Origin of the sequence: Sediminibacterium goheungense (assembly GCF_004361915.1) — a bacterium.
Lineage (GTDB): Bacteria > Bacteroidota > Bacteroidia > Chitinophagales > Chitinophagaceae > Sediminibacterium > Sediminibacterium goheungense.
On record NZ_SNWP01000011.1, the window covers coordinates 576714 to 692056 of the forward strand.

The 115343-nt window shown below is 40.5% G+C and carries 107 protein-coding genes (2 of these 107 cut by a window edge); 57 read left to right on the forward strand and 50 right to left on the reverse strand.

The features are described from left to right. On the reverse strand, positions 1 to 336 hold the 5' portion of the coding sequence (locus tag BC659_RS10185) for a Rossmann-fold NAD(P)-binding domain-containing protein (protein ID WP_133474653.1). Its footprint begins 315 nt before the window's first position; only the first 336 of its 651 coding nucleotides appear in the window; it begins with the start codon at positions 334 to 336; its stop codon lies off the left edge, out of view. Between the two features lie 155 nt (positions 337 to 491). On the opposite strand from BC659_RS10185, the gene ruvB reads away from it, so the two are divergent. Further along, the gene (ruvB, locus tag BC659_RS10190; RefSeq protein WP_133474654.1) at positions 492 to 1526 is read left to right on the forward strand and encodes a Holliday junction branch migration DNA helicase RuvB; all 1035 of its coding nucleotides are present in this window, start codon (positions 492 to 494) and stop codon (positions 1524 to 1526) included. Positions 1527 to 1688: 162 nt separating this feature from the next. Next, a complete protein-coding gene (locus BC659_RS10195; RefSeq protein ID WP_133474655.1) occupies positions 1689 to 2078 on the forward strand; it encodes a GxxExxY protein in 390 nt (129 codons plus the stop codon). 96 nt (positions 2079 to 2174) lie between these two features. Here the strand turns inward: BC659_RS10195 and BC659_RS10200 are convergent, their stop codons facing one another. Next, positions 2175 to 2873 (reverse strand): response regulator transcription factor, encoded by a 699-nt coding sequence (locus BC659_RS10200; RefSeq protein ID WP_133474656.1) that lies wholly within the window; start codon positions 2871 to 2873, stop codon positions 2175 to 2177. Positions 2874 to 3000: 127 nt separating this feature from the next. Beyond that, positions 3001 to 3948, reverse strand: coding sequence for a cytochrome c peroxidase (locus BC659_RS10205; protein WP_133474657.1), 948 nt, complete (start codon positions 3946 to 3948; stop codon positions 3001 to 3003). Between the two features lie 79 nt (positions 3949 to 4027). Between BC659_RS10205 and BC659_RS10210 the strand changes: the two genes are divergently transcribed. Beyond that, a complete protein-coding gene (locus BC659_RS10210) occupies positions 4028 to 4399 on the forward strand; it encodes a co-chaperone GroES (protein ID WP_133474658.1) in 372 nt (123 codons plus the stop codon). Between the two features lie 139 nt (positions 4400 to 4538). Here BC659_RS10210 and BC659_RS10215 read toward each other — a convergent pair whose 3' ends face one another. Genes BC659_RS10215 through BC659_RS10225 form a run of 3 tightly spaced genes read right to left on the reverse strand, consistent with a single transcriptional unit; the run spans position 4539 to position 6026 of the window. After that, positions 4539 to 4784 (reverse strand): helix-turn-helix domain-containing protein, encoded by a 246-nt coding sequence (locus BC659_RS10215; RefSeq protein WP_133474659.1) that lies wholly within the window; start codon positions 4782 to 4784, stop codon positions 4539 to 4541. Beyond that, the gene (locus BC659_RS10220; RefSeq protein ID WP_133474660.1) at positions 4784 to 5380 is read right to left on the reverse strand and encodes a DUF2975 domain-containing protein; all 597 of its coding nucleotides are present in this window, start codon (positions 5378 to 5380) and stop codon (positions 4784 to 4786) included. Before BC659_RS10220 ends, BC659_RS10215 begins: the two co-directional genes overlap by 1 nt. Positions 5381 to 5390: 10 nt before the next feature. After that, positions 5391 to 6026 carry a DUF2975 domain-containing protein gene (locus BC659_RS10225; RefSeq protein ID WP_133474661.1) on the reverse strand — a complete coding sequence of 212 codons (636 nt, stop codon included), beginning with the start codon at positions 6024 to 6026 and terminating at the stop codon, positions 5391 to 5393. A gap of 115 nt (positions 6027 to 6141) precedes the next feature. Between BC659_RS10225 and BC659_RS10230 the strand changes: the two genes are divergently transcribed. Further along, positions 6142 to 7692 (forward strand): helicase HerA-like domain-containing protein, encoded by a 1551-nt coding sequence (locus BC659_RS10230; protein ID WP_133474662.1) that lies wholly within the window; start codon positions 6142 to 6144, stop codon positions 7690 to 7692. Here the strand turns inward: BC659_RS10230 and BC659_RS10235 are convergent. From BC659_RS10235 to BC659_RS10250, 4 genes are all read right to left on the reverse strand, one after another. Next, positions 7672 to 9594, reverse strand: a complete 1923-nt coding sequence (locus BC659_RS10235; protein ID WP_133474663.1) for a RecQ family ATP-dependent DNA helicase — start codon at positions 9592 to 9594, stop codon at positions 7672 to 7674. The genes BC659_RS10230 and BC659_RS10235 overlap by 21 nt on opposite strands. Before the next feature lie 129 nt (positions 9595 to 9723). Next, positions 9724 to 10239, reverse strand: coding sequence for a hypothetical protein (locus BC659_RS10240; RefSeq protein WP_133474664.1), 516 nt, complete (start codon positions 10237 to 10239; stop codon positions 9724 to 9726). Between the two features lie 405 nt (positions 10240 to 10644). Then, a complete protein-coding gene (locus BC659_RS10245) occupies positions 10645 to 11256 on the reverse strand; it encodes a transposase (protein WP_133474665.1) in 612 nt (203 codons plus the stop codon). Positions 11257 to 11361: 105 nt separating this feature from the next. Next, positions 11362 to 11916, reverse strand: coding sequence for a magnesium chelatase subunit ChlI family protein (locus BC659_RS10250; RefSeq protein ID WP_246027134.1), 555 nt, complete (start codon positions 11914 to 11916; stop codon positions 11362 to 11364). Positions 11917 to 11993: 77 nt separating this feature from the next. Between BC659_RS10250 and BC659_RS17135 the strand changes: the two genes are divergently transcribed. The 3 genes from BC659_RS17135 to BC659_RS10265 all read left to right on the forward strand — a co-directional run bounded on the left by BC659_RS17135 (position 11994) and on the right by BC659_RS10265 (position 14518). Further along, positions 11994 to 12293 (forward strand): helix-turn-helix transcriptional regulator, encoded by a 300-nt coding sequence (locus BC659_RS17135; protein WP_425470407.1) that lies wholly within the window; start codon positions 11994 to 11996, stop codon positions 12291 to 12293. Positions 12294 to 12693: 400 nt separating this feature from the next. Continuing rightward, positions 12694 to 13800 carry a hypothetical protein gene (locus BC659_RS10260; protein WP_133474667.1) on the forward strand — a complete coding sequence of 369 codons (1107 nt, stop codon included), beginning with the start codon at positions 12694 to 12696 and terminating at the stop codon, positions 13798 to 13800. Between the two features lie 49 nt (positions 13801 to 13849). Next, positions 13850 to 14518, forward strand: coding sequence for a hypothetical protein (locus BC659_RS10265; protein WP_133474668.1), 669 nt, complete (start codon positions 13850 to 13852; stop codon positions 14516 to 14518). 480 nt (positions 14519 to 14998) lie between these two features. Here the strand turns inward: BC659_RS10265 and BC659_RS10270 are convergent, their stop codons facing one another. Together BC659_RS10270 and BC659_RS10275 are read right to left on the reverse strand one after the other, a co-directional pair. Next, the gene (locus BC659_RS10270; protein WP_133474669.1) at positions 14999 to 15610 is read right to left on the reverse strand and encodes a transposase; all 612 of its coding nucleotides are present in this window, start codon (positions 15608 to 15610) and stop codon (positions 14999 to 15001) included. Positions 15611 to 15715: 105 nt separating this feature from the next. After that, entirely contained in the window at positions 15716 to 17257 is a 1542-nt protein-coding gene (locus BC659_RS10275; RefSeq protein WP_133474670.1) for a YifB family Mg chelatase-like AAA ATPase, read from the reverse strand. 228 nt (positions 17258 to 17485) lie between these two features. Here BC659_RS10275 and BC659_RS10280 point away from each other — a divergent pair, with 228 nt between their 5' ends. Beyond that, the gene (locus BC659_RS10280; RefSeq protein ID WP_133474671.1) at positions 17486 to 17845 is read left to right on the forward strand and encodes a four helix bundle protein; all 360 of its coding nucleotides are present in this window, start codon (positions 17486 to 17488) and stop codon (positions 17843 to 17845) included. Positions 17846 to 17878: 33 nt separating this feature from the next. Here the strand turns inward: BC659_RS10280 and BC659_RS10285 are convergent, their stop codons facing one another. The 4 genes from BC659_RS10285 to ubiE all read right to left on the reverse strand — a co-directional run bounded on the left by BC659_RS10285 (position 17879) and on the right by ubiE (position 22206). Next, positions 17879 to 19192, reverse strand: a complete 1314-nt coding sequence (locus tag BC659_RS10285) for a MutS-related protein (protein WP_133474672.1) — start codon at positions 19190 to 19192, stop codon at positions 17879 to 17881. 137 nt (positions 19193 to 19329) lie between these two features. Continuing rightward, positions 19330 to 20670, reverse strand: coding sequence for a dihydroorotase (locus BC659_RS10290; RefSeq protein ID WP_133474673.1), 1341 nt, complete (start codon positions 20668 to 20670; stop codon positions 19330 to 19332). A gap of 97 nt (positions 20671 to 20767) precedes the next feature. Continuing rightward, positions 20768 to 21490, reverse strand: coding sequence for a type IX secretion/gliding motility protein PorT/SprT (gene porT / locus BC659_RS10295; protein ID WP_133474674.1), 723 nt, complete (start codon positions 21488 to 21490; stop codon positions 20768 to 20770). Then, complete coding sequence (gene ubiE / locus BC659_RS10300) at positions 21463 to 22206, reverse strand: bifunctional demethylmenaquinone methyltransferase/2-methoxy-6-polyprenyl-1,4-benzoquinol methylase UbiE (RefSeq protein WP_133474675.1); 744 nt, start codon at positions 22204 to 22206, stop codon at positions 21463 to 21465. Before ubiE ends, porT begins: the two co-directional genes overlap by 28 nt. A gap of 159 nt (positions 22207 to 22365) precedes the next feature. Between ubiE and rsgA the strand changes: the two genes are divergently transcribed. Continuing rightward, positions 22366 to 23289, forward strand: coding sequence for a ribosome small subunit-dependent GTPase A (rsgA, locus tag BC659_RS10305; RefSeq protein WP_133474676.1), 924 nt, complete (start codon positions 22366 to 22368; stop codon positions 23287 to 23289). Positions 23290 to 23399: 110 nt separating this feature from the next. On the opposite strand, the gene BC659_RS10310 is transcribed toward rsgA, so the two are convergent. Further along, on the reverse strand, positions 23400 to 24602 hold the full coding sequence (locus BC659_RS10310; RefSeq protein ID WP_246027119.1) for an aspartate aminotransferase family protein: 1203 nt from the start codon (positions 24600 to 24602) through the stop codon (positions 23400 to 23402). A 52-nt stretch (positions 24603 to 24654) separates the two neighbouring features. On the opposite strand from BC659_RS10310, the gene BC659_RS10315 reads away from it, so the two are divergent. Then, a complete protein-coding gene (locus tag BC659_RS10315) occupies positions 24655 to 25167 on the forward strand; it encodes a gamma carbonic anhydrase family protein (RefSeq protein WP_133474677.1) in 513 nt (170 codons plus the stop codon). A 118-nt stretch (positions 25168 to 25285) separates the two neighbouring features. Here the strand turns inward: BC659_RS10315 and bshA are convergent, their stop codons facing one another. After that, the gene (gene bshA / locus BC659_RS10320; RefSeq protein ID WP_133474678.1) at positions 25286 to 26422 is read right to left on the reverse strand and encodes an N-acetyl-alpha-D-glucosaminyl L-malate synthase BshA; all 1137 of its coding nucleotides are present in this window, start codon (positions 26420 to 26422) and stop codon (positions 25286 to 25288) included. Between the two features lie 209 nt (positions 26423 to 26631). Here bshA and BC659_RS10325 point away from each other — a divergent pair, with 209 nt between their 5' ends. Together BC659_RS10325 and BC659_RS10330 are read left to right on the forward strand one after the other, a co-directional pair. Next, positions 26632 to 27996 (forward strand): M20/M25/M40 family metallo-hydrolase, encoded by a 1365-nt coding sequence (locus BC659_RS10325; protein WP_133474679.1) that lies wholly within the window; start codon positions 26632 to 26634, stop codon positions 27994 to 27996. 1 nt (position 27997) lies between these two features. Continuing rightward, complete coding sequence (locus BC659_RS10330) at positions 27998 to 28393, forward strand: hypothetical protein (RefSeq protein ID WP_133474680.1); 396 nt, start codon at positions 27998 to 28000, stop codon at positions 28391 to 28393. Between the two features lie 39 nt (positions 28394 to 28432). Here the strand turns inward: BC659_RS10330 and BC659_RS10335 are convergent, their stop codons facing one another. Together BC659_RS10335 and BC659_RS10340 are read right to left on the reverse strand one after the other, a co-directional pair. Then, complete coding sequence (locus BC659_RS10335; RefSeq protein WP_133474681.1) at positions 28433 to 29131, reverse strand: SAM-dependent methyltransferase; 699 nt, start codon at positions 29129 to 29131, stop codon at positions 28433 to 28435. Positions 29132 to 29134: 3 nt separating this feature from the next. Next, on the reverse strand, positions 29135 to 29896 hold the full coding sequence (locus tag BC659_RS10340) for an EI24 domain-containing protein (RefSeq protein WP_133474682.1): 762 nt from the start codon (positions 29894 to 29896) through the stop codon (positions 29135 to 29137). A 76-nt stretch (positions 29897 to 29972) separates the two neighbouring features. On the opposite strand from BC659_RS10340, the gene BC659_RS10345 reads away from it, so the two are divergent. Beyond that, positions 29973 to 30596: a DNA-3-methyladenine glycosylase gene (locus tag BC659_RS10345; protein ID WP_133474683.1), complete on the forward strand. Its 624-nt coding sequence runs from the start codon at positions 29973 to 29975 to the stop codon at positions 30594 to 30596. Positions 30597 to 30651: 55 nt separating this feature from the next. Here BC659_RS10345 and BC659_RS10350 read toward each other — a convergent pair whose 3' ends face one another. Then, positions 30652 to 31665, reverse strand: a complete 1014-nt coding sequence (locus BC659_RS10350) for a PorP/SprF family type IX secretion system membrane protein (protein ID WP_246027120.1) — start codon at positions 31663 to 31665, stop codon at positions 30652 to 30654. 110 nt (positions 31666 to 31775) lie between these two features. Beyond that, entirely contained in the window at positions 31776 to 32429 is a 654-nt protein-coding gene (upp, locus tag BC659_RS10355) for a uracil phosphoribosyltransferase (RefSeq protein WP_133474684.1), read from the reverse strand. Positions 32430 to 32569: 140 nt separating this feature from the next. On the opposite strand from upp, the gene BC659_RS10360 reads away from it, so the two are divergent. After that, positions 32570 to 33001, forward strand: coding sequence for an FxLYD domain-containing protein (locus BC659_RS10360; protein WP_133474685.1), 432 nt, complete (start codon positions 32570 to 32572; stop codon positions 32999 to 33001). A 46-nt stretch (positions 33002 to 33047) separates the two neighbouring features. Here BC659_RS10360 and ade read toward each other — a convergent pair whose 3' ends face one another. Beyond that, positions 33048 to 34700: an adenine deaminase gene (gene ade, locus BC659_RS10365; RefSeq protein WP_133474686.1), complete on the reverse strand. Its 1653-nt coding sequence runs from the start codon at positions 34698 to 34700 to the stop codon at positions 33048 to 33050. A gap of 120 nt (positions 34701 to 34820) precedes the next feature. Here ade and BC659_RS10370 point away from each other — a divergent pair, with 120 nt between their 5' ends. Both BC659_RS10370 and BC659_RS10375 read left to right on the forward strand, forming a co-directional pair. Continuing rightward, positions 34821 to 35678 carry a hypothetical protein gene (locus BC659_RS10370; protein ID WP_133474687.1) on the forward strand — a complete coding sequence of 286 codons (858 nt, stop codon included), beginning with the start codon at positions 34821 to 34823 and terminating at the stop codon, positions 35676 to 35678. 117 nt (positions 35679 to 35795) lie between these two features. After that, positions 35796 to 38942: a WD40/YVTN/BNR-like repeat-containing protein gene (locus BC659_RS10375; RefSeq protein WP_133474688.1), complete on the forward strand. Its 3147-nt coding sequence runs from the start codon at positions 35796 to 35798 to the stop codon at positions 38940 to 38942. A gap of 95 nt (positions 38943 to 39037) precedes the next feature. On the opposite strand, the gene trmD is transcribed toward BC659_RS10375, so the two are convergent. From trmD to BC659_RS10395, 4 genes are all read right to left on the reverse strand, one after another. Continuing rightward, positions 39038 to 39721 (reverse strand): tRNA (guanosine(37)-N1)-methyltransferase TrmD, encoded by a 684-nt coding sequence (trmD, locus tag BC659_RS10380; RefSeq protein ID WP_133474689.1) that lies wholly within the window; start codon positions 39719 to 39721, stop codon positions 39038 to 39040. 68 nt (positions 39722 to 39789) lie between these two features. Further along, positions 39790 to 40179, reverse strand: a complete 390-nt coding sequence (locus tag BC659_RS10385) for an RNA-binding S4 domain-containing protein (RefSeq protein WP_133474690.1) — start codon at positions 40177 to 40179, stop codon at positions 39790 to 39792. Between the two features lie 54 nt (positions 40180 to 40233). Continuing rightward, the gene (locus BC659_RS10390; protein WP_133474691.1) at positions 40234 to 41601 is read right to left on the reverse strand and encodes a dipeptidase; all 1368 of its coding nucleotides are present in this window, start codon (positions 41599 to 41601) and stop codon (positions 40234 to 40236) included. 82 nt (positions 41602 to 41683) lie between these two features. Beyond that, positions 41684 to 42664 (reverse strand): cation diffusion facilitator family transporter, encoded by a 981-nt coding sequence (locus tag BC659_RS10395; RefSeq protein WP_133474692.1) that lies wholly within the window; start codon positions 42662 to 42664, stop codon positions 41684 to 41686. Between the two features lie 110 nt (positions 42665 to 42774). On the opposite strand from BC659_RS10395, the gene BC659_RS10400 reads away from it, so the two are divergent. Further along, on the forward strand, positions 42775 to 46038 hold the full coding sequence (locus tag BC659_RS10400; RefSeq protein WP_133474693.1) for an amidohydrolase family protein: 3264 nt from the start codon (positions 42775 to 42777) through the stop codon (positions 46036 to 46038). A gap of 58 nt (positions 46039 to 46096) precedes the next feature. Here BC659_RS10400 and BC659_RS10405 read toward each other — a convergent pair whose 3' ends face one another. From BC659_RS10405 to BC659_RS10415, 3 genes are read right to left on the reverse strand one after another with little or no spacing between them, the layout of a single operon-like run. After that, a complete protein-coding gene (locus BC659_RS10405; protein ID WP_133474694.1) occupies positions 46097 to 46507 on the reverse strand; it encodes an OsmC family protein in 411 nt (136 codons plus the stop codon). 29 nt (positions 46508 to 46536) lie between these two features. Then, positions 46537 to 47259 (reverse strand): superoxide dismutase, encoded by a 723-nt coding sequence (locus tag BC659_RS10410; RefSeq protein WP_133474695.1) that lies wholly within the window; start codon positions 47257 to 47259, stop codon positions 46537 to 46539. Positions 47260 to 47290: 31 nt separating this feature from the next. Continuing rightward, complete coding sequence (locus BC659_RS10415) at positions 47291 to 48793, reverse strand: LptF/LptG family permease (protein WP_246027121.1); 1503 nt, start codon at positions 48791 to 48793, stop codon at positions 47291 to 47293. A gap of 33 nt (positions 48794 to 48826) precedes the next feature. Here BC659_RS10415 and BC659_RS10420 point away from each other — a divergent pair, with 33 nt between their 5' ends. Next, positions 48827 to 49447 (forward strand): hypothetical protein, encoded by a 621-nt coding sequence (locus tag BC659_RS10420; protein WP_133474696.1) that lies wholly within the window; start codon positions 48827 to 48829, stop codon positions 49445 to 49447. On the opposite strand, the gene BC659_RS10425 is transcribed toward BC659_RS10420, so the two are convergent. Beyond that, on the reverse strand, positions 49429 to 49812 hold the full coding sequence (locus BC659_RS10425; protein ID WP_133474697.1) for an START-like domain-containing protein: 384 nt from the start codon (positions 49810 to 49812) through the stop codon (positions 49429 to 49431). The two genes, BC659_RS10420 and BC659_RS10425, sit on opposite strands and share 19 nt — an antisense overlap. Before the next feature lie 290 nt (positions 49813 to 50102). Between BC659_RS10425 and BC659_RS10430 the strand changes: the two genes are divergently transcribed. The 5 genes from BC659_RS10430 to rimM all read left to right on the forward strand — a co-directional run bounded on the left by BC659_RS10430 (position 50103) and on the right by rimM (position 55911). Further along, a complete protein-coding gene (locus BC659_RS10430) occupies positions 50103 to 50975 on the forward strand; it encodes a sigma-70 family RNA polymerase sigma factor (protein ID WP_211340764.1) in 873 nt (290 codons plus the stop codon). 87 nt (positions 50976 to 51062) lie between these two features. Beyond that, positions 51063 to 52385 (forward strand): signal recognition particle protein, encoded by a 1323-nt coding sequence (gene ffh, locus BC659_RS10435; protein WP_133474698.1) that lies wholly within the window; start codon positions 51063 to 51065, stop codon positions 52383 to 52385. Between the two features lie 51 nt (positions 52386 to 52436). After that, complete coding sequence (locus BC659_RS10440; RefSeq protein WP_133474699.1) at positions 52437 to 54656, forward strand: T9SS type B sorting domain-containing protein; 2220 nt, start codon at positions 52437 to 52439, stop codon at positions 54654 to 54656. 109 nt (positions 54657 to 54765) lie between these two features. Then, the gene (gene rpsP / locus BC659_RS17090; protein ID WP_133474700.1) at positions 54766 to 55230 is read left to right on the forward strand and encodes a 30S ribosomal protein S16; all 465 of its coding nucleotides are present in this window, start codon (positions 54766 to 54768) and stop codon (positions 55228 to 55230) included. A gap of 156 nt (positions 55231 to 55386) precedes the next feature. Beyond that, positions 55387 to 55911 (forward strand): ribosome maturation factor RimM, encoded by a 525-nt coding sequence (rimM, locus tag BC659_RS10450; protein WP_133474701.1) that lies wholly within the window; start codon positions 55387 to 55389, stop codon positions 55909 to 55911. Between the two features lie 162 nt (positions 55912 to 56073). Here rimM and BC659_RS10455 read toward each other — a convergent pair whose 3' ends face one another. From BC659_RS10455 to BC659_RS10465, 3 genes are all read right to left on the reverse strand, one after another. Continuing rightward, positions 56074 to 56700, reverse strand: coding sequence for a DinB family protein (locus BC659_RS10455; protein ID WP_133474702.1), 627 nt, complete (start codon positions 56698 to 56700; stop codon positions 56074 to 56076). Between the two features lie 207 nt (positions 56701 to 56907). Continuing rightward, positions 56908 to 57501 (reverse strand): Crp/Fnr family transcriptional regulator, encoded by a 594-nt coding sequence (locus BC659_RS10460; RefSeq protein WP_133474703.1) that lies wholly within the window; start codon positions 57499 to 57501, stop codon positions 56908 to 56910. A 10-nt stretch (positions 57502 to 57511) separates the two neighbouring features. Further along, complete coding sequence (locus BC659_RS10465) at positions 57512 to 58954, reverse strand: S41 family peptidase (protein WP_133474704.1); 1443 nt, start codon at positions 58952 to 58954, stop codon at positions 57512 to 57514. A gap of 106 nt (positions 58955 to 59060) precedes the next feature. On the opposite strand from BC659_RS10465, the gene dinB reads away from it, so the two are divergent. Further along, positions 59061 to 60224, forward strand: a complete 1164-nt coding sequence (gene dinB / locus BC659_RS10470; RefSeq protein ID WP_133474705.1) for a DNA polymerase IV — start codon at positions 59061 to 59063, stop codon at positions 60222 to 60224. Between the two features lie 98 nt (positions 60225 to 60322). Then, on the forward strand, positions 60323 to 61600 hold the full coding sequence (locus BC659_RS10475; RefSeq protein ID WP_133474706.1) for a metal-dependent hydrolase family protein: 1278 nt from the start codon (positions 60323 to 60325) through the stop codon (positions 61598 to 61600). A gap of 97 nt (positions 61601 to 61697) precedes the next feature. Here the strand turns inward: BC659_RS10475 and BC659_RS10480 are convergent, their stop codons facing one another. From BC659_RS10480 to rlmN, 3 genes are all read right to left on the reverse strand, one after another. Beyond that, the gene (locus BC659_RS10480) at positions 61698 to 62405 is read right to left on the reverse strand and encodes an RluA family pseudouridine synthase (protein ID WP_133474707.1); all 708 of its coding nucleotides are present in this window, start codon (positions 62403 to 62405) and stop codon (positions 61698 to 61700) included. Between the two features lie 90 nt (positions 62406 to 62495). After that, positions 62496 to 63566 carry a pseudouridine synthase gene (locus BC659_RS10485; protein WP_133474708.1) on the reverse strand — a complete coding sequence of 357 codons (1071 nt, stop codon included), beginning with the start codon at positions 63564 to 63566 and terminating at the stop codon, positions 62496 to 62498. Between the two features lie 62 nt (positions 63567 to 63628). Further along, complete coding sequence (rlmN, locus tag BC659_RS10490) at positions 63629 to 64672, reverse strand: dual-specificity RNA methyltransferase RlmN (RefSeq protein ID WP_133474709.1); 1044 nt, start codon at positions 64670 to 64672, stop codon at positions 63629 to 63631. A 162-nt stretch (positions 64673 to 64834) separates the two neighbouring features. On the opposite strand from rlmN, the gene BC659_RS10495 reads away from it, so the two are divergent. Further along, complete coding sequence (locus tag BC659_RS10495; protein ID WP_246027122.1) at positions 64835 to 66040, forward strand: thiolase family protein; 1206 nt, start codon at positions 64835 to 64837, stop codon at positions 66038 to 66040. Positions 66041 to 66110: 70 nt separating this feature from the next. Here the strand turns inward: BC659_RS10495 and BC659_RS10500 are convergent, their stop codons facing one another. Next, a complete protein-coding gene (locus BC659_RS10500) occupies positions 66111 to 66863 on the reverse strand; it encodes a LytR/AlgR family response regulator transcription factor (protein WP_133474710.1) in 753 nt (250 codons plus the stop codon). A gap of 148 nt (positions 66864 to 67011) precedes the next feature. Between BC659_RS10500 and BC659_RS10505 the strand changes: the two genes are divergently transcribed. From BC659_RS10505 to BC659_RS10515, 3 genes are all read left to right on the forward strand, one after another. Then, entirely contained in the window at positions 67012 to 67905 is an 894-nt protein-coding gene (locus BC659_RS10505) for a hypothetical protein (protein WP_133474711.1), read from the forward strand. Positions 67906 to 67917: 12 nt separating this feature from the next. Next, on the forward strand, positions 67918 to 68538 hold the full coding sequence (locus BC659_RS10510) for a hypothetical protein (RefSeq protein ID WP_133474712.1): 621 nt from the start codon (positions 67918 to 67920) through the stop codon (positions 68536 to 68538). Between the two features lie 118 nt (positions 68539 to 68656). Next, positions 68657 to 69715 (forward strand): hypothetical protein, encoded by a 1059-nt coding sequence (locus BC659_RS10515; protein ID WP_133474713.1) that lies wholly within the window; start codon positions 68657 to 68659, stop codon positions 69713 to 69715. Here the strand turns inward: BC659_RS10515 and BC659_RS10520 are convergent, their stop codons facing one another. Further along, positions 69716 to 71578: a histidine kinase gene (locus BC659_RS10520; RefSeq protein ID WP_133474714.1), complete on the reverse strand. Its 1863-nt coding sequence runs from the start codon at positions 71576 to 71578 to the stop codon at positions 69716 to 69718. A gap of 485 nt (positions 71579 to 72063) precedes the next feature. On the opposite strand from BC659_RS10520, the gene BC659_RS10525 reads away from it, so the two are divergent. Beyond that, the gene (locus BC659_RS10525) at positions 72064 to 72456 is read left to right on the forward strand and encodes a hypothetical protein (RefSeq protein ID WP_133474715.1); all 393 of its coding nucleotides are present in this window, start codon (positions 72064 to 72066) and stop codon (positions 72454 to 72456) included. Positions 72457 to 72540: 84 nt separating this feature from the next. Here the strand turns inward: BC659_RS10525 and BC659_RS10530 are convergent, their stop codons facing one another. From BC659_RS10530 to BC659_RS10540, 3 genes are all read right to left on the reverse strand, one after another. Continuing rightward, positions 72541 to 73044, reverse strand: a complete 504-nt coding sequence (locus BC659_RS10530) for a hypothetical protein (protein ID WP_133474716.1) — start codon at positions 73042 to 73044, stop codon at positions 72541 to 72543. A gap of 131 nt (positions 73045 to 73175) precedes the next feature. Beyond that, positions 73176 to 74546: a histidine--tRNA ligase gene (hisS, locus tag BC659_RS10535; protein ID WP_133474717.1), complete on the reverse strand. Its 1371-nt coding sequence runs from the start codon at positions 74544 to 74546 to the stop codon at positions 73176 to 73178. Between the two features lie 48 nt (positions 74547 to 74594). Further along, the gene (locus BC659_RS10540) at positions 74595 to 75059 is read right to left on the reverse strand and encodes a low molecular weight protein-tyrosine-phosphatase (protein ID WP_133474718.1); all 465 of its coding nucleotides are present in this window, start codon (positions 75057 to 75059) and stop codon (positions 74595 to 74597) included. Positions 75060 to 75317: 258 nt separating this feature from the next. Between BC659_RS10540 and BC659_RS10545 the strand changes: the two genes are divergently transcribed. The 21 genes from BC659_RS10545 to BC659_RS10645 all read left to right on the forward strand — a co-directional run bounded on the left by BC659_RS10545 (position 75318) and on the right by BC659_RS10645 (position 94820). Beyond that, entirely contained in the window at positions 75318 to 75551 is a 234-nt protein-coding gene (locus BC659_RS10545; RefSeq protein WP_133474719.1) for a hypothetical protein, read from the forward strand. Position 75552: 1 nt separating this feature from the next. Beyond that, positions 75553 to 76476: a PstS family phosphate ABC transporter substrate-binding protein gene (locus BC659_RS10550; RefSeq protein WP_162847407.1), complete on the forward strand. Its 924-nt coding sequence runs from the start codon at positions 75553 to 75555 to the stop codon at positions 76474 to 76476. 24 nt (positions 76477 to 76500) lie between these two features. After that, positions 76501 to 78240 (forward strand): tetratricopeptide repeat protein, encoded by a 1740-nt coding sequence (locus tag BC659_RS10555; protein WP_133474721.1) that lies wholly within the window; start codon positions 76501 to 76503, stop codon positions 78238 to 78240. 101 nt (positions 78241 to 78341) lie between these two features. Then, positions 78342 to 78743, forward strand: a complete 402-nt coding sequence (locus BC659_RS10560; RefSeq protein ID WP_133474722.1) for an NADH-quinone oxidoreductase subunit A — start codon at positions 78342 to 78344, stop codon at positions 78741 to 78743. Positions 78744 to 78833: 90 nt separating this feature from the next. Beyond that, positions 78834 to 79424 (forward strand): NADH-quinone oxidoreductase subunit B, encoded by a 591-nt coding sequence (locus tag BC659_RS10565; protein ID WP_133474723.1) that lies wholly within the window; start codon positions 78834 to 78836, stop codon positions 79422 to 79424. Positions 79425 to 79472: 48 nt separating this feature from the next. Then, the gene (locus tag BC659_RS10570; RefSeq protein ID WP_133474724.1) at positions 79473 to 79979 is read left to right on the forward strand and encodes an NADH-quinone oxidoreductase subunit C; all 507 of its coding nucleotides are present in this window, start codon (positions 79473 to 79475) and stop codon (positions 79977 to 79979) included. Between the two features lie 111 nt (positions 79980 to 80090). Continuing rightward, positions 80091 to 81323 (forward strand): NADH-quinone oxidoreductase subunit D, encoded by a 1233-nt coding sequence (locus BC659_RS10575; RefSeq protein ID WP_133474725.1) that lies wholly within the window; start codon positions 80091 to 80093, stop codon positions 81321 to 81323. Positions 81324 to 81422: 99 nt separating this feature from the next. Continuing rightward, complete coding sequence (locus tag BC659_RS10580) at positions 81423 to 81923, forward strand: NADH-quinone oxidoreductase subunit NuoE family protein (protein ID WP_133474726.1); 501 nt, start codon at positions 81423 to 81425, stop codon at positions 81921 to 81923. 5 nt (positions 81924 to 81928) lie between these two features. Further along, on the forward strand, positions 81929 to 82408 hold the full coding sequence (locus BC659_RS10585; protein WP_133474727.1) for a copper resistance protein NlpE: 480 nt from the start codon (positions 81929 to 81931) through the stop codon (positions 82406 to 82408). Then, positions 82408 to 82839 carry a nuclear transport factor 2 family protein gene (locus BC659_RS10590; protein WP_133474728.1) on the forward strand — a complete coding sequence of 144 codons (432 nt, stop codon included), beginning with the start codon at positions 82408 to 82410 and terminating at the stop codon, positions 82837 to 82839. Before BC659_RS10585 ends, BC659_RS10590 begins: the two co-directional genes overlap by 1 nt. A 41-nt stretch (positions 82840 to 82880) precedes the next feature. After that, on the forward strand, positions 82881 to 84236 hold the full coding sequence (gene nuoF, locus BC659_RS10595) for an NADH-quinone oxidoreductase subunit NuoF (protein ID WP_133474729.1): 1356 nt from the start codon (positions 82881 to 82883) through the stop codon (positions 84234 to 84236). A 29-nt stretch (positions 84237 to 84265) separates the two neighbouring features. Further along, positions 84266 to 84649 carry a four helix bundle protein gene (locus tag BC659_RS10600; protein ID WP_162847408.1) on the forward strand — a complete coding sequence of 128 codons (384 nt, stop codon included), beginning with the start codon at positions 84266 to 84268 and terminating at the stop codon, positions 84647 to 84649. A 52-nt stretch (positions 84650 to 84701) separates the two neighbouring features. Next, positions 84702 to 85820, forward strand: a complete 1119-nt coding sequence (locus tag BC659_RS10605) for an NADH-quinone oxidoreductase subunit G (protein WP_133474731.1) — start codon at positions 84702 to 84704, stop codon at positions 85818 to 85820. 12 nt (positions 85821 to 85832) lie between these two features. Beyond that, on the forward strand, positions 85833 to 86885 hold the full coding sequence (gene nuoH / locus BC659_RS10610; RefSeq protein WP_133474732.1) for an NADH-quinone oxidoreductase subunit NuoH: 1053 nt from the start codon (positions 85833 to 85835) through the stop codon (positions 86883 to 86885). 142 nt (positions 86886 to 87027) lie between these two features. Then, complete coding sequence (nuoI, locus tag BC659_RS10615) at positions 87028 to 87561, forward strand: NADH-quinone oxidoreductase subunit NuoI (protein WP_133474733.1); 534 nt, start codon at positions 87028 to 87030, stop codon at positions 87559 to 87561. 61 nt (positions 87562 to 87622) lie between these two features. Then, positions 87623 to 88126: an NADH-quinone oxidoreductase subunit J family protein gene (locus tag BC659_RS10620; protein WP_133474734.1), complete on the forward strand. Its 504-nt coding sequence runs from the start codon at positions 87623 to 87625 to the stop codon at positions 88124 to 88126. Positions 88127 to 88205: 79 nt separating this feature from the next. Then, positions 88206 to 88541 carry an NADH-quinone oxidoreductase subunit NuoK gene (nuoK, locus tag BC659_RS10625; protein WP_133474735.1) on the forward strand — a complete coding sequence of 112 codons (336 nt, stop codon included), beginning with the start codon at positions 88206 to 88208 and terminating at the stop codon, positions 88539 to 88541. 77 nt (positions 88542 to 88618) lie between these two features. Then, complete coding sequence (nuoL, locus tag BC659_RS10630) at positions 88619 to 90541, forward strand: NADH-quinone oxidoreductase subunit L (RefSeq protein ID WP_133474736.1); 1923 nt, start codon at positions 88619 to 88621, stop codon at positions 90539 to 90541. A gap of 25 nt (positions 90542 to 90566) precedes the next feature. After that, positions 90567 to 92000 carry a complex I subunit 4 family protein gene (locus BC659_RS10635; RefSeq protein ID WP_133474737.1) on the forward strand — a complete coding sequence of 478 codons (1434 nt, stop codon included), beginning with the start codon at positions 90567 to 90569 and terminating at the stop codon, positions 91998 to 92000. A gap of 78 nt (positions 92001 to 92078) precedes the next feature. Beyond that, positions 92079 to 93464 (forward strand): NADH-quinone oxidoreductase subunit N, encoded by a 1386-nt coding sequence (locus BC659_RS10640; RefSeq protein WP_133474738.1) that lies wholly within the window; start codon positions 92079 to 92081, stop codon positions 93462 to 93464. 75 nt (positions 93465 to 93539) lie between these two features. Then, on the forward strand, positions 93540 to 94820 hold the full coding sequence (locus BC659_RS10645) for an ABC transporter permease (RefSeq protein WP_246027123.1): 1281 nt from the start codon (positions 93540 to 93542) through the stop codon (positions 94818 to 94820). A 63-nt stretch (positions 94821 to 94883) separates the two neighbouring features. On the opposite strand, the gene BC659_RS10650 is transcribed toward BC659_RS10645, so the two are convergent. Together BC659_RS10650 and BC659_RS10655 are read right to left on the reverse strand one after the other, a co-directional pair. Further along, positions 94884 to 95600, reverse strand: coding sequence for a peptidase associated/transthyretin-like domain-containing protein (locus tag BC659_RS10650; protein ID WP_133474739.1), 717 nt, complete (start codon positions 95598 to 95600; stop codon positions 94884 to 94886). Positions 95601 to 95707: 107 nt separating this feature from the next. Next, positions 95708 to 99514, reverse strand: coding sequence for a S8 family serine peptidase (locus BC659_RS10655; protein WP_133474740.1), 3807 nt, complete (start codon positions 99512 to 99514; stop codon positions 95708 to 95710). A gap of 86 nt (positions 99515 to 99600) precedes the next feature. On the opposite strand from BC659_RS10655, the gene BC659_RS10660 reads away from it, so the two are divergent. Continuing rightward, on the forward strand, positions 99601 to 100068 hold the full coding sequence (locus BC659_RS10660; RefSeq protein WP_133474741.1) for a carboxypeptidase-like regulatory domain-containing protein: 468 nt from the start codon (positions 99601 to 99603) through the stop codon (positions 100066 to 100068). Between the two features lie 62 nt (positions 100069 to 100130). Next, positions 100131 to 103523, forward strand: coding sequence for a transcription-repair coupling factor (gene mfd / locus BC659_RS10665; protein ID WP_133474742.1), 3393 nt, complete (start codon positions 100131 to 100133; stop codon positions 103521 to 103523). Positions 103524 to 103578: 55 nt separating this feature from the next. On the opposite strand, the gene BC659_RS10670 is transcribed toward mfd, so the two are convergent. From BC659_RS10670 to gyrB, 3 genes are all read right to left on the reverse strand, one after another. Beyond that, a complete protein-coding gene (locus tag BC659_RS10670) occupies positions 103579 to 105132 on the reverse strand; it encodes a DUF4394 domain-containing protein (RefSeq protein ID WP_133474743.1) in 1554 nt (517 codons plus the stop codon). 117 nt (positions 105133 to 105249) lie between these two features. Further along, the gene (locus BC659_RS10675) at positions 105250 to 105456 is read right to left on the reverse strand and encodes a hypothetical protein (RefSeq protein ID WP_026768059.1); all 207 of its coding nucleotides are present in this window, start codon (positions 105454 to 105456) and stop codon (positions 105250 to 105252) included. A gap of 182 nt (positions 105457 to 105638) precedes the next feature. Further along, a complete protein-coding gene (gyrB, locus tag BC659_RS10680; protein ID WP_133474744.1) occupies positions 105639 to 107618 on the reverse strand; it encodes a DNA topoisomerase (ATP-hydrolyzing) subunit B in 1980 nt (659 codons plus the stop codon). Between the two features lie 210 nt (positions 107619 to 107828). On the opposite strand from gyrB, the gene BC659_RS10685 reads away from it, so the two are divergent. Together BC659_RS10685 and BC659_RS10690 are read left to right on the forward strand one after the other, a co-directional pair. Further along, positions 107829 to 108752, forward strand: a complete 924-nt coding sequence (locus BC659_RS10685) for a helix-turn-helix domain-containing protein (RefSeq protein WP_133474745.1) — start codon at positions 107829 to 107831, stop codon at positions 108750 to 108752. Positions 108753 to 108904: 152 nt separating this feature from the next. Beyond that, positions 108905 to 110533 carry an amidohydrolase gene (locus BC659_RS10690; RefSeq protein WP_133474746.1) on the forward strand — a complete coding sequence of 543 codons (1629 nt, stop codon included), beginning with the start codon at positions 108905 to 108907 and terminating at the stop codon, positions 110531 to 110533. Positions 110534 to 110630: 97 nt separating this feature from the next. Here BC659_RS10690 and fumC read toward each other — a convergent pair whose 3' ends face one another. Further along, positions 110631 to 112031, reverse strand: coding sequence for a class II fumarate hydratase (gene fumC, locus BC659_RS10695; protein ID WP_133474747.1), 1401 nt, complete (start codon positions 112029 to 112031; stop codon positions 110631 to 110633). A gap of 187 nt (positions 112032 to 112218) precedes the next feature. On the opposite strand from fumC, the gene BC659_RS10700 reads away from it, so the two are divergent. Then, the gene (locus BC659_RS10700; RefSeq protein WP_133474748.1) at positions 112219 to 113301 is read left to right on the forward strand and encodes a phosphoglyceromutase; all 1083 of its coding nucleotides are present in this window, start codon (positions 112219 to 112221) and stop codon (positions 113299 to 113301) included. Between the two features lie 232 nt (positions 113302 to 113533). On the opposite strand, the gene BC659_RS10705 is transcribed toward BC659_RS10700, so the two are convergent. Further along, positions 113534 to 114310, reverse strand: a complete 777-nt coding sequence (locus tag BC659_RS10705; protein ID WP_133474749.1) for an enoyl-CoA hydratase/isomerase family protein — start codon at positions 114308 to 114310, stop codon at positions 113534 to 113536. Between the two features lie 56 nt (positions 114311 to 114366). Between BC659_RS10705 and BC659_RS10710 the strand changes: the two genes are divergently transcribed. Beyond that, positions 114367 to 114969, forward strand: a complete 603-nt coding sequence (locus BC659_RS10710; protein ID WP_133474750.1) for a trimeric intracellular cation channel family protein — start codon at positions 114367 to 114369, stop codon at positions 114967 to 114969. A 29-nt stretch (positions 114970 to 114998) separates the two neighbouring features. Here BC659_RS10710 and BC659_RS10715 read toward each other — a convergent pair whose 3' ends face one another. Beyond that, positions 114999 to 115343, reverse strand: the 3' portion of a protein-coding gene (locus tag BC659_RS10715) for a dienelactone hydrolase family protein (protein WP_162847409.1). 666 nt of this gene lie beyond the right edge of the window; 345 of the gene's 1011 nt are visible here — the last part of the coding sequence; its start codon lies off the right edge, out of view — the gene reads right to left on this strand; the stop codon is at positions 114999 to 115001.

Below are 115343 nucleotides of genomic sequence, written 5' to 3' on the forward strand. Positions count from 1 at the left end.
AACGGCACTGATCAGCAGGAATCTCTTTGATCCACCCGCTTTTTGCAAGGCAGCCGCTTTTTCAGGATACACAAGGTCTACCTGTCTGAAAGCGGCCTGTGTTCCTGCTTTTTTTATGGTAGTACCCAAACAACAAAATACGTCATCAGCCTCGATAGCTGTATCCAATTTCTCATAATCCACAACCAGCTGTATTAATTTGGGATGATCTATTCTTACTCTCTTTCTCACATAAATCGTAACAGATCGATAAAGTGGATCAACCAGTAAGAGTTGAAGCAATACCTGCCCCGTCAATCCACTGGCACCCAGAATTAAAGCAGTTCTTTGTTTCATATCGGGGGCTTTGTTTAAAGTTACGGATATTAGTGAATGGTGAATGGTCAATGGTCAATGGTCAATGGTCAATGGTCAATGGTCAATGACCCATCTAGCCTACTAAATTACTCACTGCTCACTACTCACTACTCACTTTTTCCTAATTTCGTCCCATGTCGAACCCGAACCTGAATAGAGATCCGATGAACCTGAGTGCTGCGGAAAAAGAATTTGAGAATGCCATACGACCGGCAGAAATCAATGACTTTTCTGGTCAGCCACAATTGATTGAGAACCTGGTGATCTTTATTAAAGCTGCCAAATTAAGAGGAGAAGCCCTGGATCATATCTTATTTCATGGTCCTCCGGGTTTGGGTAAAACAACACTCAGCAGAATTGTCGCGAATGAATTGGGTGTAAATATCAAGGAAACCTCAGGCCCGGTAATTGAAAAACCAGGCGATCTCGCAGGTTTATTGACTAATCTTCAACCCAATGATGTATTGTTTATAGATGAAATACACCGTTTAAGTACTGTGGTGGAAGAATACCTATATGCTGCTATGGAAGATTTCAGGATTGATATCATGATTGATTCGGGCCCCAATGCACGCAGTGTACAGATTAACCTGAACCCGTTTACATTGGTAGGTGCTACCACAAGAAGTGGATTGTTAACGGCACCCTTATTATCCCGCTTTGGTATCAAGTCTCGGTTGGAATATTACCAGGCAGAAACCCTGCAAAAAATTATTGAAAGAAGTGCAGCCATATTAAATACCGCTATCAAAACAGATGCAGCATTTGAAATAGCGCGAAGAAGCCGTGGTACGCCACGTATCGCCAATGGTTTGCTACGCAGGGTAAGAGACTTTGCACAGGTATTAAATGATGGAACCATTGACCTGGGTATTACACAGCATGCATTAAAAGCATTGAATGTAGACGAGCACGGACTGGATGAAATGGATAATAGAATATTACTTGCCATTATCGATAAATTTAAAGGTGGTCCGGTGGGTTTAACAACGATAGCCACTGCCGTTGGTGAGGAAGCCGGTACGCTGGAAGAAGTGTATGAACCCTTTTTGATACAGGAAGGATTTTTGCAGCGGACACCAAGAGGTCGGGAAGTAACTGCAAAAGCCTATCTGCATACCAATAGAACTCAGATAAGAGATGGTCGCCAGTCCGATTTGTTTTCCTGACCGATAATGGTTTCATGATAAAAGTATTGGGATGTAAGGATAGATTATGATATAGGTATCTGTATTTATACCTGTTTTTTGAAAATAATTTGCCTTGGACGGAGTTTGGTAATGTGTTTTACTTTTTGTCTTAATTCTGTTAATGAACAGCATTAAGGCATTATGCAAAATGAACAATTCAAGTTTGCTTCAATAACCCGTTCCATTATAGGATGTGCCATGGCTGTACATAATCAGTTGGGAAATGGTTTTCAGGAATTAATTTATCATAGAGCACTGGCTATTGAAATGACTAAGCAAGGGCTCAGGTTTCAAGATGAGGTTGAAGTAGTTATTTTCTATGATGGCATTGCTATTGGTAAGCGTCGTGTAGACTTTTTGGTGGAATCTGTTATCCCGGTAGAAATCAAAGCCGTGAAAGAATTGGAGAATATACATCTCGCACAAGCTATTAACTACCTGAAAGCCTACAAAATGGAAGTTGGGCTGTTAATAAATTTTGGATCCATGCGTCTTCAGTTTCATCGGATTCTTAAACCCAGACTGGGATAGAACGGATAAAATGATATACTATGATGTAAAAAAAATGCATCAGCAAAGCTGATGCATTAAAAATCATAGTTCATCCTCTCATCCATTCTATCCCAGTTAGGGAGCTACGAGTCGGAAGCCATTACCATGAATATTCACGATCTCAATATTAGTATCATCTTTCAGGTACTTGCGTAATTTGGCAATGTACACATCCATACTTCTTCCATTAAAATAAGTATCGCTGCCCCATATTTTTTTCAAGGCTCTTTCGCGTGGTAGTAAGTCGTTTTTATGTTCAGCGAGCATTTTCAGCAATTCATTTTCTTTAGGAGAAAGTGTTTGGGTACTATCTCCATTTTTCAGTTCACGCAATTTGGGATTGAAATGGTATTTACCCAGGTCGAACTCGATATTATCATTGCTCTTGTTTTCTTCCTCATTGCGTTTCAGGATGGCTCTTATTTTTAATAAGAGTACTTCACTGTCGAAGGGTTTGGTAATATAATCATCCGCACCTAGTTTATATCCCTGAATGATATCTTCTTTCATGGTTTTGGCACTCAGGAAAAACAAGGGAATATCGGGATCCACATCACGTATTTCTTCCGCCAGTGTAAAGCCATCCATATTGGGCATCATTACATCCAGCAAACAGATATCATATTTCTCACGCTGAAAAGCGGCGAGACCCAGGCGTCCGTCTCGTTCCAGTGTTACATCATAATCGTTCAGTTCCAGATAGTTCTTTAATACCATACCAAGGTTGGTATCGTCTTCACACAAGAGTATCTTATATTTTTTCTTGTCTTCCATGGTTCTTTAAAATTTATGTGAAATAAAGATAATTCACTCCGAGTTAACATCCTACAGCCTGCAATCTTTTGTTAAAAGACTTTACAGATGCAGCTAAATCATTTTCCAGCTAACTATTTAGACGTATTTAATGTGATTTTTGGAAACGCTTATCTGTTAAGGTTTTCAAAAAAGCAACAAGATCAGCCTTCTCCTGTTTGCTGAGCCCGATAGGTACACCCATCGTAGTATCCATATTAATAGGGTTTAATACAAAGGCGCCAGGGTTATTATAATACTCAATTACTTCTTCCAGTGTCTGAAACATCCCATTGTGCATATAAGGAGCTGTTAGAGCAATATTTCTCAGTCCGGGTGTTTTGAATTTACCGAGGTCCTCTTTCTTACCGGTAATCAGATAACGACCCGAATCATTCAGTGCATATCCATCGAACAGACCAATATTCTTAAACTTGTCATCTGTGAAATCGGGGCCTCGGTGACAGTCGAAGCATTTTGTTTTCTCACTGATAAATAGCTTTCTGCCTCTTTCTTCAGATTCGGTATAGGCAATCAGATCATCCATGTATGCATCAAACCGGCTGCTGTCCGTTTCAAGCGTACGTTCAAATGCAGCAAATGCAGCGCCCAGGTTGTAGCTATTGGGAGTGGATTTAAAAATGCGTAAAAATAATTTCCTGTACTCCGCATCAGCATTCAGTCTGGCGACCGCTTCTTTAATGGGCAGCCCCATTTCATCGGGGTGTGCAATGGGCATTAAAGCCTGTTTTTCGAGTGAAGCTGCACGGCCATCCCAGAAGAAATAAGGTCTGTTTTTCATATTCAGAACAGAGGGCGTATTTCGGGTGGTGGCCCTTCCTTCAATGCCTTTACTGAAAGCCAGTGTATCTGAAAATCCGAATTCAGGGATATGACAACTGGCGCAACTGATACTACGGTCTTTAGATAGAATTTTATCGTTGAATAATTTTTGTCCTAATGCAGCTTTGGTATTTATAGCAGGGGGTGAGGTATAAGAAGAAATCATTAGTCCTGAGAGGATGAACAAGATAATGGCCCCGACTGTTTTCTTCATAATGCAAAAATACTGAAAGTAGCGTTTTGCTGTTTTCTGTTTTATTTTTGTGGTTCTAAAACAGGATAAAACACTTTTTATGTTGCTGACATCAGATAACAGGTTAAAAAAGCTTATTGTTATTGGAGATCGTGTTTTAATACGTCCGTCAAAACCCGACGAACAAACAGCCAGTGGCTTATACCTGCCACCCGGCGTGCAGGAAAAGGAAAAAGTACAACAGGGTCATATTATTAAAACGGGTCCGGGTTATGCCATACCCATGCCGGTGGATGATGAGCCCTGGAAATCGGAAGATGAGCAGGTAAAATATGTTCCATTACAGGCAAGAGAAGGCGATCTGGCTATTTTTCTGCTCAGTGGTGCCACCGAAGTCATGTATGAGAAGGAGAAATATTTTATTGTACCACAAAGTGCGATACTATTGTTAGAAAGAGAAGAAGACCTGTGATGTAGCAGATGGCTATTAGCTTATGGCTGATAGCAAATAGTCAATGGCTTATAGCTTAAGTAGCTTAGTTATTTATAGTAACTACCTACGCGCTAAATGACTTATATACTATCTGCCATAAGCCATTAACTATACGCCATCAACTACAATCATCTCTGTTGAATAACTGCCTGTAGGCATCATCATCCATATATTCAAGAATATCGCCGGGTTGGCATTGCAGTACCCTGCAGATTTCTTCCAGCGTAGAAAAACGAATGGCTTTGGCCTTACCACTCTTCAGGATGCTCATATTGGCAATGGTAATACCCACACGCTCACTCAGTTCTGTGAGGCTCATTTTCCGACGGGCAAGCATAATATCAAGATTTACAACAATGGGCATCAGATGGTAAGTTCTTGTTCTGTTTTAAGCTTCCATGCTTTGGTGTAAATATCGCTAAAAATAAAGAGGATCACCCCAATCAAACTATTGGGTAACAATGAATCCATGGTTCTTACCAATACAAATTCATCATGGGTATATGCCTGAACCAACGATGCTAAATGATTTCTTTGGAAAATGGCAATAAACGTACTGATGAAAAAGACCATACCTGCATAGAATATGTAGCGGCCGATTTTTTTATGTAAATCATTTTGCTGCATCATGGCTTTCACACAAAGCAGTACCAGCCATGCGAGTACAGACATACAACAGGCATCGGTGAATTCTTTTGATAAAACCGTTCTTTTCCACCAGCTAAGGTCTTTTATAACAAGTGTACCTTTCAGGTACAGATCGCTGCCGCCGAATACTTTGAGCGGCTCTTTACTCAATACAGCTTTTGATGAAGGTGTTACGGTAAGCTGGACAAAAGGTTCGTTCTTACTGAATAAGCCGACACCTGAAATGATGATCACTATGTTTATGATTGCGATGATAAGCAATAGCCATGCACCGATCTGGTAGGTTCTTAATTGTCTGTTAGAAATTGCCATGCTGAAAGAATTAAATAGTGAGTTGTTGTTCCTGTTTAAGACGAAATGCATTTTTATACACCCTTCCAATCCACAATACCGTTAAGCCTAACCAGAAGGGTACCGGGATGAACATAAAACTGTTTTTTTGATAGATGAACTGGTTATTGGTAAGTCTGCTTACCTCTGGTACAGTAAAGTAGAAAATACGTAGCAGGTCTAATAACCAGAAAATAATCAATGCAAAGCCAATGGCTCTGATCGAAGGACTGATATCTTTCTGAAAGAGTACACTACTATGAATATGCGGTAATAAACGAAGTACGAGTATGGACATGGTAATGATAAGCAGACAATTCAATACATCCATTTCAAGTAAACTAACCGGTAGCAGGATTTTTTGTGTAAGTGTAGGATGTGTAATTTCTAACTTGCCCGATAACCTGATCATATTCTCACCATAATTGGCAAAGCTGCTATCATAGTTCGGATAATTAAAGCCGGGTTGTACGGGTACACTGATCGAATCATCTCCAATCATCAAAGCAATGATCATGGTGAGGCAAAGAATGATAAATGTCCAGGCTCCCAATTTTATGCGGGTAAACATCGCTTTCTCTTTCAGGGAATAATATTTACCAATCGGCGGGATGAATTTGCGTGTCATAGGCGTTTCTATACCCGAAATAATGAATAATTATTGATAAACAGTAAATAATTATCAATAAATATTTTTATTTCCCTTGTATACTTCTCTTAATTTGGTTGCTTAAATACGATGTATGGCAGATAATCAGGCATTTATTAACGCAGTATCGGCAGGATATACCTTTAAGGGTGAGCAGGTAAAAATAGGTGTAGGTATGCTGAATGGAGAAGTGGTTCAGGGGGCCGATATCAAACTACCCTTAAAAACCATGAACCGCCATGGACTCATTGCAGGCGCTACCGGTACAGGTAAAACAAAAACTTTACAACTGCTGAGTGAAGCATTGAGTGATAATAGTGTACCGGTTTTGTTGATGGATATCAAAGGTGACCTGAGCGGGATAGCGGCAGCCGGACAAAGCAATGAAAAACTGGTGGAACGTAGCCAGAAACTGGGCGTTCCCTATACACCTTCATCTTATCCGGTAGAACTGCTGACACTCAGTAATGAGAAGGGTGTACGCCTGAGGGCTACGGTTAGTGAGTTTGGTCCGGTTTTGCTGAGTAAGATTCTTGGACTGAATGACACACAGGGTGGATTGGTTGCCATGATCTTCAAATACTGTGACGATCAGCAACTGCCTTTGCTGAACCTGAAAGATTTTATCAAGATACTGCAGTATATCGGTAATGAAGGTAAAGCCGACATAGAGAAAGAATATGGTAAAATCTCAACCACTTCTACCGGTACCATTCTGCGTAAAGTGATTGAACTGCAACAGCAGGGTGCTGATATTTTCTTTGGTGAGAAAAGTTTTGAAATAGATGACCTGATGCGGATCAGTGATGATGGCAGGGGTATCATCAATGTTTTACGGGTTACCGATATGCAGGACAGGCCGAAACTGTTTTCCACTTTTATGTTGCAGCTGCTGGCCGAATTGTATGCCAGTTGCCCCGAAGAAGGAGACATGGATAAACCCAAACTGGTTTTATTCATTGATGAAGCACACCTGGTTTTTAATGAAGCTTCGGAGGCTTTGCTTCAACAGATAGAAACGGTAATTAAGCTGATACGTTCAAAAGGTATCGGTATCTTTTTCTGTACACAGAACCCACAGGATATACCGGCTTCTATTCTGAGCCAGCTGGGTATGAAAATACAACATGCCCTAAGGGCTTTTACAGCTGCAGACCGTAAAACCATTAAACAGGCTGCTGAAAATTTTCCGGAGACGGATTTTTATACAACAGATGAACTGCTTACACAACTGGGTATCGGCGAAGCATTGGTAACTTTACTCAATGAAAAAGGGATACCCACACCACTTGTACATACCATGTTATGTGCGCCCCGTAGCAGAATGGATATACTAACAACGCAGGAAATAGAGACGCTCGTTAATTCCAGTAAACTGGCTGCTAAATACAGTGCAGAAATAGACAGTGAAAGTGCCTATGAAATTTTAACCGCTAAATTGGCGGAAGCAGCTGCCAAAAGCGAAGAGGAAGCAGAACCTGAAGCAGAAAAAAATACAGGCCGGAAAAAGAAAGAAGAAAGCTTTTTTGATAACCCTGTAGTACGTCAGGTGGGAAGAACTGCTGCCAGTGTTATTACCAGAAGTTTGCTGGGTGCTTTGGGGCTGGGTGGCAGGTCAAGTTCATCAAGATCTCGTAGAAGATAGTAAACGGATATTACCTGACTCATTGATCTCGATTTTTTCCTCACTTTGCAGTAGTTCAAGTACCGTCCATATTTTGTCATGGGGTACTGAATGCAGGTGTTGTAATACAGATGAAACGGAATGGGATCCATCTGCGATAAGTCTCTGTATGGATTGATGCAGATCGCTGAATTCTTTGGGCGATAATTGCTTTTTCTTTTTAGTAAGGCAGTTATCACAAATGCCACAATCCTGTAAGGCATGATCTCCAAAATAATTTCCAATCATTTTGCTCCTGCAGGTCGTTGTTTCCTGCAGGTAATGTATCATATTGTTTACTCTTTCCTTGTATTGTTGTTTGCGCTCTAAATAAGCATCCTGATCAATATGAAGATATTTTGCAGAAGCCCTGTTCAATAAAAAATGAATCTGGGGTGTTTCTTTTTGTGGCAGGTACTCAATCATACCAAAAGCCATTAATTGCAGTAATTGCGTTTTTACTTCTGTTATGTCAGATCGGGTAAGTCTGGCAAGCTGTGTTTCGAAAATAGAAACCCGGTTATCGAAAATACCTTCATAGGTTCTCAGCAAACTTCTGATGATGCGTTCCAGTTCCGGATGTGAAGACTCAAACTGATAAAGGGTTTCTTTATCGGTAGTAAACATGACCTGCGAGGGAAGAAAAATATTTTCAGCAAAACTGATATGTCCTTCCTGTTCCAGTACTTTCAGCGTATTGATAACCGTAAAGAGATCATACTGGAACCTTTGCGCAAACAGGTTGATATCAAAATCAAAATAACCACCTTCGCCAGACCCAACGGGTAATTGAAAAAAATCGGCCAGCGACTGATACACAGATTGAATAACAGGGATAGGAGGATAGCGTTTATCTGGCTGATTACTTAATTGTTGTAAGTCGAGTTGCTGATATAGTAGTACGGCGAATGATTTTTTTCCGTCTCTGCCCGCACGGCCCGCCTCCTGGTAATAGTTTTCGAGACAGTCTGGAATATTATAATGAACCACAGAACGAACATTGGATTTATCAATGCCCATTCCAAAAGCATTGGTGCAGACCATGATTCTTGTCTGGTTATTGATCCAGTTGTTCTGTTTATGAATTTTTTCTTCGTGCGTAAGACCTGCATGATAATAATCAACTGACAAGCCTTCCAACTGTAATAACTGACAAACTTCTTTGGTAAGTTTTCTGCTGTTACAATAAACAATACTGCTTCCGGGAACACTGTTCAGAATGCCGATGAGTTTATTGATTTTACTTTCTACCTGAAAACAGCTATAAGATAAAGCAGATCTTTCGAAAGACTGGCGGAAAACCTGGTAATTACTGAACTGTAGTTTTTCAATGATATCGGCCTGTACTTTTTCGGTTGCGGATGCGCTGAGGGCAATAACCGGTATGTTTTTTAGTTCTTTACGTAGCTGGGCAATCCGTAAATAAGGCGGACGAAAATCGTAGCCCCATTGTGAGATACAGTGTGCTTCATCCACTGCTATCAAACAGATATCTAAGGCAGGTAAATATTCCTGAAATAAGCTTGATTCAATTCTTTCCGGTGATACATACAGAAATTTATAATCGCCACGGGATGCTTTCTGTAAAGTGCTTTTTACTTCGGTATAAGTCATCCCACTATTGAGGGAAGCTGCAGGAATGTCTTTATCCACTAAATGCACTACCTGATCACTCATAAGTGCAATCAGCGGACTTATTACGAGGCACATACCATCCATCATCATGGCAGGCACCTGGAAACAGATTGACTTACCACCACCGGTAGGCAGTAAAGCCAGTGTGTCTTTTCCTGCGGCAACAGACTGAATTATTTCCTCCTGAACGGGTCGGAAGGAATCGTATTTCCAGTACTGTTGTAATATATCGATAGCGGCATTGATCATAAGAGACTGTGAAGGTAGATCGATAATAGCGTTTGCTGTATGAAAATCTCAAAGAAGATTTTAACAAGGATACCTTTTAGATAGGTAGCCCATACAAGCGAGATTCCTTATTATTATAAGGATTTACTTTTATGGAAATTTTATTCCAGTGCTTACGGCAATAATTTCTTCAACAAGTATATGCAGGTCTCTTTTTTTCACGATACTATCAGTAATGTATAGCCGTGGTATGGGAGCGACTTTTTTCAGAATTTTTGCGGGGGCTTTATAAATTTCAAGATAACAGCTATCAGGATTTCCCTGCTTGTCTGATACCATTGTTACCATTAGTTTTTGCGCTACGGGATCAAGCGAATTAACTGTGCTGATCGCTAAAGCAGCTATATCTGTTTCTTTGTTAATACCGCGGGAATTTTGTTCGGCTGCTTTTTTTGCTGCTGCTGTTATTAACTGACCCAGATCAGCACTGCTAATGGTACGAAAGCTTTTTTCATGTAGCTTTTCCTGTATCAGGATTTCCAGTATGGGTTTTTCAGTAAAATTATTAACCTGAACATAAACCGGGATCTGCCTGGATAACCATTCTGTTTTTTGCACAAAGTATCCTGCTGAAACAAATGAAAAGTATAAAAGCAGTTTATACATACAAAACGATTTAGATAAAAAAATCATCGCTTTTTAAGCGATCAGACATTGCATTAACTTTTGGGAAGTTACGATACTTTCTAAAAGTTTCGCACAGCGGCAGTCAAGCTATTTGTTAGGGATGGATTTCGTATGGTAATTCACGAAGCCTGTTTCGCCGTTGTTGGTCGCCTGACCAACAATAATAGCGCTACTCATTACCCTTTCTATTTCTATTTTTGATTACGGGATACTGCTGAAGGGATAGATGCTGCTACTATGAGCTTTTGGAAAGTATCGTGACTTAGGAAAAGTAACCTTACTGGTGATCAACAACGGTAGTTATTCTTTTCCTTTTATATTTCTTATTTCTCTGAGAGTTAACTTTTGGAAAGTTCCAAAACTTTCCAAAAGTTTTGCACTGAGTCAGTCATGCCATTTGTATTTGCGGTCAATAGGTTTAGCATGATAGTTTAGGAAAGCTTGTTTATTTCCGAATATAGCTAAAACATAATCCCGTTCTAGTTTGGTAGGTTTATCAGAACATAGTGACTGAAAAGAGGAATATTTCCATTCTCTGATATCTTTTACAAAGCCATGGTGCACTGGATTGGCATGTATATAATGTGTGATGGCACAAAAAGCCAGGTCATTTTCAATATCATTTGTTTTAAAATTGGGCATGAATAAACTACCTCTTCGTTGGTAGATTCTATTATAAGATTGCGTATAGCTGCTGAAAAGATTGGAAAGCGATTTACTGATTTTATTGTACATGTATTGAATCTGATTTATTTCACTCATCTTTCTGAAACTATTTGATTTAGATAATAGTTCGTAAAGCTGTTTTTCTTCTTTTATGCTGATGAGTAAGTGAAAATGATTAGGCATAAGGCAATAGGCGTAGATATTCATGTAAGGACTCAAATATTTCCCTGCTTTTTCAAGAAAGAAATGATAGTTTTTTTCTTCGCGGAATAAATTCTCGCTTTCATTGGCGTGATTATAGAGATGGTAGAATTGGCTTGGATGTAACATGAGAAATTATTTTGTTGGCTTATGGAAGGTATGTGAGCGGGATGGTGCTAAATTGATAGATACTGCTCTTATGAACTTTTGGAAAGTTTCGGAACTTTCCAAAAGTCAGCCTGCCCAACCTTCGCGGTCGAGACTGCGGTAATGAATGGCTTCCGCCAAATGCTCCGGTTGTATATCCTCACTTCCTGCCAAATCAGCAATGGTTCTACTCACTTTTAAGATACGATCGTAAGCACGAGCACTCAGGTTTAATTTTTCCATGGCACGTTTCAATAAGTTTTCTCCCACATTACTGATGCGACAAATTTCCCTGAGTTGTTTACTACTCATTTGTGCATTGGCATATACACCATTCTCTCCATTATATCGTGCTGCCTGTATTTCTCTAGCCTTGATAACACGCTCACGGATAGTGGCGGAGTCTTCTCCATTTTGTTGGTTACTTAATTCACTGAAAGCAACAGGAGTTACTTCCACATGTAAATCAATTCTGTCTAATAATGGGCCGGATACTTTGTTTAAATATTTCTGCACATTACCGGATCCGCAGGTACATTCTTTTTCGGGGTGGTTGTAGTAGCCGCAGGGGCATAGATGCGTTCCCTTTTTCCCATTATCAGGGGAAGACCCAAAAGCCTCATTCTCAAGGGTATCCGACAGAGCCTAAGACCATCGGTGAGCATATCCGGAAGCGGCGGATGGACCTGGGGCTAACGCAAGGAGAGGTGGCGAAGCGCATGGCTGTGTCGGAAGACTGCCTCTGCTATTGGGAAAACGGACGAAACGCCCCCCGGATATACCAGTATCCCGCCATCATCTCATTCCTCGGCTATTATCCCCTCACGCACGAAACGGAGACATTCGGCGGGAAGATCAAGCGGTACAAGCATGAGCAGGGATTGAACAATGAGAAGCTGGCAAAGCTCCTCGGAAAGGGTGAAGGGACGGTTGCGAATTGGGAGCGGAACAAGCGAGTTCCAGCAAAGAAACGGATGAAGTATGTTCTTTCGATTATTTCAAACACCTCTCGAAAATGAGGGGTATTTTTGTTTTCGTATGTACAAAATCATCAACGATGAAAACACGGAAAACTTTTATAAAAAAAACGGTGTTTTTCACATTGTGAATTTCATAATATTATTCTATGTTTACATAGAAATACAATAATGCATTCTTGATTCGTCTATCCCCCCTTGATGAATCGTATTTCATTCAATATTTATCATTTATGTAGATTTTGAGAGTAGTCATTTGTGTACACCGTGCAAAGTATTGAAGTATTAAGTCTATTTTATTTCAATAAGCAGATGAACTTAAAGAGGCTTATCAAAGATGATATTGATGAGTTTTGGCTTTAAAGGGTACATTAATTTCTTGAATCTGATAAAGCTGATGAGATATTTAAAATAAATAATCGTACACATAAAACTAACATATATGCAAACTCGAAAATTAGCCTACATCATTTATACACTTTTAATTGGTGTAATATTTATTAGTTGTAAAAAACAAACAACTATTGAAGATCAAAGTGCAGATAAAAATAAAATACTTAGTTTTATTCAATCCTCAACTAATCTGAATTCCTCAATTCCAGTTGAAGAAATTTCAATAGCGTTAAGTGAAACGAATTTGCAATTCGAGACTACTGAAAATAGTAGGGAAAAATTGGCAGTGGCAAAATTAAAACGCCCACTGTCAATCATTAATGAAAAATCTGATAATAGTTTGTACCTAATTGCATTTTACGAGCCTGGAGAAACAATTCGCAAAGTCAAATTTGTTTCTTATGACAATTTAGGTCTTAGAAATTTTACAGATTTACCAAAAAATACCTTAAATAATGTTATAAATATTGGCACAAATGATATTGATGGATTATTTAAGTTTTATTCGGTTGAAGGAAAATTTCAATTTCAATTAAATTTTACTGGCGGAAGACTAGGTGCTGTCGGTAATGTAACTCATTATCCGAAAAACACAAGAATGGGAGGTGCTGGGATTGTTTCTCAAACTTCAAGCTCGTTAAAGCAAAAAGGCAACTGGATGTATGAATGCAGTGATGTATATTTAGTTACATCATATTATGATGCTTCTGGAAATTACTTATATCAAACTAGAGAATTTTTATACAGACAAGGAAATTGCTCAGGTCCGGGAGAAGTTCAAGTACCCCAACCAGATGAAGGTGGTGGAGGTGGATTTCCTGAAGAGTATGAATATGCTCGGCTTAAGATTACACAATGGAGCGTTGGGAATCTACCAAATTTCTTACCTACTGGTAGTGATGGAGCAGTTACTTCATGGGAAAATATTAGAGGAAAAAAGGTAAGCACTGATCCTCAGGGTGGGCATTTTACCTCAATTGTACACAATAGCGATGAATGTAGATGTGGCAGTATAGTATGGTTTGCTACTAGCACTTCTGGTACAGCAAGTGCTCAAACCGCAACTGCTACCGTTAAAGGGGGGGCATCATGGGCTGGAAACTATTATACTCTTGAAAATAGTGCTGTTTGGAGTTTTAGTCAAATATTTCCTTAAAAGATCATCATAAATGAAATTTAGACAAGTATTGATATATTTTCTTTTTATGACCTCTTGTAAAGAAAATCCTGAAACTGATTTGCATGTAGGGAAAGTAATTTCTGAATTCAAATCGTTCAAAGGAGATTCGTTAGTATTTTCAAGTAAAATTAATATCTGGTACAAGCCCGGTTATGCTATTGAAGAACTAGGTATAACTACTATTTCTACTGATACAAATAGGCATAGTAAAGTAATATACTCTCCCACAAAATACTTGTTTATTGATTTAAAAAGAAAAGTGTTTTCTGAGTATGATTCATTTAAACCAAGTGCAAAAAAACTCAAAGTATATAGTCAAAGTGATTCCACTTTGATTGAGGGAGGATGGAATTTTTACTGGGATAAGAATGTCGAAATTCAAGGAAAAATTAGTACTCTGCCGGACACTATTGAAAATGGGAAACTATACGAAAGGATAGAATTTTACCAAAAGGGATTTGACTCCACTCGCTTTTATTGTATTGGGTATATTGATTGTCAACGATCAAATATGTTTTCCTATATGAAGGTATTTATTCCTGGAAAATCTAATTGCCCCGTTGTCAAATTAATAATGATTGAAAAGAAAAATAATAAAAAAATAATGGAATTATCGTTAATTCAGCAGTCCAATGAACTTTCCAATACAGAGCAATTGATTTTTTCAAAGTGGTCCAAAAATTCAAATCTTTAATTCATGTAATAGTTTCAACCATCATCGCCTTCCTAAATCATTCTCCCTTCACTCTCGAAATGGATACTTTTGGCAAGAAGGTCAAGAAGCATAAGTACGAATATGGAGTGAACAACAAGTAGATGGCGAGACTCTTAGTAGTGAATACCGCGATGTTATCCAATTTGGAGAGAAAGAGAAGTGTTCCAAAAAAAATGCAGATGATGCATTTTCTTACAGTTATCACAAACACCTCTCAGAAATGAAAGGTGTTTTAGTTATCTCCTATTTGTGCGAGTTAACTTTTGGAAAGTTCCAAAACTTTCCAAAAGTTTTGCGCTGAGTCAGTCATGCTATTTGTATTTTCGGCCAATAGGTTTAGCATGATAGTTTAGGAAAGCTTGTTTATTTCCGAATATAGCTAAAACATAATCCCTTTCAAGTTTAGTTGCGAGTTAACTTTTGGAAAGTTCCAAAACTTTCCAAAAGTTTTGCACTGAGTCAGTCATGCCATTTGTATTTGCGGTCAATAGGTTTAGCATGATAGTTTAGGAAAGCTTGTTTATTTCCGAATATAGCTAAAACATAATCCCGTTCTAGTTTGGTAGGTTTATCAGAACATAGTGACTGAAAAGAGGAATATTTCCATTCTCTGATATCTTTTACAAAGCCATGATGCACCGGGTTGGCATGTATATAATGTGTGATGGCACAAAAAGCCAGGTCATTTTCAATATCATTTGTTTTAAAATTGGGCATGAATAAACTACCTCTTCGTTGGTAGATTCTATTATAAGATTGCGTATAGCTGCTGAAAAGATTGGAAAGCGATTTACTGATTTTATTGTACATGTATTGAATCTGATTTATTTCACTCATCTTTTTGAAACTATTTGATTTAGATAATAGTTCGTGAAGCTGTTTTTCTTCTTTTATGCTGATGAGTAAGTGAAAATGATTAGGCATAAGGCAATAGGCGTAGATATTCATGTAAGGACTCAAATATTTCCCTGCTTTTTCAAGAAAGAAATGATAGTTTTTTTCTTCGCGGAATAAATTCTCGCTTCCATTAGCGTGATTATAGAGATGGTAGAATTGGCCAGGATGTAACATGAGAAATTATTTTGTTGGCTTATGGAAGGTATGTGAGCGGGATGGTGCTAAACTGATAGATACTGCTCTTATGAACTTTTGGAAAGTTTCGGAACTTTCCAAAAGTCAGCCTGCCCAACCTTCGCGGTCGAGACTGCGGTAATGAATGGCTTCCGCCAAATGCTCCGGTTGTATATCCTCACTGCCTGCTAAATCCGCAATGGTTCTACTCACTTTTAAAATTCGGTCATAAGCACGGGCACTCAGGTTTAATTTTTCCATGGCACGTTTTAATAAGTTTTCTCCCACATTACTAATGCGACAAATTTCTCGTAGTTGTTTACTACTCATTTGTGCATTGGCATATACACCATTTTCACCATTGTATCGAGCTGCTTGTATTTCTCGAGCTTTAATAACACGCTCACGGATTGTGGCGGAGTCTTCTCCATTTTGTTGGTTACTTAATTCACTGAAAGCAACAGGAGTTACTTCCACATGTAAATCAATTCTGTCTAATAATGGACCGGATACTTTGTTTAAATATTTCTGCACATTACCGGATCCGCAGGTACATTCTTTTTCGGGGTGGTTGTAGTAGCCGCAGGGGCAAGGGTTCATCGAAGCAATCAACATAAAATTAGCCGGGAAATCCAGGGCAACCTTTGCCCTCGAAATAGTAACCCGTCTTTCTTCCATAGGCTGGCGCATCACTTCCAGAACGGTTCTTTTAAACTCCGGTAATTCATCCAGAAACAATACACCGTTATGTGCTAAGGAAATCTCACCAGGTTGAGGTATACCACCCCCACCCACCAAAGCCACATCGCTGATGGTATGGTGTGGCGAACGAAAAGGTCTTTTATTGATCAGCGAGCTATTCTCCGGTAACTTACCGGCTACACTGTGAATTTTAGTGGTTTCCAATGCCTCCTGCAAACTCAGTGGCGGAAGAATAGTCGGCAGTCTCTTTGCCAGCATGGTTTTACCAGCTCCCGGCGGACCAATTAAAATAGCATTATGTCCGCCCGCTGCGGCAATCTCTAAAGCCCTTTTGATATTTTCCTGTCCTTTTACATCTGTAAAATCAAATTCAAACTGATACTGATCGCTGAAAAATTCATCACGTGTATTCACCACTACCGGTTGTAATGATTGTTCATCTTTAAAAAAATCAATCAATTCTGTAAGATGATCCACGCCATATACCAACAGATTATTTACCATACCCGCTTCACGGGCATTGGCCCTTGGTACAATGAGGCCTTTAAAGCCTTCTTTGCGTGCCTGAATGGCAATGGGCAATGCACCTTTGATGGATTGAATACTACCATCCAGACTCAATTCACCCATGATGACATAGTCCTTCAATAGCTCCGGATTTTCCATTTGTTCACTGGCTGCCAGAATACCCAGTGCGATGGGCAGATCAAATGCAGATCCGGATTTTCTGATATCAGCAGGGGCCAGGTTTACGACAATCTTGGTTCTGGGCATATCGAAGCCATTGGTTTTAATGGCACTCTCTGTTCGCTGCAGACTTTCTTTGATGGCATTATCAGGCAGGCCAACAATCTGGTAATGCTGTCCGGCACTCACATTTACTTCAATGGTAATCGTAATCGCTTCTACGCCATATACGGCACTGCCAAAGGTTTTTATAAGCATATTGGTGAATTCAAAATTCAAAAATCAAAAGTCAAAAGAAAATCCAATCAACAATGATGATACAATCAACACAGTAAGATAATAAAGCTGTCTGTAGTAAAAGTAAAACGGGTAGATATACGGAGTAAAAACACCTGAATTGATGGCGGATGGAGGATGGCGGATGTCTGATTTGAGATTACTGTTACTGGCTCGTAGTCTGTTATTTTATTTTTATTTAAAAAAGAGATGACACAAAAAATGCTTGAGGAAAGAACTAAGCAGTTTCATATTGCAGTGATTCAACTTTGTAATGATATGCCAAGAACCATTGTTGGGTTCGAGATTAGTAAACAGTTTATTCGCTCAGCAGGATCAATTGGAGCTAACTACAGGGCTAGTCTGAGGGCAAAGTCAAAGTCGGATTTTATATATAAAATACAAATTGTGTTAGAAGAAGCGGATGAGTCTCATTATTGGCTAGAGATTTTACAGTTATCCGGTCTGATAAAAGATGAAAGAATCTGTGGGCTACTACAAGAAGCCTTTGAACTGACAGCTATTTTTTCAGCAACCGACAAAACAGCAAAATCAAATAGCAAAAAATAAATCCGACATCAGCGATCCGACATCAGAAATTACTCAGAGTTTTTCCAGCAGCTCCACCACCCCTTCTTTCCTGAGTATCAGGTAGCCGAGTCTGTCGTTACTGATGCCTTCTTTGAGTTGATAGCTGAATACCAACTGATCATCATTGACGCTGGTTTCAAAATAGCGGAACTGTATATTATTGAATTGCCGGAGAGAGTCGCCTATTTCATAAAGATGGGTAGAAAGAATGAACAATACATTTTTCATCTTCCGTAGACCTTCAATCACAGTACTGCTGCATTTCATGGCATCCTGTACATTCGTGCCTTTAAAAAGTTCGTCGATAAGGATGAGCCAGTTTCTTCCATCACTTATTTTTTCAATCGTATTCCGTATCCGCTGCACTTCATTGAAGAAGTAACTTTCGCCTTTAATGATATTGTCTACTACGTTGATATTACTCAGCAATCCATCAAATAAACTTAACTGCATTTTTTTGGCAGGCACTCCCATACCCAGGTGGGCGAGGTAAACACTTACACCCACAGCTTTGATAAATGTGCTTTTGCCCGCCATATTGGCACCGGTGAGGAAAAGAAAATTTTTATCTCTGCTCATTTCAATGTCATAGGCAACCGGTATCTGTAATAGGGGATGGTACAATGCACTTGCTTCAATATAGGGTTGTGCTGATTTGTGTATTTCAGGAAAGCTGAACTGGTATTTATTACAGGTAATACTTAAGGAAAGAAAGGCGTCAATGCGGCTATAAATATCAATCAGTTCGAAGAATTGGTTCTTATAATGTGAGCGTACAAAATCTGCATAGCTTAATATTCGCCAGTTAGGTAAGTTTTCTTTTGATGCGGTACCCATTTCAGGAATAAGCCCTTTGTTTAACAGCATTTCAATTCTCTCCGCCCAGATATGCAATTGTTTACTGGTACAGTTTTCTTTAAGCAGGCGACTGATGTCTGTCATACCCTTTACAAAATCAATGCAATGTGAAATGGTATAACGAGTTAAAGAAAAGTCTGGCGCATTGAATAGTTTATAGAAAAAGCTGCTGATAATATTAGGTTGCGTAGGGTATTTATTGATCTGCGATTCGTAGAATCGTGCAATGACCATCACGGTACCATTGGTAATGCTAATGGGCCAGCGATCGGTTAATGGAATGAGATCGCGAATGGTTTGCTGATTTTGTTCGATGGCCTCAACCGTAGACAATGGTTTCGCCACCATATCATACAAATAATCTCTTCCTCCCGTAGTTTGTGTATGATCCAGAAAGTTCACAACCGATAATTCTTCCTCACTGTGAAATATAGAAAGATCGGCAAGCGTAGTTTTGTCTATCTGCATGTGTTAAAGTTAAGGAAGTCGGCTATTCATCCTACGGATTCGGAAGACCGAAAGTCCGAAAGTCGGAAAGACCGAAAGAAATCTTTTTTGTTGAAAAAAACTCCGGACTTTCGGACTACCGGTCTTCCCGACTATTTCTATCTCTCAAAAGCCAACCTCATTCCTCTTTTAGATTCATCGAAGAGGCCTTTTCCATATACGGGATGTCCATTTACGAAAGTATAGTTGATAGTAGCGGGTAATACCTGTCCTTCGAGGGGGCTCCAGCCGCATTTATAAAGTATATTATCTTTTCGGATGGTAGTGGGCTCATTCATATTTACCAGTACCAGATCGGCATAATACCCTTCTCTGATAAAACCTCTTTCTTTGATCTGAAAACAGGTGGCTACAGCATGGCTCATTTTTTCCACTACTTTCTCAATACTGATCTTTCCTTCTTTTACATAGTGAAGCATGAGTCCGAGTGTATGTTGAATCAAAGGAAGTCCGGCATGTGCATGTTCATAGTCTTCCTGTTTTTCTTCCCAGGTATGTGGGGCATGATCGGTAGCAATGACATCCAGCCGGTCGTCTAATAAAGCTTCCCATAGTGCTTTTCGGTTATGGGGTGCTTTAATGGCCGGATTACATTTTATCTGGTTACCCAGGGAAGCGTAATCGTCACTGGTAAAATGCAGGTGGTGAACACATACTTCTGAAGTAATTCTTTTTTCAGCCAGTGGTAGCATATTACTAAACAGTTGTAATTCTTTTTCTGTGGTAATGTGCAAGATGTGTAAACGTGAATTGTACTTCTTAGCGTACTGTATGGCTTTGAAGGAAGATTCGAAACAGGCTTCCTCATTACGAATGATGGGATGATCGGCGGGTTCCAGTTTTCCTTTCTGGGCCTTCATGGCCTGCAGGTTATGTTTTATGATACTTTCTTCTTCGCAATGTGTGGCAATCAGTAATTCGGAACCGGCAAATACTTTTTCCAGTACCAATGGGCTATCGACCAGTAAATTACCGGTAGAAGAGCCCATAAAAACCTTTACGCCGCAGATATCATTCTTTTTTTCATTGGTACGTAATATTTCCTCAATATTATCATTGGAAGTACCCATATAAAAAGAATAATTGGCCAGTGATGTATTTTTACCGGTTTCATATTTCTGTTCCAGTAGTTCGTGGGTAAATGCCGGTGGATTGGTATTGGGCATTTCCATATAACTGGTAACACCTCCTGCAACAGCTGCTTTTGCTTCCGTATAAATGGTGGCTTTATGCGTAAGACCCGGCTCGCGGAAGTGAACCTGATCGTCGATAACACCAGGTAAAAGAAACTGATTGCTGCCATCTATTTCAGTGGCATTCACAGCAGGACTGAGTGAGCTGCCTATTTGTTCAATTCTTGCATTTCTGATCCAGACATCGCCATAAATAATACTTCCTTCATTAACGATGGCTGTGTTTTTAATGATATAATCTTTCATGGAGCTAATTTTTAGTTGTGTAAACCATATTGTATCCAGTATAATATGGGCTTCCCTTGAGGCGCCATGCAATTTATTACATCAAAAGGATTTAACCTTAATCTTCGAGGTGAATAGAGAAAATGATCATGCGCGATTGAATCTTATCCATAACATTGGAAAAACGTAGGGTGGGGTCGTATTGATGGATATTGGATAAGCCGTAGCTGAATTTGATTTCAGGTGATACGGTTACAAAAGGCAGGTAGAAATTGAAACCGATACCGGTTTCAAAACCAAAATCATTCCTTTTTAACTTGAGCAGGTCTTCTGATAAACGGGCTGCTGAATTACTGGACAAGTCAGTATCCAGCTTAATACCACCGAGCAGGTAGGTGCGGAAGTTACCGATGCGATCCGAGTTAAATTTAAAATGAAGCGGGAGGCTGATCAGGGTGGCAGGTAATGTTTGCCGCTGAAAAGCAGCTTCGCCCGGCCGGGGCTTACCCAGGCTGTATTCAAGATATTTGGAGCCGCCAATAATAAGCTGTGGGTTTGCCCTGAATTCAAGATGGTCTGTCATTTTTACGGTAGCCAGTAACCCCATGGTAATACCTCCACTGGATCCGGGACGTACGGATAAGATAGAATCATTCTGGAGGAACAAGGGTGATTTGTTCTGATGCAGGAATGAACTGTTATAGCCCAGTGTAAGACCAAAATAGTAAGGCAGGTCATCGTGATTAGGTCGATAACGCTGTTTCTGTGCTGTTACAGCCAGTGTACAGAAATGAATAAAGAGAACCGGCAGGATTATTTGCTTCCGCAATAAATAGTGCATATTCCGAAACTAAGTTTTTTCAGATAAGTTTGGGTAAATCCTGCGTCATGCATAATATTTAAAAAGTTTTGCCCTTCCGGAAAGGCTTGAACACTATCGTTCAGGTATTGATAAGCATCTTTGTTTTTGGCAAATAATCCTCCCACACCCGGTGTCACAACATTTGTATAAAAATCACAGAGCTTTCTGAACAGGGGCTGACTGGGTCTGGAAAACTCCAGTACTACCAGTTTTCCACCGGGTTTTAATACCCTGTACATTTCTGCAAGTCCTTTGTCGAGGTTTGCAAAATTTCGTACACCATAGGCTACTGTAATGGCATCGAAATGTTGATCAGGAAAGTTGATGGTTTCACTATCACCGGTCTGTAATTCAATCGCATCATGTAATCCCAGTTTGGTTAGCTTCTCTCTTCCCAGGGCCAGCATTCCTTCTGATATATCTATGCCAATGATCTTTTCTGTTTGTAACATGCGATGGGTCATAATAGCCACATCACCTGTTCCGGTTGCTACATCCAACACCAGTTTGGGTTGTAATGACTGCAACTGTCTGATGGCTTTTTTACGCCATTGTATGTCAACACCTGCTGTCAGAAACCGATTCAGAAAATCGTACCTGAAAGCAATGCTGTTAAACATTTCCGCTACCTGTTCCTTTTTGCCTTGTTCACTCTGCCGGTTAGGAACCACCTCATCATGCGCAAACTTTGCCATAAGGTGACAAAGATATTGAATTATGGCCTGAAGGTCAGCCATTGTTCGCTGATATGGCCTAAAACAGGGGTTAATGTTTCGCAAATATTGTTTTAGAGGCATTTGCCGCCATGATATAGATACGGTAAAAGCCGTTTGCGCTTACTATCTTCGTTGTTCATGAGAGCCAGAATTTATAAATCTACCGGTAGTTGGTATGTGGCCAGGGCCGAAAATGGGGAAACCTACCAGGCAAGAATCAAAGGGGTAATGAAAATAGAGGGCATTACTTCTACCAACCCTATTGCTGTAGGTGATGAGGTGGAAATGGAGATTGAAGCTGTTCAGGAAGAATCGGCCATCATCAGTGAGATTTATGACCGGAAAAATTATGTCGCAAGGGTATCTCCCCATAACAAGCACCAGCATCATATCATAGCATCCAACCTCGACCAGAGCTTATTGTTTGTTACCCTGAAAGATCCTAAGACATCTCAGGGTTTTATGGATCGTTTTCTTATTTCATGTGAAGCTTTTCATGTTCCGGCCATCATTGTTTTTAATAAAGCGGATCTCTATAAAAAGAAAGAACTGGAAAAATTTGAGCGCCTGAAAGAAATTTATGAAGCTGTTGGGTATACTGTTTTATTGTGCAGTGTGGCAGAAGAAAAAGGTTTGGAAGAAGTAAAAGCCTTGTTGCATAATAAAGTTTCTTTACTCAGCGGACATAGTGGTGTTGGGAAGTCAACCTTTATCAACGCATTGTTTCCCGAGTTCAACCTGCGTACACAGGAAGTAAGTGGCTGGAGCGGAAAAGGTATGCATACCACCACTTTTGCAGAAATGTTTGATTTACCCGAAGGTGGCCATATCATTGATACACCAGGTATCCGTGAACTCGGACTGGTAGATATCAGTAAGGAGGAACTGGCGCACTATTTCCCCGAAATGAGGGAAAGAATGAATGATTGTCAGTTCAACAACTGTATGCATATTGAAGAGCCCAATTGCGCTATTAAACAAGCAGTGATAGATGGTGAAATTTCAGAAGAAAGATATATCAGCTATCGGACTATATTGGATACGATGGAGAGTGAATGGTGAATGGTGAGTAGTCAGTAGTCAGTAGTCAGTAGTCAGTAGTCAGTAGTCAGTAGTCAGTAGTCAGTAGTCAATAATGAGTCTATAAAGATAAAGCTTTTACTCACTACTGACTACTCACTGCTCACTTTCTCGTCCACACTTTGCAAAATGATCCTGCAAATCTGATCAAGTTCTTCTGTTGTAATAGATAAGGGTGGGGCAATTCTTAATCTGTCGGGTGCGAATAGGAACCAGTCGGTAATTAATCCGTTTTTTACGCAGTTGTGTACTATTTTTTGATTGGTAGCTGCATCTTCAAATTGCAATGACATCCATAAACCACATGAACGTTTATCTATGATAGCAGGGTGCTGTAACTGTTTCTGTAGTATTTTTTCTTTTTCTTTTACTGTATCGATCATCCGGCTATTGGTCAGCACTTCGAAAGCAGCTTTTCCGGCAGCACAGGAAACAGGATGCCCGCCAAATGTGGTGATATGACCCAATACCGGATTATAGGTGAGGGTAGACATCAGTTTTCTGTCTGCAATAAAAGCACCCAGGGGCATGCCTCCGCCGAGAGCCTTGCCTAATAACAAAATATCCGGTACTACATCAAATTGTTGAAATGCCCATAGTGAACCTGTTCTACCAAAGCCAGCCTGTATTTCATCGAAGATGAGCAGTACACAATGTTCGTCGCATTTTTTCCGGATGGCCTGTAACCATTCTTTGCGGGGTGCTTTGATACCACTCTCAGCCTGTACCGTTTCCAGTATGATGCAGGCCAGATCGGAATCTATGGCATCAAGAACAGTATCATCGTTGTAATGATAGTGATGAATATCGGGGAGTAAGGGTCTGAAGGCATTGCGCCAGTATTCACCTCCCATAATACTCAATGCGCCCTGTGTACTACCATGATAAGCATCATTAAAGGCGATCATTTTGGATCGGCCGGTAATTCTTTTGGCAAGTTTCATGGCACCTTCTGTAGCTTCTGCGCCGCTGTTGGTAAAATATACGCAATTGAGTGAGCCAGGCAGATGGTCGCTTAGTAATCTGGCATACTGTATCTGCGGACTTTCTATAAATTCCCCATACACAATCAGGTGCATGTATTCAGCTGCCTGTTCCTGTACAGCTTTCACTACATCAGGATGACTATGTCCGATATTACAAACACTAAAGCCGGATATAAGGTCTATATATTTTTTACCGTCTGTATCCCAGAGATGAATGCCGGAAGCTTTAACCATTTCAATGCCAATGGGTGCAGGTGAAGTTTGCGCCACATGTTGCAAAAAAACTTGTCTGTTTGAAATACCGCTCATTTTATTAACTTTCATGAAAGTTCAACATTCACTACCCGAAATTCGATAATTTATGCCAGTTATACTGAGTGTTCTTGGTAAAGAGCCGCAATTTGGTGAAAATTGTTTTATTGCCCCCAATGCAACCATTGTGGGAGATGTTGTCATGGGCGACGATTGCAGTATATGGTTTAATGCAGTGGTTCGTGGCGATGTGCATTATATTAAGATGGGCAATAAAGTGAATATACAGGACGGAGCAGTGATTCATTGTACCTATCAAAAAAATCCTACCCATATCGGAAACAATGTTTCCATCGGCCACAATGCATTGGTTCATGGCTGTACGATACATGATAATGTATTGATTGGCATGGGAGCGATTGTTATGGATCGTTGTGTAGTACACAGTAATTCCATCATTGCCGCAGGAGCGGTATTACTGGAAGGAACGGTGGTAGAAGCGGGCTGTATTTATGCTGGTGTACCGGCTAAAAAAGTGAAAGACGTTTCACAGGAGTTGATACATGGCGAAATAGACCGGATCTCCAATAACTATGTAATGTATGCTTCCTGGTTTAAGTAGGGAATAGCATATGGCCTATGGGTCATAGCGAATAGTTAATGGCTTATAGTGCATGGTTTGGATATTATATTTCTACCCTCTATCAAGCCATTACCTATACGCCATAGGCAATCAGCTATCAGCATGGCCCCATGCGGCAAAAGCGGCTGTATAGTTTTTCGTAAATGGGAATGATATTTTTAATATCGAATCTGCAGGCCTGTTGATAGGCAGCTTCTTTCATTTGTTCTAATTTCTGGTCGTCCCGCAATAAATCAATGGCGAACCTGCTCATTGCTTCGATATCGCCCACATTCGCCATATAACCGGTTTCACCCTGTGTATTGATTTCACTTAAGCCTCCTGCATTGGAACTGATTACCACCGATCTGGCAGCCATCGCTTCCAATGCTGCCAAACCAAAACTTTCATATTCAGAGGGTAGCAGAAATACATCGCTTACTGCCAGTATATCTTCCATCTGTTCCTGTTTACCCAGAAAACGTACATCGTCTTCAATGCCCAATTCGCGGGTTAATTCTTCAGTGCCGGGTCTTTCCGGGCCATCACCCACCATCAGTAATTTAGCAGGCATTTGTTTTCTGACTGCTGAAAATACATGGATAACATCAACAACACGTTTTACCTTCCTGAAATTCGAAGCATGGATCAGTATTTTTTCGCCATTGGGTGCAATTACTTTTCGAAAAGCATCAATCGGTTTTTTATTGAAGCGGCTAACATCTACAAAATTGTGAATTACTTCAATGTCCTTATGAATAGGGAAAAATTTATAGGTTTCTTCCCGCAGGTTTTGTGATACGGCAGTAATGGCATCGCTTTCGTTAATGGAAAAGGTAACTACGGGTTCATAGGTTTTATCTTTACCAACAAGGGTAATATCTGTTCCGTGTAAAGTGGTAATAACAGGTATGTTTCTGTTGGTTTTTTGCTTTACAATCTGTTTGGCCATATAAGCTGCTGAAGCATGGGGAATAGCATAGTGCACATGCAAGAGATCGAGATCATGATTCATAATCACATCTACCATGGTACTGGCAAGTGCTACTTCATAAGGAGGGTAATCGAAAAGCGGATAGGTGGGGACCCTTACCTCATGGTAAAAGATATTTGCATTGAAAACATTCAACCTTACCGGCTGCTGATAGGTAATAAAATGAACCTGATGCCCTTCGTCGGCCAATGCTTTACCCAACTCTGTGGCCAGTACACCACTACCACCAAAAGTGGGGTAGCAGACGATTCCTATACGCATATATTCCTTAGTTTAAAAAAGTGTTCCTTTGGTGATAGCTTATGGCGGATAGCTAATAGTATATATTATACTTATACTACCTGCCATATCCTATAAGCTATAAGCCATTGGCTATTAGCTATTCCATCTGCAAGTAACAACAATTCCACGAATACTCTTCTCCATTCATATAACTGGTTAAAACATGACAAATGATTAACTTTAGCCTTATGAAAAAATTACTCTTTCTTTTATTCTTATCTCCCATTGCTGTATGGGCCCAGCAGGACGATGCTGTTATGATTAAAAAGATTTCAGATGAAATACTCCGTAATGGTAAAGCTTATGACCTTCTTTATGAGCTAACCAAAAAAGTAGGCGGCCGGTTGGCTGGCTCGCCACAGATGTATAAAGCAGAAGCATGGGGTGAAAAAGCATTAAAAGAAATGGGTGCCGATAGGGTATATCTGCAGGAATGTCAGGTGCCCCGTTGGGTTCGTGGTGCCAAAGAAGAAGCACAGGTAATCAATATCAATGGTAAAGCTGTAAGCAGAAAATTGGATGTACTGGCTTTGGGAAATTCATTGGGTAATGGTAAACCGGTTACGGCTAAAGTAATTGCCTTTAATAGTTTTGAGGAGATGGATAAAAGAAAAGAGGAAGTGAAAGGTAAGATTGTTTATTTCAATCATTCTTTTGATCCAACCAATATCAAACCCTTTGTTTCTTACGGACAAACAGGTGTTTCACGCAGGGCAGGTCCGGCAGCGGCGGCTAAGTATGGAGCAGTGGGTGTTATGATTCGCTCACTCACAGAATCAACCGCCAATGATCCACATACAGGCAGCACTTCATATAATGATTCCTTTCCCAAGATTCCTGCGATTGCAATGGGACCCAGAGATGCTGACTATATCTGGGAGCTGAGTAAAAAATCTGATGTTATGGTGACCATGAGAACCAGTGCTAAATTTCTTCCTGATACCATCGGGCATAATGTAATCGGGGAATTGAAGGGGAGTAAATATCCGGATGAAATTATTACAATTGGCGGGCACCTCGATAGTTGGGATGTAAATGAAGGAGCACATGATGATGGTGCAGGCGTGGTACATACTATTGAAGTGATGCGTGCACTGAAAGCAATCGGGTATAGACCTCAACGTACCATTCGTTTTGTACTTTTTGCCAATGAAGAAAACGGCATGCGTGGTGGTAATAAATATGCAGAAGTAGCGAAAGAAAAGGGTGAAAAACACATTTTTGCCCTTGAGAGTGATGCAGGTGGTTTCACTCCCAGAGGTTTTGGCTTTACCGCTTCTAAAGACAAGCATGATAAAGCACAACAATGGCTGCCTTTATTAAAACCTTATGGAACAGAAGATATGGCCGGCAGTGGGGGCGGAGCTGATATTGGACCGCTGAACAGGCTGTTTGGTACACCCATCGCCGGTTTTATTCCTGATCCCCAGCGTTATTTTGATTTGCACCATGCACGTACCGATGTATTTGAAAATGTAAATAAGAGAGAATTACTGTTAGGTGCGGTGAATATGGCAGCACTGGTTTATCTTGTAGATAAATACGGGTTGTAATATGAATAAGCGAAAAATTATCTGGACCATTGTTACTGTGTTACTGGTAGCCTTGTCGATTTTTATATACTGGCGGTATTACTTTATTTATGCAGAAGGAACCAAGGCGGGCCTACTGAATACATTTCAGAAAAAGGGTATCCTGTTCAAAACGTGGGAGGGGAAAATTATCCAGAGTGGCTTCCGTGCCAATGTACAAAGTAATGAATTCGATTTTAGTGTAACCAGCGAGTCGGTAGCTGAACAGTTATTGCGTTGTTCAGGGAAAGAAGTGGAATTGCATTATAAAAGATATATCGGTACCTTACCCTGGAGAGGACTTGAGCGAAATATTGTAGACAGTGTATATGAAGTGAGGGGCGCAGCCACAGAAACTATTATTGCCCCCAAACAGTAATGATTATTAGACTTGTAATTACTGAGGGAAGGATTTAATTTACACCTGTAGTAAAAAAATAGCCAGCCGCTTGTGAATGTCAAGCGGCTTTTTTTTCCATTCCTGTATGCTTTTGGTTTGAATGGATTCATTAGTGCCTGTAATATCTACTGCAATACAGAGTTTGGTTTCCTGCCTGCAGGTTTGTAGAAGATCACTGATCAGCGCATTGTTACGGTAAGGGGTTTCAATAAATAGCTGGGTACAATTTCTTTTAGATGAATCGGTCTCCAGCTCTTTTATTTTTTTCTTTCTTTCTGTTGTGTCAATCGGCAAATAGCCATGGAACTGAAAGCATTGTCCGTTCATGCCACTCGCCATTAAAGCCAGCAGTATGGAGCTTGGACCAACCAGCGGTTTTACGGTGGCTCCCATACTTTGTGCCACTTCTACCAATACCTGACCGGGATCAGCAATACCCGGACAACCTGCTTCGCTGACAATACCAATGTTTTTCCCTGAGCGTAAGCATTCCATGAAGGCCGATTTTACTTCCTGTTCGGCCTTATGAATGGTGAACCACTGGTAATCATCAATCACCATCTCTCTCCATAATTTTTTAAAAAAACGACGGGCTGTTTTTTCCTGTTCAACAAAAAAAACAGAACAATCTTTTATAGCATCCAGTATATAGGCTGGAATGGTCTGTAGTGCGTCTTCATGGAGTACGGTGGGAATGAGATAAACTTTGCCTGTCATATTTTATTTCTTTGTCCCGGCAGGATAAATACTGAGTGTTGCGGCAACCACGGCATAGGCTGGAGCCAGTATCCATCCGATTACAGGTAGTATATGCATCATGTAAAAGATAATACCATTACCCAATGCCAGGCCTTTATGATGGCCGATATAAAAAATACTTTCAGCAGGTGTTTTTTTCTGACGTTCCATACTGTAGTCGAGCATGGAGAATCCATAATAATAGCATTCAACGAGAATGGCAAGAATCGGTGTGAGCCATCCGATTAACGGTATGAGGCTCAGCAATAAAATGGCCAGCAGGTACACGGTTTGCCATACACTGTTTCTCAATGCAATGGAAATACCCCGGATAATGTCTTTGCCCAGTTGTTTAAAACTGAAGGGATAATCTTTCCCCTCAATAATAGATGCTGTTTTCTCACTCAGGTAGGCAAACAATGGAGAGCCCAGTATCAGGAAAAGATATTTGAACAGCGAAAAATATAAGAGCATCAGTACCAGCCATAATAAAGCGGTTCCAAAAACGAAGAGAAAACCTATAAAACTGCTCGATAATTCGTCGATCCAGTTTCTGAGACCCGTTTTTAATGTCATCCAGGCAATAAAATCAGAAGATGTTTGCCCGAAATAGTACATGCCCGTAACAAAAAGCAGTGTATACAATATACCTGGTATGAGTATCCACTTCCAGAGTTTATGCCGCACAATAAAATGATGCGCCTGGATGTAAGATTGTATGGCAATAATAAGTTCTTTGAGCACCGGGTATATTTTAGATGCACTAAGTTAATGTATTCAGTATGTTTATCGAGTGAAAGCTTTAACAGAATACAGGCAAATGCAGTTGCCGGCTGCATTTTACCATCGAAAAAATGTGTGTGTAATAGCTAAAGAGCTGATTGGTAAACTGCTTATAACCTGCTTCTCCGATCAATTAACTGCAGGCCGCATCGTTGAAACCGAAGCCTATAATGGTGTTGCAGATAAGGCTTCACATGCTTATGGTGGTCGGTATACCAACCGAACAGAAGTGATGTATCGAACGGGTGGACTGGCGTATGTTTACCTATGTTATGGGATACATCATTTATTTAATGTGGTAACAGGAACTGAAGGTGTGCCACATGCAGTATTGATAAGGGGAATTGAACCGGTTTATGGGGTAGAAACAATGCTGGAACGAATGAAGAAATTAAAGTTGGACCATGCTGTTGGAAGAGGCCCGGGTAATGTATCCAAAGCTTTGGGTATAAGCGTTGCACATTCCGGTACTGATTTGCTCGAAAAAGAAATATGGATAGCAGACGATGGTTATCGATTTACAAAAGATGCCATCATTACTACACCCCGCATTGGCGTGGATTATGCTGCCGAAGATGCTTTATTGCCATATCGTTTTATAGTAAAAGGCCATCCACAGGTAACAAAACATATCCATAATAAAAAGTATAACCCTGCGTAACCCCTTGATCACCCTTCTCTGCGGTGATTTTTCTTTTAGTAAATAAACGGATAACCTAAAACTTCGGACAGTTCACAATCTTATCAGAAGAAGGCCTTCTGATATAAATCAAAGAGATTTCAATACCGCCTCTGTTCATAGAAGCTGTTTTTAAAGAAGACGAATTATAATCGTAGCTCACGCCCACCCTGAAATCATCAAATTCAAGTCCGAGGTAAGGGATAATGGCGTCTTTGAAACGCATCCAGGAACCTACATATAAGCTGGTTGATTTAATATCATCTGGAGTAGCATTGAATTGTAGCGCCGCACCAAGCATGGTGGAAGAAGCCCCCCCCTGAAACATTTGCATTCCGCTCAGGTGTAATGTGGTGCTTTGTCCTACCGGGAAATAAGTACCTGCATGCACAGTGGTACGGGTGGGTAATATATAATTGGCGCCCGTAAACTGTTGTTTGGGTCGGTTAATGTGGTACATACTAACACCAAAGTAGAAATTGTTTCTTTCGTTGGTACTGCCGTTATAAAGCAAACCCGCATTCACGTCCACATAATTGGCTTTTAAAACGCCGCTGTTAAATACTTCAGAAGTTACGCCGGTAAAGCCGGCTGTTGTTAACTGGTCCTGAAATTTCAGCATATTCGTGTTAATCAGCATATTGGCATACGTAACCTGAAATCCTGCTCCTAGCTGATGAAAGCCGTCTTCATCGAGCCCTTTATGATAGGCAGTGGATACGGAACCATAATTAAATTTAACGGCCCCATTGGCACTATTGTCTGTATACCCCATAAAACCTACCCCCCAGGTATCGTTTGCAGAAATCTGGCCTTTCATGATTTGAAAATCTGCCGAGGCTGTTGCAGTTGTATAGGCTTTTTCAATACTGGGCCACTGGTTGCGGTAATTACCTGCCACCCTGTAGGAACCAAAGAATTTACCCGTAAAAGCTGGGTTAAGCGTAAGGGGGGAAGAGAAAAACTGAGAAAAATTAGGGTCCTGTGCCGATGCAGTATTTAGCACCAGCAACAAAAATCCCAGGCAGCTTATTTGGTACAGCTTTTTCACTCAGTGTCGAATTTAGGGTAATATGATCGAATCAAATACGGTTGTTTGGAAGATTAGGTTGTCCTTAACGTAGTTGATTGACCAGAAAAAGGGGCTTACCGCTGCTCAGGTCAGGATTGATTTTTAGTACCGAATGCCAGATCGCCCGCATCGCCTAATCCCGGAACAATATAGCCCTTGGCGGTTAATTCATCATCAATATCACCACACCAGATATGGATATCATCACCACATTCGCGGTGAATGAGCTCTATACCTACAGAACATGCAATGGCTACAACCACATGGAACTCTCTGGGTGTACCCTCATCTTTCATATATTGTATGGTTTTTACAATCGAAGCACCGGTTGCCAGCATGGGGTCGCTGATGATAACAATACGGTCATCCAGAGAAGGGCAACTCATGTATTCCAGACTTATTTCAAATGATCCGTCGCGGTGATGCTTTCTGTAAGCAGAAACAAAGGCATTGTCTGCCCTGTCGAAATAATTCAGCATACCATTATGCATGGGTAAACCCGCCCGTAATATGGTTGCCAGAACAGGCTGTTGTTCCAATCTTTTGCTTTCATGCGTGCCCAATGGTGTTGGAACCTCTACAACGCTAAAAGGCATCCGTTTGCTGATTTCATAGGCGGCTATTTCACCGATACGTTCCAGGTTTCTGCGAAAACGCATCCTGTCTCCCTGAATGGTTACGTCTCTTAGTTCAGATACCCAGTTACTAACAAGGCTATGCTCTTGGCTGAGGTTTACAATCATGGTTCAGAAATAAAGGTTGGTAAAGGCTTCAAAACTAAAATCTATCTGTTGGAATGAGAAATTTATGTTTATAAGCTGTTTTCTGTTTTAACGATACAAAAACAAGGAATGGCTTAATTTGGTAGAAATTAATAACCCTTATGCAGAAAATTACGCTTATTCTGGCGCTTTTTACGTTGCTTATTTCCTGTAAAAATGATAAAAAGGAGAAGGATTTTGATAACAGCAGTTATGAAACCGTAAAAGAATCACTGGCTGAAAAAGAGAAAAACAATCCTAAACGGTTTCTGATGGTAAGTAATAGCGATCGTAAAAACCTTATCGGTCAAACCGTAGTGAAAGGAACCATTTCCAATAAAGCTACTGTGTGTTGGTATAAAGATGTTGAACTGCGTCTTTCTTTCTACAGTAAAACGGGTGTAAAATTAGATGAGGGACTGGAAACCATTTATGAAAATATCGGACCGGGTAAATCTATCAAATTCAAAACCAAATATTTTGCTCCGAAGGGTACAGACAGTGTAGCTATTTCTGTAAATAAAGCAACGGGTGATATTTCTGCCGCTGAGTAATTGATGCGGCAGAAAGAAAATGTACTTAATGGTATTTATGTCGATCCTATTTCAAGAAACTGAAACGATCACCATCAAACAAACCCATATCACTCAGTTTAAGATGCGGTATTACCAATAATGCCATAAAACTGAGGGTCATAAACGGAGCCTGCAGGGTTGAACCCAGATCTTTGGCCATTTGATCAATGGCAGTATACGCTTCAGCTACCTTATATCCATCATGGGTACTCATTAAACCAGCCACAGGCAAACCAAGTACCTGATGATGGGTATCGGCATAACAACTCACGCCACCTTTTTCACTGATCACAAGATTGATGGCAGCTGCAAGGCTTTCATCATCGACACCCACCGCAACAATATTATGACTGTCATGTGCTACTGATGAAGCAATAGCACCCTTTTTCAATCCGATATTTTTGATAAAACATTTAGCTACCGGAGCATGATGATAACGGTTTACAACCACCATTTTCAAGATATCCTGTTCTGTATCTGATACCCATTGCCCATCTGATAACTTGCCCGAAAGGAAAAGTTTGTTAGTGATCAGTTGTCCGTCTAATGCTTCCATTACAGGAATCAGCCCATCTTCTGATGGATAGGCATTTTCAGTAACGGTAAGATCTGAGATGGATACAGGTTTGCAATCAAAATGATTAATGATGGTGGCAGGAACACTTTGAATCAACGATTGACCATCTTTTGCTACCAAAATACCATTTACATAGGTTTCAGCTACTTCAAAATCTGTAAGATCTTTTACCACAATAAAATCAGCATCGTCATCAATCTGTAGTAGTCCTACAGGTAAATTATAATGCAATACAGGGTTGATGCAGGCTGCTTTTAATACATGAAAGAGATCGATACCTTTTGCAACCGCTCTTGCACAAAGTTTGTTAATATGTCCGGTTACCAGGCTATCAGGATGTTTATCATCGCTACAGAACAATATGCTATTGGGATGGTCTTCCACGAGATCAATGAGTGCCTCGAAATTTCTTGCGGCACTTCCTTCGCGGATGATGATTTTCATGCCATATTGTAATTTATCAAGCGCCTCTTCTGCCGTAAAACATTCATGATCGGTTGAAATACCTGCTTCAATATATTGTTTTGCTGATTCTCCTCTCAGCCCGGGGGCATGGCCATCAACCGGCTTTCCAGCTTTATGTGCAGCAGCAATCTTTTTCATTACTTCCGGGTCTTTGGATAAAACGCCCGGAAAGTTCATCATTTCACTCAGGTAGGTTATTTCAGGTTTTTGCAGCAATGCTTCCACTGCTGTACTGTCAATAACTGCACCTGCTGTTTCAAAAACAGTAGCAGGCACACAACTCGGTGCACCAAAATTGAACTTAAAAGGTACCTGTTTACCGTTTTCAATCATATAGTCCACACCTGCGATCCCACATACATTGGCAATTTCATGCGGGTCACTAACCGTTCCAACTGTACCATGGACTACCGCCAGCCTGGCAAATTCAGAAGGTATGAGCATGCTACTTTCAATGTGCACATGGCTATCTATGAAACCGGGTAAGATGTACTGCTGTAAGCTGATATTTTCTGCTGAGGATTTTTCAATTGATCTGATTTTACCCTCTTGAATATGAATGACTGCCGGATAGATTTGTTTTTTTAAAATATCTACAAATTGTCCGCAAACGGTAAAGCTTTTGGTGGGCTGCATACAACAAAGATAACTCATCTGTTTTTGCTGACATCTGCCCGTTCATCATATCTTTCAGGTATTCGAACTATGAGAGCTAAACTGTGCGTAAGTTTACGGAAGATTGAAAATAAAAAATACATGAAAAAACAAATCCTGACAGGCTGTTTGTCAATACTGGTATTTTTTGGTTCTGCCCAGACCATTGAAGAAGTAATGACCAAATTTGAAGAAGCCAATGGCGGAAAAAATAAGCTGAAAGCCATTAAGACCCTCCAGATGGAGAGTGTGATGAAAATGAATATGATGGGACAAAGTTTCGATATCAGTCTCAATAGCATACGTGAACGAGGTAAGCTTTATCGCAGACAGATGGGAGGTATTATGGGTATGGGTAATTCATGGACCATGGTTACCGATACTGCCGGTTATGTGTATGTACCAGCCATGCCTAATTTTGGAGGCGGTGGAGGTTTTGGCGGCGGCGGCGGACAGCGAGATGGTAATACACAATTCGGCTCCGGTAATGGGGCTGGTGTTACAAAAATGACGGATGATGACTTACGTAAACAGCAATATGAAATGGATTGTGCAGGTAGCTTCCCAATGCTGGTGGATTATACTAAAAAAGGTTATACAGCTGAATTGCTGGGTACGGCCAAAGTGAATAAAGAAGAGTGTTATAAAGTGAAACTAACCATGAAAGATGGGTTAACGGGTACTTTTTATATCAATAAAAATAATTTTCTGGTACAACAAGTAGAAGCAGCTGATGAAATGGCTGCTGCACTAAGTGGTTTCGGAAGTATCATGCGTATGATGGGAGGTGGACGCCGCAGTCTCAAAGTAACCATTCAATATAGTGCTTACAAAGAAGTAGCAGGTATTCAGTTCCCGATGAAACAGCTCATTAGCCTCGGGCCTGTTGAAACGATTATTGAACACCTTGATATCAAACTGAATGAACCTGTAGATGAAGTCTGGTACAAAGTGAAGTAAACAGAGGAATAGAGAAACAGTAGAATAATGAATTTGAAGTTGAAAATTCCCTGTTTCTCTGTTCTTCTGTTCTTTTATCTTTTATTCGTAAATTCCATTTCCAATTCAATACTGCATATGAAAAAAATTTGCTGGCTGCTTTCTGCAGCTCTTTTGCTTGGCACCCTGGTACAGGCACAGAAACAGGATACCAAAAAAACAATCACCACTCCTGCTCCCGCAGCTGATCCTTCAGCAGCATTCTTTTCCAAATTAAAATACAGACTCGCTGGTCCTTTTAAAGGAGGACGCAGTGCAGCAGTGGCAGGTAGTTATAAAAATAAAACCACTTTTTATTTTGGCGCTACAGGTGGAGGCCTCTGGAAAACAACAGATGGAGGAAGCAACTGGAAAAATATTGGCGATAAATTCCTTGGAGGAAATATCGGATCCATCGCTGTTGCTCCTACCGATGAAAATATTATTTATGTAGGCGAAGGGGAGAATACGGTTCGTGGTAATGTGGCTGAAGGATTGAATGGAATGTGGAGAAGTGATGATGGTGGCCGCACCTGGAAAAATCTTGGTTTAAAAGAGGGAAGGCATATCATCCGTGTTATTATTCATCCCCGCGATCCAAATACAGTATGGGTGGCTGCATTGGGTCATTTATTTGGTCCAAATGAAGAACGTGGTGTTTTTAAAACAACTGACGGAGGAAAGAGCTGGAAAAAAGTATTGTATGTAAACAACCAGACGGGTGCATCAGACCTTGTGATCGATCCTACCAATCCTGGTGTGATGTATGCAGGTATGTGGCGTGTAATTCGTACACCACATAGTTTGGAAAGTGGCGGAGAAGGCAGTGGTATTTATAAAAGTACAGATGGAGGCGAAACATGGACCAATATCAGCACTGCCAAAGGATTTCCAAAAGGCGTATGGGGTATTGTGGGGGTAGCCATTGCCCCCTCTAATACTGATAAAGTATATGCCATTATTGAAAATGCAAATGGGGGTTTATATACAAGTAATGATGCAGGAGAAAGCTGGACGCTCACCAGCAGCGATAATAATATCCGCCAACGTGCATGGTATTATACCAAAGTGTTTGTGGATCCGAAAAATGAAAATGTAGTTTATGCGCCGAATGTAGGTTTTATGCGGAGTAAGGATGGTGGAAGAACATTTCAGAGTTTGAGGACACCACATGGAGACCATCACGATTTATGGATTGATCCGGAAAATGGTGATCGTATGATTGTAGCGGATGATGGCGGTGCGCAGGTAAGTTTTGATGGCGGCGAGAACTGGAGTACGATGGATAATCAGCCAACCGGACAATTCTACCGTGTATCAACAGATAATGCATATCCATATCGTATTCTTGGTGCGCAGCAGGACAACTCTACGATCCGTATGAGAAGCAGAACTGCGGGTGCAGGTATTACTGACCGCGATTGGGAAACAACAGCTGGTTCAGAAAGTGGCTATGTGGTTGCAGATCCTTTAAATCCTGATGTTGTGTATGGTGGTAATTATGGAGGTTATCTGGCAAGGCTCGATCATAGAACCGGAGAGAACCGTGCCATCAACGTATGGCCCGATAATCCAATGGGTGCCGGTGCAGATGTTTTGAAATACCGTTTCCAATGGAACTTCCCTATTTTCTTTTCACCACACAATCCTAAGCGATTGTATACCGCCGGGAACCATTTATTTGTAACCGAAAATGAAGGACAAAGCTGGGAAATGATAAGCCCTGATCTGACTACCAATGATAAATCACGTCAGCTTTCCAGTGGTGGTCCTATTACAAAAGACAATACTTCGGTTGAATACTACTGTACCATTTTTACAGCGGCAGAATCAGTACTTGAAAAAGATCTTTTATGGGCTGGTAGCGATGATGGATTATTACATATCAGTAAAGACGGCGGTAAGAACTGGGAAAATGTAACACCAGCTGAAGCGGGTAAATGGATGATGTGGAACTGTATTGAAACAGATCCATTCAAAAAAGGAACTGCATATATCGTCGGTACAAAATATAAGCTCGATGATTTTACACCGTATATTTTCAAAACGGAAGATTATGGTAAAACCTGGAAGAAAATTACCAATGGTATAGAGAAATTGCATTTTGCCAGAGCTATCCGGGCCGATAAAAAGAAGCCAGGTATATTGTACGCCGGAACAGAATATGGTATGTATATAAGTTTTGATGATGGCGCCAACTGGAAAAAGTTTCAACTGAACTTGCCCGAAACGCCGATTACTGATTTAACCATTAAAGAGAACGATCTGATTGTAGCAACACAGGGGCGTGCATTCTGGGTATTGGATGATCTGAGCCTGGTACAGCAAATGGATGCAGCTATTTTAGATAGAAACATGCATGTGTTTGATGTGAACCCTGTTTACAGATCGGAAGGCGGGGGTGGAAGAGGCAGAAGAAATTTTGGTGGAGCATCTTCTAATATGGGAACCAATCCGGCATCGGGTGTACTGATTAATTATTACCTCAAAGGAGTAACTGACAGCTCAAGGGTATCTATAACTGTTTATGATAAGCAATCAAAACCGATTCGCACTTTTAGTAAAAATGCGAGAGAAGCATCAGATAAAATAGAATATAGTAACGGCATTAATCAGTTTGAGTGGGATATGATGTATCCTCCTGCCGAGCGTCTGGATGGTTTGATTCTCTGGAATGGCGGTATTGGTGCTGCCAAAGCAGCGCCTGGTAAATACAAAGCACGTATTCGCTATGGAAAAGATTCTGTAGATGTTCCTTTCGAAATTCTGCGTAATCCAAACTATGCTACTACAGAAGCTGAATATGATGAACAACTGGCTTTCCTGTTACAGGTGCGCGATAAATTTAGTGAAGTGCAAAAAGCCATTAAAAATATCCGGGCATTAAGAACACAAATGACCGAGTTCACAGGAAGATTGGATGGTAACAGAGAAATTAAATCTTTTGCCGACAGTATTAATAAAAAAATTACAGCGGTAGAAGAAGCACTGTATCAAACCAAGGCGAAGAGCAGTCAGGATGTATTGAACTTCCCGATTCGCCTGAATGATAAGCTTGCGGGTTTGTACGGCGTGGCTTCAAGCGGTCAGAACCCTCCAAGTAAACAGGCGAAAGAAGCTTTTGCTGATTTGGGCGGTCAGGCAGATGTACAACTCGCAAAGCTGAAAGCCATCATGGAAAATGATGTTAAAGCGTTGAACAAACTCATAAATGAAAAGCAGGTACCTGTGATTAGTATTAAATAAAACTTGGGCATTAATATTAACATAAGACCACAGCTAGTGCCAACTATCTGTGGTCTTATGCATTTATTGAATAGATATTTGTACAATATCCGACATCAGAGATCCGACATCAGATCTGGTCTTCTGTCTTTTGTGCGTTGCACGGCTTGCTCATAGCGCCAGTCTTCTACTTTTTTGGGATCTCCCTGCAGTAGTATATCGGGAACCGTCATTCCCCGGAAATCAGCTGGTCGGGTATAAACCGGAGGTGCCAGTAAATTATCCTGAAAAGAATCGGTAAGCGCAGAAGTTTCATCATTTAAAACACCAGGTATCAACCGTCCAATTGCATCCACTACCACAGCAGCAGCCAGTTCTCCACCACTCAGTACGTAGTCGCCAATCGAAATTTCCATGGTTACATATTGCTGGCGGATACGTTCATCTATGCCTTTATAATGACCACAGATGATCAGTAAATTATTTTTTAAAGAGAGCAGATTGGCCCTTTTCTGATCGAAACGACTACCATCAGGTGTCATATAAATGATTTCGTCAAAGCGTTGATCTTTTTGTAGTTCGTCAATTGCATTGGCCAGTGGTTCACACATCATAACCATACCCGCACCACCACCATATTGATAATCATCTACCATGCCATACTTGTTCACGGCCCATTTACGGAGCTGGTGAACATGTATTTCTAACAAACCCTTCTCCTGTGCCCTTTTCATGATACTATGTGCAAAAGGACTTTCGAGCAGTTCGGGTAATACGGTTAGTATGTGTATGTGTAACATGGTGCAAAGGTATGAAAGACGGGCAAGCTATACGATCTGTTCTTTTCAAGAAGTAAAACAGTGTAGTCTTAATCCGCTAAAAAATCGCCCAGATCTCTTCTTTGTTTTTTGGTAGGTCTACCTATTTTACTCAGACGTTTTCCGGTCTGGTAGGTAGCTGCTTCAAACTTAACACGGTCCAATTCTTCTGCTGGAGTTAAGTCTATATAGAATTTGATGGCTTCGCTGTATTGTACTCTATGATCGAGTAAGCCCGTAACTTTTACCACCCATCTTTTGGCTTCAGTTTTCACTTCGTATTCATCACCGATATTTACAATGCGGGATGCCTTTACAGGTGTGCCAGTCATTTTTACTTTGCCTTTACTGCATGCATCGCCTGCCTGGCTTCTCGTTTTAAATAAACGTATGGCCCAGAGGTACTTGTCGATCCGTAATTTTTCTTTGACTTCACTCATAACAAAAGCAAAACAGGAGCAAATCTACATCTGCTCCTGTTATTGTTATATGATTTATTTTCCTTCCGCATAGTATTGATGGAAGTAAGGAATGGTTTCAATGCCTTTATAAAAATTATAAATATCGTATTTCTCGTTCGGACTGTGCAGGTTGTCGCTGTCTAAGCCAAAACCCATGAACACGATTTTAAGTCCCAGCTCTTTTTCAAATAATGCACAGATGGGAATACTTCCACCGCCGCGAACCGGTATAGGTTCTTTGCCAAAAGTTGTTTCAATAGCTTTTGCAGCGGCACGATATTCATTTGAATCAATAGGCGTCATATACGGTTCACCTCCATGGTGCTCATGGGCTTTTACCGTTACACCCGCCGGGGCGATACTGGTAAAATAATCCAGGATTTTTCTGGTGATTTTTTCGGATGACTGATTGGGTACCAGCCGACATGAAATTTTTGCATAGGCTTTTGATGGTAATACCGTTTTGGCACCCTCTCCGGTATAGCCTCCCCATATACCGTTTACTTCCAGCGTAGGGCGTATACCCGTTCTTTCATTGGTGGTATATCCTTTCTCACCCCATAATTGATCTATACCAAGATCTGTTTTGTATTCAGTTTCACTAAAAGGAGCTTTTGCCATTTTTGCACGCTCATCTGGTGTTGCTTCTACAACATCATCGTAAAAACCTGGTATGGTAATGTGATTGTTTTCATCATGGCAGGAAGCAATCATTTTTGCCAGCATGGTAGCCGGGTTGGCAACAGCACCGCCATATACACCGCTGTGCAGATCGCGGTTAGGACCGGTTACTTCCACTTCAATATAACTCAATCCGCGTACGCCTATATCAATCGAAGGCGTATCCATACTCAGCATAGAGGTATCACTGATCAGGATAACATCGGCTTTTAATAATTCTTTATTGGCTTTTACAAAAGTGGCGAGATTGGGACTGCCTACTTCTTCCTCACCTTCAATCAGGAATTTTACATTACAGGGAAGACTGTTTGTTTGAACCATTGTTTCCAGTGCTTTTACGTGCATGTAAAATTGTCCTTTATCATCGCAGGCACCACGTGCATAAATTTTACCTTCTTTAATAACGGGTTCAAATGGGCCACTGTGCCATAGTTCTAAAGGATCGGCAGGTTGCACATCATAGTGCCCGTATACTAGAACAGTAGGTTTTACAGCATCCACTATTTTTTCACCATACACAATCGGATGACCAGCAGTAGGGTATATAGCGGTGGTTTCTGCACCGGCTTCTTTTAAACTTTTCTCAACCGCTTCGGCACAACGGATCATATCATCTTTATGTTCGCCACGCGCACTAACACTTGGTATGCGCAACAGATCCAATAATTCATTCAGAAAACGTTCTTTGTGCTGTTGCTGATATTCTTTCCAGACTTGCATGGTAATAATATTTGTGTGAGGCTGCAATTTAGGATAAGCTGTGAAAACTTGTGTTTTTGCAGCCGAAATTGTGCCGCATTCTTTATAACTGGTGCTTTTTATCTGACAGGATATTCTCAAGTGTCCATTTAATTTTTTGTTCGAATGGGTGTTGTCTTTCATGACAGGCCTTATTACAGATTCTGCAGCTAAAAGGTAAACAGCCATCCGTATGTACAAATAATTCAATGGAATCGCCAAACTCCTGCCTGATTAATGCAGAAAGATCATCGATTTCTTTATGGGCCTCATGAATGTTCAGGTACCAGGGTACTGTGAGATGACAATCTACATGTAATAAACTGCCATATTTAATGACCCGAAGGTTATGAAGATCTACCCAGTTTTCATTTCGCTGGTTATTAAGTACTTCAATAAAACGGCTGAGTATTTCCATATCGGCTTCATCCATAATACCGGCTAATGAGGAACGTATAATTTTGTAACCGTTATAAATAATCAGCAAGCTCATGCCAAAAGCTATGACCTTATCAAGCCAGTAAAGTTTTGTTAACAGTATGATGATTAATCCTGCAATAATGGCAAGGGTAGAATAAGTATCAATCTGCAGGTGTTTGCCACTTGCCTGTAGCGCCAGTGAATGATTCTTTTTACCTATACGCAGACAGATACTACCCGCTGCAAAATTAATGAGGGCCGTAGCACCTATCAACCATAAGCCCGTATCTAACTGATGAATAGGTTCATTGCGAAGAATATTGGTTACTGTTTCATAGATAATCAGGATACCGGCCGCTACAATCAATCCTCCTTCGAAAGCTGCGGAAACAAACTCGGCCTTTCCATGTCCATAAGGATGTTCAAGGTCTCTGGGCTTCGCAGCTATATATAGGCTATACAAGCCTATAAAACCTGCAATAACGTTTACAATACTTTCAAGTGCATCTGATAAAATTGCCAGTGAGTGGGTAAAATAGAAAGCAATAATTTTTGCAAAAAAAAGTACCACACTCAGAACGGTAATCCAGAATTGTACCCTGAAATTTTGCTGTGCGGCAGTCACTTATTTTTTTATAAAGGTACTATTCTCTTTAAAGATAACAGAGCCAAGTTTTCACTTTACTTCTCTCAGGCGCGCTTCTTTATGTATCTTTCATCATTAAACCACTAACTATGCTTAAAGCCATATGTGTATCTGTTGCTCTCCTGAGTACAGTAATACTTCAGGCCCAAGAGAAATCTGCCCCTAAATGGGATGTTAACAACCCGCCGGGACCCACCAAAGAAATCAGTTTTCCTGTGAGTGAAGGAACATGGATGAATCTGGATGTTTCACCAGATGGAAAGGAGATTGTTTTTGATTTACTTGGCGATATTTATTCAATGCCTGTTACAGGCGGTACGGCCAAATTACTTCGAGGTGGTCATGCATTTGAAGTGCAGCCAAGGTATAGCCCAGACGGCACAAAAATTTTGTATACTTCAGATGCAGGCGGGGGAGATAATATTTGGGTAATGCAACGTGATGGCAGCAATCCCATACAGATTACAAAGGAGACATTTCGTTTATTGAACAATGCAGCATGGATGCCGGGAGGTGAATACATTGTGGCACGGAAACATTTTACTTCTACTCGTTCATTGGGTGCAGGAGAAATGTGGATGTATCATATTAGTGGTGGGGGCGGATTACAGTTAACGGTTCGTAAAAATGATCAACAGGATGTAAATGAACCAGTGGTATCTCCAGATGGACGATATGTGTATTTCAGTGAGGATATGTATCCAGGCGGCCAATTCCAGTATAACAAAGACCCGAATAATCAAATCTTCGTTATCCGGAGGCTCGACAGAGAAAGTGGCCGTATTGATAATATTACCGGAGGTCCGGGTGGCGCCGTTCGTCCGCAACTGTCTCATGATGGTAAAACACTGGCATTTGTAAAAAGAGTAAGAACAAAAACAGTTTTATACCTGCGAAAACTGGAAACAGGCGAAGAGTGGCCTGTATTCGACGATTTATCAAAAGATCAGCAGGAAGCCTGGTCGGTATTTGGTTTGTATACAGGATTTAACTGGATGCCTGATGACAAGGAGATTGTAATATGGAGCAGAGGTAAGATTATACGGATTGATATTAATGGAATCAATAAATCTGTGAATATTCCATTTACAGTAAATGTGAAACAGAAAATAGTTGAAGCGGTTCGCTTTCAACAAAATCTGAATCCGGAAAGTTTTGATGTAAATGTTATCCGTCATGCAGTTACTTCTCCGGATGGGAAATGGCTGGTATTTAATGCGGCAGGTTATTTATGGAAAAAAGAACTACCCAATGGTAAAGCTTCACGCGTAACTACAGGAATTGATTTTGAGTATGAGCCCTCTTTTTCCCCAGATGGTAAAGCCATCGTGTACACAACCTGGAATGATGAAAATAGCGGAGCCATATACAGTATGGGTATGAATGGCGGTAATGCTAAAAAAATAACGACTGCGAAAGGGATTTACAGGCAACCCTCTTTTTCTCCTGATGGTAAATGGATTGTTTTCAGGAAGGAGAGTGGTAGCGATGCCCTGGGGCCGGCTTTTACAGCCTTAACAGGTACATTTATGATGCAGGCTGATGGATCATCAGGAGAAAAATTAGTGACCCAGCGTGGCGAGCAACCCAGATTTAATGGCAACGGCACCCGCATTTATTATGTATTGGGCGGCGGTATGAACAGGCAATTTGCGAGCTGTGATTTATCTGGTAATGATGAACGGATTCATTTGCGAAGTACTTATGGAAGTCAGTTTACCGTATCGCCCGATGATCAATGGATATCATTTATAGATTTGCACGAAGTCTATATCGCAGCATTCCCTATCACTGGTAAAACAGTTGATATTGGTGCAAATACCAAAGATTTTCCTGTTCGTATTGTGTCAAGAGATGCCGGTATTAACCTGCATTGGTCGGCCGATAGTAAAAAACTGAATTATACATTGGGTAATCAGTATTTTACGATACCCTTACAAGATAGGTTCGGCTTTATCACTAATAAATCAGAAGCTGATTTTAAAGTGCCTGAAAAAGGTATTGATATTCAGGTGACACTTCCTGTCGATAAACCTTCTGGTATGATTGCTTTTACCAATGCTACCATTATAACGATGAAAGGTGATGAAGTTATTACCGGTGGAACCATTCTGGTAGAAAATAATATCATTACTCAGATAGGAAAGAGTGTAAAAATTCCTTCAGGCGCTAAATTAATTGATTGTAAAGGGAAGACCATTATGCCGGGTTTTATTGATGCGCATGCGCATGGAAGTCATTTCCGTTCGGGTATGTCGCCGCAAAAGCACTGGCCTTATTATACCAATATGGCTTACGGAGTAACTGCTATGCATGATCCATCGGCAAATAGCGAAATGGTTTTTGCACAAAGTGAAATGGTGAAAGCGGGTGTTATGACCGGACCCAGGGTATTTTCTACGGGTACAATTTTATATGGTGCAGATGGTGATATGAAAGCTGTTATTAATTCAATTGATGATGCACGAAGCGCACTAAGAAGAACAAAGGCATTTGGTGCTTTCTCGGTAAAAAGTTACAATCAGCCTCGTCGGGAGCAAAGGCAAATGATTATTCAGGCAGCAAGAGAATTGGGAATGGAAGTAGTACCGGAAGGAGGATCTTTCTTCTTTCATAATATGACGATGGTAATGGATGGACATACAACCATTGAGCATAATATTCCCGTTGCACCTTTGTATAATGATGTCATCAATCTGTGGAAAGCATCCAAAACCGCTTATACGCCTACACTGATTGTGAATTATGCAGGGGTGAGTGGTGAATATTACTGGTACCAACATACCAATGTATGGGAAAAAGAAAGATTGCTTCGTTTTACACCCCGTACTGTGATAGATACACGCAGCCGGCATAGAACCATGCTCCCGGAAGAGGAATATAAAAACGGACATATCTTAACTTCAGAAAGTGCAAAGAAGCTCAATGATAATGGCGTTCCTGTAAACATCGGAGCTCACGGACAAATACAGGGTATTGGGGTACATTGGGAGATATGGATGATGCAGCAGGGCGGAATGGGTAATCTGCAGGCATTGAAAACTGCCACTATTAACCCGGCACAAAGTTTAGGTTTAGACAAATGGATTGGTTCTTTGGAAACCGGCAAACTAGCTGATTTAATTGTACTGGATAAAAATCCACTTGAGAATATCCGTAATACAGAGTCTGTAAAATATACAATGGTTAATGGAAGGTTGTATGATGCTGATTCCATGAATGAAATCGGCAATACCAATAAGCCACGTAGTAAATTTTATTGGGAACAGATAAAAAATGCAGCAGCATTTAGTTTTCCATGGGCAACAGAAACAGCTATCGAAACAGAAACCTGTTCATGCGGTAAACACTAATGCCGGATAATTGATATAAAAGAAAAAGGTCTTGTCATAATAACAAGACCTTTTTCTTTTATATCAATTCTACTTTATAGTTAATTGGACAATGTTTCCCGAGCATGGCGGAAATACCGCAGTATTTTTCGTGGGAAAGGCTGACTGCTCTGGTGAGTTTATCGATATTGTCGGCTGCTATATCGCATCGATATACCATGTCTATAAATTTGAAAACTTTGGGGTGATCATCTGTTTGTTCAGCAGATGCTTCAATTTCAAGTTTGGTGAAAGGGACTTTCATTTTATTGAGTATTTCAACCACATCTATACCACTGCAACCGCTCAGAGAACCCAGCAGCATTTTTTTAGGATTCATACCGCTACCCGATCCGCCATTTTCAACAGTTGTATCAATGCGTACGGTCTGACCCGTATCAGCTGTAACATCGAATGCCAGTGTCTGCACCCATTTGGTTGTAACTTTCATTGTATTTTCTTTTAGTAATCTTTCAGATCTTATTTCTTCATTCTTGCTGCTACTACGTCCCAGTTAACAACATTCCACCAGCTATTGATATAATCCGGTCTTCTGTTCTGGTATTTCAGGTAATAAGCATGTTCCCAAACATCAAGTCCGAGTAAAGGCGTACCCCAGGTTTCACTGATATCCATCAAAGGAATATCCTGATTGGCTGTTGATACGATGGCAAGTGCATTATCACTATTCACTATTAACCATGCCCATCCGCTTCCGAAACGGGCTTTCGCAGCATCGGCAAACTGGGCTTTAAAAGCTTCCAATGAACCAAAAGATTGGATAATAGCATTACCCAGTTGTCCGGAAGGCGTTGCCGATCCGCCGGGCTTCATGGTTTGCCAGAACATTTCATGATTAAAATGTCCTCCTGCGTTGTTACGCATTTTCGTTGAATATTTTGATATGTTCCTTAGTACGGACACCAGTGTCGAAGAAGAAGTATTTACGCCTTCTGCAGCGCAGGCTTCACCCAGGCTTTTTGCATATGCCGCAGCATGTTTGCTATAGTGAATCTCCATGGTAAGTGCATCAATAGCTGGTTCCAAAGCATTATAGGTGTATGGGAGTGCTTGTTGCTGAAATTCATTGCCAGCTGTAACACCTGCGGTTAGGATTGAAGGTGCCGTGGCTGCCAAACCCACAGCAAGGCCTGCTTTGCCCGTTGTTTTTATAAAATTACGGCGTGAAGATGATTGGCTCATGTGATGTGGTTTTATAAGTAATGAATATAGGCTATAGCCTATGGTCTTTTTCTTTCCTAAAATTATTCCAAATCTTATGTAATCGTGTAAAAGTTCTGTAATAAAACTCCTGATTGAATAATTGAGAGTCGCGCATGGCTTTAAAAGTGAGAAAAGCACCAATGGGTATCAATACAATGGTAGATAACCACATGCCTTCCATAGGAGAAGCCTGACCTGATTTGACAAATTTCTCACCAAATGTGTTGAACAGGTGGAATAATACGAAAAAGATAATGGCAAATACCAACGGTGTTCCCAATCCACCTTTGCGGATAATAGAACCCAATGGTGCTCCGATCAGAAATAAAACAATACAGGCTACCGAAAGCGTGAATTTTCTGTGCCATTCAATTTCATGTAACTGAAGAGACTTATATTTTTCTTCATAATCAGAAGCCAGAAAACTCATATTACCCTTAATGCTGTTTAACTGACCCAGCGAACCATCAATAATACTTTCACGAAGCGAATCGGGTAGGAGGGCATCAAAGGTTTTTGCAGTTTTGAGTAAAGCTGTATCTACTTTAATCCAACCAGTATCTTTTGCGTAGCGTGCAAATCTTACATAAGGTGTAATTTCTGTTCTGGCTTTTCTGGTATAAAAACTGTCTATATGTTCCAGTGAATCAATGGCTGAGTTGAGCTGTCGTAAGCTCAGCATTTTCGGATCGTAGAATGCGCTATCACCGGATTTATTCATCTGAAAACTTTTCAGATCAAATACTTTTTTATACTCTTTGAAACCCAGTCTGATAAATTCAGTATTGGTAGTGCCTCTGGAGCCTCTTTCTTCAAAGCGCCAGCCATTTTTTAAGATGAACTCAAGAAATTTTTTGTCGGGCGTAATACGCATGATACCCGATTGGGCCATCAGCATATTGTCTTGCAGACCATAGTTTTTTTCAAATAAAACGATATCATGAATGACACTATCATTTTTTTCTTTTTTGCCCAGTTTAATTACATAGCCATCGAGTTTATCATAAAAAACACCTTCTTTGATATCAATCGCTGGTTTGGAAACAATGATATCATATTTTAAAGAAGCCAGTTTAAGTTGTGTTACCGGTATGATGTTGTTAGAAAAAAGAAAGGCGAGTCCGCTCAGAAAAATAGTAATTACAAAAAGGGGGCGCATAAACCTAAGCAGGGGTATACCGGAAGCTTTAATGGCTACGAGTTCAAAACTTTCGCCCAGGTTTCCAAAAGTCATGATGGAGGAAAATAACAAAGCCAATGGCAATGCCATAGGTACCCAGAATAACATTACGAGCCCTACCAGTTTCATTACGGTAAAGAAATCAAGTCCCTTACCCACAAGATCATCAATGTACAACCAAAAAAACTGCATGGTGAGTACAAATAATGAAATGGCAAAAGCTGCCAGAAAAGGCCCGATAAAAGAACGAATGATAAGTATGTCGAGTTTTTTGAGCATGGGATAGGTGAGTAGTGAGTAGTGAGTAGTGAGTAGTGAGATTTTTTTACTCACTGCTCACTACTCACTACTCACTATCTTTAATACATGTTACCCACAAAACTAACACTTTCAGCAGAGGAAAGATTATTGATGATGGATACCCGCTTTATTTTAACAAAGAATGCGGTGTTACAGAAAATGGAGGCTTTGTTGGGCGCACTTAGTGAAACCATACGTGAACAGGTGCAGAAATGGGCATTGGATCAAACAACTGCTTTCGTACTCAGCCCCAAAATAGCTAGGGGCGAACAGTATCAGGAACTGCCCTGGCTCATGCTCGATTACCCGCGCTTATTTACCAAAACAGATACCTGTGCCATCCGTTGTTTTTTCTGGTGGGGTAATTACTGGAGCGTCACACTTCAACTGGCAGGTGCTTATCTCGATAACTGCCGGGAGGAATTAGAGGCATTTGTAAACCGTAATGAAGGACAGGAAAACTGGTATCTTTCCGTTGGAACAGACCCATGGGTACATGAATTGGATGGGGATGCCTATGTTAAAACAGGTAATATCGATGCTTCTTATTGGACAGAAGAAAGAAGCTTTATCAAGCTGGCAAAAAAAATCCCACTGGAGCAGTGGGATAATATATTTCCGTTACTGGAAACAAATATGATTTCCTTGTTAAGTATGCTGCAGCAGACTCAGGCACCTAAACGGTGAAATAATTCTTTCACCTGGTATTCCCATAACTGACTCTGATCCTTGATCTCATTTTTTTCTGCGAAATCTTTAATTACCAGAATGGTCTGATTGGAAATTTCGGTTTTTTCAATCCGGAATTCAAAGTATTCATTTTTTTCAGTGTGTAACCAATGAAAACGAATGAATTTGTCCTGTTCTGAGTCAAGAATAGATGCTTTATCGGGTGCACCACCACTCCATGAAAAACTGTATACACCTTCCCATTCATCAACTTTATCTGCAAACCACTCCTGAAGACCTGCCGGTGTGGCCAGAAATTCAAAAAGAATGGCTGGGGAACATCTCACTGGAAACTCTAACGTAAATAACTGCTTTTTGCTCATTACTATCTTTTAACTACCATCAATCGTAAGGCTGCAATAATATTAAATAATCTATACCCTCCAAATGTTTTTTTGGTGAACTACCGGGTTTTTGAATGGTGTTTTTTTTATAAATGCGTGGATGGTTTATAAGTGACTGTTTTTCAGCAAGTTGTGGCGAATGTTTTTTTTGATAAAATATGAAAAATGCTTAAATTGCTGTGAAGACAGGAACAGACGCCAGCACAGGAGAGATATCCTTATCTCAGTTTTATCTGATAACCCTAACATACAACCAAAACTGTTTCCACATGAGTATGCGTCAACTCAAAATCACTAAGTCGATTACCAATCGTGAATCGCAGAGTCTTGAGAAATACCTGCAGGAAATTGGAAAAGTAGACCTGATCAGTCCGGAAGAAGAGGTACAACTGGCTATGCGAATAAGGCAGGGAGATCAGCGTGCACTTGATAGACTGGTAAAATCGAATCTCCGCTTTGTGGTTTCTGTAGCCAAACAATACCAGAACCAGGGGCTTACCTTACCTGACCTGATTAATGAAGGAAATTTGGGATTGATCAAAGCCGCTTTACGTTTTGATGAAACAAGAGGTTTTAAATTTATTTCCTATGCGGTATGGTGGATCAGACAAAGCATATTACAGGCCCTGGCTGAACAAAGCCGTATTGTAAGGCTACCTTTAAATAAAGTAGGACTTACCAACCGCATCAGCAAAGCCTATCAGTTACTGGAACAGGAGTATGAACGTGAACCTACTGCACAGGAACTGGCCGATTTACTCGAATTGAGCATTGAAGAAGTAGCCGCCACCATGAGTGTGGGCTTCCGCCATGTGAGTATGGATACACCCCTGTCAGACGGGGAAGACGGCACACTGATGGATGTGATGGAAAATCCCAATGCTGATAAAACCGACGAACACCTGGTACACGACGAATCACTCCGGCTGGAAATTGAAAGAAGCCTGAAAACGCTTACGGAAAGACAAAAAGACGTGCTTTGTTTTTTCTTCGGCATTGGAGTCGATAATCCACTAAGCCTGGAGGATATTGGGGAACGTTTTAACCTTACCCGTGAAAGGGTACGGCAGATTAAGGATAAAGCCATTACCAAGCTAAGAAGTACCAGCAGGTGCAAGCACTTGAAAGTGTATCTGGGATAACCAAATCCGTACTATATTTGCAACGCATAAAGTGAACCTCAGATTGGTTCACTTTTTTAATGGGTGTAAGTCCAGAAATCGTGAAATATGTTCCAGAATCTCTCAGAAAGATTAGAGTCAGCGTTTAAAAACCTCAAGGGTGAGTCGCGTATTAATGACCTCAATATTGCGAATACAGTTAAAGATATCCGTCGTGCATTGATTGATGCGGATGTAAACTTTAAAATAGCCAAAGAGTTTACCGATAAAGTAAAAGACAAAGCCGTTGGTGAAAAAGTAATCAATGCCATCAGTCCCGGCCAGTTGATGGTAAAGATTGTGCAGGATGAACTCACGGAACTGATGGGTGGAACAGAAGCTGCATTCAATGTTACCGGTAATCCGGCGGTGATACTGATAGCAGGTTTGCAGGGAAGTGGTAAAACCACTTTTACCGGTAAACTGGCCAGTTACCTGAAAACAAAAAAGGGGAAGTCGCCATTGGTGGTGGCTGCAGATATCTACAGACCCGCGGCGATTGACCAGTTAACCGTATTGGCAGAGCAGGTAGGCGTGGATATTTACAGTGAACGTGAAAATAAAGATGCTGTAGCGATTGCCCTGAATGCCATAAAAGAAGCGAAAACAAAGAATAAAAATGTAGTCATCATCGATACGGCAGGTCGTTTGGCAGTAGATGAAGTGATGATGAAGGAAGTGGCAGATATTAAAGCGGCGGTAAACCCAACTGAGATCTTATTTGTGGTTGACTCCATGACGGGTCAGGATGCAGTGAATACGGCAAAGGCATTTAATGACAGACTTGATTTTTCCGGTGTAGTATTAACCAAGCTGGATGGAGATACAAGAGGTGGTGCTGCTTTATCGATCAAATACACGGTGAATAAACCGATTAAGTTTGTGAGCAGTGGTGAGAAACTGGATACGCTCGATGTGTTTTATCCTGAAAGGATGGCGCAGCGGATTCTGGGTATGGGTGATATTACTACGTTGGTAGAAAAAGCACAGGCCCAATATGATGAAGTGCAGGCCAAAAAACTGGAGAAAAAAATCCGTAAGAACCAGTTCGATTTTCAGGATTTTCTTGATCAGTTACAGCAGATCAAAAAAATGGGTAACCTGAAAGACCTGATGGGTATGATACCCGGGGTAGGTAAAGCAATAAAAGATGTAGATATTAATGATGATGCATTTAAAGGTATCGAGGCCATCATCAGCTCTATGACACCTCATGAAAGAGCCAATCCGGATGCACTAACACCATCCAGAAAAAACAGGATTGCAAAAGGCAGTGGAAAAGATATTGCGGAAGTGAATGCCTTTATGAAACAGTTTGAACAGATGAAGCAGATGATGAAGATGATGAACAATATGCCCATGGGTGGCAGGTTCCCGGGTATGCGTCGATAAATTATACGGCCCATACAACATTCTTCCTTTGGGTAGTGTCATAACCAGACTATGATTCGTATGCGGCTACTGGTTTTTATATCTTTCTTACTCAGTGTATTCCTAAGCCATTATCAGGTAAATGGGCAAAGTGCCATATTGGTAGCATCTGATGGCAAATTTTATGATTTTGATATTGTAAATGGTGTCTGTAGAACTACTGAAAAAACAAACATCTGCAATCTCAATGTCAGAGGTTTTTCCGTGGCCCAATACAAGAACAAATTGTACTACAATACAGGAGCCGGAGACTTATATGAAACAGATTTACAAAATCCGGCTCTCTGCAAACTAATGAGTGTCAGAACAACAGGAGCAAATGCCATGACTACCGATAAAAATGGCACACTGTACTGGGTGTCTGGTAATATATTATTCAGGCTTCCGAATGGCTGGACAAATGCAGAATTACTGGGAGTCATGCCTTTTAATGCCGCCGGTGACCTGATTTTTTATGGTGACAAATTACTCATGGCTGCAGATAATAATGGACCTAACCGTAATTTCTGTCTTGTGGAAGTGAACATTACTTCTCCTGGCGATAGTAAAGTGTATATGGAAACGCCTGGATATAATATTTACGGCATCATGAATATTTCCAACGGCTGTAATGAGAACAAAGTGTATGTTACTTCCAATAGTTTATTTGGTACAGGAAGCGATATCGTTGAGTTGGATATGGTAAATAAAAGATTAGTAGGTGTTTTTTGTACTGTGCCATTTCAGGTATTTGATGCTGCAAGTATCACAGAAAGCGGAGAATTAAAAGGGATCAATATCAATAATATTGCAGTGAAACCGGAATGTGCCAATGCCGGCCTTGGTGAGATAACCGTTGCGGCAACCAGTGCATCAGCATCTTCCAAACTCTTTTTTTCTTACAATAACAATCCTGCAACAGAGTCTGCTGTGTTTACTAACCTGCCCACAGGCAACTATCCGATTCGGGTTACCAGTTCAGACGGATGTTTAAAAGATACATTTGCTATAGTATCTTATGTAGACAGGCTCAAGGTAAGCATGGCAACCGTTCCCGATACCTGTGGTGCTTTGAAAGGTTCTGTAAGCATCAGTAACCTGAGCAATCATACCGGTATGCGCTTTTCGCTGGATAATGCAGCATATGTAGCAGGTAACATATTTAATAATCTTGGTGCAGGTAGTAAATCCTTAAAAGTAATTGAGACCAATGGTTGTGTGCTGGATACAAATTTTACAGTAGGTACTTTTCAGCCCCCCATACCTGTAAACTCGTTAAATATAACCAGCGCCAATTGTACAAACGCAGATGGCTCGATCGTGATTAACTATGCAGCAAATACCAATGTACAGGGCGCCAGAATTAATGGAGGTGCTGTTCAAAATTCGAATCAGTTTAGCAATCTGGTGTCAGGAACTTATCAGTTACAAATCATTACTACCTCTTGTATTTATGATACTACGGTGATCGTGCCCTTAAAAAGTACCGTTGCACCAACAGTTACTTATATCGCCAATGGGCCTGATTGCGGTACCAAAGCAAACGGATCCCTTCAAATTAATCTTACAGGTACGGTAGCACCTTATACCTATAGCTTTAATAATTCAGCTTACACTACCAATACCAGTTACCAGCAACTGGCACCCGGTAATTATCCTGTGGCAGTTAAAGATGCGCAAGGCTGTATTTTTAGCGGATCGGCTACCATTCCTCCTTATGTAGCCAAGCCGGTAAATGTTCAATTCAATACCATACCTGCGGATTGCTGGCAGGGTGCAGGTAAAGTAACCGTAAATGTAAGCGGTACGGAAGCACCTTATTTTTATCGTATTAACCAACGCTCATTTCAGGCAGGTCAGCAGGCCCAGGGAATACCTGCAGGTACCTATATGGTACAGATCAGCAATGGGAACAATTGTCTGATAGACTCAGCACAGGTTACCGTAACCACCCAGAATACACCCGGTGTTATTTGTGATACTGTGTATGTTCCCACCGCATTTACCCCCAATGCGGATGGTAAAAATGATGAATTGCGCCCCACCGCCGGATCTGTCATTAATAATTTCATTTTCAAGGTGTATAACCGGTCTGGGCAGGTTGTTTTTGAGACCCGGGAGCCCGGGAAAGGCTGGAATGGTCGTTACAAGGGTCTGGAACAGCCTCAGGGGGCTTATGTATGGACTTTTTCTTATATCACAGCTTCCGGGATAGCTAAAGTATGGAAGGGTACAGCGGTTTTGATACGGTAACACTATCTTAACTTTTATATAAGAACAGGCTTTGGATATATACGTGTAAACACTTATTTTTGCCGCCTGATTCACCCTATTTCTTAACGCCTATAAATTTCTATTTAACATGGCAGTAAAAATGAGATTACAGAGACACGGCAGTAAAAAACGCCCTTTCTACTTCATCGTAGTGGCCGATGGCCGTGCTCCAAGGGATGGTAAGTTCATCCAGAAGATCGGAACTTACAATCCGCTGACTGTTCCAGCAACTATCCAGTTAGACCGTCAAAAAGCACTGGAGTGGCTGAATAAAGGTGCTCAACCCACCGATACAGTTCGCAGAATTCTCTCTTTCAAGGGAGTGTTGTACCTGAAGCACCTTTTAAGAGGTGTGAAACTGGGTTTGTTTGATGATGCTACCGCTATGACCAAATTCCAGGCATGGCACAATGAGCACGAAGCAAATATTACCCGCCGTAATGAAGAGCACAGAAAAAACCAGCGTGCAAAAAGAGCGTACACACCTGTTGTAAAAAAGGTGGAAACCAAAGCTGAAGAAGCTGCTCCTGCTGAAGGATCTACTGAAGCTTAATAACGTTGCGTTCAACATACTCCAAAGAGGCCCCGATAGCAATATCGGGGCTTTCTTTTTGATATCAGATGGCAGATCTCAGATTTGTTTGTATTTATAGTATAAATCTGAGATCTGCCATCTGACATCCTCAAATTCCTATCTTATTTTTGCCCAATGGAATCATACATTCACATTGGTCGTATTGTAGCAAGTTTTGGATTAAAGGGAGAAGTAATCGTGCAACATGCATTGGGCAAAAAAACGGCCTTTAAAGATGTGAAGGTTTTGTTTGTGGAAGAACAAAAAGGATCTTACCTGCCTTATTTTATTGAAAGCTCTAAAGCAAAGGATCACGATGAAATGTATGTGAAACTGGAAGGTATTGATACCAAAGAATCGGCCGCAAGAATCAGTACCAGAAATGTATGGTTAAAAGATGCGGATTTTCGAAAACTGGCAGGTAAAACATCACCTATATCTTTATTGGGGTATACCGTTATTACAGATGAAGATGAAAACCTCGGTCCTGTAGAAGAAGTAATTGAACAGCCACACCAGGTATTATTAAGACTCACCCTCGATGGTAACGAAGCATTGATACCCTTACATGAAGAAACCCTGGATGGAATAGACCATGAAAAAAAAGTAATCCACGTGGTATTACCAGATGGATTACTTGATATTTACAGGGGGCAATAGCTAATGGCTTATAGCCTATGGCCTATAGCATATGGTTTATGGCAGATAGTTCAATATATACAATAAGCTGATAGACTATAGCTAATGGCCAATAGTATATAATTTAAAGTAGATAGTTTAATATACGCTATAGGCTATTACCCATAAGCCATACGCTATATGTTATCTCGCAAGTTTCTTCAGATCAAAATCGATCACTCTTGTTGTACTTACTGCATTCGCTGCCTGTAGTGCTCTTTCGGCCTGAAGTATATGTCTGTAATGATGTGCTATAAAAAACAGCAAAGTATCTCCCAGTTTCAGCTTCACCAGTTTTGAAATAGAGATGGCACAACTTGCCTTATTCAGGTCAACGTCCTGGGCAGCTTCCAGTAAGTTTAAGAGTCGTTCCTGCTGTTCAATAAATTCAGCAATCACTTTATAGCTGTCTGTATTACTTTGCGGATAATGATCTTTAGGGGATGACATTTTTTTGGTAACCGTACCATCATTACCCGGCATCATCAATTTGGTAAAATAATTGCCCAGCCAGCCAGCTTTAAAATGTGTAGCAGGTCCGTATCCCTTTTCTTTGGCTTTTTTAATAGCTTTTTCTATTTCAGGCAGGTAAAAACGTCCATAACTGTTCAGGTGCTCAAGGCATTGCGTAGCACTCCATTTCTCCGGGGCTGTTTTATAGCCAAACTGGCTATGTCTGATCATCTGCCATTCGCTGATGGCTTTGTTTAAAAATGATTCTGTCTGTTCCTGTAACTCAATTAAGAGTTTGCTTGATGGATAGGTCGGCATTGTATTTTATTTTTGTTATAGCAAAGCTGCAACAGCCAGCTGTTTAAAATCTTGGCGCAAACCAAGATTTTTGGAATGGTGAATGGTGAATGGTGAGTAGTGAGTAGTCAGTAGTCAGTAGTCAGTAGTCAATGCTGAATATAGGCCACTAAATTACTCACTACTCACTCTATTCTCATTAACAATTGACAATTCACCATTCACCATTCAAAGCCTCACCCTCCCAAGCAATTTACTAAAGGTAGTAGCATCAATTCCTAAATAAGAAGCGAGGTATTTATGCGGAATCAATCTTAGTACATGCGGACTTCGTTTGAGGAGTACTTTGAATTTCTCTTCAGCCGAAAAACATTGTAATTCAATCTGTCTCTCCAAAACGCCGGCGAGTGAGAAAGCAGTAGCTTTTCTGATCAGGGTTTCGAAATTATGGTAACGTAACATCAGATCATTTACCTGTTGATAGGTGGTTCTGATAAATTCACTAGCGGTAAGTGTTTCCAAAAAATAACGTGATGGGGTTTGTGTTAAGAAAGAATCTGCTACGCCTGAAAAAGAAAAAGGGTAAGTGAAAACAATCGTAGCCTCTTTTTCATCATCGCCAGCATAAAAAGCCCTTTGTACGCCTTCTGTTACAAAATATAAGTACCGTTCTGTTTCGCCTTGTTTGGTAAGTATGGTTTTTCTTTTCGCAGTATAGGGTTGCCAGCAGTTCGCAAAATCATCCCATTCATGGTCCTGTAAAGGATGAATGTTATGGCAGAATTGCCTTAGTTCCGTTAAAGTGTTACGATCGGTATTCAAAATCGGATCATTAGTTTAATATCCAATTTACGGCTGTTTCCAATACCCTGTCTTTTTTCTGTCTGAGATCGTTGGCATTCGGTTTTACGATAACATCCGGAACAACGGGTCCAAAATCCTTTTCATCCTTATTGGCCCTGGTAAACATTTTTGTAGAACCCCTGGCAATGATATAACTATTGGGTAACATGAAATTGAACATCTCACCAAAATCATTCGGTGATTCGCCCGTAGGTTCTCCAAAGGTTTTAGCCAGCTGATAACTCACTACACCATCTGCCAACATATTGGCACTTGAAAAAGTACCTGTGCCAATCAGAAAAGCCACTTTTCCGGAAAAGAAAGGTTCTCTGGCCTCGGGCTGTGTTAACTGCTGGTTGATGTAAATATAGGTATCGCCATCTTTCTGGCTCATATAAAACCTGTTGTCTGCTTCATTATAATTTGTCTGTCCTTTCAGAAAGGTTTTATAGGGGGCACTTATTTTCCATTTCATCCCACCGGCCAAAATATAAGGCTTTCGGTTAAAGTATCGAATCAGCAATTCTCCCAGCTGAGAATCTCCGCCACCATTTTCACGCAGGTCAATAATTAATCCTTTCGCACTGCTGTCTTTTAATTGCTGGAAAGTTTCATCGAGAAATTTTTCAAAAGGTTCCGCTTTATCGTTGCGCATACTTCTGTAATTGAGGTATCCGATCTGGTTCGTTAAAAAACGAAATTCATAGGGCTTATTGCCCTGGCTATTCATTTTGGCGGCCAGAGCACGATTGATACTATCGGCCTGTGCTCTTGAAAAACCAGCTACTGTAACGCTTCTCTTTTCTCCATTTTCTTTAATGGCTTCGATCTGAAATGGACTATGAATACCATCCAGAAATAAAAGCTTCCGGCTGTAAAAACCTACCTGTTCATATTTCCAGGTATCCAGACCACCAAATAATTGCAGGTATCGTTTATTGAGTTCTTCAACTGTGATACCATTTATACTTACAATGCGGTCATTCATTTCCAGCTGCTGAGCAGCACTCAGATCATAAGAAATACGCCATGCATCTTTTTCTGCTTTCCGGATCATAAAAGGGAAACGTAAACTGTTATTATACAGGCTATCTGTAATACGACTGCTTACCAGACCCAGATGGCCCTCATTTAAGGCAGCACTAAGTTTACTGAATAGAAAAACGATTTGAAAATGATTCAGGCTATCGCTGTATTCATTGAGTAACTGGTTGCCTAAGGCAGTTAATTGCTGTTTGCTTATAAAATGATAGAGATTAACATGTGAGGCTTCCATGGTTTCCAGCCAGAAAGTAACATCATTGCGTACCTTTTCTTTGGCAATTTTCTGATAATAGAAACCAGCCGGATGCTTTTCTTCATAGGCAATAGAGGGTTGACTCACTGCTGCGGTTGTTACTATTGATAGAAAAAGGATGATCAGGATTTTCATCTGAGAAATTTAAGGGTCAAACGTACAAACACCGGTCATTGTTACAATCACATAAATGGGGGATTGTTAGCAAATGGGCGAACTTAAATTTTTATCTTAGCTTCTGATGGCCGATCCGCAACGATATATAGCGCATTTTGATCTCGACTCTTTTTTTGTAAGTGTAGAGATGCTCAATGACCCCTCTTTAAAAGGGAAAGCGGTTATTGTGGGAGGCTCACGCGATAGAGGGGTGGTTACTACCTGCAGTTATGAGGCACGTAAATTCGGTGTAAAAAGTGCTATGCCTATGAAAACCGCAATGCGGTTATGTCCGCATGCTATATTGGTTCGGGGAACCAGAGGTGAGTATAGCCGTTATTCGCGTTGGGTAACAGAAATTATTGCCGCCAAAGCACCTTTGTTTGAGAAGGCTTCTATTGATGAATTCTATATAGACCTTACAGGTATGGATCGTTTTTTTGATCCCTATCAGTGGACCATCGATTTACGAACAGAAATTATTGAAAAAACACAGTTGCCCATTTCATTCGGTCTGGCTACGAATAAAATGGTTGCTAAAATAGCAACGGATGAAGCAAAGCCCAATGGATACCTTTTTATAAAGCCTGGTATGGAAAAGGCTTTTCTTGCGCCACTACCTGTCAGCAAATTTTCAGGTGTGGGAGAAAGCACTTTCAAAACCTTACAGTCGATGGGTATTCATACCATCAAAGATGTTAGTGAAACAGCCATAGAAGTACTCGAGAAGAAATTGGGTAAATGGGGAACGGATCTTTGGTATAAATCTCAGGGTATACATGAAGGGCAGGTACATGCTTACCATGAGGCCAAGTCTATATCTACAGAAAATACTTTTGAAGAAAACAAGACGGATGTAAATTTTCTGTTGAGTGAGCTAGTTCGTATGACGGAAAAAGTGGCGTATGAGTTGAGGCAGGATGATAAACTCACCGGATGTATAGCAGTCAAAATACGCTACCCCGATTTTGAAACTACTTCACGCCAAACTACCATTGATTATACTTTACGGGATGATGAGTTGATACCTGTAGCTATCGATCTTTTTCATAAACTATACCGTAAAGGGCAACCGGTACGGTTATTAGGCGTTCGTCTGAGTGAGCTTACTAATCATGCGGTACAGGGGAGTTTATTTGATGATGCTGAAAAGAAAAATGAACTCTATAAAGCGATTGATGATGTGAAAAATAAATTTGGCAAAGCATTACTTCAAAAAGCCAGAACGGTGAAGAAAAAAGAGGGTTGAAAGTGTAGGCTCAGTACACTGTATTTATTCCTATGTAATGAAAATTTCGGAGTAAAAAACATTCTGTATCTTACTACATAAAATAGTAAAATTTCACCATGAGAAAAATGTTATCCCTCATTGTAGGCGTATTGATATTATCAGCAGCCACATCACAGCGAAATGTGATTCATTGCGGACAGATGGTAGATGTAAGAAATCTTCAGCTGCTTAAAGAAATGACCATTATTACAGAAGGTAATAAAATTGTTGATGTGCTGAAGGGTTATGCAGTAGCAGGAGCTGGGGATAAGGTGATTGACCTGAAATCGAAAACTGTAATGCCGGGTTTAATTGATATGCATGTGCATATGGAAAGTGAAACCAATCCAGGTAAATACATGGAAACCTTCACTTTTAATCCTGCAGATTATGCGTATCAATCTGTTGTTTTTGCAGAAAGAACATTAATGACAGGTTTTACTGCTGTACGGGATCTGGGTGGAAGTGGCGTGAATATTTCTTTGCGTAACGCCATTAACAAAGGATTGATTAAAGGACCTCGTGTATATACTGCCGGAAAATCGATTGCGACAACCGGTGGGCATGCTGATCCCACTAATGGATACAGAAGAGATCTGATGGGCGATCCTGGTCCGGAAGCGGGTGTGGTAAATGGTCCGGATGAAGCCGCTAAAGCAGTGCGTCAGCGTTATAAGGAAGGCAGTGATGTCATTAAAATAACTGCATCGGGTGGTGTATTGAGTGTGGCCAAGAGCGGTGAGAATCCACAGTTTACAGAAGCAGAAATCAAGGCAATTGTAGCCACTGCAAAAGACTATGGTTTTAAAGTCGCTGCACACTGTCATGGTACAGAAGCCATGAAGCGTGCGGTAAATGCAGGTGTGAATTCTATTGAACATGGTACTTATATGACGGAAGAAGTGATGGAACTGATGAAAAAAATGGGAACCTATTATGTTCCTACAATTACTGCAGGAAGATCAGTAGCAGATTCAGCAAAGAAACCTGGCTATTATCATGAACTGGTAACACCCAAAGCATTGGCTATTGGCCCAAAAATTCAGGGAACATTTGCCAATGCCTATAAAGCGGGTGTCAAAATAGCTTTCGGTACAGATGCAGGTGTATATGCACATGGTAAAAACTGGCTTGAGTTTGTGTATATGAATGAGGGCGGTATGTCCGCTTTGGAAACCATTCGCTCAGCTACCTTATATGCCGCTGATTTATTAGGGGATGACAGAATCGGCGTAATTGAAAAAGATAAGCTGGCAGATATTGTTGCGATTGATGGCGATCCGGTAAAAGATATCCGCTCTATGGGTAAAGTAAAATTTGTAATGAAGAATGGAGTGGTGTATAAACAGGAATAGGGAATAAGAAATATCAAATAAGGAATAAGGAATAAGAAATAAGGAAGTAGAAGATTAATCCTTTCTCATTTCTTATTCTTTATTTCTTGTTTCTCTGTTATTTTAGTTTTCTCAACTGCGCCAGCATAGCCCGCAGGTCTTTGGGTAATTCGGCTTCAAGCTCGAATTTTTCTCCATTCAGACTAAAACTCAATTTGTGAGAATGAAGTGCCAGTCTGCCCATCAACGGTCTTTCCTCTTCATCATGCTTTGATAATTTGAATTTCTTCTTTAAAGCAGATAACAAAATAGGAGCGGGATCACCGTATAACTCGTCGCAAACGATCGGGTGTCCCAGGTGTTGCATATGAACACGTATCTGGTGTGTACGGCCGGTATGAATCTGAAATTGCAGCCAGCTGTATAATCGAAAACTTTCCAAAACAGTATAGTCAGTAAGAGAAGCTTTACCTTTTACATGCGTGATCATTTTTCCGGTCTTTCCGGGATGCTCCATAATAGAAGCGTCAATACTACCGGTTTCATTGATCAATTTACCATGAACCAGACCCAGGTAAAATTTCTCTACATCCCTGCCTTCAAATAATTGTGAAAGTTGTTTATGCGATTCTTCGTTTTTTGCAAAAACAATGATACCACTGGTATCTTTATCCAAACGGTGAACGGTATAAATATTTTCATACCTGGATTTCAGGATATCTTTTAACGAAAGTTCCTGTCCTAAACGATCTGGAATACTCAGTAGACCGGATGGTTTATTCACTGCTACAAAAAAATCGTTTTCAAAAATAATATCGGGGCGCATGGTAGGTGTTAGGTATTAGGTGTTAGGCATTAGGTGTTAGGGTTTATGGAGTTGTTTTTTCTAATACCTAACGCCTAACCCCTTTCAATTTTACTTGGCTTTTCTTACGAAAGATTTATTCATAAACTTCAATAACCTCACTTCTTTCTCATTCAGGAAGCGCCACTTGCCACGGTCAACATTCTTTTTGGTGAGGTTGGCAAACATGACGCGATCAAGCCCTTTCACATCATAGCCCAGGTGTTCAAATATGCGACGAACGATACGGTTGCGGCCACTGTGTATTTCAATGCCCACAATATTTTTTTGTTTATCGTCGGCATAACCAACTGAATCGGCTTGAATAAAGCCATCTTCCAGGGTAATACCACTTACAATGGCTTCAAGGTCTTTTTTAATAACAGGTTTATCTAGTGTAACCTCATAAATTTTCTTTACCTCAAAAGATGGATGGGTAAGTTTTTGTGCGAGTTCTCCGTCATTGGTAAGAATGAGTACACCGGTTGTGTTTCTATCCAGGCGACCTACCGGATATACTCTTTCCGGTGTGGCGTTTTTAATAAGGTCTAAAACCGTTTTACGTCCTTGCGGATCATTGGCTGTAGTAATATAATCTTTGGGTTTATTGAGCAGGATGTATACCGCATTTCTTTGCAGAAATACCTGTTTGCCTTTTACGATTACTTTGTCTTTACCGGAAACTTTATAACCGGGTTCAAATACCTTATCGCCGTTTACGGTTACTTTACCTTCTTTAACCAGTTCTGCCGCTTCTCTTCGGCCGCACACACCTGCATGTGCAATAAACTTATTCAAAGGCATCTGCTCATCTGAACCATTACCCTGAACAGGAATATTGGGAGCTATTGCATCTTTCGCTGAATTCTTTGATTTTGTATCGGGATATTTTTTTCCAGCCTTTTGGCTCGTAGCTCGCGACTCAAAACCCGTAGCTTTTCCCTTACCTGTAGTTTGTGGCCTGAAACTGGTAGCTTTCTCCTGCTCGCCTCTTATTTTCTCTATCTTCTTCTTCCGCATTTCTTCACCTGCGGCTCTGGCTTCGGCTTTTATTTTCTTTTTTTCCTGGCGAAACGCTTCTTTAATGGCACTGCCTTTTTTCTTACTGGCAAACTTGTCGAAATTGTCGGTTCTTTTTTTCATTTTTTTTGATTTACTGTTTTACAACAGGAGGAATGGAGAGTATAAGCTGAAAGCTTTCTTCTTTATCCTTTATTCGCCAATTGTCCGCAGGCGGCATCTATATCTTTTCCACGGCTTCTTCTTAATCTTGCGTTAACACGGTTTGATTCGAGAAACTGCATAAAGTTTTGAATGCCTTCTTCATCTGGTTTGGTGAACCGGAAAGCGTCTATCGGGTTGTATTCTATAATGTTCACTAAGTCTGCAGGTACCTGGCGATAAATTTTTATCAGTTCCTCAGCATCTTTTTGTGAATCATTGAAATTCTTGAAGAGTATATATTCAAATGTAATTTCGTTACCCGTTTGTTTGTAGAAATAATTCAGGGCATCGATGAGTACTTTGATATTATTGGTTTCATTGATCGGCATAATTTCATTACGCTTCACATCATTGGCTGCATGTAAAGAGAGTGCCAACTTAAAACGAACCTGGTCATCACCCAGTTTGCGGATGGCTTTGGCTACCCCAGCGGTAGAAACAGTAATTCTTCTCGGACTCATAAACAAGCCATCTTCAGCTGAAATGCGTTCAATGGCTTTCATTACATTGCCGTAGTTGAGCAGGGGCTCGCCCATACCCATAAAAACAATATTGGATAATTTCTTCTGAAATTTTTCTTCACTTTCCTTGTTGATCAATACTACCTGATCATAAATCTCATCGAAAGTGAGGTTGCGTTTGCGATCCATATACCCGGTTGCGCAGAACTTGCAGCTGAGGCTGCAACCTATCTGAGAAGAAACACAGGCGGTTTTTCTTTCGTCGGTAGGAATCAATACGCCTTCTACAAGGTGATTGTCATGGGTACGGAAACGGCTTTTAATGGTACCATCTTCACTATATTGAACTGCATCAACCCGTAAAGCCGGTAAACTGAAGCTCTGGGCAAGTCTCGCACGAAGGTCCTTACTCAGGTTGGTCATATCCTCAAAACTATGGGCATGCTTTTGCCATAACCACTCATGCACCTGTTTTACCCTGAATTTTTTCTCCCCAATGCCATTGAAATAATCTTCCAAGTCATTGATACTCAGGTGCCTGATATTTGGTAATTCCGTATTCATCCTGCAAAGATACCCAAGAAACAGAGAAATAAGGAATAAGAAATAAGGAACAGAAAAAGTAAAAGTAAATGATAGATCAGGCGTATACAGCTTGCATAAGCCATATTTCACTTCCTCATTCCTTATTCCTTATTTCCTATTCCGCTATCTTGCGCATCAATTATGAATACTATGAATGCTTGTTATGTTATAGATGCGGTTCGTACACCGATTGGACGATATGGCGGGAAATTGAGCTCCATTCGTCCGGATGATCTTTTGGCACATGTAATTACGGCATTATTACAACGAAATAATACGATTGATCCCTCAGCTTTTGAAGATGTAATTGCAGGTGCGGCCAATCAGGCGGGTGAAGATAACAGGGATGTGGCAAGAATGGCCGCCTTACTCGCCGGGCTGCCGGTAACCGTAGGTGGTAATACAGTAAATCGTTTGTGCGCCAGCGGATTGCAGGCGGTGATGGATGCATCACGTGCTATTATGTGCGGTGAAGGTATGTTATACATTGCTGGTGGTGTAGAAAGCATGACGCGTGCACCTTTTGTAACGGCTAAAGCAGAAGGGGCTTTTAGCAGGAAAGTAGAAACGTTTGATACGACTATTGGTTGGCGCTTTATAAATAAGAAACTGGCATCCATGTACCATCCTTATAGTATGGGAGAGACAGCAGAGAATGTTGCCAGAGACTGGAAGCTGACGCGTGATGAACAGGATGCATTTGCATTATCATCGCAGCAAAAATATTTTGCAGCACTGGCAGCCGGTAAATGGGAAGATGAAATAGTAGCAGTTGAAATGATTAATGACAGGTTGATTTCCTGGTTCAATCAGGATGAACATCCGAGAGAAACATCTATTGAAAAACTCACAGCATTAAAACCGGCTTTTGCCAAAGACGGTACAGTTACAGCCGGCAATTCATCGGGTATTAATGATGGGGCCGCAGCCATGATACTGGCCAGTGAAGAAGCGGTAAAACTTTTTAACCTGCAACCCATAGCCAGGGTGGTAAGTATGGGTGTGGCTGGTGTTGACCCGGCTATTATGGGAATAGGACCGGTACCGGCTTCTCAAAAAGCATTGATAAGAGCAGGGTTATCTGTAAAAGATCTTGATCTGATTGAGTTGAATGAAGCTTTTGCTTCACAAAGTCTGGCATGTATGAAAGACCTTGAGCTCGATCCACAAAAAGTAAATGTAAACGGAGGTTCTATTGCCATCGGGCACCCATTGGGTTGTAGCGGTGTGCGTATTTCAACGACGCTACTGCATGAAATGAATCGCCGGAAATCTAAGTATGGTCTGGCTACTATGTGTGTGGGCGTTGGACAGGGAGCAGCGTTAGTGTATGAAGGACTGGGTTAAACTGATACCTGGTCTACTATAGTAGAAGAAGGGATACTGCTGGAAAATAGTGAGTGATGAAATCTTATTGCTATAAATTCTTTCTTTCCAGAATACTTATGATTGTCTCTTTTTTTCGCTGAGATACAGGAACTGTTATTCCTCCATCTAAAATTAATGAGCCACCTTCAGATTTATCATACATATTGATTTTATCGGGGTTAACCAGATAGGAATGATGTGTCCTTAAAAAACCAAGTGGTTCCAGTAGGTTTTCATACTCTTTCAGGTTTTTTGAAACGAGTATATCCTTTTGATTTTGAAGATAGAAGCGTGTGTAAGTGCCATCTGCCATGCAGTATAATATGTCGCTTACTTTTACAAAGTAGATATTATCAATATCCCTTAGTACGATACGTTTATCTCTGTCTGTTTTACCTGATAGTTGTTGTAAAAGAACATCAATCTGATCACTCAATAGTTTCGTTTTAATATTTGCTGAAGCTTTTTCTAAGCTAATCTTAAGGTTGTCTGGATCAACAGGTTTTAGTAAATAGTCAATTGCACTGAATTTAAAGGCGTCAATTGCGTATTGATCATGGGCGGTTACAAATATTAACTGGAATTGAGGATTGGCTATTTTCTTCATTAGATCAAATCCACTTCCATCTTCCATTTCTATATCCAGAAAAACAATATCAGGGTTGGCATCTTGTATTTGCTGGATACCCTCTTTTACACCTGATGCCTCAATAATGCTGGTAAAGCTAAAGCCGGTAAGTTTTATAAGCTCTTTTAAGGTATTCCTGAGAGATATTTCGTTATCGATGAGTAATATGGTCATACTTCAATATGAGCAACAAAACTATTTATTAATCACTTATCTATCAAGTTTCTGCATTTAATAATTAAGTGCTTGCATGAGTTAATAGTCAAAAGATACGAGTAATTAACGGAATATTTTTACTTCAGTTAATTGATTACTAAGACCTATGAAGCTTACAACATTTCTTTTCTCTTTTGCGTTCCTCCTTGTTATCGAAATTTCGGCACAAAGATCAACATATACACGTGATGGGGCTCAGGCAACCTTGAAGTATGTCGATATCTTATTTAAGGATCCTTTCATTTTCAAAAACGGCAAATTGAATGTGCCTGGCGACAAGGCAGAAGATAAATCAGTAGTGTCAGAGGCTCTTATGAAGAGTGACCAGGTAATCAAAGAATATGAGCAGAAAATAGAAGCATTTATTCAATCAAAGCCTACCGCAATTATTACCAAGTCGGCATATAATGATGTCACAAGCCAGATGATAGGTTTAAAGAGTGCAATTGCGAAAGCCGAAGATGGCTACAAAAACTGGCGTTCATTGAGTACGGTTTCTTTTTTGCAGGATCTATATCTGTATAAGGCATTTATTATTTCGGCAATGAAAGTATATCCTGAAGCATTGTCATTAGAGGATAAGTTGGAAGAGGTAAAATCTGCTATCGAAAAATATGGCAGCAGAGAAGCTTATATGTTAAAGATTGAAAAGAATCAGGCTGAATACGTAAAAAATCTACGGATGAAAAAGGCAGTTTTTACAGATGCTGCTTTGGAAGCCAGTGTGAAGAAGCAATATGAATCTATCTGGGAATCAGAGAGATTACTTGTAACCAAAGTTCATATTACAAGTCTCTGGACGCTTGAAAAAAATGCTTTGGATATTCCTTTACACAAAGAAGTGGAAGTAAATATTGCAATTAAAAAAGCAGATGGAACCTGTGCAATTGCCAGTGGCTATGCAAGATCTACATATGAGGGAGGCGGAAAATACAGTGCGCCTTTGTTAATTATGCCAACACATCCAATAGCACTTGATTGTGCAAATCTGAATAAATAAAGAACTTGAGAAATGAGAAAAACAGCTTTTCTGGTTTTAGCGCTATGTTGTCTGCTAACCAAAGCATTTGCACAAACCAGGGGTGGCAATCCGAAATTTGATTCAAATGCAAATCCTTATATAAAGATACTTCAGGATACGGCAGTTGGAAAAAGAACAGCGAAGTTCCTGATGAATTTTGTACAGCCAGAAGTATTACGTGACTACTTTACATCATCCCCCTGTTCTGAATATACCCAATTGAGTGATACCCGTATCAATCAGTTTACTGAGTTTGTTGCACAGTTTATGTCTGGGAGAACAGACGTAAAACAAATGACTAAAGCCGAGAATGATTTTAAAAAAAAGGGGGTTTCATCTCAAGCAACAGATATTGACTACCATATCAACTTTATTGAACAGCAGGGTACATTTGCAACTGATGCTACTGCCCCTATCGAAAATCTGATTTGTAGGGCAAGAGGTAGTATTCAGGCCATAAAAAGTACCATTAGCTATCTGGAAGCTATCAGAAAGGTCTTTCCCTCGGTTGAAGGCGTGGATGAAGTGATTCAGAAAGCGAAGCAAGTACTACTCTCATATCCCGATAATAAATCTTTGGTAGCATTGATTAAAAAGAATCGAAATCAGTAAACCAAGACCTTGGTGAAACGGAAGACCTGCAGTATAGGTATTTCATTATCTATTCTTTCACGTTGTTAAGCCAGCTAAGCATATAAATATTTAGGCAAAAAACAATAAAATTCTCTGCATGAAAAGAATACATGTAAACCTGATCATTAGCACAATAACCGCTTTGTTACTTTCAGCCTGTAGTAGTAAAAATGAAGTGCAGCCAGCATTGAAGAAACGATACATTTTATCGAATGAGTATAATAGCACAAACAATAACGCCTCAATAAAGTATTTTGTGAATGATGTGCCTGCAACTTTAGGTGATGCATCAACTTCCAAAATTTATGGAGAAGATCTGGAAGTGGTAGGAACAGATGTATATGTTTTAGCCAGCAAACAACCTATTTCAGGTGGAGCGTATGCGGCTGTTATCTATAAAAATGGTGTAGAATTGCAAACTGTTCCATTGGCAAGTGGGATCTATTACAATTGTCTTGCAGTAAGTGGCAATGATATCTATATGGTAGGAACCGATTTCCCTTCCGGGGGTGTCCCCAAGATTATACAGTGGAAGAATGGTACCGTAACATCTATTACCACAAATACAGGGGCTTCTGCAACTGAAGCCAGACCTTATGATTTAATAATTGAAGGAGGCAATGTTTACATAGCGGGATTTGAAACAGCAACTGGTAGCCCTTATAACCGTCTTCCGAAGTATTGGAAAAACGGAGTTGCAGTTACACTAAGTTCAGGGGCAGGGTCTTATTCTGCTGTACACAGAATTCTTGTATCAGGCAATGATATTTTTTGCGCCGGCGATTCGGAAGGGAAACCTGTATATTGGAAAAATGGAGCGATCAATAGTCTCGGTACATCGAACGGATGGTGTTATGGTATAGCTGTTAGTGGTGCTGATGTATATACTGCTGGTGCTGTATCTACAGGTTCAAATATTTACAATGCAGTTAGTTGGAAAAATGGAATACCTACAATGCTGAGTAATATTACAGCTCAGGGCACTGTGAGTGTATATGGTATTGGTGTAGATGGTAATGATGTATACGTAATTGGAAGTGTCCCTGATCCTGCCAATAATGGAGCCAAATCTGTTTTTTGGAAAAATGGTATATTGACAGAATTACCCACAGTAACGGGTAATAATGGTTATGCATACAGACTTGTAATTAAATAATTACAAGTCTGTATGGTTGCTGAATATAGCGGGTAATCTGATAGACACAATTACTTCATTTTTCGATCCTTCGGTAATGCTAAAACCGGCATTGGATTGTAAAGCCAGATTCAATAAATAGATTCGATCCTTCACTATTTGACTCGCTCTTGAAATGTGAGAAGATTTGTGATGGCCGACTTCTTTCTTAAGTCCTCTTCCATTATCGGTAATCTGGATCACTAATTCATTATTCAGTTGCTTAAATTCAACATGAATATGACCAGTATAATTAATATTGATAAACCCATGCTCAATACTGTTTTCAATCATTGGTTGTAATATCATAGAGGGCATATACTGCTCATTTATTTCTAAATTCTCATCTGTATAAATGGTATATGTGAACCTTTCTGGAAATCGGAGTAGTTGTAAATCAAGATATTGTTTTAAGAAATCTATTTCCTGTTCTATTGTTATATAATCCTTGTAACTATTTTCAAGGGTGTTCCGCATTAAAGATGATAGTTTTACAAGATTCGAAATAATAAAAGAGCTTTCCTTTTTTTCAAGTAGTAAACCCTGAATAGAAGCCAGCGCATTAAAAAAGAAATGCGGATTCATGCGTGCCCGATTTAATCTTTGTTCGGTTTCTAATACTTTCTGTTTGTGTTTTAGTGATTGTTGACGGAGAAAGAAACCAATTACACCAATGGCCAGTAAAGCTATAAGGGCCAGCAGTAAATAAATTTTCTTTTGTAACGACAGCTCTTGAATTGTTTTTTCATTTTTAGCCTGTGTGTATTTTTTTTCCAACTCATTGATAGTAGCCGTTTTCTCCATTGTATAGATACTGTCTCTTATATATATCATTTCTTCCTGTGCCTCAGATGATCTTTTGAAATCTTTTAATGCCTTAGAACTCCTAAAAATGGTATTCAAGGGTTGTATAGCCAGTTGCTTATTAAAAAGAATTGCATAGCGATAAGCAGAATCTGCCATATTTCTGGCATCCTTATAATTATTAAGCTGGAAGAATATTTCGCTTTTAGAACTATAGGCGTTTAATAAATGCCGGTAAAAATCGAAGACTCCTTTCGGACTTGCTATAATGGCGCTGTCAGCATAAGATACTGCTATATCGAATTCTCGCCTTGTAATATGATATTGACTAATCTTATTATAAGCATCTGAAAGTTCTAATAAGTTGGCAGGCTTATTCCTTGAAATTGATATACATTCCAAAGCAAGCAAGTAGCTGCTGTCGAGATAGCTTTTCAATTTTGTTTGCTGGTATGATTCGAAATAGCTTTCAGATGCCCTTGTTAGTACAGCAGCAAGTATAATGCTGTCTTTAGATAATTTAGCAGCGGAAAGTGCTTTTCGACTGTATAATAAATACTGCCTGAATTGCTGTTCCTGTTGAAATATAGAAGCAAGGTTAATACTGGCGCGGGCTGCCGCATACCAATCTTTTTCTTCTTCAGCCAATGTTAATGCTTTAATTGTTACTAACGAAACACTATCTCTGAAGCCAGCCTCCTGGTAATAGCGTGCCAGTGTATTATAAAATCGAATACGTAATTTTTTACAGTTTAATACATCCTGAATAGCCTCTTCTTGCAGAAAATAATTTCTTGCCTCTGAAAATTTTTTCTTGGCAACTGCGATCTGACCAAGACCGTCCAGAAAAACAATTTTACAGGCTTTATTGGTTGACGATTTTAGTTTGTTAAGCACAAATGCAGCAGAATCAAGTTTTCCGGAATTATAATATTTGCCAATCATTTGCCTAAGCGTATCTGCTGGCTTACAGTTACACTCTTCCTGACCTTTGCAAATTGAAATGACACCTAAAAAAAGTAAGCAGAATATGAAACGCATTTTGTATTGCTTTTCGTCATTATTAATACAGGAAATATAATCTATTTTGCTGCTATATAATATTGGATAATTGAAAATTGACCAAGACTTTATTACAGATTTTCGATTGTTTGGTAAGGGTATGCGGTTATTAAAATAATACCCGCATTTGTTTATTTGTGATGTTTATTTAATTGTTGTGCCCTTTATGCTTGTATGATTTATTGAGGATAAAAGTGCCATAATAATTTCCCTTACTAGAACTATCCTGTTTTTGGATGTTCTGAAATGTAATTGTATAGGAATGATTATCTTAAAAAGGTAAAATGCATCCTGTAATGTTTTTTTTACAAGTAAAACGGGGGAAATTGTATAAAACACCCAGTTAGGTAGTTTTGAAAACCAAACATTTGTATAAATCTATTTCGGTATCATATATTTCTTATATTTATTTTGTAACTTTTCAGTTCTAAACCCGTTACGCTAATAACTAAAACCTGATACACATGAAAAAATTAATGATGCTTTGCCTGCTGCTGGGTGCAGTTGCTTTTGTACAAGCACAAACCAAAGACAGTACACTGAATGATTTTGTAGGAAAATATAAATTTCCGGAAGGAAGTATTGTTACGGAAGTAGTGGTTAGTATGGAAGGAGAAGGACTGATAATGGGGTCCAGTGTTGGTAATTCAACCCTGGTTAAGGCAGGCGAGGATTTATTTACCATAACAGCTTATGATGGAACAGCACAGTTTAAAAGAGATGCAAACAAAAAAGTAATCGGTGTAAATATCAATGCAGGCGGCTATGTACTGGAAGGTACAAAATCAGATGGTATTGCATTGAATCATGCTGCTGCTATGTTGCTAAAACGACAACTATACGCACTTAGAAAGTAAAATATGTTTATCATACAAAAAAGGGCTCTGCTAAGAGCCCTTTTTTGTAACTGCGCTATTACAGATTTTACATCTGTTGGTTTACTATTTATAATAAGTTTCATCCAGATAAAACAGTCCATCTTCTTTTTGCCAGTACCAGAATTTTTTCCTGTATACCACATATTTACCCCTGGCTGTAGTTTTAATATAATTGTCGGGTACAAAAAGAATACGTGGAGGTACTATTTTATATCGATATATCAGATTCGTACGTTGATTGGGTGTAAATGCCCTGCTTAGTATTTTGTAATCGGCTTTAGCGGCAATTTCTTCCGGAAGTTTTTCTTTGGGTGTAATCACATTACCCATACCATCAATGACCACCATGGGTAATAGCGTTTCAGTAGCTGTTTTTTTGGTATCGGTTTTCTCTTCCTTCTCTTTGGTTTCGGGAATATTGATGGTCTCTTTTATTTTATTGTCAGCATCTTTAATAACAGGTTTGTTGGTAGTGCCAACATGGGTTGTTTTCGCAGGTAGATTTTTTCTTCCGCAACTCATTATGAGCAGCGCAAAAGCAGCTAGTATCCATATTGGCTGTTTCATAATAATGTCATTTTGGGGTATAACATGCCAATATTGTGCCAGAATGGCTAATAGCCTATGGCTTATCGCTGATAGCGTATAGAAATACTGATAACACGATAAGCTATAAGCCATCAGCTATCTGCCATTCACTATACCCCCATATAGCTAAGGAGAGCAGATTGTGCTATTTCTTCCTGGGTTCCTTTGGTGAGATCTTTAACAATGCAGGTGCCCTGCTCCATTTCTTTTGAACCAATGATCACTGCATAGGGAATATTTTTCTTTTCAGCATATTTGAACTGCTTATCAAATTTGCTTTGTTCATGAAATAATTCTGCAGCGATATTATTTTTTCTGAGCGTTTGTAATAAATGAAAAGCATTTTTGCTTTCCGCTTCTCCCAGATTAAAGAACAATACTTTGGTGCCAATTTGTACAGTGTCGGGAAAAACCTGTAAGTCTTCCATCACATCATAAATACGGTCTACACCAAAACTAATACCTACACCCGGTACATTGGGTACGCCGAATAAACCGGTAAGATCATCGTAACGGCCACCACCACCAATACTGCCCATCTGTACGCCTAATGCTTTTACTTCGAAGATGATGCCGGTATAGTAATTCAAACCGCGGGCAAGTGTAAAGTCGGTTACCAGATGGTTAGGACTATTGCTTATATCGCAGTTTGTTAAAACATATTGTATTTCTTCCAGTCCTTTTTTACCCGATTCATTATTACCCAGTAAAGTAGCAAGCTGAGAAATTTTTTCTTCATTGTTTCCGCTGATGGTTAAGTATTTTTCTATGATGGTAACCTGCTGATTATTCAGACCACGTTGGGAGAGTTCTTCTTTTACTTTGTCAATCCCAATTTTATCGAGTTTATCGATGGCAACAGTGATATCGGTCATTTTATCTGCACCTCCGCAAACTTCAGCGAGTGCGGCCAGAATTTTCCGGCTGTTGATCCGTATTTCAACAGGTACTTTCAGTTGTTCAAAAACAGAAGCGTATATATGTGCCAGTTCCACTTCATTTAACAGGCTATTGCTTCCTACCACATCTGCATCGCACTGGTAAAATTCACGATAGCGTCCTTTCTGCGGACGATCGGCGCGCCATACCGGTTGTAACTGGTATCTTTTAAAAGGCATGGTCAGCTGGCCGTAGTTCATGGCTACATAACGTGCAAAAGGAATGGTAAGGTCGTAACGAAGGGCTCTTTCTGTAATGCCTTTATTGTTTTTTCCTTCAAGGATTTTTTCAAAATCGGCTTTTGCCTGTTCATGTTTGGCTGGATTATCCAGCCCGTTATTCAGAATTTTGAAAATCAGTTTATCACCTTCTTCGCCGTATTTCCCCATTAAAGTATCCAGGTTCTCCATGGCGGGGGTTTCCAATGGCTGAAAACCATACAATTCAAATACCGATCTGATGGTTTGAAAAATATGGTTGCGTTTACGTACTACTGCCGCACTGAAATCTCTTGTTCCCTGAGGTAAACCTGGTTTGCTCATATCAATTTTTTGTTGTATCTTTTTGTTTCAATTATCTATCTGGTTTTGTTATTCTCCAGACAAGCCATATTTCTTAATAATGTTGTCGCAAGCTTCTGATAAAAGTTCGAATACATGGTGGTAGTCTTTCTCAGTTCCATACCATGGATCGGGGACTTCATTTTCAGACCCATCTGTTTCATCCAATATTAGCTGAGTCTTTGTTTCATCCCATGATGGGCCGCTCATTCTTTTTACATCATTGTAATTGGCATGGTCCATTACATATATCAGGTCGAAATCATGCATATCTGAAGCCCTGAACTGACGACATTTTTGTTTACTGATATCTATTCCGTTCAGTTTTGCCACTTTCTGTGAAAGAATATGCGGAGGCTCTCCGATATGATAGTTTCCGGTACCTGCACTATCTACTTTCCAGTGTAATCCTGCCTGTAAAGCTTTATGCTGTAAAATGCCTTCTGCAAGCGGGCTCCGGCAAATATTACCCAGGCACACCATCAATACTTTCATGCTGGCAAAGATAATGGTCAGTTGTCAGAAAGCCTTGAGCGGCATCCGTAAACGTATTCTATGCATTACGCATGATAAAAAAAACTATAAACCTTATAACCATAAATCTTTCGGTTTAACAATCTGCGGTATGGAAAGATAAAATGGGTGCATCTCACTATGAAATCAGGAATATTTTATTGTAAAATGAACACTTGATTTAGAGGACTAAATAAAATTATTAACTAAATTGCCCACCCCGGGTACAAAAAAAGCTATATGGAACTTGATTTTAGAGAGAAACAAAGGAAGAGTTACAGGACGATGAGGATGATTTATGATCTCTCTATGGCTGTATTTATTCTGGGAATGGCTTTTGTTTTATTACTGGCTGAGCAGTTGAAAATAGAACAAATTATGATGTTGGATCCTATGTACAGATACCTGATGGGCTCTGTGTCTGTATTATATGGTGCTTTCAGGTTGTATAGGGGAATTAAGCGGGATTATTAAGATGCGAAAATTTATTATTTATACGATTGGAGTGGTTTTGTATTCCTGGTCTGTTTCCTGTAACAATCCCGAAAAGGTAAAGATTGCAACGGATACACCTACCCAGGGCACGATCAGAATCAGTGTGGATGAGAGTTTTAAGCCTGTTATTGAGGAACAACTGCGGGTACATAAATCTTCTTTTCCTCAAACCAATATCATCGTTTCGTATAAACCCGAATCAGATTGTTTCCGGGATCTGCAAAACGATAGTACCAGGATGGTCATTGTGGCACGTGGATTAAATAAACAGGAAGCATCGTTCTTTGAGAATCAATTGTCTTACTCCCCACAATATGGTGTACTTGCTTATGATGCAGTAGCCGTTATTGTGAACAGGCAATCACCCGACAGCATTTTCACCCTGAGCAAATTACGCAGTATCCTGACTGGTAAGGATAAAATTACCGCTGTAATGGATGGTAACAAAGCCACCAGTACAGTAAGGTATTTAAAAGACAGTATCCTGAAAGATGCGGTTTTTGGTGCCAATGTAGTAGCAGCCGCAGACAGCCGGAATGTGCTGGATATTGTTGCTTCCAGAAAAGATGTGGTTGGGTTTGTGGGAATCAGCTGGATTTCGGACAGTTATGACCCGGTTCAACTGGATTACCTGAAAAAAATAAGACTTGGCCTGGTAGAATGTGTTAAATGTGAGGAAAAAGATATATTCGCAAAGCCCTCACAGGCAACTATTTCATATGGACAGTATCCTTTGGCACGTCCATTGTATTATGTATTAAAAGAGAATGCAACCGGACTCGGAACAGGCTTTATGAATTTCATGAGTCTGGAAAGGGGGCAGTTGATTTTCCGGAGAGCATTTCTGGTTCCCGCAAAAATGGGATTCGGGAAGCGAAGCGGAAGTATAAAAGAAGCAGATTAACACAACAACTATAAAAACCGACAAATGAAGAAGACCGTTTCTTTGATCGTGACAGCCTTGCTTGCTGTACAGTGTTTGATGGCGCAGGTGGCTGAGGGAATCAAGTTCCTCAACTACGAGAAGTATAAAAGTGCCCGTGAAACTTTGAAAAAGGCGTATGATGCCAATCCGAAAGATCCTCAGACGATCTATTGGTACGGTCAGTCGCTGATTGCTGCCGAAGCCGGTGAACTTACCAAGGCTATGCTAGCTTCAGCAAAAGAGGTTTACCAAAAAGGGTTGCAGGAAATTGGCAGCGATGCATGGTTATTGGTGGGTATGGGCCATCTGGAAATACTGGAAGGTGGAGATATCAATTCTGCCAAGCAGAAATTTGAACAGGCTGTTACTGCCACAACAGAAACGAAGGGCCGTAACAAAGGGAAAGGCAATCCTGGTATCTTAAATGCCATTGGTCGCGCCAATGCGGATGGTGGCAGTAAACTGGGTGATCCAAGTTATGGTATCGAAAAACTGAAACAGGCTGCCGCATTGGATTTAACCAATCCTGATATCTATGTAAACATGGGTATCAGCTATCTGAAACTGGGTGGTGAAAATGGAGGGGAAGCAGTAAAAGCTTATCAGGAAGCCATTGCACGTGATCCCAAGAATGCGAAAGCAATGTATCGTATCGGTAGGATTTACCAGAGCCAGAATAATAAAGAGTTGTTTGATCAGTTTTATGGCAATGCCATAGCAGCTGATCCTACCTATCCTCCTGTATACTATACATTATACAATTATTATGCAGATAAGGATGTACCGAAGGCAAAAGAGTACCTTGATAAATATGTAGCCAATGCAGACAAGGATCCTAATACTGATTTGTTCGTAGCAGACTATTTATTCCGCGCGGGTAAGTACAGTGAGAGTCTGGAGAAAGTAAAGCAGATTGAAACAGAAGTAGGTGGTATCGATAAAATGCCAAAGCTCTATGGAATTTATGCTTATAACTACGATAGAACCAATGATTCAGTAAAGGCAAAAGAAGCCATTGAAAAATTCTTTGCTACAGCTGATGCAGCTTCTGTTACACCAGAGTATTATGGATTGGCCATTAAAATATACTCACGTTTTCCAGGTAGTGAAGACGTAGCTGCTGGATTTATTGAAAAGGCAATGCAAGTAGATACATTAGCTGCCAGCAGGATTAATTATGCCAAGATGGCTTCTGACATGTACGCAAAAGCAAAAAATCCACAAAAACAGCTGATTTGGCTCAAAAAAGGTGCAAGTTTTAAGAAAGAAATGGGTATTACAGACTATTTCTATATCGCTGATGCATCTATAAAAGCTGGTGAGTTAGAGGAAGCATTGCGTTTAAGTAACGAAATGATTCAAAAATTCCCTGATCAGATATATGGCTACAGATTCGCTGTTCAATCAGCTGTAGCAATTGATGCTGATACAACAAAGGGTACTGCTGTACCAGCCATTATGCAGTATATTGACTTTCTGAAAAAGGATCCAGCTAAGAATCAACGTATTTTACCCTACCAGTTTTACTATCTGGCATCTTATTACCATGATAAAGCCAAAGATTTTCCTAAAACTCTTGAAGTGTTAAATACGCTTTTATCAATATATCCTGAAGATAAATATGGTTTACAAGTGAAACCTATTGTTGAAAAGGAGATAGCTGCAGCGCAAAAACAGCAAGGATCGGGCGGAAAAACGACAGGAAATGCTACATCCACCTCAGGCACTTCCGGAAACCGATAATCGACTGTAAAAATATTTCGGTAAAACTCCTCCAATATTGGGGGAGTTTTTCTTTTTATATGCTTCACAGGCTTATTTTTGCGGGACATTAATGTTTTAACATGAACTGGCCTATTTTTTTGTTAGACGCTTCAGCTACCAGTACTGCCTATGGTTACCTTCCCATTGGCTTACAATTGATCTTTGCTGCCGGTTTTGTGGCCACTATGATCGCCGTATCGCAGTGGCTGGGTCCAAAAAGAAAAACTTCAGATAAGCTGGAAACCTTTGCCAGTGGTATCGAAAGTCATGGCGATGCCCGCCAGCCAATGGCTATCAAATATTTTCTGGTAGCTATTCTCTTTGTTTTATTCGATGTGGAAGTAATTTTCTTCTATCCGTACGCTGTTAATTTCAGGGAGCTGGGATGGCAGGGTTTCTGGGCAGTTTTGATGTTTGTGTCTTTTTTCCTGACAGGATTTGTATACATCATCAAAAAAGGTGCCCTGAAGTGGGAAGACTAATGATACCGTGGATGCAAATTCACGGAAGTTTATTCAACAAGAAAAAGATTAAATGGTTATACAGATAACCATTTACACAATAAAACGAATATGGCACGTCCAGTCAGATTTAATATTAACCCCATACCAGCTAATACAGCCGATGCTATTTCAACCGTAAAAGCGCCGGATGGCTTCTCCGGGGAAGGTTTTTTTACCACCCAATTGAGTAGTGTTGTGGGCCTGGCCCGTAAAAACTCTATCTGGCCCTTACCCTTTGCAACATCCTGCTGCGGTATTGAGTTCATGGCAACCATGGGGTCGCATTATGATCTTGCCCGTTTCGGATCGGAACGCGTAGGGTTTTCTCCCCGCCAGTGTGACCTGCTGATGGTAATGGGTACCATCGCCAAAAAAATGGGCCCGGTTCTGCGCCAGGTTTACCTCCAGATGGCTGAGCCACGATGGGTAATTGCCGTGGGAGCCTGTGCATCCAGCGGTGGTATTTTCGATACTTACAGTGTATTGCAGGGCATCGATCAGGTAATTCCTGTAGATGTATATGTGCCGGGATGTCCGCCAAGACCAGAAGCCATATTGGATGGTTTTATGAAAATTCAGGACCTGGTAGGTCAGGAAAGCATCCGTAGAAGAAACAGCGAGCATTATAAAGCACTTTTGAATAGCTACGGCATTCAGTAAGATTGTCTATAGATCATGGTGGAAGCACCATGAACAAAATAAAAGATAATGGCCTTAACCAACGAATACATACAACAAAAGCTGAAGGAAAAATTCGGTGACCTGGTGTACAACTTTGAGGAATCCTTTGGAATGCTGAGCTTTGAGGCGCCCAAGGATCAGAACCTGAAAATATTACAGTTTCTGTACGATGAAGATTCACTCCAGTTTCGTTTTCTGACCGACCTCTGCGCCGTAAACTATCCGGATGATGCCGGAAGAGAACTGGCAGTGGTGTATCATTTGCATAATCTTACTGAGAATATTAGGATCCGTTTTAAAGTATTTACAGCTGTAGCCAATCCGGATGTATTTACGGCTTCACAACTTTTTTCCAGTGCCAACTGGATGGAGCGTGAAACCTATGATTTCTATGGTGTAAACTTCGTGGGGCATCCCAACCTGAAACGAATTCTGAATGTAGACGAGATGGATTATTTCCCATTAAGAAAGGAATATCCACTGGAAGATCAGACAAGGATTGATAAGGATGATGAAATGTTTGGAAGAGGATAATTAGTGAATGGTGAATGGTCAATGGTGAATGATGCAATATTCACCATTAACCATTCACTACTCACTCACAATACGAATTATTTAGCCGAAAGGTTGATCAACATAGTAACCATGTTAGCGCAACAACAACATAATATCAAATTACCGGAAGGTTCCATTGAGAAAGAGACGACTACACTAAACGTGGGTCCAACACACCCGGCTACACATGGGGTGTTCCAGAATATTATGGAACTGGATGGTGAAAGAGTGGTGTCAACCGAACAAACGGTTGGTTATATACATCGTGCATTTGAAAAGCTGGCTGAACGCAGACCACTTTACCAGATTACACCGATCACTGACCGACTGAATTATTGCAGCAGCCCGATTAATAATATGGGATGGCATCTTACCTGTGAAAAATTATTGGGTGTAAGTACGCCGAAGAGGGTAGACTATCTCCGTGTAATTATCATGGAACTGGCCCGTATCTCCGATCACCTGATCTGTAATTCGATTGTGGGAGTTGATACAGGTGCTTATACGGGCTTCCTGTATGTAATGCAATACCGTGAATTAATCTATGAAATATATGAAGAAGTATGTGGGTCCCGCCTTACTACTAATATTGGGCGTATTGGCGGTTTTGAAAGGAATTTCACAAATACAGCGTTTACGAAACTCGAGAAATTCTTAAATGAATATCCGAAAGTGCTGAAAGAATTTGAAAATCTCTTCGCACGTAACCGCATTTTCATGGAACGTACACAGGGTACGGGTGGCATCAGTGCGGAAAGAGCATTGAACTACGGCTTTACTGGTCCTAACCTGCGTGCAGCAGGTGTAGATTACGATGTAAGGGTCCATAGCCCATACAGCAGTTATCAGGATTTTAACTTCACCGTTCCGGTAGGTACTACCGGCGATAACTACGACCGTTTCCTGGTTCGTAATGCAGAAATGTGGCAAAGTCTGAGTATTATAGAACAGGCATACCAGAAGATACAGGAATTTAAAGGAGCAGATGCGGAAGTGTATCATGCAGATGTTCCTGAATATTACCTGCCAAAGAAAGAAGATGTGTACACCAAGATGGAAGCACTTATCTGGCATTTTAAAATCATTATGGGTGAAATTGATATGCCAAAAGGAGAAGTGTACCACGCTGTAGAAGGAGGAAACGGTGAATTAGGCTTTTACCTGATTAGTGACGGTGGAAGAACGCCATTCCGCCTGCATTTCAGAAGGCCTTGTTTTATTTATTATCAGGCTTATCCTGAACTGATACAGGGAGGTATGCTGAGTGATGCAATTGTAACAATGAGTAGCTTAAACCTCATCGCAGGAGAGCTGGACGCTTAATAATTTGAAAATTTGGAAATTTGAAAATGTGCTAATAAAAACTACACTTCCAAATTTCCAAACTTCCATCCCGCTCTAAGCGGGACCAAATTGATTTGTATGGTAAGATTTTCAGAAGAACAGATGACCGAGTTTAAAAGACTGGTAGCCCGCTATCCGGAAGGAAAGCAGAAGAGTGCTTTGTTACCGGTATTACACCTGGCACAGGATAGTTTTGGAGGATGGTTAAGCTCGGAAACAATGGATTATGTAGCAGAGCTGTTGCAGATTACACCCATTGAAGTGTATGAAGTGGCAACATTCTATAGCATGTATAACCTCAAGCCAGTAGGTAAATACATGTTTGAGGTTTGTCAGACAGGTCCATGTATGCTGAAAGGCAGTGATGATATTATTGCATATATCGGTGAGAAACTGGGCATTAAACCCGGCGAAACAACACAGGATGGTATGTTTACCCTGAAAACTGTGGAATGTCTGGGAGCCTGTGGTTATGCACCGATGATGCAGTTGGGAAAACATTATCGCGAACACCTGACCAAAGAGAGCGTAGATGCTATTATCGATGAATGTAGAAAAACAGCAGTTAACCTGAATTAAGTAGTATGAGATCATCGGCTATCTATACCATAATCAGTTTGTTGCTGGTAACCGCCTGTGAAAATACGGCTGTAACAGGTACAACAACTATTCAGGTAACGGATACTGTTTTAGAAGATGCATCGATTGATACAGTTCAAAATGGCGGTATGTCTGTAGGTGCCACAGCAAAAAATTCTTTGGATGTGGTAGGAAAGTATAAAGGCATTTTACCCTGTGCTGATTGTGAAGGAATTGAAACCAATATTGAATTGAAATCAGACAGTACGTATAGCAGAGAGATGAAATACCTGGGTAAAAAAGACAATCTTTTTACGGCCAGCGGTAAGTGGACCTGGGTAAGTGAGTTTGTGATTAGCCTGGGCAGCATCAAAGAAGGACCGAACAGGTATTTTGTAGCAGAAGGTAAATTGTTGCAATTGGATATGAGTGGCAAAAAAATCAGTGGACCACTGGCTGACAAATATGAACTGAAAAAACAATAATGAAAAGAGGGCTGCTCATATTGTTCACCTTATTTTCTTTAACAGCTATTGCACAAGGCAAGGCTGAGCAGAAAATTTTACAGCAGCTCAAAGCTTTGAACGGAGCCATTTTTGTTAACAGAGATAGTATTGTTTTGGCCGGACTGGTGGACGAAAAAGTGACTTACGGGCATTCAAGCGGAAAAATTGAGAACAAAGCTGAGATGGTACACAATGCCATGGTAAGCCCAACAACTTATAAGGATTTTGGAATGAGTGAAGTGTCGATACATATAGAAGGTAAAACGGCTATTGTTCGACATGTATTAAAGGCAAAGTCATTTGATGCAGCGGGCAAGGAAGGTGTGCTGCACCTGAATGTGTTGCAGACATGGATAAAGAAAAATAAACAATGGATGCTGGTAGCCAGACAGGCTGTTAAGTTATCCTGATAAGTGATATCAAATACAAAACTCCTGAAAGGGAAAGGTATATGAGTAAAAAACTATTGTTAGAGAAGGCGCACGTGGAAGGGATACGCTATTTCGATGTATATCGTCGGGAGGGTGGATATCGTAGTGTGGAGAAGGCACTGAAAGAAATGAGTCCCGAAGCGATTGTTGAAGAAGTTAAGAAAAGTGGTTTGCGTGGTCGTGGTGGTGCCGGTTTCCCTGCCGGCATGAAATGGAGCTTTATTGCCAAACCTGAAGGTGTGCCCCGTCACCTGGTATGTAATGCCGATGAAAGTGAGCCAGGTACATTTAAAGACAGGTACCTTATGGAATTTATTCCGCACCTGTTAATTGAAGGATTGATTGTTTCTTCTTTTGCATTGGGTAGTAACGATACCTATATCTATATCCGTGGAGAATATGCATGGATCGTTAATATTTTAGAGCAGGCTATCAATGAAGCGAAAAACAATGGCTTTCTTGGTAAGAATATTTTAGGTACAGGTTTCGATTGCAATATTCATGTGCAAAGAGGTGCTGGCGCCTATATCTGTGGTGAAGAAACTGCATTGATCGAATCATTGGAAGGTAAACGAGGCAACCCCAGAATTAAACCACCCTTCCCTGCGGTAAAAGGTGTTTGGGACAGGCCCACTGTAGTAAACAATGTAGAAACACTGGCAGCAGTGGTTCCCATCATTAATATGGGTGGCGATGAATATGCTAAAATAGGTGTAGGCCGTTCAACCGGTACCAAACTGATTAGTGCCTGCGGTAATATTAATAAGCCGGGTGTATATGAAATTGATATGACCATTTCTGTAGAAGAGTTTATTTACAGTGATGAATATTGTGGAGGAATAGCCAATGGCAAAAAACTAAAAGCCTGTATTCCTGGCGGATCATCCGTACCCATTTTACCTGCCAATCTGTTATTAAAAACAGCCAAAGGTGAAACACGCTATATGAACTATGAGAGTCTTGCCGATGGTGGTTTTGCAACAGGTTCGATGATGGGTTCAGGTGGATTTATTGTATTGGATGAGGACCAGTGTGTGGTACGTCATACTTTATCATTGGCCCGCTTCTATCGTCATGAAAGTTGCGGACAGTGTTCACCTTGTCGGGAAGGCACAGGTTGGATGGAAAAGATCCTGAAGAATATTGAATATGGAAAGGGTAAGATGAGTGATATTGATTTGTTATGGGATATCCAGCGAAAGATAGAAGGTAATACGATTTGTCCGTTGGGTGACGCCGCTGCATGGCCAGTAGCTGCGGCTATACGTCATTTCAGAGATGAGTTTGAATGGCACGTGCTGAATCCGGAAGAGTCACAAAAAAGAAATTATGGTCTGGCTCATTATGCAGATCCTATTCATGTTCCGGTTGGATAAATCAAAATTCAAAAGTAAAAATTCAAAATATGGAACTTGAATTTGATGCTTTTGAAGTTACTGAGGGAGAAAAACCTTACAATATCAGACATAGATGCTATTTCTTTTCAAAGGAAATCATCTTCTTTGTAAGAGATTGTAAGTACGATAAGGTTTATAGCTCTTTGTTCGATCAGTTAGTGAGAAGTGGAACTTCCATTGGAGCAAATTTGGTAGAAGGTAAAGCCGGAAGTTCAAAGAAAGATTGGAAAAGATATTTCGACATTGCATTGAAATCGGCAAACGAAACAAAATACTGGTTGTGTCTGATAAGAGACACGATTGAAGTATCGAAACCGAAAGTAAATGAACTGATCAAAGAAGCAGATGAAATATCAAAAATCATCGCTTCAATAATTATTAACGCCAAATAGTTAAAGACCAAATTATTTTTGGCTTTTGACTTTTGATTTTTGAATTAATGCTATGTCTGAACAACAATTGTTTAAAGTAACAATCGACAACATCACGATTGAAGTGCCGGCGGGAACGACCATTCTCAATGCTGCGCGTAAGATCGGTGGCGATGTGGCACCTCCTGCCATGTGCTATTACAGCAAGCTGGAAGGAAGTGGTGGTAAATGCCGTACCTGTCTTGTGGAAGTAAGCAAAGGTTCTGAAAAAGATCCACGCCCCATGCCTAAACTGGTGGCGTCCTGTCGTACTACCGTGATGGATGGTATGGAAGTGAAAAACATAACCAGCGAAAAAGTAATTGATGCAAGGGCTGGCGTGGTAGAATTTTTACTGTTGAATCATCCGTTGGATTGTCCGATCTGTGATCAGGCAGGAGAATGTCATTTACAGGATCTGAGTTATGAGCATGGCAAAGAGGGTACCCGTTATGAGTTCCAGCGCAGAACATTTAAGAAACACGATCTGGGTCCATATATACAATTGCACATGACCCGTTGTATTCTCTGTTACCGTTGTGTATTCACTGCCGATCAGTTAACAAAGAAAAGAGAACACGGTGTATTAGATCGCGGTGATCATGCTGAGATTGCAACCTTTATTGAAAAGAGCCTGGACAATGATTTTATTGGTAATGTGATTGATGTTTGTCCGGTAGGGGCATTAACCGACAAAACCTTCCGTTTTAAAAACAGGGTATGGTTTCTGAAACCGGTAGATGCACACCGTGATTGTCCAACCTGTAGCGGAAAAGTTACCTTATGGAACAGAGGTGATGAGGTTTTCAGGGTTACCGCAAGAAAAGATGAATGGGGTGAGGTAGAAAATACAGAAGATGGCAAACCCGGATGGATCTGTAATACCTGCCGGTTTGAGAAAAAGAAAACCAGTGACTGGGTAATTGAAGGTCCAAGAATGATCAACAGGCATTCTGTGATTTCACAAGGCCACTATGCCGGTAAAATAGGTATGCATAAGCCAACAGAAACTTTTGAAGCGGTAAATGATGGCAGAAAACCTCAGTTACTGATGGATATTCATTCTGTTAGTGAAGTAAATAAACCAGAAGTGCAGCTGAGCCTGATAGATGGTCCTGCTCACTCACAGGTATTTAATCAGAACAAAGACTAATCGCATTTTATAATGACACTACTTGCTTTTGATTGGGCTTTATTGATAGAAAAACTCGTACTGATTGCAGTTATTGTTTTCGGTAGTCTGGGTATTGCCCTGTATACAACTTTTGCTGAAAGAAAGGTAGCGGCCGTATTGCAGGATCGCCCTGGACCTAACCGTGCCGGTCCTTTTGGATTGTTACAGCCTTTTGCTGACGGTCTGAAACTGATGATGAAGGAGGAAATCATTCCCAATACTTCCAATAAAGTATTGTTCATTCTGGGGCCGGGCCTCGCCATGACAGCGGCACTGATGACCTGTGCCGTAATACCCTGGAGCAGTCATGTAGAACTATTCGACAGAAAAATAGAATTACAGATTGCGGATATCAATATCGGTATCCTCTATGTATTTGGTGTAGTGAGTATGGGGGTTTATGGGATCATGATTGGTGGATGGGCATCCAATAATAAATTCTCGCTGATGGCCGCATTGCGTGGCGCATCACAGGCCATTAGTTATGAACTGGCGATGGGTCTTGCATTGATCGCTGTTTTGATGTTATCCGGTTCATTAAGCCTTAAAGCTATTGTAGGAGAACAGATGGCTGATGGTAATTACTGGAATATTGTTTACCAGCCATTAGGATTTCTGATCTTCTTTGTATGTGCGCTTGCAGAATGTAACAGAACTCCGTTCGATTTACCTGAAGCAGAGAATGAGCTGAACTTTGGTTACCATCAGGAATATTCATCTATGAAACTGGGCTTTTATCTGTTCGCAGAATATGTAAATATGATTATGAGCAGTGCGGTAATGGCATGTTTATATTTTGGAGGGTATGATATTCCATTCCTTGATGAATCAACATTGGCTCCGAATGTGGCAGCATTATTAGGTATTGGTGCATTATTAACCAAGATTGTAATTTTTATATTCATATTCATGTGGATACGCTGGACTATACCGCGTTTCCGTTATGATCAATTAATGAACCTGGGCTGGAAAACAATGATTCCACTGGCACTGGCGAATATGCTGATTACAGGGGCTTTGATTTTGTGGAAGACCGGTGTTTAATGTGAGTTGTAATTGTGAATTGTTAATGAAGATTTAGAATATCTATTCGCCATTGACCATTCACCATTCACGAATAACACTTGGTCTTAATAAAGTAGAAAAATATTTTTGCAAACGAAAAAAACCCGTAAGGGTATAAGATATGCAGGCATTAACAAACAGGTCACAGGGAGTAAGCCGGAAGCCCATGAGTTTCATGGAGCGGCTATATATTCCTGCTATTCTGAAAGGTATGGCCATTACATTCAGCCATATATTCAAAAAGAAACCGACCATCCGTTATCCGGAACAAAAACGTCCATTCAGCCCTGTATTCAGAGGCTTGCATGTGTTAAATCGTGATGAGGAAGGACGTGAGCGTTGCACAGCCTGTGGTCTTTGTGCGGTGGCCTGTCCGGCTGAAGCCATTACCATGGAAGCCGCTGAGAGATTGCCCAATGAAGAGCATCTGTATCGCGAGGAGAAGTATGCAGCGAAGTATGAGATCAATATGCTGCGTTGCATTTTTTGTGGATTATGTGAGGAAGCTTGTCCGAAAGATGCTATATACCTGAGTGAAACATTTGCGCCAGCTAATTATACCAGAAAAGGATTTGTTTACGGAAAAGAAGAATTGTTGATACCCGATCCCAAAACGAATCCGGAAGGATACGCTGCAGCAAAAGGTTCGAAATAATGAATAATCGGTTACAGCGAGTTGATCTGTAACTTATGATGAAAGCCTAATTAAAACACCAATGAGTATAACTGAAATATTATTCTTTTTTCTTTCTGCACTTGCCATATTCAGTGCTATCATGGTGCTGGTGAGTCGTAATCCTGTTCATAGCGTACTGTGGCTGATTGCCGTATTCTTTGCCATTTCCGGTCATTATATATTATTGAATGCGCAATTTCTGGCCATTGTAAACCTTATCGTTTATGCTGGTGCCATTATGGTATTATTTCTCTTTGTAATCATGTTGATGAACCTGAATAAAGAATCAGAGCGAAATAAACATGTGTGGATGAAGTTGGCAGGTGCTGTATCGGGTGGCTGTTTTTTAATGGTACTCGTATCGCTTGTTCGTCAGGCAAAAGATTTCCAGGAAAAAACAGCATTGATGGGAACCGGTGATATCGGACTGATTAAAAACCTGGGTAAAGCATTGTTCAGTGATTTTGTGGTGCCCTTTGAAATCAGTAGCGTTTTGTTCCTGAGTGCAATGGTGGGTGCAGTGGTAATAGGAAAGAAAGAGTAACAGGCGAATAGCCTATGGCAAATAGGTTATAAAAATAAAATAATCACCGGCGATAAGCCATGAACTATAAGCTAAAAATATGCCGATACAATATTATATCTATCTGAGCCTTGCATTATTCAGCATTGGTATTATAGGAGTGTTAACACGCCGTAATGCTATTATTGTTTTTATGTGTATTGAATTAATGCTGAATGCAGTAAACTTATTACTGGTGGCTTTTTCAAAAATGCATCATGGTATAGCGCTTGCAACAGATCCGGCTACTACAGCCGGTATCGACGGACAATTATTTGTATTTTTTATTATGGTGGTTGCGGCTGCTGAAGTGAGTGTTGGATTGGCTATTATCGTTATGATGTACAGAAATGTACATTCAGTAGATATTAACTTTTTGAATCGTTTAAAAAACTAATTCCTGAAAAGGAATCATTGTTGATCCCATCTCAGAAATGAGATAAAAATGGTCCCGTCTCAGGCGGGATGAAGGCTATGAGTAAACTTGTTTATCTGGTACCACTTTTCCCTCTGATCGGTTTTCTGATCAATGGACTGGGGAGAAAAGCACTGTCAAAATCAATGATCAGTATCGTTGGTTGCGGAGTAATGCTTGCATCTTTTGTGGTGAGCTTATTGATATTCTTTGATGTTAAGGAACACGGGGCTACAGTAGTCAACCTGTTCTCATTTATTAAAGCGTATAGCTTCCAGATTCCTTTTGCGTTTCAGGTAGATCAGCTGTCATCATTGTTTCTCCTGATTATAACAGGAATCGGGTTTCTAATTCATCTGTATTCTGCTGCCTACATGCATGAAGAAGAAGAGCAGCATTTCGGAAGATATTTTGCTTATCTCAACCTGTTTGTGTTCTCCATGTTATTGCTTGTATTAGGTAGTAACTATGTTATCATGTTTATTGGCTGGGAAGGTGTTGGTTTGTGTTCTTATCTCTTGATTGGTTATTGGTTTAAAAATGACCAATATAACTATGCGGCCAAAAAAGCATTTGTAATGAACCGTATAGGTGATCTTGGTTTCCTGTTAGCTGTTTTCTGGCTTCTTTTCAAATTGGGTACAGTTTCTTATGGAGAAGTTTTTGCCAGCGTCGATAAGTTGTCTGCTTTTGATATTACAGCTATTACCTTGTTATTATTTGTGGGTGCAATGGGTAAGAGTGCTCAGTTACCACTCTACACATGGTTGCCCGATGCTATGGCGGGTCCAACACCCGTATCGGCTCTGATACACGCTGCGACCATGGTTACTGCGGGTATTTATATGATAGCCAGAAGTAATATTCTTTATACGCTGGCACCTGTTTCACAAACTGTGGTTTCCATCGTTGGTCTGGCAACGGCCATATTTGCCGCTACTATTGCATTAAAACAAAACGATATTAAAAAAGTATTGGCTTACTCAACGGTAAGTCAGTTAGGTTATATGTTTCTGGGTCTGGGTGTAGGTGCCTATACGGGAGCCGTGTTTCATGTAATGACACATGCTTTCTTTAAAGCCTTGTTGTTCCTGGGTGCTGGTTCTGTGATCCATGCCATGCATCATGAACAGGATATTCGCAAGATGGGTGGTCTCAAGAAGCATATGCCCATTACACATATCACTTTCCTGCTGGCTTGTCTGGCAATTGCGGGTATACCTCCTTTTTCCGGATTCTTCTCAAAAGATGAAATCTTAATGGCAGCCTATAATAGCAATCCTCTTTATTATTATGTAGGATTAGGTGGTGCATTGATGACTGCTTTCTATATGTTCCGTTTATATACCATGACTTTTCTGGGTTCGTTCAGAGGAACGCATGAGCAGGAACATCATCTGCACGAGAGCCCTTCGGCCATGACGATCCCATTGATTGTACTGGCAGTATTATCGGTTGTAGGAGGTTTTGTAGGTATTCCTGAAGTGTTTGCTACAGATGCACATAGTCTTGAACACTTCCTTGCACCAATTTTTGCAGAATCAACAAAATTGGCCCATGCGCATCACCTAACTCATACGCAGGAATATATTATGATGGGTGTGTCTACTGCACTTATCATCGGCATAATATTATTTGCTGTGTCGAAATTTAAAAAAGCTACCAGCGAAGAAACGCAAAGCAGCGGCATTTCGAAGCTGCTCGAAAACAAATGGTATGTAGATGAGATATATGATGCAATTATTGTAAAACCATTGCATGCTTTCTCAGGATTTCTGAAGAATATCATTGAAAAAAGCGGTATAGATGGAGCTGTGAATGGTGTAGGCAAACTGGTAGGTTACGGCTCAAGACAGTTAAGATTATTGCAAAGTGGGCAGGTCGGTAATTATTTGTTGATTATGGTGATGATCATGATTGTATTTGTATTAATCTGGTTCAATGACCTAAGCATAATGAATTTTCTGAAAAAAATATTTTAACCGCATTGCGCGATAAAGCATATTTATGATTCCAGTTTTTTTGATATTACTTCCTTTACTCACCGGCATAGTTGGGTTCTTTATTAAAGAGGCCAATGCTGCAAAAGGATGGGCATTATTATCTGCGGTCTTAACACTGGTAGTAGCCGTAGCTGGCATTTATTTTTATCCATCTGCACAGCAGTCATTCGATGCTGCATGGTTACCTGCATTGGGTAGCCGGTTTACCTTATCCATGGATGGGATGAGTAAAATGCTTGTATTGCTTACGGCTATCTCATTCCCACTCATTTTTCTGGCCACTTATAAAAACAATTATAAGAACACGGGTGCATTTTATGCATTGATGATGCTTACACAGGCAGGTCTTATGGGTGTATTTGTGGCGAATGACGCATTGTTGTTTTATTTCTTTTGGGAACTGGCCCTTATTCCCGTTTATTTCCTCTGCTCTTTATGGGGAGGTGAAAAAAGAATTGCTGCAACATTTAAATTCTTTATTTATACATTCATAGGCTCACTGATGATGCTGGCTGGAATTCTCTATGTTTATTTCCAAACAGCGGATCATTCATTTGCATGGCAGTCATTTTATTCAGTTCAAATGCCTCCTGCACAGCAGTCGCTGATTTTCTGGTTATTTTTTGTGGCATTTGCCATTAAAATGCCCATATTCCCCTTTCATACCTGGCAGCCGGATGCCTATGAACAATCGCCAACAGCTACAACAATGGTACTGAGTGGGGTAATGGTGAAGATGGGGATTTTTGCAGTCATCAAATGGTTACTGCCTTTCTTCCCTGCTGCTGCTGATAAATATGCACAGGTTATCATTATTCTGTCTGTAGTGGGTATGTTATATGCATCTCTCATTGCCATCAGACAAGACGATGTAAAAAGGCTGATTGCCTATTCATCTATCGCCCATATCGGCCTTATGAGTGCTACACTCTTCACGAATAGTAGAGTTGGTCTTGAAGGTGTGATGATACAAATGTTCAACCATGGTGTAAATGTAATTGGTCTGTGGATTGTAGCCGATGCCATCGAACAACAACTGGGTACGAGAAAATTCAGTGATTTAGGTGGACTGGCACAAAAGGCACCTGCACTGGCCATTATGTTGGTGGTGATGGCTTTTGCAAATATCGCATTGCCATTAACCAATGCCTTTATCGGAGAATTTCTGATGTTTAATGGCTTGTTCAGCTACAACATATGGATCGCTGCCATTGCGGGTATCAGCATTATTTTGGGTGCAGTTTATACCCTGAATATGGTACAGAAAATATTTTATGGTAATACTAATGCAGCAACAGAAAATGCTGTAGATATTTCAGGCAATATCAAACTGGCATTAGTGGTATTGGTAGTGATCATTATTGCACTTGGGGTATATCCTCAGCCAATGATGGATCTTACCAGGGATGCAGTTGGTGCTGCTATGGCTGGAAAATAAAGAGAACAATTATTTTGATTATTCACGAGTAAAAGTGGAAACGCTTTTACCCAAAATTCCCGCAGGGGATTTGGTTATATGAACGCAATTATATTATCAGCATTATTGGGTGTGGTTATGATGTTCAGTGGCATCGTAACAAATAATAAGTCTGTATTAAAATATATAGCAGCAGTAGGTCTGTTGTTATTAATCGCGGCAAACCTGCTCGATACCTATGCTTTATTCAAAATAAACATCAATACCCACGGGTTGCTGAGTTTTGAAAAATTCGGTTTGTATTTTAATACCCTGGCTTTTGGGGCCACTTTCATTTATGTATGTTTGAGTGGAAGAGATGTTGAAAATGCAGGTATTAATGTAGCTGAATATTTTGCGCTCATATTCTTTGTATTGTGTGGTGTAAGTATTTTATCAGGATTTAATGGTCTATTGATGTTATTTCTTGGTATTGAGATTTTATCTATCCCTCTATACATATTAACCGGAGCTGATAAACGTAACCTGAAAAGTAATGAAGCCTCGCTTAAATACTTTCTCATGGGGTCTTTTACTACAGGTATCATGTTAATGGGAATTGCACTGGTGTATGGTGCTACAGGATCTTTTGGGTTAGAAGCACCACCTGTTATACCAACAACAGGTGTCATTAATCCATCTTTTCTGCAGGTGGCAGGCTTGTTATTACTATTTGTAGCCATGGCATTTAAAGTATCTGCGGCCCCTTTTCATTTCTGGACACCAGATGTATACGACGGTGCGCCGAGTGTATTTACTTCCTTCATGGCTACCATCGTGAAAGCGGCAGGTTTTATCGCCTTTATCCGTCTGTTCCAGCATCAGTCAGTTGTATTAGGGCCATCATGGAAAATTATTTTATCTTTTGTTATCATTGCTACACTTCTTATTGGAAATATTACGGCTGTGTTTCAGCAAAGTGTGAAAAGGATGCTGGCCTATTCCAGTATAGCACAGGCAGGTTTTATGCTTTTTGCCCTGTTTGCAGGGAACGATTTATCAAGAGAAGGTATTATCCTCTACAGCGTAGCTTATAGTTTAGCAACAATTGGTATTTTTGCTGTGTTGATTAAAATGTCTGATTATACTTTTGACGGATTTAATGGCCTTGCCAAAAAACAACCTGTTTTGGCTTTTGCCACTACTATATTTCTGTTATCCCTTGCCGGTATTCCTTTAACCGCAGGTTTCTTTGCAAAATATTATATGCTGGCAGCTGTGGTAAAAGAAGGCGGTGCCCTGTGGCTGGTTATCATTGCACTTTTCTTTGCAGCTGTGAGCGTGTACTATTATTTCAAAGTAATACAGGCTATGTACTTTAAAGAGGGTGATGCTGAAACAGCTGAGGTGACCGGTGCTTTTAAAACCGGTCTCATTTTACTGGCTGCACTGGTTATTCTGGTAGGTATTTGGCCATCATCTGTGCTGAACTGGTTATATTTTTAACCGCTCTTCACTTTTTTCAGCATAGTCTGTACCTGAGAGGTTTTCTCCACTATCTTTATAGGAAGAAGTTCCTTTATGAAGGGCATGACCATTTTTGATTCATTCTCATTAGCATGGCGCACCGTTCGCAGTAATAAATTGCGTACCGGTATCACTGTGGCCATTATTGCATTTGGTATCATGGCACTAATAGGTATTATTACCGCTATAGAAGCTATGAATCAAAGCCTGAAAGAGAGTTTTTCGTCGATGGGAGCCAATGCTTTTAATATCCGTTTTAAAGATTCAAGGGTAAGGTTTGGCAATAATTCTGATCTCAAAAAAACCACACGCGGTAAGAAAGAAAAAAAATCAAATCTGGATAAACCCATTCAACGGGAAGAAGCCGAATATTTCAGGGATAATTTCCATTTTCCATCGGCATTGGTAAGTATCTACAGAAGAGGACCTGGTGGACAGGAGATAAATTACAGGGATAAAAAAACCAATCCGCAGATCGTTGTATGGGGTGGTGATGAAAATTACCTGGCTGTTACCGGATATACTATTGAAGCAGGAAGAAACCTGAATGCACTGGATCAGCAGAGCGGAAGAAATGTATGTTTAATCGGCAGTAATGTTGCTAAAACACTATTTGGAAACAGCCCGGAAAAAAGTATTGATAAAATTATAAGAGTAGGAGGTTTGCCTTATCGGGTAATTGGTTTATTGAAAAGCAAAGGATCCAGCGCCATGCTTCGCCAGGATGATGTGGTGGTTACCACCTATACCAATATCAGACATTTTCAAAACGTTAGTAAATCATATCTGGTAGGTGTTATGGTTAGTAATGTGAATGAGCTTGAACCAGCTAGTGGTGTAGCTACATCTGTGTTTAGGTCTGTAAGAAAGCTTCAACCCATTGAGGAAGATAATTTTGTAATAGAGAAGAGCGATAAATTCGCTGAAATGTTTATTGGTTTTCTGAGTAGTATTACAGGATCAGCGGGTGCCATTGGTTTGATTACTTTGATTGGTGCTGCCATTGGTTTGATGAATATTATGCTGGTAGCCGTGAATGAGCGAACTAAAGAAGTAGGATTGATTAAGGCGATTGGAGGTAAAAGTAAAAATGTGCGTCAGCAGTTCTTATTTGAAAGTATGATCATCAGTATCCTTGGAGCCATTTTTGGCATTATCCTCGGCGTTTTGGTTGGAAACCTTTTCGGTCTGGTACTTAAAACAGGTTTTTTGGTGCCATGGGCCTGGGTAATAGCAGGAGTGGTTATCTGCTCTGTAGTAGGCTTGGTTGCCGGAATCTATCCTGCCATGAAAGCAGCAAGATTAAACCCAATCGTAGCTTTACGTTACGAATAAATAAAGATTCAATGCGTATCTTCCTTACACATCTATTCTCTGCAGTGAATAAAAAGGGCTAACTTATTTCTGTTTTGAAAATAACTTCAACTGCTCATTAATATAGTAAAGCAAGTCCTCTTCCGCTGTATGTTTTCTTAACCATTCATAGGAAGGTCTGTATTGTTGTATAAACTGGTGCAGTTTTTCATCTTTAAAACCTGTCATAGATTGCACCAGTGCTGTATTGAACCGATAGTTGATATAGGCTTCCTTTTCATTGGTTTCATAAAACTGCATGGCTTTTCGCTTATTTTTTTCATGCTTAGAGAAGCGATCAATATTCAAAGCAATACCGGCGCCGGAGTTGGCTTGTGATACGGTGGGTATGGTATAGTTCGCTATATCCTGCAGAACATCTTTTCTTCTTTCCATACTGTCTAACTGGTATCTGTTCATACCCCTCGCGGTAACCGTAACATTACCCAGGTCCCGGGCCAGTGGTACCAGAAATGGATATAAAGTATCCTGGCTCAAATAAGTACTATTGTATTGCAGGGTATCAAAAAAATAACCCACAGCTGCGAAAGAAAGGATATGGTTTTCGCCGACTTCAATCGAAAATCTACCCTTGCCACTGGTCATAACAGTAGTATTGGTATTGATATTTCTCACACTTGCCAATGTAATGGGCGCATTCGTAACACTGTCTTTCAGGTATCCTTGTACCATTTTTCTTTTCTGGGCTGTTGCTACTGTTGCGATTGTCATTGCCAGTAAAGCGATGAAATATTTTCTCATGCCTGATTTTTTACAAAGGTACAGCGAATACAAAAGCACTAGTGATTATTAACAAAAATGCCACTCAGTTTAAGCTGAGTGGCATTCAGTTGGTGAAAACGATTGTTTTATTTGATTACAATCACTTTCTGCAGGTAAGTCTTCTTGTTATGTAAAATCTTAAGTACATAATATCCATCATTCACATTACCCACATTCATTTGTTTGGAGAATGTTCCGTTAAATCCTGGATAAGATTGACTAAAGACTCTCTGTCCGGCCGAGTTCAATAGTTCAATCGCCAGATCAGCTTTTTCTTTTACCTCAAAACTCAGGTTAAAGATGCCCTTATTAGGGTTGGGTGATAAACTAAGTTTAATTTCACGTGCTACTACTTCAGGCGGTAATGCGGTGATGGTAACTTGTAGTGGTGCAGAAGTTTTCTGACAACCCAGTGCATCTACTACCACGACTTTGTAAGATCCGGACTCAATCGGTTTGAATTTTGCAGAAGTGGCCCCATTAATGCCTACATCATTTTTAAACCACTGCATGGATACGCCCGTAACACTGCTTACCAGTGAATCGCCTACTTTGGTCACAACAGGTGTAGGCGCATCGCCTACTACTACTTCCACACGGTTGCTGGGGCAACTGGTACCGGTTCTGATTTTCATATCGTAGAAGAAATAATAGAATGGGTTCGGATCTGCATTAGCATCAATAAGATTGACACTATTACCAGTGATTGACATTACATTTGAAATGGCAATTGGATAGGTTGTACCAACAATACCATTGTTTCTAAAAAAGGTGGCAGTAGAAGTTTGGGTACGATCGGGACCTGTAATTAGTAAAATATGATCGCCGACTTCATTTACAGGTAGATTTAGGTAATATACTGCACCTGTATCTGCTGCCGGATTTCCAGAAACGGCACCTGGTTGCGGATTTGGGTTTGTAGCCGTCACATCTAGTGTAACACTTGATAGCCTGGTATAGCTATAGCTATTACCAGAAACAGGACCAAGGTTTGCTACAATGATATCAACAGAGCCTGGGTTACCTACATATAACCTTACACTTTCAATGGTTAAAGGAACACTGTTGTTAAAGCGTAAAAAATTACCAATAGGGTTATAACCTCCACTCGGATTAATCATTTTATTCGTAAATCCAATTTGAGCCTTTGTTTCATTAGCAACATAGAAGGTTTTGTTGCCGGGAATACTGCTGGTACTTACACTTGAACCTGCAGCGAATGGCGCAACTGCGTTAGCACTATTGTACCAGAAATAATTACTATTACTAACGGGATTATTAACTTTCAGTAATGCATTTGTGTTACAGATGGTACCTATAACGGATGGATTGTCCGCTTTTTTACCAATGGTTAAACTGGTAGTAAGTGTATTATTGGCTGAATTCTGATCGCCGGTTACATTGGCGGTGGCAAGGATAGTATAGGTAGTATTTTCAGTAGTAACAAATGGGGTTTGTAATGTAAAGCTCACATTCGATAGACCAGGAACGGCACCAGGATAGGTACCATTGAATGTAGCAACGGTTGTAGAACCATTTTTCACTTCTATAGAAACAGGGATACTCGTTTTCGGAACACTTCCGTTATTACGGATATTAACAGTGATGTATTGCTTGTTGTCTGCACAATCTGCTACGGTAGGTGTTAATACTTCACTAATGGTAAAATCAGTGGAAGGATTGGTCACAATCAGTCTGAAATCTTCCGTTTCTCCTCTGGTATAAGTGCCACAGGAAACCACATCAGTTGCTGCTGATGTTTCTACCATTACGACCCTGGCGCGATAGGTGCTTCCGATGGTTAGTGTACCAGGTGTATTAAAGGAGCCGGAAAATACCTGGTTATTTTTGAGAATACCACTGGTGGCAACCAATTCATTGGCATCCAGAAAGTCACCATCGTTGTTATAGTCGATAAATATTTTAACCATTTTATCTGCATCGCTGGCATCAGCACTACTCACCCTTACACGAAATGGAACAGCCTGTGTGGGTTCAATGTAAGCAGCGATGGCAGTATTATTCACGTAAGTGGTTCCGCCTGTTGGGTTGGCGTAACGGATGGTTTGTAAACTTACGCTGTCTATTCTGCCGCCAGCATTAGTGGTTGCAGCAGATGCACAATGTGCAACACCACCTACACCGCTTACCAATAGCGAATAAGCCTGCTGACCTCTCACCAATGTACCTTTATGCGTAACGGTAATGGTATAGGTTTCACCTGCAACTGTACTATCGATATCAATACGTTCTACATTGTCTGTGATATTATCTCCCTTAACCGCAGCATTGGCAGGGAAGGCGGGGTCGAGTGTCCAGGGTCTGAAAGTTCGGCTACCACTGGTAATACGGATATCCAGATCATTGATTAATTTCTTGGCGGGATTGTTTAATACATTTACCTGATCCACATCTCCTTTTACATCTGTCCACGAAATAGTTGCCCTGATGGGCTCTTTACCTGTAGCCACCACCGTAGTAGTAAAAGAAGTAGTAGTGCTGTTGAATACATTTTCATACATCAGGTGCTCGCTGGATGTACCGTTATTGGAGGCAACAGATGCTGATATAACAGCCGCCGCTTTTTGAACATTCAACAGGCCCCATCCATTCTGGTAGTCAGGCCCGGGCGTAGTACCGGCTTCTTCTGTAGTATGAATTGCGAGACCTTTGATGGTTGCTGACCTAAGGAAGGCACCGCTTTTTAATTTAGAATAATGCTCCTGTAAGAGAAACAATGAACCTGATGTATTCGGGGTAGACATGGATGTGCCACTCAATGAAGCATAACTGCTGGTACCCGTTGCATAGGTGGATAATACATTTACACCATCGGCTACTACGTCTGGTTTAATACGACCATCATCCGTAGGACCCCAACCACTAAAACTACTCATAACTACATCTTCAGGCCGGTTATAACCACCTGGTATACCACGAACAGCACCTACTGTGAGGATGTTTTTTGCATTGGCATCCCAGGGAATGCTTCCATAACTATCATTACTGCTGATATCGCTCGGGCGGTTACCTGCGGCCGCCATCTGGTTTTGTGCATTGTAACGGAAATAAGGTTCTCCCACAGCAGGTCCTGTTTCTCCGCGATTATTACCTGCTGATTTTACAATCAGGTAAAAGGGGGCATTGTAAGCCATGGAATCTAATAACTGTGCATCAGAACTATAATACCCAAATTTATAATCTTCTGTTTCATTAGGTCTGCCCCAAAACTCCCATCTGTTTTGTGTTTCATTAAAGTTCCATCCGGAAACAATATTGTAAGAGTGGTTGGAAATTAACAGACCGGCCGCTTCTGTAAATTGCTCAGCATAGCTGTTGTTAAAATCATAGGCGATCAATCCCTGGGCACCATGCGACATCCCCTTTGCACTTGGGTTGAGTCCGGTTGCAATCATCGTACCTGCTACGTGTGTTGCATGATTGTCGGTACTGGATGGATTGTCTTTCTGTGTAACCCTTCCGGTGAGTTCAACGTGATTAGATAAAACACTACCGCCATCCCAGATACCGATTTTGTTTTTCATGTTGGCAGAATTGCCTGACAGATTTAATCCGCTTGCACCACCTGCCCACAATTGATTGGTTCGGGTAGTAGCCGCTGCGATACTGTTATTATCTGTAATAAAATACTTAGGGTAATTAAAAGCGTCTACTCCAATCAATGTTGCCAGCCGGCCACTTTTCGAACGTATGCTCAGTGGCCAGTTACGCTGCTTGGCAAGCGACATTGCTTTTGTGTATTCACTTCTTTCTTTTAAACTGATACCCTGGGCCGCTTTCTGTAACTCCTGAACATTGGTAGCTACCTGTGCATCGACCATCGTCACTGTTGCCAGACAGCCAACAAAAAAGGGTAAAATTCGTCTGAGCATAATATAGTTTAGTTTAACTTCATGGTATCCGGTAATAGACCGGGAATATTATTAAAATTAGATACTTTCACCATTCAAAGTGAAGCATGAGACATATTCTTTTTGGGCTGTTTTTAGCCTTTTTAACATTTTCAGCCTGCTCATCGGCAAAAAAGGCACAAACAGACGAAATTAAGCAGGGAATTTCGGGTTTGGTTACCGAGGTCAGGGGTAATCAGATGCCCAAACCTGGCATCCCGCCGGCAACTCCCAAACCTGTTGCTACCACACTGTATGTATACGAACGCACCCACATATCTCAGGTAAAACCCCTGGAAACCGGATCCCCTTTATATACGTCTATTAACACCAAACTGGTTGCTTCTGTTTTATCAGACAGTTCCGGTCGCTATGTTGTTGCTTTGCCTGTAGGTACATATTCTGTGTTTGTGAAGAAAGGAAGCCATTTTTTTGCTAATTCATTCGACATGCAGAATAATATTCAGTTGGTTACTGTTGATTCAGGAAAAATTGCCCCTCTGAACATATTGATCAATTCTGGCGCCAGTTATTAGTAAACAGGGTTATCTTTGCAGCCCCGATGATGTTTATTTGAACGGGCGTTGGGCAAGGAGCTATGAACCTGAATGTGTTGTTGGAGCAGTACCAGAATAACCCCCGCCTTTTTCAACTGGCGGAAAAGCTTTCTTTTGCCCAGCCACAACAGATCTTCCTGAAAAATTTACAGGGTAGCAGTACTGAATTTGTAGTTAGTGCTGTTTTTTCTCATCCATCCTGTCAACAACTGAATCATGTACTGGTATTAAATGATGCAGAAGAAGCGGCGTATTTCCATAATACATTGGAAAATCTTACGCAGGCGCTTGATCTCTTCTATTTCCCGTCATCCTTTAAGAATCGGAAAAATTTCAGGATACTCAATAGTTCCCATGTTATGCTTCGTACGGAGGCCTTAACCAAACTGGCAGCAGGCGGAAACAGGAAAATCATGGTTACTTATCCTGAAGCCATTTTTGAGAAAGTAGTGTTGCCCAAAACCCTCAGCAGTAATATTATTACCATCAAAACCAATGATACCATTAACCCGGAAAGTTTGATGGAACTTTTTGTTATGTATGGTTTTGAGAGAACAGATTTTGTATATGAGCCGGGTCAGTTTGCTGTTAGAGGAGGTATCCTGGATATTTATTCTTTTGGTAATGAAAAGCCCTATCGTGTTGAATTGTTTGGCAATGAAGTAGATAGTATCCGCATATTCGATCCTGAAACCCAATTGAGTGAACGAAAATTATTGCAGGTAAATATCATTCCGAATGTGGAAACCCAATTCACTACCGGTGAAAAAGTTTCTCTGTTCGACTTTCTGAGTGAGAACACGATTGTATGGTTGAAGGATTGGGATGTGATTGCTGAAAAAGTACAGCAGCAGTACGATGATATGCTCGGCTTTATTGAGCTGCTGAAAGATGGTTATCAGATGAAGGGTAATGACGAGGAGGAAGAGATTAGGGTACTGAAAGAAATTACAGTTGATGATTTTGTGCCGGTATCAACCATTGAGTCGCAAATAACAAACAGACATATTGTTGAATTCGGATACAAACCTCAATTCGCCAAAAACGAGATTGCATTCAATACCCGTCCACAACCTTCTTTTAACCGGCAGTTTGATCTTTTAATTAAAGATCTGAGTGCACATGAGACCGCGAAATACGGTATTTATATTTTTGCAGAACAGGTTAAACAACTGGAGCGTTTGCATACCATTTTTGCAGATCTGAAAACAGAAATTCAGTTTGTTCCGGTACCTGCCAGTATTCATGAAGGGTTTATTGATGAGGACCTGAAAATTGTTTGTTATACGGATCATCAGATATTTCAGCGTTATCATAAGTATAAGGTCAAGCAGGCATACAATAAAAACAAAGCACTTACGCTTAAAACACTGCGTGATCTTCAGCCTGGCGATTATGTTACCCATATTGATCACGGTGTAGGTACTTATAGTGGACTGCAGAAGCTGGAAGTGAATGGAAAGATTCAGGAAGCTGTACGCATTATTTATAAAGACAGTGATATTCTTTATGTGAATATCAATTCACTTCATAAAATCTCAAAGTATACCGGGAAGGAAGGAACGGTTCCTAAGATTAATAAACTGGGAAGTGATGTATGGGCAAGGCTTAAAGAAAAAACAAAAACCAAGGTTAAGGAAATAGCTTTTGATCTCATTAAGCTATATGCACAAAGAAAAGCGCAGGAAGGATTTGCCCACACACCGGATAATTATCTGCAAACAGAACTGGAAGCTTCATTTATTTATGAAGATACACCGGATCAAAGCAAGGCAACAGCAGATGTGAAGAAGGATATGGAAAGTCCGTCGCCCATGGACAGATTGGTATGTGGCGATGTGGGTTTTGGTAAAACAGAAATAGCCGTAAGGGCGGCATTTAAATCTGTTGTAGATGGTAAACAGGCCGCGGTTCTGGTGCCAACCACCATTCTGGCTTTTCAGCATTTTAAAACGTTCAGGGAAAGGTTAAAAGATTTTCCGGTAACGGTCGACTATATTAATCGTTTTAAATCGGCCAAAGAGAAAAAGGAAACACTTAAAAAAGTAGAAGAAGGTAAAATTGATATTATCGTAGGTACACATGGTTTATTGGGTAAAGAAGTGAAGTTCAAAGATCTGGGTGTGATGATTATTGATGAGGAACAAAAGTTTGGAGTGGCCCATAAAGAGAAATTAAAAACACTGAAAACCAATGTCGATTGCCTCACACTAACGGCTACACCTATTCCACGTACACTGCAGTTCAGTCTGATGGGAGCGAGAGATCTGAGTATCATTAATACACCTCCGCCTAACAGACAGCCGATACAGACAGAAGTACATGTTTTTAATGATGATTTTATCCGTGAAGCCATATACTATGAAACAGAGCGTGGTGGTCAGGTGTTCTTTATTCATAACAGGGTAGTAGGCTTGTCTGAAATGAGTGCCATGTTGCAGGGTTTATGTCCTGATTTAAGCATTGGGTATGCACATGGTCAGTTGGAAGGACATGAACTGGAAGAAAGGATCATGGATTTTATCGACAAAAAATATGATGTACTGGTTTGTACAAATATTGTTGAAAGTGGAGTTGATATTCCGAATGTAAATACGATTATCGTAAACAATGCTCATCAGTTTGGATTGAGTGACCTGCATCAGTTAAGGGGGCGAGTAGGCCGAAGTAATAAAAAAGCCTTCTGTTACCTGTTGGCACCACCTATGAGTACCCTGCCTTCCGATTCAAGAAAACGTTTGCAGACGCTGGAGCAGTTCAGTGATCTGGGTAGTGGTTTCCAGATTGCCATGCGCGACCTGGATATTCGTGGTGCAGGTAATTTATTGGGAGGAGAGCAGAGTGGTTTTATGGCTGAGATAGGGTTTGAAATGTACCAGAAAATTCTGGAAGAAGCGATCCGTGAATTGAAACGTACCTCGTTTAAAGACCTGTTTAAGGAAGAAATCAGTAAGCAGGATGACTATGTTAGTGATTGTACGATTGATACAGATCTCGAAATATTGATACCAGACAGTTATGTTGAAAGCATAGCCGAGCGATTGTCATTGTATTCACGATTGGATAATTGCGAGAAAGAAGATGAATTGAAAGCTTTTCATCATGAAATGATTGATCGTTTTGGTCCGATGCCTTCAGCAGTAGAAGATCTTTTTACTACTGTTCGATGCAGGTGGAGAGCCGTAGAAATTGGGTTTGAAAAAATGACCCTGAAGCAGGATACACTCAGGTGTTATTTCATCAATCGCCCTGATTCCCCTTATTTTGAGTCGACCTTATTTAAGAATGTACTGGCTTACCTGCAAACCGGTACCAATAAAGCCAGGTTGAAACAGGTGGGTAAGAATTTCTTACTGGTGGTAGATGATATCAAAGATATGGATGCGATGCTTCGTTTTCTGGATGGTATGCATAAGCATGTGGTACAGAAATAAGTATAAAGAAAAAGCCTGAAATATTTCAGGCTTTTTCTTTATACATGCGATCTTTTTATAAACCCAGACCCAGTGCAAAAGCCCTGAATTTTGTTGGTAAGCTTCCCGCTGAAGTAAAAGAACCGGTAGTAAGATTCACTGTATAGATATGGGTGGTATTTCCCACAGAGCCGATTGCATAAGCCATACCTGTTCTTCCACTAATATCGAAACCATTCATACCATCAATCGTTACCCCCAGATTGCCTACTTCTACCAATGTGCCGTTGTTAGGAGGATCCTGTTTAAACAATTTATTGTTATTGATCACATACAAAATGGTAGATGTGGAGCCCGCAAAATTATTGGTATAAGCTGCTCCGCTAACCATAGACATAGCTGGATTGATATTTCCGTCGGTTGCTGCGATGGTTCCATCATTGGGATTCAGACGTAGGTTTTGTCCGCTATTACTCACCAATCTGATACGATCTACCGTAGGATTGAAGTCAAAGGCCCAGGCGGTTGCACTGGCATCTGTCATAAATCCGTTACCTACTACTGTGGCCGCACCTGAAGATGGATTGATTGTATATAGTTTTGCTGATCCGTTCGCATTTACCGCAAATGCGTATAGTTGACCATTGGCAGGTCTAAAATCTATACCATGAATTACTTCTCCGGCGGTAAGTCCGGTAATAGTCCTGCTAATCAGGGTTTGTGGTTTTGTTGGATCGAATATCTGTAACATATTATTCTCATCAACGCCATAAGCTACCGGCGCAGTTGGGATGGCAATGTCAATCAGGTTAGCTTCAATTTCATTGATATAGCTTGCGGCACCTGAACTCAGGTTAATGGTATGCAGTCTGGTTTTGCCTGTGCGTGTAAATGTGGCAAGAGATACCATATTATCGGGGCTTATATCAAATCCGCCCTTGCCTATAAAATCAATACCCAGATTTCCTACTTCTGACAACGTACCATCATTCGGGGGATTTTGTTTGTATAATTTTTTCTGTGAAATATCAATATCATATAAGTCAGTCACTGTTGCACCAGCTTTACTATTGGTGTATGCGATGGAAATGATGGCGGGATTACTACCACCATTGATGTTTCCATCGGTTGCCACAACGGCACCTGTTTCAGGATGTAAACGAAGGTTCTGTCCGTTATGCGTAACAAGTCTGATACGATCTACTGTAGGATTAAAATCAATGTTGGCAACGGTTGAGTTCAGCGCAGGAGAAAAAGCTGCCGTTCCTATGGGTGTAAGACTACCATTGATGAGGCTGATAACATATAAACGACTATTGGTGGATAAGCTATATAACTGCAAGGTAGCCGGACGAAAGTCGATGCTTATCAAACGTTCACCTGCTTGTAATCCGGTTATTGATAGGGAAGCTTCAACTGTTCCGGGTGCTTTTGCATTATAACGATTTAGTTTGCCATCTTCCGTCAGGCCATAGAAAACCATGTCTGGTCCACCGGAAGGTGTGAATACAGGTGCTTCCGGAATGCTGCCACTGTTTCCAAGCTCTTTGGCACAAGCTGTTAAGAGTAAAATACCTGTTAAAGAGGCTGTTACTAATAACGTTGATTTTGTTTTGTTGAGAATGTTCATAGTGTTCAAAGTTTCGATGAAACACTATAAACGATAATTTTTCCTGGTCGGATTGTTACAAATAAAAAAGCCGTTAAATATGTATTTAACGGCTTTCATTCTTTTACTGGCAGCTTATTAGAATCCTTTTTTAGCAACGCCATCAGCAATTGCCTGTAAGGCTTTAGCTTCACCAAGGATGGCAGCCATTTTATTTCCTTTTCCATCATGCCCTGCAGCCATATAGCCGCCACGAGCGGTTTTGGTGATCACTGCATCCTGCATCGGAACATTCTTTTCTTTTGTCTTCAGACAGTATGCCTTGATCATTTTCGATGTGTCCATTTTTTTAGAATTTAATGTGTTAGTAAATAAACAACGGGTTATGCTTACACAACTTAGTGGTTTTTATTGAAAGTTGAAAGGGATGTGGAAAATAGTAATCCACAGGGGCAGGGGGTGAGTAATCAGTAGTGAGTAGAAAATGTATTCATGTTACTCACTACTGACTATTCACTGCGCACTCTCTAAACATCTATTTTAGCATATTTAGCGTGCGTTTCAATGAATTCGCGGCGTGGTGCCACTTCATCGCCCATGAGCATAGAGAAAATTCTGTCGGCTTCTGCTGCGCTTTCAATGGTTACCTGTTTTAAAGTGCGGCGAGAAGGATCCATGGTAGTTTCCCACAATTGATCGGCATTCATTTCACCCAGACCTTTATATCGTTGAATGGTTACGCTGTCATCTTTGCCCCCGCCCAATTTCTCGATCCACATTTTCCTTTGTTCTTCATTGTATGCGTACTGCTGTTCTTTTCCTTTCTTCACCAGGTAAAGTGGAGGCTGGGCAATGTATACATAACCCTGCTCTACCATTTCTTTCATATAGCGGAAAATGAAAGTGAGGATTAGTGTGGCGATATGCGATCCATCAACATCGGCATCGGTCATGATGATGAGTTTGTGGTAGCGGAGCTTGGTAATATTTAATGCTTTCGGATCTTCAGGTGTGCCTACTGTAACACCCAGAGCGGTGTACATATTCCTGATCTCTTCATTTTCATAGATTTTATGCTCCATGGCTTTTTCCACGTTCAGGATTTTACCCCTTAATGGAAGGATGGCCTGGTAGCTTCTGTCGCGCCCCTGTTTGGCCGTACCACCTGCCGAGTCACCCTCGACCAGGTACAATTCACATTTCTGAGGATCGCGCTCACTGCAATCTGCCAGTTTACCCGGGAGTCCGCCACCGGTAAGTACTGTTTTTCTTTGCACCATGTCGCGCGCTTTTTTAGCGGCGACCCTTGCCTGGGCAGCGAGGATGATTTTAGAGATAACGTGTTTGGCTTCTTTTGGGTTTTCTTCCAGATATGCTTCGAGTACACGTGCCACCGTTGTTTGCACCACACCACTTACTTCACTGTTACCTAATTTGGTTTTTGTCTGTCCTTCGAACTGCGGTTCCGGAACTTTTACAGAGATGATAGCGCTGAGACCCTCTCGGAAATCATCACCTTCTACCTGTACTTTCGCTTTTTCAAACAAACCTTCTTTATCACCATAGCTTTTGAATACCCTCGTTAAAGCCTGACGGAAGCCTGTTACGTGGGTACCACCTTCAATGGTGTTGATATTGTTTACATAAGAGAAAATATGTTCTTTAAAATCATCATTGTAAGTCAATGCTACTTCTACAGCTACATTGGTAGTTTCATCATGACCTTCTACATATAATGGATTGGCAATGATGGGTGTGCGGTGCCCGTTTTTATCGAGCATCTGTACAAATTCTGTAATCCCCCCTTCGCTGTAAAAATTCTTTGAGTATACATTTCCTTCTTCATCTTTTTCGCGTAAGTCGGTAAGTGTAATACTGATGCGTTTATTCAGGTAGCTCAATTCACGTAAACGACCTTCGAGAATATCTTTTTTATAAACAGTCTCCTGAAAGATGCTGGCATCGGGCCAGAAACGTACATGTGTACCGGTAATATCGCTGGTGCCGATTTCACGCACCGGGTATTGGGGCACACCAATTTTATATTCCTGTTCAAATATTTTGCCTTCACGGTGTACGGTAACGTGTAAAGTAGTACTCAGTGCGTTTACACAACTCACACCTACACCATGCAGACCACCGGATACTTTATAAGTATTCTTATCGAATTTACCACCGGCATGCAGCACTGTCATTACTACTTCCAATGCACTTCTTTTTTCCTTGGTGTGCATAGCGGTTGGGATACCACGGCCATCATCCTGCACACTGATCGAATTGTCTTCGTGGATGGTTACACCTATATTTTTACAATATCCGGCAAGCGCCTCATCAATTGAGTTGTCTACAACTTCATATACAAGGTGGTGAAGTCCTTTAACACCTACATCACCAATATACATGGCCGGCCTTTTTCGCACCGCTTCCAAACCCTCTAAAACCTGTATGCTATCGGCACCATAATTCTTATTCTGGGCCTCATTGCTGTTCAATTGTTCCTGATCCATAAATGCTTGTAAATCCTGTGTTTAAGTGAATTTTCGCAGGTCGACAAAACTACTGAAAATAAGGGGGTTTTCAGGGTAAAAAGACGGTTGGTTTTCCACATTTTCCCTGCTTTGCGGAATGCTGTTTTTTTATGCCTTTTTACAGTACCATGACATCCGGGTAAAGGTTGGTTACGTTAATTTGATGTTTATACATTAATTTTGCATAGTATGGTAGAAGTAATGGATATATTGAGGGTGGCGAATAAGGGTGGAATTGAACCTTCCATGGACCTGCTATACCAGAAACAACAGAACATACCCGGGTCTATTCATTATAATATCCGTCGTTATTATGCCCAGCATCCCTGGGTAGCCGATGATACCGGTATGATGGTGTACCATTATAACAGCCGCAAGCCCGAAGAAAACTACCTCGAACTTCGTTATTGTACCACTGGTAATCGTTATTGTGCCGAGAAAAGCTGTGCACAATGTACCGAGTTGCCTACCAATAATTGCAGTGGTAAACATCAGACAGTAGACGTTTTTACCTTTCATTTTACTTCTACCTTTCTTCATCAGTTTGTACACAATGTGAAACTGAGTAACCGTAAAGATGAAGTGCTGGCGTTCAAACATCCACATGCATTTACCAAAGTATTTCCACTCTGTAACAGAAAAAGAAATGCATTGGATGCACTGTTAAACCATAGCTATTCAGGTGCACTCGAAAACATATTTGTGAATGCCAAAGTGCATGAATTGTTGCTGTACAGCCTTGATTGTCTGATTGATGAAAAAGAAGAAGGATTTGCCTGTAAATTTCTGGCAGATGAAAGTGGACGTGAACGTATTTACCAGGCCAGGGAAATTTTATTGCAACACATCGGCGACCCGATTACCATTAAAGAACTCAGCCGTAAAGTGGCCATGAATGAGTGTTACCTCAAGAAAGGCTTCAAAGAAGTTTTTGGTACCACTATTTTCGATTTTTATCAGCAGCAAAGGATGGAACATGCCAAATACCTGTTGTATGAAAAAGGACTAAGTGTAACCGATGTTTCTGCTTTACTGGGTTATTCTTCTATATCACATTTTTCAGCAGCTTTCAAAAAGCATACAGGATTAAAGCCCTGCGATCTTCTTCGCTGATAAGTCCGGAGTCGGGAAGTCTGAAAGTCCGACGATACCGTTATGAACAAAATGATTTTTTACATGTCATGTCATTTCAGATATAATATCTGTTCAGTGCCTGTTCTACCATAGTTTTACTATCTTTCATCAAACTAAGAAACTCTAAGCTTATGCGGAATCTTTATGGCATTCTTCTTTTATGCTTTTTGGCAGCCTGCTCCGGTAACAAGGTAGATACTATTATTCATCATGCCGTTATTTATACGGTTGACTCCTCATTCAGCACCGCTGAAGCTATGGCAGTGAAAGATGGATTGATTGTAGAAACCGGCACCAATGATTTTATTCTTGGAAAGTATAAGGCAGATGAAATGGTTGATGCAGCAGGTAAGGCCGTGTATCCGGGTTTAATTGATGCACATGCACATTTTGTAGGTTATGGCAGATCGCTTTTTCAGGTTGATTTGTTTGGCACCAGTACATGGGAAGAAACCGTTGCACGTGTGAAAGCTTTTGCAGATGAACATCCTGATCTCTACTGGATACAGGGTAGGGGCTGGGATCAGAACCGCTGGCCGGGTAAAACATTTCCAACCAATGAGGCACTGAACGAACTGTTTCCTGATAAACCGGTAGTGCTTACCCGCGTTGATGGGCATGCTTCTATAGCCAACCAAAAAGCATTGGATCTTGCAGGCATCAAAGCCGGACAAACCATAGTAGGTGGCTCTATTGAGGTGAAAAATGGGGTGTTGACGGGTGTTTTGATTGATAATGCCGATAATAAAGTATATGCACAAATACCTTCTCCCACAAAAGAAACCTATGTACAGTGGTTACAGGCTGCAGAAAAAAACTGTTTTGCACAGGGTTTAACAACCGTTACCGATTGTGGTCTTCATTATTCAGATGTAGAAGCCATTGATACTTTACAGAAAGAAGGTAAACTCAATATGCGTTTGTACGTAATGCTCAGCGATGATGTATCAAACTATGAAAAATTTCTTCCCAAGGGGCCTTATAAAACAGACAGACTTTTTGTGAAAGGTATTAAGGTATACGCAGATGGTGCATTGGGTAGCAGAGGCGCCTGTTTATTGTCGCCTTATACGGACCAAAAAAACTGGACAGGATTTTTATTGAGGGATAAAAATCATTACGATTCTCTGGCAGCAGTACTCGCCAAAACAGATTTTCAAATGTGTACCCATGCCATTGGCGACAGTGCCAACAGGGAAGTACTGAATATTTATAATAAATACCTGGGCGGAAAAAATGATAAACGCTGGCGCATTGAACATGCACAGGTAATTCATCCGGCAGATTTCAATTTGTTTGCCAATGCCAGTGTTATTCCCTCAGTTCAACCTACACATGGTACCAGTGATATGTACTGGGCAGCTGACAGACTGGGACCTGAAAGGGTGAAAGGAGCTTATGCATTTAAGCAGTTGTTACAACAGAATGGATGGATTCCCCTGGGAACAGATTTCCCTGTAGAAGATATTTCTCCATTCAAAACATTTCTGGCTGCAGTGGTAAGAAAAGATGCAAAAGGTTATCCGGAAAATGGATTTCAGATGGAAAATGCGTTAACACGAGAAGAAACCATTCGCGGTATGACTATCTGGGCAGCCAAAGCAAGCTTTCTGGAAAAGGAAGTGGGTAGTCTGGAAAAAGGAAAGAAAGCTGATTTTATTATCCTTGATCAGGATCTTATGAAAGTAGCCCCTGAAAAGATTTTAGATGTTAAGGTAAAAACAACCTATAGTGGTGGAAAGAAAGTGTATGGGCAATAACGGATAATTGTTGGCTATTCACTTTAAAAAAAGCCACAGATCCATCTACCTTATGTAGATGAATCTATGGCTTTTGTATTTAATCTAATCAGGCGCATTATTTTATCTCACCCACCATATCACCCGGTATTACCCAGGCATCAAATTCTTCAGGTGTAAGATAGCCCAGTTTAACAGCCATTTCTTTTAAGGTAGTACCTTCTTTATGCGCTTTCTGTGCTATTTCAGCAGCTTTGTAATAACCGATTTTTGTATTCAGGGCAGTTACCAGCATGAGGCTGTTGTCTACGTGTTTTTTAATATTGGCTTCCAAAGGCTCAATACCCACTGCGCATTTATCATTAAAGCTTACACATCCATCACCGATTAACCGGGCACTGTGTAGGAAATTGTAAATCATTACAGGTTTAAATACATTCAGTTCAAAATGTCCGGTAGCACCTCCTATGTTAATAGCAACATCATTACCCATTACCTGTGCAGCTATCATGGTCAATGCTTCACATTGTGTAGGGTTTACTTTGCCGGGCATAATAGATGAACCAGGTTCATTATCGGGTATAAAGATTTCACCAATACCGCTTCTGGGTCCTGAACTCAGCATACGGATATCATTGGCAATCTTCATCAGGCTTACGGCTACTGTTTTTAAAGCACCATGAGCTTCTACAATGGCATCATGAGCGGCCAGTGCCTCAAATTTATTTTCAGCGGTTACAAAAGGGAGACCTGTTAAGTTGGCAATATGTTTGGCAACATTTACATCATATCCCTTTGGTGTATTAATACCTGTTCCTACGGCTGTACCTCCCAGTGCAAGTTCACTTAAATGAGCAAGGCTGTTATGGATGGCTTTTAATCCATGATCGAGCTGACTTACATAACCACTGATTTCCTGTCCGAGTGTAAGTGGTGTCGCGTCCATAAAATGGGTGCGGCCAATTTTCACCACATGCATAAATGCTTTGCTTTTGGCTGCCAGTGTATCTCTCAGTTTTTTGATACCGGGTATGGTAACTTCAAGGAGAATTTTATAGGCAGCAATATGCATGGCTGTTGGAAAAGTGTCGTTAGATGACTGTGATTTATTTACGTCATCATTCGGATGAAGGAACTTGTCTTTGTCTGTTAGGCTGCCACCTTTTATTACATGACCCCGGTAGGCTACCACTTCATTTACATTCATATTACTCTGTGTACCAGAACCCGTTTGCCATACTACGAGCGGAAACTGATCGTCTAATTTGCCTGCGAGTATTTCGTCACATACTTCTCCGATCAGTGATGCTTTTTCCTGTGGTAAAACACCTGCATCTGCATTAGTAAGCGCTGCAGCTTTTTTCAGGTAAGCAAATGCCTGAATAATTTCTTTCGGCATTTTATTGATATCCTGCGCAATACGGAAGTTGTCAATACTGCGTTGCGTCTGGGCACCCCAGTAAACATGAGCGGGAACTTTAACCTCACCCATGGTGTCTTTTTCAATACGAAATTCCATGTTCCGGATTTTAAATGATCTGGTTGAATGAATTGCGGTGCAAAGGTACTAAGAAGCAGAGGTAAAAGGGCAAAAAAAGCAAAGTTTTGGGCCTGTATGTCATTTCAGGTATTTAGGTTAAATAGCGGCAGGAATCGGCAATTCCTGTTGTTTTTCCGTATTTTTCGTGCAATGAAATTGCTTTTTTATGCAAAAAATCCTTTTATCCGTTTTTACATTTCTTGTATTGTCTGTTCAGGCACAAAAAACAGAAAATATAATTATCATTACTACCGATGGGCTTCGCTGGCAGGAACTGTTTAAGGGGATGGATGAAACCATTGCCCGGGATAGCCGTTTTAACCAGGATGATAGTGCCGCTATTTTTAAGGAATTTGGTGGATCCAGTGAAAGTCAGAAGCGAAAAAAACTGATGCCTTTTCTCTGGAATACCCTTGCAATAAAGGGCCAGTTATATGGTAACAGAACAGTAGGCAGTAATGTGAATGTTAGTAACCGCTACTGGTTTTCATATCCCGGTTATAATGAAATTTTATCGGGTTATGCAGATGACAGGATCAACTCTAATGATTATGCACCCAATCCGAATACGACCATCACGGAATTTTTTAATCAACAACCGGCTTTGAAAGGAAAAGTAGGTGCATTTGGTGCATGGGAGGCATTTAATCGCATCCTGAATGAACAAAGAAGCGGTGTTCCGGTGGTTGCTGCGTATGATACCTGTGGCGGTAAAAAACCCAATACCAATGAATTGATGATTAATAAACTATTACGCGATTCGCATAAGCAATGGGGCGAAGAATGTTTTGATGTATTTACGCATCATGCTGCTATGGAATACCTGAAGAAAGAACAGCCCCGGGTTATGTATATTGCCTATGGAGAAACAGATGAGTGGGCGCATAGCTGGAAATACAAATACTATTTAACGGCTGCGAGGCAGGTTGACAATTGGATTGGTGAAATATGGAACTATATACAATCTACACCTGCGTATAAAGACAAAACAACTTTATTTATAACTACAGACCATGGCCGTGGGGATAAAGATAAAAGTAAATGGACCAGCCATGGGAGTGATATTGAAGGGGCCGATGAAATATGGTTTGCTGTAATGGGGCCGGATACGGCACCATTGGGAGAGATAAGGAACAGCCCGCAATTGTATCAAAAACAATTTGCACAGACTATTGCTAAACTAATGGGGTATACTTTCAAAGCAGATCAGCCGATTGCAGATGCGATAAAGGAAGTGATTAAAAACTGATGCTCCTAAATTTTAATCTCTTATTCTTCCCTTCTCCCTGCAAAAAAAGATTGCTTTAGTAGAGCCTGCATTTTTCAGGTTGTTTTCGCAGGGAGAAAGGAAGAAGGGGAGTTATGTACAGTCAGCTTAAGTTCTTATCTATGTAAAAAAAAATTATAGCAAAAGGATGTTATAATTTTTCACTAAAGAATAGCTGCTTTCTGTTCCTGTTTTATAAATACGAACAAAGAGATTATTTTCCTGTGAAAGTAGCTTTCCTTTTTTCAAGAAAGGCAGTGGTGCCTTCTTTCATATCGTCGGTGGCAAAGCAATCGCCGAATGCAGTTACTTCTACTGCATAACCATCTTTTGTTTCGTCAAAAACAGCATTGGCACTTTCAATACATTTTGCGATGGCGATAGGGGCTTTGGTATTAATCAGTTCAAGTATGGATACCGCTTTTTTAATGAGTTCATCCTGTGGCACCACATAGTTTACCAAACCCAGTTGCAGTGCAGTATTGGCATCGATCATACCTGCACTCATTAATAATTCGAGGGCACGGCCTTTGCCGATCAGTTGAACGAGTCTTTGTGTGCCTCCATAACCTGGTATCAGTCCAAGATTCACTTCAGGTTGACCGAATTTCGCATTGTCTGAAGCCAGTCTGAAATGACAGCTCATGGCCAGTTCACATCCGCCACCCAGTGCAAAACCATTTACGCAGGCTACAATGGGTTTTGGAGAGCGTTCAATTTTGAAGAAAATATCCTGACCTCTTTTTGCGAGTGCTTTTCCTTCTTCTACAGATGCACCACTGAATTCACTGATGTCTGCACCGGCAACAAAAGCTTTGGATCCGGCACCGGTTATGATAGCCGATTTAATATCGTGGTTCAGGTATACTTCATTAACCGCGTTATCGAGATCATTCATCACCTGCTGGTTGAGCGCATTCAGTTTATCCGGACGGTTTACGGTAATGGTGAAAATGCCATTTTCCAGGCTGGTCGTTAAAGTTTGATACATGGCAATCTATTTCTGCAAAAATAAGGTAGCTGTCGGGTTCTTTTGTATTTTGTAATATGAATCTGATTGAGGGGATACTTTATACAGGGATTTTTGTTTTTGCGGCTACGGGTGCATTAAAGGCAAGAACGCATCAGATGGATATATTTGGTGCAATGGTGGTTGCTTTTGCAACAGCTTATGGAGGAGGTACCATACGCGATTTGCTGATTGGCGTTCGCCCGGTTAACTGGGTGAATGATTATCTGGCCTTAGGTCTTGTGGTTTCTGCCGTGTTAATTATTTTTCTTTTAAAAACCAATCTTGCCCGTTTCAGAAGAACTTTATTTTTTACGGATGCAATCGGGTTAGGAATGTTTACAGCAGGCGGTATTGAGCGCAGCCTAGCTTATGGTATTAATGAAGGCTATGCAGTGATTATGGGTGTGATGTCTGCTACATTTGGTGGTTTGATAGCAGATATGATTTGCGGTGAAGTGCCCAACCTACTTAAAAAAGGAGAACTATATGCCACTGCCTGTGCCATAGGTGCGGTGATTTATATTCTGTTGAAAAAAGCCGGACTTGAATATAATCTGGGATTGTTTATTTGTGTGGTGATTATTGTGGGTATCCGCATTTTCTCTAAACGTAAAAGAGTACACCTCCCCGAAATATAAAGAGTCGCCATCGGCGACTCTTTGATGTGTTAGTTGAATAAGTATGTTTTTAAAAATTCCAGCGATCTTTTCTTCGCTATCAGATTGGCTTTTGCGTCTTCATTATTGCCTGTGCTGCCATCAAAACTGTGTTCTGCATTGTCGTATACATAAAGTGTCATGGGAGCAGACAGATTCGATTGTTGTGCTTTTAAAACCAGACCATCATAAGCACTGATGCTGGTATTGTTATCGCTGTTGGTATATAAAGTTGTATACAAGGGATCTCTTCCAGCTGCATGTAACATGATGGGTGCGTAAGGAATGTATTTTCCATTACTGGGTGTACCCGGGCGACCATAATAACTGAACATGGCGGCTCCCGGATAATAGGA

Coding starts and splice junctions, on each gene's coding strand:
- BC659_RS10385 (WP_133474690.1), bottom strand. CDS start 40,179: ATGAGTGAAGTCAAAGAAAAATTACGGATCGACAAGTACCTCTGGGCC.
- BC659_RS10360 (WP_133474685.1), top strand. CDS start 32,570: ATGCAGAAAATTACGCTTATTCTGGCGCTTTTTACGTTGCTTATTTCC.
- BC659_RS10700 (WP_133474748.1), top strand. CDS start 112,219: ATGCAAAAAATCCTTTTATCCGTTTTTACATTTCTTGTATTGTCTGTT.
- ffh (WP_133474698.1), top strand. CDS start 51,063: ATGTTCCAGAATCTCTCAGAAAGATTAGAGTCAGCGTTTAAAAACCTC.
- ubiE (WP_133474675.1), bottom strand. CDS start 22,206: ATGGCAAAGTTTGCGCATGATGAGGTGGTTCCTAACCGGCAGAGTGAA.
- BC659_RS10540 (WP_133474718.1), bottom strand. CDS start 75,059: ATGAAAGTATTGATGGTGTGCCTGGGTAATATTTGCCGGAGCCCGCTT.
- BC659_RS10270 (WP_133474669.1), bottom strand. CDS start 15,610: ATGTTACATCCTGGCCAATTCTACCATCTCTATAATCACGCTAATGGA.
- rimM (WP_133474701.1), top strand. CDS start 55,387: ATGGAATCATACATTCACATTGGTCGTATTGTAGCAAGTTTTGGATTA.
- BC659_RS10565 (WP_133474723.1), top strand. CDS start 78,834: ATGGCACGTCCAGTCAGATTTAATATTAACCCCATACCAGCTAATACA.
- BC659_RS10545 (WP_133474719.1), top strand. CDS start 75,318: ATGGAACTTGATTTTAGAGAGAAACAAAGGAAGAGTTACAGGACGATG.
- BC659_RS10670 (WP_133474743.1), bottom strand. CDS start 105,132: ATGAACATTCTCAACAAAACAAAATCAACGTTATTAGTAACAGCCTCT.
- BC659_RS10515 (WP_133474713.1), top strand. CDS start 68,657: ATGAAAAGAATACATGTAAACCTGATCATTAGCACAATAACCGCTTTG.
- BC659_RS10590 (WP_133474728.1), top strand. CDS start 82,408: ATGAAAAGAGGGCTGCTCATATTGTTCACCTTATTTTCTTTAACAGCT.
- BC659_RS10660 (WP_133474741.1), top strand. CDS start 99,601: ATGAGACATATTCTTTTTGGGCTGTTTTTAGCCTTTTTAACATTTTCA.
- BC659_RS10600 (WP_162847408.1), top strand. CDS start 84,266: ATGGAACTTGAATTTGATGCTTTTGAAGTTACTGAGGGAGAAAAACCT.
- BC659_RS10635 (WP_133474737.1), top strand. CDS start 90,567: ATGATTCCAGTTTTTTTGATATTACTTCCTTTACTCACCGGCATAGTT.
- BC659_RS10430 (WP_211340764.1), top strand. CDS start 50,103: ATGAGTATGCGTCAACTCAAAATCACTAAGTCGATTACCAATCGTGAA.
- BC659_RS10335 (WP_133474681.1), bottom strand. CDS start 29,131: ATGACAGGCAAAGTTTATCTCATTCCCACCGTACTCCATGAAGACGCA.
- dinB (WP_133474705.1), top strand. CDS start 59,061: ATGGCCGATCCGCAACGATATATAGCGCATTTTGATCTCGACTCTTTT.
- nuoH (WP_133474732.1), top strand. CDS start 85,833: ATGACACTACTTGCTTTTGATTGGGCTTTATTGATAGAAAAACTCGTA.
- BC659_RS10495 (WP_246027122.1), top strand. CDS start 64,835: ATGAATACTATGAATGCTTGTTATGTTATAGATGCGGTTCGTACACCG.
- BC659_RS10330 (WP_133474680.1), top strand. CDS start 27,998: ATGAATAAGCGAAAAATTATCTGGACCATTGTTACTGTGTTACTGGTA.
- BC659_RS10685 (WP_133474745.1), top strand. CDS start 107,829: ATGGTAGAAGTAATGGATATATTGAGGGTGGCGAATAAGGGTGGAATT.
- BC659_RS10210 (WP_133474658.1), top strand. CDS start 4,028: ATGTTGCTGACATCAGATAACAGGTTAAAAAAGCTTATTGTTATTGGA.
- BC659_RS10485 (WP_133474708.1), bottom strand. CDS start 63,566: ATGAAAAAAAGAACCGACAATTTCGACAAGTTTGCCAGTAAGAAAAAA.
- BC659_RS10605 (WP_133474731.1), top strand. CDS start 84,702: ATGTCTGAACAACAATTGTTTAAAGTAACAATCGACAACATCACGATT.
- BC659_RS10245 (WP_133474665.1), bottom strand. CDS start 11,256: ATGTTACATCCAAGCCAATTCTACCATCTCTATAATCACGCCAATGAA.
- ruvB (WP_133474654.1), top strand. CDS start 492: ATGTCGAACCCGAACCTGAATAGAGATCCGATGAACCTGAGTGCTGCG.
- BC659_RS10425 (WP_133474697.1), bottom strand. CDS start 49,812: ATGAGCAAAAAGCAGTTATTTACGTTAGAGTTTCCAGTGAGATGTTCC.
- BC659_RS10280 (WP_133474671.1), top strand. CDS start 17,486: ATGACACAAAAAATGCTTGAGGAAAGAACTAAGCAGTTTCATATTGCA.
- BC659_RS10705 (WP_133474749.1), bottom strand. CDS start 114,310: ATGTATCAAACTTTAACGACCAGCCTGGAAAATGGCATTTTCACCATT.
- BC659_RS10345 (WP_133474683.1), top strand. CDS start 29,973: ATGCAGTTGCCGGCTGCATTTTACCATCGAAAAAATGTGTGTGTAATA.
- rlmN (WP_133474709.1), bottom strand. CDS start 64,672: ATGAATACGGAATTACCAAATATCAGGCACCTGAGTATCAATGACTTG.
- BC659_RS10225 (WP_133474661.1), bottom strand. CDS start 6,026: ATGACACGCAAATTCATCCCGCCGATTGGTAAATATTATTCCCTGAAA.
- upp (WP_133474684.1), bottom strand. CDS start 32,429: ATGATTGTAAACCTCAGCCAAGAGCATAGCCTTGTTAGTAACTGGGTA.
- BC659_RS10310 (WP_246027119.1), bottom strand. CDS start 24,602: ATGAGCGGTATTTCAAACAGACAAGTTTTTTTGCAACATGTGGCGCAA.
- BC659_RS10505 (WP_133474711.1), top strand. CDS start 67,012: ATGAAGCTTACAACATTTCTTTTCTCTTTTGCGTTCCTCCTTGTTATC.
- BC659_RS10655 (WP_133474740.1), bottom strand. CDS start 99,514: ATGCTCAGACGAATTTTACCCTTTTTTGTTGGCTGTCTGGCAACAGTG.
- BC659_RS10275 (WP_133474670.1), bottom strand. CDS start 17,257: ATGCTTATAAAAACCTTTGGCAGTGCCGTATATGGCGTAGAAGCGATT.
- BC659_RS10240 (WP_133474664.1), bottom strand. CDS start 10,239: ATGTATAAACTGCTTTTATACTTTTCATTTGTTTCAGCAGGATACTTT.
- bshA (WP_133474678.1), bottom strand. CDS start 26,422: ATGCGTATAGGAATCGTCTGCTACCCCACTTTTGGTGGTAGTGGTGTA.
- BC659_RS10410 (WP_133474695.1), bottom strand. CDS start 47,259: ATGAGCCAATCATCTTCACGCCGTAATTTTATAAAAACAACGGGCAAA.
- gyrB (WP_133474744.1), bottom strand. CDS start 107,618: ATGGATCAGGAACAATTGAACAGCAATGAGGCCCAGAATAAGAATTAT.
- BC659_RS10440 (WP_133474699.1), top strand. CDS start 52,437: ATGATTCGTATGCGGCTACTGGTTTTTATATCTTTCTTACTCAGTGTA.
- fumC (WP_133474747.1), bottom strand. CDS start 112,031: ATGGAATTTCGTATTGAAAAAGACACCATGGGTGAGGTTAAAGTTCCC.
- BC659_RS10400 (WP_133474693.1), top strand. CDS start 42,775: ATGCTTAAAGCCATATGTGTATCTGTTGCTCTCCTGAGTACAGTAATA.
- ade (WP_133474686.1), bottom strand. CDS start 34,700: ATGCAGCCCACCAAAAGCTTTACCGTTTGCGGACAATTTGTAGATATT.
- BC659_RS10235 (WP_133474663.1), bottom strand. CDS start 9,594: ATGATCAATGCCGCTATCGATATATTACAACAGTACTGGAAATACGAT.
- nuoK (WP_133474735.1), top strand. CDS start 88,206: ATGCCGATACAATATTATATCTATCTGAGCCTTGCATTATTCAGCATT.
- BC659_RS10200 (WP_133474656.1), bottom strand. CDS start 2,873: ATGGAAGACAAGAAAAAATATAAGATACTCTTGTGTGAAGACGATACC.
- rsgA (WP_133474676.1), top strand. CDS start 22,366: ATGAGAGCCAGAATTTATAAATCTACCGGTAGTTGGTATGTGGCCAGG.
- BC659_RS10195 (WP_133474655.1), top strand. CDS start 1,689: ATGCAAAATGAACAATTCAAGTTTGCTTCAATAACCCGTTCCATTATA.
- BC659_RS10560 (WP_133474722.1), top strand. CDS start 78,342: ATGAACTGGCCTATTTTTTTGTTAGACGCTTCAGCTACCAGTACTGCC.
- BC659_RS10285 (WP_133474672.1), bottom strand. CDS start 19,192: ATGCAGATAGACAAAACTACGCTTGCCGATCTTTCTATATTTCACAGT.
- BC659_RS10690 (WP_133474746.1), top strand. CDS start 108,905: ATGCGGAATCTTTATGGCATTCTTCTTTTATGCTTTTTGGCAGCCTGC.
- BC659_RS10710 (WP_133474750.1), top strand. CDS start 114,367: ATGAATCTGATTGAGGGGATACTTTATACAGGGATTTTTGTTTTTGCG.
- nuoL (WP_133474736.1), top strand. CDS start 88,619: ATGAGTAAACTTGTTTATCTGGTACCACTTTTCCCTCTGATCGGTTTT.
- BC659_RS10465 (WP_133474704.1), bottom strand. CDS start 58,954: ATGAAAATCCTGATCATCCTTTTTCTATCAATAGTAACAACCGCAGCA.
- porT (WP_133474674.1), bottom strand. CDS start 21,490: ATGCACTATTTATTGCGGAAGCAAATAATCCTGCCGGTTCTCTTTATT.
- BC659_RS10510 (WP_133474712.1), top strand. CDS start 67,918: ATGAGAAAAACAGCTTTTCTGGTTTTAGCGCTATGTTGTCTGCTAACC.
- BC659_RS10390 (WP_133474691.1), bottom strand. CDS start 41,601: ATGCAAGTCTGGAAAGAATATCAGCAACAGCACAAAGAACGTTTTCTG.
- rpsP (WP_133474700.1), top strand. CDS start 54,766: ATGGCAGTAAAAATGAGATTACAGAGACACGGCAGTAAAAAACGCCCT.
- BC659_RS10585 (WP_133474727.1), top strand. CDS start 81,929: ATGAGATCATCGGCTATCTATACCATAATCAGTTTGTTGCTGGTAACC.
- BC659_RS10420 (WP_133474696.1), top strand. CDS start 48,827: ATGTTACCCACAAAACTAACACTTTCAGCAGAGGAAAGATTATTGATG.
- BC659_RS10525 (WP_133474715.1), top strand. CDS start 72,064: ATGAAAAAATTAATGATGCTTTGCCTGCTGCTGGGTGCAGTTGCTTTT.
- BC659_RS10675 (WP_026768059.1), bottom strand. CDS start 105,456: ATGGACACATCGAAAATGATCAAGGCATACTGTCTGAAGACAAAAGAA.
- BC659_RS17135 (WP_425470407.1), top strand. CDS start 11,994: ATGGCTGTGTCGGAAGACTGCCTCTGCTATTGGGAAAACGGACGAAAC.
- nuoI (WP_133474733.1), top strand. CDS start 87,028: ATGCAGGCATTAACAAACAGGTCACAGGGAGTAAGCCGGAAGCCCATG.
- BC659_RS10550 (WP_162847407.1), top strand. CDS start 75,553: ATGCGAAAATTTATTATTTATACGATTGGAGTGGTTTTGTATTCCTGG.
- BC659_RS10555 (WP_133474721.1), top strand. CDS start 76,501: ATGAAGAAGACCGTTTCTTTGATCGTGACAGCCTTGCTTGCTGTACAG.
- BC659_RS10620 (WP_133474734.1), top strand. CDS start 87,623: ATGAGTATAACTGAAATATTATTCTTTTTTCTTTCTGCACTTGCCATA.
- BC659_RS10520 (WP_133474714.1), bottom strand. CDS start 71,578: ATGCGTTTCATATTCTGCTTACTTTTTTTAGGTGTCATTTCAATTTGC.
- nuoF (WP_133474729.1), top strand. CDS start 82,881: ATGAGTAAAAAACTATTGTTAGAGAAGGCGCACGTGGAAGGGATACGC.
- BC659_RS10260 (WP_133474667.1), top strand. CDS start 12,694: ATGCAAACTCGAAAATTAGCCTACATCATTTATACACTTTTAATTGGT.
- BC659_RS10575 (WP_133474725.1), top strand. CDS start 80,091: ATGTTAGCGCAACAACAACATAATATCAAATTACCGGAAGGTTCCATT.
- BC659_RS10500 (WP_133474710.1), bottom strand. CDS start 66,863: ATGACCATATTACTCATCGATAACGAAATATCTCTCAGGAATACCTTA.
- BC659_RS10570 (WP_133474724.1), top strand. CDS start 79,473: ATGGCCTTAACCAACGAATACATACAACAAAAGCTGAAGGAAAAATTC.
- BC659_RS10480 (WP_133474707.1), bottom strand. CDS start 62,405: ATGCGCCCCGATATTATTTTTGAAAACGATTTTTTTGTAGCAGTGAAT.
- BC659_RS10375 (WP_133474688.1), top strand. CDS start 35,796: ATGAAAAAAATTTGCTGGCTGCTTTCTGCAGCTCTTTTGCTTGGCACC.
- BC659_RS10290 (WP_133474673.1), bottom strand. CDS start 20,670: ATGAAAGATTATATCATTAAAAACACAGCCATCGTTAATGAAGGAAGT.
- BC659_RS10220 (WP_133474660.1), bottom strand. CDS start 5,380: ATGGCAATTTCTAACAGACAATTAAGAACCTACCAGATCGGTGCATGG.
- hisS (WP_133474717.1), bottom strand. CDS start 74,546: ATGAGCAAACCAGGTTTACCTCAGGGAACAAGAGATTTCAGTGCGGCA.
- BC659_RS10405 (WP_133474694.1), bottom strand. CDS start 46,507: ATGAAAGTTACAACCAAATGGGTGCAGACACTGGCATTCGATGTTACA.
- BC659_RS10650 (WP_133474739.1), bottom strand. CDS start 95,600: ATGAGAAAATATTTCATCGCTTTACTGGCAATGACAATCGCAACAGTA.
- BC659_RS10530 (WP_133474716.1), bottom strand. CDS start 73,044: ATGAAACAGCCAATATGGATACTAGCTGCTTTTGCGCTGCTCATAATG.
- BC659_RS10205 (WP_133474657.1), bottom strand. CDS start 3,948: ATGAAGAAAACAGTCGGGGCCATTATCTTGTTCATCCTCTCAGGACTA.
- trmD (WP_133474689.1), bottom strand. CDS start 39,721: ATGTTACACATACACATACTAACCGTATTACCCGAACTGCTCGAAAGT.
- mfd (WP_133474742.1), top strand. CDS start 100,131: ATGAACCTGAATGTGTTGTTGGAGCAGTACCAGAATAACCCCCGCCTT.
- BC659_RS10325 (WP_133474679.1), top strand. CDS start 26,632: ATGAAAAAATTACTCTTTCTTTTATTCTTATCTCCCATTGCTGTATGG.
- BC659_RS10455 (WP_133474702.1), bottom strand. CDS start 56,700: ATGCCGACCTATCCATCAAGCAAACTCTTAATTGAGTTACAGGAACAG.
- BC659_RS10580 (WP_133474726.1), top strand. CDS start 81,423: ATGGTAAGATTTTCAGAAGAACAGATGACCGAGTTTAAAAGACTGGTA.
- BC659_RS10215 (WP_133474659.1), bottom strand. CDS start 4,784: ATGCCCATTGTTGTAAATCTTGATATTATGCTTGCCCGTCGGAAAATG.
- BC659_RS10265 (WP_133474668.1), top strand. CDS start 13,850: ATGACCTCTTGTAAAGAAAATCCTGAAACTGATTTGCATGTAGGGAAA.
- BC659_RS10640 (WP_133474738.1), top strand. CDS start 92,079: ATGAACGCAATTATATTATCAGCATTATTGGGTGTGGTTATGATGTTC.
- BC659_RS10475 (WP_133474706.1), top strand. CDS start 60,323: ATGAGAAAAATGTTATCCCTCATTGTAGGCGTATTGATATTATCAGCA.
- BC659_RS10645 (WP_246027123.1), top strand. CDS start 93,540: ATGAAGGGCATGACCATTTTTGATTCATTCTCATTAGCATGGCGCACC.
- BC659_RS10230 (WP_133474662.1), top strand. CDS start 6,142: ATGGCAGATAATCAGGCATTTATTAACGCAGTATCGGCAGGATATACC.
- BC659_RS10370 (WP_133474687.1), top strand. CDS start 34,821: ATGAAAAAACAAATCCTGACAGGCTGTTTGTCAATACTGGTATTTTTT.
- BC659_RS10315 (WP_133474677.1), top strand. CDS start 24,655: ATGCCAGTTATACTGAGTGTTCTTGGTAAAGAGCCGCAATTTGGTGAA.